Source organism: Mucilaginibacter sp. P19 (assembly GCF_050632265.1).
In the GTDB taxonomy this organism is placed as follows: Bacteria; Bacteroidota; Bacteroidia; order Sphingobacteriales; family Sphingobacteriaceae; genus Mucilaginibacter; species Mucilaginibacter gossypii.
Map to the genome: position 1 here is coordinate 1,211,104 of NZ_CP192586.1, position 115,343 is coordinate 1,326,446.

88 protein-coding genes and 5 pseudogenes (2 of these 93 only partly in view) are annotated in these 115,343 nt (G+C 44.8%); 77 read left to right on the forward strand and 16 right to left on the reverse strand.

The features are described 5' to 3' along the window. Together ACQ86K_RS05825 and ACQ86K_RS05830 are read left to right on the forward strand one after the other, a co-directional pair. A protein-coding gene (locus tag ACQ86K_RS05825) for a TssN family type VI secretion system protein (protein ID WP_091172409.1) crosses the window boundary here: on the forward strand, window positions 1-672 show its 3' portion. 222 nt of this gene lie to the left of the window's left edge; only the last 672 of its 894 coding nucleotides appear in the window; its start codon lies beyond the left edge, outside the window; it ends in the stop codon at window positions 670-672. Window positions 673-691: 19 nt separating this feature from the next. Beyond that, window positions 692-1,831 carry a hypothetical protein gene (locus ACQ86K_RS05830; RefSeq protein ID WP_091172408.1) on the forward strand — a complete coding sequence of 380 codons (1,140 nt, stop codon included), beginning with the start codon at window positions 692-694 and terminating at the stop codon, window positions 1,829-1,831. Between the two features lie 108 nt (window positions 1,832-1,939). On the opposite strand, the gene ACQ86K_RS05835 is transcribed toward ACQ86K_RS05830, so the two are convergent. Further along, window positions 1,940-2,197, reverse strand: a complete 258-nt coding sequence (locus ACQ86K_RS05835) for a hypothetical protein (protein ID WP_256337514.1) — start codon at window positions 2,195-2,197, stop codon at window positions 1,940-1,942. Between the two features lie 173 nt (window positions 2,198-2,370). Beyond that, window positions 2,371-3,834 (reverse strand): tRNA uridine-5-carboxymethylaminomethyl(34) synthesis GTPase MnmE, encoded by a 1,464-nt coding sequence (gene mnmE / locus ACQ86K_RS05840; RefSeq protein ID WP_091172406.1) that lies wholly within the window; start codon window positions 3,832-3,834, stop codon window positions 2,371-2,373. A gap of 203 nt (window positions 3,835-4,037) precedes the next feature. Here mnmE and ACQ86K_RS05845 point away from each other — a divergent pair, with 203 nt between their 5' ends. After that, entirely contained in the window at window positions 4,038-5,096 is a 1,059-nt protein-coding gene (locus ACQ86K_RS05845) for a nucleoid-associated protein (RefSeq protein WP_091172404.1), read from the forward strand. 83 nt (window positions 5,097-5,179) lie between these two features. After that, window positions 5,180-5,473 carry a hypothetical protein gene (locus ACQ86K_RS05850; RefSeq protein ID WP_143020844.1) on the forward strand — a complete coding sequence of 98 codons (294 nt, stop codon included), beginning with the start codon at window positions 5,180-5,182 and terminating at the stop codon, window positions 5,471-5,473. A 12-nt stretch (window positions 5,474-5,485) separates the two neighbouring features. Here the strand turns inward: ACQ86K_RS05850 and ACQ86K_RS05855 are convergent. The 3 genes and pseudogenes from ACQ86K_RS05855 to proS all read right to left on the reverse strand — a co-directional run bounded on the left by ACQ86K_RS05855 (window position 5,486) and on the right by proS (window position 9,117). Then, window positions 5,486-6,277, reverse strand: a pseudogene (locus tag ACQ86K_RS05855) (TIGR02757 family protein). Window positions 6,278-6,394: 117 nt separating this feature from the next. Further along, the gene (locus ACQ86K_RS05860) at window positions 6,395-7,534 is read right to left on the reverse strand and encodes a cystathionine gamma-synthase (RefSeq protein WP_431199976.1); all 1,140 of its coding nucleotides are present in this window, start codon (window positions 7,532-7,534) and stop codon (window positions 6,395-6,397) included. 110 nt (window positions 7,535-7,644) lie between these two features. Then, a complete protein-coding gene (proS, locus tag ACQ86K_RS05865; RefSeq protein WP_091172399.1) occupies window positions 7,645-9,117 on the reverse strand; it encodes a proline--tRNA ligase in 1,473 nt (490 codons plus the stop codon). A 100-nt stretch (window positions 9,118-9,217) separates the two neighbouring features. On the opposite strand from proS, the gene ACQ86K_RS05870 reads away from it, so the two are divergent. The 3 genes from ACQ86K_RS05870 (at window position 9,218) to ACQ86K_RS05880 (ending at window position 13,682) form a co-directional block, all read left to right on the forward strand. Continuing rightward, window positions 9,218-10,153 (forward strand): hypothetical protein, encoded by a 936-nt coding sequence (locus ACQ86K_RS05870; protein WP_431199977.1) that lies wholly within the window; start codon window positions 9,218-9,220, stop codon window positions 10,151-10,153. Window positions 10,154-10,186: 33 nt separating this feature from the next. Further along, a complete protein-coding gene (locus ACQ86K_RS05875; protein WP_431199978.1) occupies window positions 10,187-11,668 on the forward strand; it encodes an OmpP1/FadL family transporter in 1,482 nt (493 codons plus the stop codon). A 229-nt stretch (window positions 11,669-11,897) separates the two neighbouring features. After that, window positions 11,898-13,682: a DUF885 domain-containing protein gene (locus tag ACQ86K_RS05880; RefSeq protein WP_091172394.1), complete on the forward strand. Its 1,785-nt coding sequence runs from the start codon at window positions 11,898-11,900 to the stop codon at window positions 13,680-13,682. A gap of 191 nt (window positions 13,683-13,873) precedes the next feature. On the opposite strand, the gene ACQ86K_RS05885 is transcribed toward ACQ86K_RS05880, so the two are convergent. The 3 genes from ACQ86K_RS05885 to ACQ86K_RS05895 are packed head-to-tail and all read right to left on the reverse strand — an operon-like array spanning window position 13,874 to window position 16,159. Then, complete coding sequence (locus ACQ86K_RS05885) at window positions 13,874-14,329, reverse strand: hypothetical protein (protein ID WP_431199979.1); 456 nt, start codon at window positions 14,327-14,329, stop codon at window positions 13,874-13,876. A gap of 35 nt (window positions 14,330-14,364) precedes the next feature. Then, window positions 14,365-15,720 (reverse strand): type VI secretion system baseplate subunit TssF, encoded by a 1,356-nt coding sequence (locus tag ACQ86K_RS05890; RefSeq protein WP_431199980.1) that lies wholly within the window; start codon window positions 15,718-15,720, stop codon window positions 14,365-14,367. A gap of 4 nt (window positions 15,721-15,724) precedes the next feature. Then, the gene (locus tag ACQ86K_RS05895; protein ID WP_091172390.1) at window positions 15,725-16,159 is read right to left on the reverse strand and encodes a GPW/gp25 family protein; all 435 of its coding nucleotides are present in this window, start codon (window positions 16,157-16,159) and stop codon (window positions 15,725-15,727) included. Between the two features lie 219 nt (window positions 16,160-16,378). Between ACQ86K_RS05895 and ACQ86K_RS05900 the strand changes: the two genes are divergently transcribed. The 41 genes and pseudogenes from ACQ86K_RS05900 to ACQ86K_RS06100 all read left to right on the forward strand — a co-directional run bounded on the left by ACQ86K_RS05900 (window position 16,379) and on the right by ACQ86K_RS06100 (window position 63,241). Then, on the forward strand, window positions 16,379-16,897 hold the full coding sequence (locus tag ACQ86K_RS05900; RefSeq protein ID WP_091172388.1) for a type VI secretion system TssO: 519 nt from the start codon (window positions 16,379-16,381) through the stop codon (window positions 16,895-16,897). Between the two features lie 8 nt (window positions 16,898-16,905). Continuing rightward, entirely contained in the window at window positions 16,906-17,394 is a 489-nt protein-coding gene (locus ACQ86K_RS05905) for a type VI secretion system transmembrane protein TssO (protein WP_143020843.1), read from the forward strand. 37 nt (window positions 17,395-17,431) lie between these two features. After that, the gene (locus ACQ86K_RS05910; protein WP_091172384.1) at window positions 17,432-18,394 is read left to right on the forward strand and encodes a PKD domain-containing protein; all 963 of its coding nucleotides are present in this window, start codon (window positions 17,432-17,434) and stop codon (window positions 18,392-18,394) included. A gap of 31 nt (window positions 18,395-18,425) precedes the next feature. Further along, window positions 18,426-19,805 (forward strand): type VI secretion system protein TssR domain-containing protein, encoded by a 1,380-nt coding sequence (gene tssR / locus ACQ86K_RS05915; RefSeq protein ID WP_431199981.1) that lies wholly within the window; start codon window positions 18,426-18,428, stop codon window positions 19,803-19,805. After that, entirely contained in the window at window positions 19,738-20,790 is a 1,053-nt protein-coding gene (locus ACQ86K_RS05920; RefSeq protein ID WP_431199982.1) for a hypothetical protein, read from the forward strand. The genes tssR and ACQ86K_RS05920 overlap by 68 nt, the downstream gene beginning before the upstream one ends. A 3-nt stretch (window positions 20,791-20,793) precedes the next feature. After that, window positions 20,794-21,042 carry a Clp protease N-terminal domain-containing protein gene (locus ACQ86K_RS05925; protein ID WP_431199983.1) on the forward strand — a complete coding sequence of 83 codons (249 nt, stop codon included), beginning with the start codon at window positions 20,794-20,796 and terminating at the stop codon, window positions 21,040-21,042. Beyond that, window positions 21,032-23,272, forward strand: a complete 2,241-nt coding sequence (locus ACQ86K_RS05930) for an ATP-dependent Clp protease ATP-binding subunit (RefSeq protein WP_431199984.1) — start codon at window positions 21,032-21,034, stop codon at window positions 23,270-23,272. The genes ACQ86K_RS05925 and ACQ86K_RS05930 overlap by 11 nt, the downstream gene beginning before the upstream one ends. Window positions 23,273-23,367: 95 nt before the next feature. Further along, window positions 23,368-23,808 (forward strand): type VI secretion system contractile sheath small subunit, encoded by a 441-nt coding sequence (locus ACQ86K_RS05935; protein ID WP_091172377.1) that lies wholly within the window; start codon window positions 23,368-23,370, stop codon window positions 23,806-23,808. Window positions 23,809-23,840: 32 nt separating this feature from the next. After that, entirely contained in the window at window positions 23,841-25,223 is a 1,383-nt protein-coding gene (locus ACQ86K_RS05940; RefSeq protein ID WP_091172375.1) for a DUF5458 family protein, read from the forward strand. A gap of 224 nt (window positions 25,224-25,447) precedes the next feature. Then, window positions 25,448-26,020 carry an NAD(P)H-dependent oxidoreductase gene (locus tag ACQ86K_RS05945; protein WP_431199985.1) on the forward strand — a complete coding sequence of 191 codons (573 nt, stop codon included), beginning with the start codon at window positions 25,448-25,450 and terminating at the stop codon, window positions 26,018-26,020. A 107-nt stretch (window positions 26,021-26,127) separates the two neighbouring features. Continuing rightward, window positions 26,128-26,526: a type VI secretion system tube protein TssD gene (gene tssD, locus ACQ86K_RS05950; RefSeq protein ID WP_091172372.1), complete on the forward strand. Its 399-nt coding sequence runs from the start codon at window positions 26,128-26,130 to the stop codon at window positions 26,524-26,526. A gap of 74 nt (window positions 26,527-26,600) precedes the next feature. Next, window positions 26,601-26,993: a type VI secretion system tube protein TssD gene (gene tssD / locus ACQ86K_RS05955; protein ID WP_090531686.1), complete on the forward strand. Its 393-nt coding sequence runs from the start codon at window positions 26,601-26,603 to the stop codon at window positions 26,991-26,993. A gap of 112 nt (window positions 26,994-27,105) precedes the next feature. Continuing rightward, complete coding sequence (locus ACQ86K_RS05960) at window positions 27,106-27,414, forward strand: hypothetical protein (protein WP_431199986.1); 309 nt, start codon at window positions 27,106-27,108, stop codon at window positions 27,412-27,414. 44 nt (window positions 27,415-27,458) lie between these two features. Next, the gene (locus ACQ86K_RS05965; protein WP_431199987.1) at window positions 27,459-28,004 is read left to right on the forward strand and encodes a hypothetical protein; all 546 of its coding nucleotides are present in this window, start codon (window positions 27,459-27,461) and stop codon (window positions 28,002-28,004) included. A gap of 3 nt (window positions 28,005-28,007) precedes the next feature. Continuing rightward, complete coding sequence (locus tag ACQ86K_RS05970) at window positions 28,008-28,619, forward strand: hypothetical protein (protein ID WP_091172368.1); 612 nt, start codon at window positions 28,008-28,010, stop codon at window positions 28,617-28,619. A 19-nt stretch (window positions 28,620-28,638) separates the two neighbouring features. Further along, the gene (locus ACQ86K_RS05975) at window positions 28,639-30,270 is read left to right on the forward strand and encodes a type VI secretion system Vgr family protein (protein WP_431199988.1); all 1,632 of its coding nucleotides are present in this window, start codon (window positions 28,639-28,641) and stop codon (window positions 30,268-30,270) included. A gap of 241 nt (window positions 30,271-30,511) precedes the next feature. After that, window positions 30,512-31,387, forward strand: coding sequence for a hypothetical protein (locus ACQ86K_RS05980; RefSeq protein WP_143020842.1), 876 nt, complete (start codon window positions 30,512-30,514; stop codon window positions 31,385-31,387). Window positions 31,388-31,423: 36 nt separating this feature from the next. Next, on the forward strand, window positions 31,424-32,794 hold the full coding sequence (locus ACQ86K_RS05985; protein ID WP_091172361.1) for a PAAR-like protein: 1,371 nt from the start codon (window positions 31,424-31,426) through the stop codon (window positions 32,792-32,794). An 18-nt stretch (window positions 32,795-32,812) separates the two neighbouring features. Next, a complete protein-coding gene (locus tag ACQ86K_RS05990) occupies window positions 32,813-33,589 on the forward strand; it encodes a PoNe immunity protein domain-containing protein (RefSeq protein WP_091172358.1) in 777 nt (258 codons plus the stop codon). Window positions 33,590-33,819: 230 nt separating this feature from the next. Continuing rightward, on the forward strand, window positions 33,820-35,475 hold the full coding sequence (locus tag ACQ86K_RS05995; RefSeq protein ID WP_091172356.1) for a glycoside hydrolase family 28 protein: 1,656 nt from the start codon (window positions 33,820-33,822) through the stop codon (window positions 35,473-35,475). Next, the gene (locus ACQ86K_RS06000) at window positions 35,475-36,467 is read left to right on the forward strand and encodes a pectinesterase family protein (protein WP_091172354.1); all 993 of its coding nucleotides are present in this window, start codon (window positions 35,475-35,477) and stop codon (window positions 36,465-36,467) included. The genes ACQ86K_RS05995 and ACQ86K_RS06000 overlap by 1 nt, the downstream gene beginning before the upstream one ends. 8 nt (window positions 36,468-36,475) lie before the next feature. Beyond that, window positions 36,476-38,377, forward strand: coding sequence for a glycoside hydrolase family 88 protein (locus ACQ86K_RS06005; protein ID WP_091172664.1), 1,902 nt, complete (start codon window positions 36,476-36,478; stop codon window positions 38,375-38,377). A 24-nt stretch (window positions 38,378-38,401) separates the two neighbouring features. Further along, window positions 38,402-39,895, forward strand: a complete 1,494-nt coding sequence (locus ACQ86K_RS06010) for a tagaturonate reductase (protein WP_091172352.1) — start codon at window positions 38,402-38,404, stop codon at window positions 39,893-39,895. Between the two features lie 12 nt (window positions 39,896-39,907). Beyond that, window positions 39,908-41,560 (forward strand): annotated as a pseudogene (locus ACQ86K_RS06015) (UxaA family hydrolase). Window positions 41,561-41,845: 285 nt separating this feature from the next. Continuing rightward, a complete protein-coding gene (locus ACQ86K_RS06020; RefSeq protein WP_091172348.1) occupies window positions 41,846-42,859 on the forward strand; it encodes a zinc-binding alcohol dehydrogenase family protein in 1,014 nt (337 codons plus the stop codon). A 134-nt stretch (window positions 42,860-42,993) separates the two neighbouring features. Next, window positions 42,994-44,213: pseudogene (locus tag ACQ86K_RS06025) on the forward strand (MGH1-like glycoside hydrolase domain-containing protein); the annotation flags it as partial. 72 nt (window positions 44,214-44,285) lie between these two features. After that, window positions 44,286-44,540, forward strand: coding sequence for a glycosyl hydrolase family 65 protein (locus ACQ86K_RS06030; protein WP_431200799.1), 255 nt, complete (start codon window positions 44,286-44,288; stop codon window positions 44,538-44,540). 239 nt (window positions 44,541-44,779) lie between these two features. After that, window positions 44,780-46,621 carry a hypothetical protein gene (locus ACQ86K_RS06035; RefSeq protein WP_431199989.1) on the forward strand — a complete coding sequence of 614 codons (1,842 nt, stop codon included), beginning with the start codon at window positions 44,780-44,782 and terminating at the stop codon, window positions 46,619-46,621. Beyond that, window positions 46,584-47,519 carry a hypothetical protein gene (locus ACQ86K_RS06040; protein WP_431199990.1) on the forward strand — a complete coding sequence of 312 codons (936 nt, stop codon included), beginning with the start codon at window positions 46,584-46,586 and terminating at the stop codon, window positions 47,517-47,519. The genes ACQ86K_RS06035 and ACQ86K_RS06040 overlap by 38 nt, the downstream gene beginning before the upstream one ends. Before the next feature lie 5 nt (window positions 47,520-47,524). Next, a complete protein-coding gene (locus ACQ86K_RS06045; protein WP_091172343.1) occupies window positions 47,525-50,332 on the forward strand; it encodes a glycoside hydrolase family 95 protein in 2,808 nt (935 codons plus the stop codon). A gap of 3 nt (window positions 50,333-50,335) precedes the next feature. Continuing rightward, a complete protein-coding gene (locus ACQ86K_RS06050) occupies window positions 50,336-51,145 on the forward strand; it encodes a sugar-binding domain-containing protein (RefSeq protein ID WP_431199991.1) in 810 nt (269 codons plus the stop codon). Beyond that, entirely contained in the window at window positions 51,139-53,631 is a 2,493-nt protein-coding gene (locus tag ACQ86K_RS06055) for a malectin domain-containing carbohydrate-binding protein (RefSeq protein ID WP_431200800.1), read from the forward strand. Before ACQ86K_RS06050 ends, ACQ86K_RS06055 begins: the two co-directional genes overlap by 7 nt. Window positions 53,632-53,660: 29 nt before the next feature. Beyond that, window positions 53,661-53,939 carry a hypothetical protein gene (locus tag ACQ86K_RS06060; RefSeq protein WP_431199992.1) on the forward strand — a complete coding sequence of 93 codons (279 nt, stop codon included), beginning with the start codon at window positions 53,661-53,663 and terminating at the stop codon, window positions 53,937-53,939. Window positions 53,940-53,948: 9 nt separating this feature from the next. Continuing rightward, the gene (locus ACQ86K_RS06065; RefSeq protein WP_431199993.1) at window positions 53,949-54,377 is read left to right on the forward strand and encodes a hypothetical protein; all 429 of its coding nucleotides are present in this window, start codon (window positions 53,949-53,951) and stop codon (window positions 54,375-54,377) included. An 86-nt stretch (window positions 54,378-54,463) separates the two neighbouring features. Then, complete coding sequence (locus ACQ86K_RS06070) at window positions 54,464-56,710, forward strand: family 78 glycoside hydrolase catalytic domain (RefSeq protein WP_431199994.1); 2,247 nt, start codon at window positions 54,464-54,466, stop codon at window positions 56,708-56,710. Window positions 56,711-56,723: 13 nt separating this feature from the next. Further along, a complete protein-coding gene (locus tag ACQ86K_RS06075; RefSeq protein ID WP_431199995.1) occupies window positions 56,724-57,845 on the forward strand; it encodes a glycosylase in 1,122 nt (373 codons plus the stop codon). Beyond that, window positions 57,842-59,011: a sugar-binding domain-containing protein gene (locus tag ACQ86K_RS06080; protein ID WP_431199996.1), complete on the forward strand. Its 1,170-nt coding sequence runs from the start codon at window positions 57,842-57,844 to the stop codon at window positions 59,009-59,011. The genes ACQ86K_RS06075 and ACQ86K_RS06080 overlap by 4 nt, the downstream gene beginning before the upstream one ends. Next, window positions 58,954-60,267, forward strand: a complete 1,314-nt coding sequence (locus tag ACQ86K_RS06085) for a DUF4982 domain-containing protein (protein WP_431199997.1) — start codon at window positions 58,954-58,956, stop codon at window positions 60,265-60,267. The genes ACQ86K_RS06080 and ACQ86K_RS06085 overlap by 58 nt, the downstream gene beginning before the upstream one ends. A gap of 9 nt (window positions 60,268-60,276) precedes the next feature. Next, window positions 60,277-60,531, forward strand: a complete 255-nt coding sequence (locus tag ACQ86K_RS06090; protein ID WP_431199998.1) for a hypothetical protein — start codon at window positions 60,277-60,279, stop codon at window positions 60,529-60,531. A gap of 214 nt (window positions 60,532-60,745) precedes the next feature. After that, complete coding sequence (locus ACQ86K_RS06095) at window positions 60,746-62,302, forward strand: sodium:solute symporter (RefSeq protein ID WP_431199999.1); 1,557 nt, start codon at window positions 60,746-60,748, stop codon at window positions 62,300-62,302. Window positions 62,303-62,314: 12 nt separating this feature from the next. After that, the gene (locus tag ACQ86K_RS06100) at window positions 62,315-63,241 is read left to right on the forward strand and encodes a dihydrodipicolinate synthase family protein (RefSeq protein ID WP_431200000.1); all 927 of its coding nucleotides are present in this window, start codon (window positions 62,315-62,317) and stop codon (window positions 63,239-63,241) included. An 84-nt stretch (window positions 63,242-63,325) separates the two neighbouring features. On the opposite strand, the gene ACQ86K_RS06105 is transcribed toward ACQ86K_RS06100, so the two are convergent. Beyond that, complete coding sequence (locus tag ACQ86K_RS06105; protein WP_090531643.1) at window positions 63,326-64,219, reverse strand: AraC family transcriptional regulator; 894 nt, start codon at window positions 64,217-64,219, stop codon at window positions 63,326-63,328. Between the two features lie 435 nt (window positions 64,220-64,654). Here ACQ86K_RS06105 and ACQ86K_RS06110 point away from each other — a divergent pair, with 435 nt between their 5' ends. The 29 genes and pseudogenes from ACQ86K_RS06110 to ACQ86K_RS06250 all read left to right on the forward strand — a co-directional run bounded on the left by ACQ86K_RS06110 (window position 64,655) and on the right by ACQ86K_RS06250 (window position 108,542). Then, window positions 64,655-65,320 carry a DUF3826 domain-containing protein gene (locus ACQ86K_RS06110; protein WP_431200001.1) on the forward strand — a complete coding sequence of 222 codons (666 nt, stop codon included), beginning with the start codon at window positions 64,655-64,657 and terminating at the stop codon, window positions 65,318-65,320. Window positions 65,321-65,426: 106 nt separating this feature from the next. After that, window positions 65,427-68,612, forward strand: a complete 3,186-nt coding sequence (locus tag ACQ86K_RS06115) for a SusC/RagA family TonB-linked outer membrane protein (protein ID WP_431200002.1) — start codon at window positions 65,427-65,429, stop codon at window positions 68,610-68,612. Between the two features lie 12 nt (window positions 68,613-68,624). Further along, entirely contained in the window at window positions 68,625-68,867 is a 243-nt protein-coding gene (locus ACQ86K_RS06120) for a hypothetical protein (RefSeq protein WP_431200003.1), read from the forward strand. Beyond that, window positions 68,803-70,434, forward strand: a complete 1,632-nt coding sequence (locus tag ACQ86K_RS06125; protein ID WP_431200004.1) for a RagB/SusD family nutrient uptake outer membrane protein — start codon at window positions 68,803-68,805, stop codon at window positions 70,432-70,434. The genes ACQ86K_RS06120 and ACQ86K_RS06125 overlap by 65 nt, the downstream gene beginning before the upstream one ends. A 62-nt stretch (window positions 70,435-70,496) precedes the next feature. Beyond that, window positions 70,497-72,158 (forward strand): polysaccharide lyase, encoded by a 1,662-nt coding sequence (locus ACQ86K_RS06130; protein ID WP_091172323.1) that lies wholly within the window; start codon window positions 70,497-70,499, stop codon window positions 72,156-72,158. 70 nt (window positions 72,159-72,228) lie between these two features. Beyond that, entirely contained in the window at window positions 72,229-73,263 is a 1,035-nt protein-coding gene (locus tag ACQ86K_RS06135; RefSeq protein ID WP_431200005.1) for a hypothetical protein, read from the forward strand. 2 nt (window positions 73,264-73,265) lie between these two features. Further along, window positions 73,266-75,326 (forward strand): DUF6298 domain-containing protein, encoded by a 2,061-nt coding sequence (locus tag ACQ86K_RS06140; protein WP_431200006.1) that lies wholly within the window; start codon window positions 73,266-73,268, stop codon window positions 75,324-75,326. A 177-nt stretch (window positions 75,327-75,503) separates the two neighbouring features. Next, complete coding sequence (locus ACQ86K_RS06145) at window positions 75,504-76,394, forward strand: IS1595 family transposase (RefSeq protein ID WP_189549506.1); 891 nt, start codon at window positions 75,504-75,506, stop codon at window positions 76,392-76,394. A gap of 336 nt (window positions 76,395-76,730) precedes the next feature. Next, window positions 76,731-78,116 carry a glycoside hydrolase family 140 protein gene (locus tag ACQ86K_RS06150; RefSeq protein WP_091162949.1) on the forward strand — a complete coding sequence of 462 codons (1,386 nt, stop codon included), beginning with the start codon at window positions 76,731-76,733 and terminating at the stop codon, window positions 78,114-78,116. A 2-nt stretch (window positions 78,117-78,118) separates the two neighbouring features. Beyond that, window positions 78,119-79,069, forward strand: coding sequence for a glycoside hydrolase family 43 protein (locus ACQ86K_RS06155; RefSeq protein ID WP_256337336.1), 951 nt, complete (start codon window positions 78,119-78,121; stop codon window positions 79,067-79,069). Next, window positions 79,062-80,897 (forward strand): six-hairpin glycosidase, encoded by a 1,836-nt coding sequence (locus tag ACQ86K_RS06160; protein WP_091162950.1) that lies wholly within the window; start codon window positions 79,062-79,064, stop codon window positions 80,895-80,897. The genes ACQ86K_RS06155 and ACQ86K_RS06160 overlap by 8 nt, the downstream gene beginning before the upstream one ends. A gap of 29 nt (window positions 80,898-80,926) precedes the next feature. Next, complete coding sequence (locus ACQ86K_RS06165; RefSeq protein WP_431200007.1) at window positions 80,927-82,354, forward strand: sialate O-acetylesterase; 1,428 nt, start codon at window positions 80,927-80,929, stop codon at window positions 82,352-82,354. Window positions 82,355-82,362: 8 nt separating this feature from the next. Further along, entirely contained in the window at window positions 82,363-85,149 is a 2,787-nt protein-coding gene (locus ACQ86K_RS06170; protein ID WP_091162951.1) for a glycoside hydrolase family 2 protein, read from the forward strand. A gap of 591 nt (window positions 85,150-85,740) precedes the next feature. Next, window positions 85,741-87,515 (forward strand): annotated as a pseudogene (locus tag ACQ86K_RS06175) (family 78 glycoside hydrolase catalytic domain); the annotation flags it as partial. Between the two features lie 102 nt (window positions 87,516-87,617). Next, on the forward strand, window positions 87,618-87,908 hold the full coding sequence (locus tag ACQ86K_RS06180; RefSeq protein WP_431200801.1) for an alpha-L-rhamnosidase C-terminal domain-containing protein: 291 nt from the start codon (window positions 87,618-87,620) through the stop codon (window positions 87,906-87,908). 110 nt (window positions 87,909-88,018) lie between these two features. Continuing rightward, on the forward strand, window positions 88,019-88,645 hold the full coding sequence (locus ACQ86K_RS06185) for a DUF3826 domain-containing protein (RefSeq protein ID WP_431200802.1): 627 nt from the start codon (window positions 88,019-88,021) through the stop codon (window positions 88,643-88,645). 7 nt (window positions 88,646-88,652) lie between these two features. Beyond that, a complete protein-coding gene (locus ACQ86K_RS06190) occupies window positions 88,653-89,783 on the forward strand; it encodes a sialidase family protein (RefSeq protein WP_091162953.1) in 1,131 nt (376 codons plus the stop codon). 260 nt (window positions 89,784-90,043) lie between these two features. Beyond that, the gene (locus tag ACQ86K_RS06195; protein ID WP_143020687.1) at window positions 90,044-91,444 is read left to right on the forward strand and encodes an alpha/beta hydrolase family protein; all 1,401 of its coding nucleotides are present in this window, start codon (window positions 90,044-90,046) and stop codon (window positions 91,442-91,444) included. 3 nt (window positions 91,445-91,447) lie between these two features. Beyond that, entirely contained in the window at window positions 91,448-91,711 is a 264-nt protein-coding gene (locus tag ACQ86K_RS06200; protein ID WP_431200008.1) for a hypothetical protein, read from the forward strand. Further along, the gene (locus tag ACQ86K_RS06205; RefSeq protein ID WP_431200009.1) at window positions 91,702-92,331 is read left to right on the forward strand and encodes a sugar phosphate isomerase/epimerase family protein; all 630 of its coding nucleotides are present in this window, start codon (window positions 91,702-91,704) and stop codon (window positions 92,329-92,331) included. The genes ACQ86K_RS06200 and ACQ86K_RS06205 overlap by 10 nt, the downstream gene beginning before the upstream one ends. A gap of 153 nt (window positions 92,332-92,484) precedes the next feature. Next, a pseudogene (locus tag ACQ86K_RS06210) lies at window positions 92,485-94,262 on the forward strand (hypothetical protein). Beyond that, entirely contained in the window at window positions 94,259-94,852 is a 594-nt protein-coding gene (locus ACQ86K_RS06215; protein ID WP_431200010.1) for an L-rhamnose mutarotase, read from the forward strand. Before ACQ86K_RS06210 ends, ACQ86K_RS06215 begins: the two are co-directional and overlap by 4 nt. Window positions 94,853-94,972: 120 nt before the next feature. Further along, window positions 94,973-96,052, forward strand: a complete 1,080-nt coding sequence (locus tag ACQ86K_RS06220; protein ID WP_091162957.1) for a Gfo/Idh/MocA family protein — start codon at window positions 94,973-94,975, stop codon at window positions 96,050-96,052. 180 nt (window positions 96,053-96,232) lie between these two features. Beyond that, the gene (locus ACQ86K_RS06225) at window positions 96,233-97,651 is read left to right on the forward strand and encodes a sodium:solute symporter family transporter (protein WP_431200011.1); all 1,419 of its coding nucleotides are present in this window, start codon (window positions 96,233-96,235) and stop codon (window positions 97,649-97,651) included. A gap of 2 nt (window positions 97,652-97,653) precedes the next feature. Continuing rightward, window positions 97,654-99,852: an alpha-L-rhamnosidase C-terminal domain-containing protein gene (locus tag ACQ86K_RS06230; protein WP_091162958.1), complete on the forward strand. Its 2,199-nt coding sequence runs from the start codon at window positions 97,654-97,656 to the stop codon at window positions 99,850-99,852. Next, window positions 99,849-100,553, forward strand: a complete 705-nt coding sequence (locus ACQ86K_RS06235; protein WP_431200012.1) for a sugar-binding domain-containing protein — start codon at window positions 99,849-99,851, stop codon at window positions 100,551-100,553. Before ACQ86K_RS06230 ends, ACQ86K_RS06235 begins: the two co-directional genes overlap by 4 nt. Before the next feature lie 48 nt (window positions 100,554-100,601). Next, window positions 100,602-103,157 (forward strand): glycoside hydrolase family 2 TIM barrel-domain containing protein, encoded by a 2,556-nt coding sequence (locus ACQ86K_RS06240; RefSeq protein WP_431200013.1) that lies wholly within the window; start codon window positions 100,602-100,604, stop codon window positions 103,155-103,157. Then, window positions 103,154-106,495, forward strand: a complete 3,342-nt coding sequence (locus tag ACQ86K_RS06245) for a glycosyl hydrolase (protein ID WP_091162960.1) — start codon at window positions 103,154-103,156, stop codon at window positions 106,493-106,495. Before ACQ86K_RS06240 ends, ACQ86K_RS06245 begins: the two co-directional genes overlap by 4 nt. Before the next feature lie 4 nt (window positions 106,496-106,499). Beyond that, window positions 106,500-108,542: an aceric acid hydrolase gene (locus ACQ86K_RS06250; protein ID WP_091162961.1), complete on the forward strand. Its 2,043-nt coding sequence runs from the start codon at window positions 106,500-106,502 to the stop codon at window positions 108,540-108,542. 600 nt (window positions 108,543-109,142) lie between these two features. On the opposite strand, the gene ACQ86K_RS06255 is transcribed toward ACQ86K_RS06250, so the two are convergent. From ACQ86K_RS06255 to ACQ86K_RS06285, 7 genes are all read right to left on the reverse strand, one after another. Continuing rightward, entirely contained in the window at window positions 109,143-109,838 is a 696-nt protein-coding gene (locus tag ACQ86K_RS06255; protein ID WP_431200014.1) for a hypothetical protein, read from the reverse strand. Then, window positions 109,811-111,460: a DUF5703 domain-containing protein gene (locus ACQ86K_RS06260; RefSeq protein WP_431200015.1), complete on the reverse strand. Its 1,650-nt coding sequence runs from the start codon at window positions 111,458-111,460 to the stop codon at window positions 109,811-109,813. The genes ACQ86K_RS06255 and ACQ86K_RS06260 overlap by 28 nt, the downstream gene beginning before the upstream one ends. Window positions 111,461-111,462: 2 nt before the next feature. Further along, complete coding sequence (locus ACQ86K_RS06265) at window positions 111,463-112,398, reverse strand: sialate O-acetylesterase (protein WP_431200016.1); 936 nt, start codon at window positions 112,396-112,398, stop codon at window positions 111,463-111,465. Next, on the reverse strand, window positions 112,329-112,883 hold the full coding sequence (locus ACQ86K_RS06270; protein WP_431200017.1) for a hypothetical protein: 555 nt from the start codon (window positions 112,881-112,883) through the stop codon (window positions 112,329-112,331). The genes ACQ86K_RS06265 and ACQ86K_RS06270 overlap by 70 nt, the downstream gene beginning before the upstream one ends. A 9-nt stretch (window positions 112,884-112,892) precedes the next feature. Further along, the gene (locus tag ACQ86K_RS06275) at window positions 112,893-114,458 is read right to left on the reverse strand and encodes a sodium:solute symporter (protein ID WP_091162964.1); all 1,566 of its coding nucleotides are present in this window, start codon (window positions 114,456-114,458) and stop codon (window positions 112,893-112,895) included. Next, window positions 114,455-114,877 carry a nucleotide-binding domain containing protein gene (locus ACQ86K_RS06280; RefSeq protein ID WP_431200018.1) on the reverse strand — a complete coding sequence of 141 codons (423 nt, stop codon included), beginning with the start codon at window positions 114,875-114,877 and terminating at the stop codon, window positions 114,455-114,457. The genes ACQ86K_RS06275 and ACQ86K_RS06280 overlap by 4 nt, the downstream gene beginning before the upstream one ends. 230 nt (window positions 114,878-115,107) lie before the next feature. Continuing rightward, a protein-coding gene (locus ACQ86K_RS06285) for a four-carbon acid sugar kinase family protein (RefSeq protein ID WP_431200019.1) crosses the window boundary here: on the reverse strand, window positions 115,108-115,343 show its 3' end. 277 nt of this gene lie beyond the right edge of the window; the window shows 236 of its 513 coding nt (coding positions 278-513); its start codon lies beyond the right edge, outside the window; it ends in the stop codon at window positions 115,108-115,110.

The following is a 115,343-nucleotide window of genomic DNA, read 5'->3' on the forward strand; positions in this document are numbered from 1 at the left end:
TATTTAGGTATGGGTGTATTTTACACCTGGCTTGCAGGCAAATACCATGAAGATCAGTTTCTCGATAAAAAATGGTTTTTCCTCGTGGCTTCTTTAATATCATGCTTGCTGGGGATGTTTCTTTTCAAGTTGGCATTTAACTGGCTTAATGATATGCAATATGGCCTGTGGGCCTCAACCAGTATCCTGATATTTTTATTACCGCCGGTTTTTTGGTGGGGGTACATCGCCTTTTTAAGCATCCCGCTCGAAATTTACAAGGTTTGGCAATATCCCCGTACGCCTGAAGAGATCAGTATGGAACACCTGGATTTTGACAGGCTGATGGTGCTCGAACTTGATCTGTATAAAAACACCGACGATCCTGAACCGCTTAAAGTAAAGGCCAAAGCACCGCCAAATATGAACTTTGGCCAGTGGTTTCAAAAGTTTATTGATGATTATAATCTTAAATTTCCAAAATCAACGGTGCAGTATAAGCTTAATAATAATGAAAGCTATAAGTGGATCTTTTATATTAAGCCGTCGTTTTTTAAGCAACGCCACTTTATCGACCCGGACCTTAATATTACAGAAAATCGGATAACCGAATCGGTAACCATATTTGCCAAACGTGTATCGGAAGTGGTAAGTGAACCCGCCCGCACCGGCGACCAGGCCATTTACCTGTAAACTATATTAAAACAAAAACATGATCAGCCCATTAAAACATAAACCTGTGAACTGGATAGATGGAATGAAAATTTCCAGCGCACATCTTGTTAATACTGATAATTTTATTCATGATATAGTACGCGATGCCAATTCGCTGCCGCTCAACAATAATAATTTCGGGCTGCTTCCACCCGCACAAGGGCAAAGCTCATCGCTGGATATCCAGATCACCGAACGGGCATCAGGCCAGGTGCAGGTAACTTTAAACCAGTGTAACGCCATCACCGCCGAAGGTTTCAGGATTGATATTACCCGTGCCGAACAACCGCTAACATTTAGTCATTACTTTGGCCAGGAAACTATCAATGAAGCATCAGAAACCTATTATGTGCTGCTTACCGTAAACCCCTTTGAACGTGTACCCTCAGGCACACCCGACCCGCAAGAACAGCCTATCCGCTATCCTGATATCAGCAAACATTACAGTATCACTGTTTTGCCGGCGTCACAACTCAACAGCATCGGGGCGCATTTTATGGAGGTTGGTAAATTTGTACGAAGCGGAAGCTCCTTTCAGGCCAATGTAAGCTATATCCCGCCATGTACTGCGCTGATAAGCCATGCCGGCCTGATGACCTATTATGAAAACTTTGGGGCACAGATCAACAACCTTCAGCTGCTTTCGTTCCGTATTATTGACAAGATCACCTCAAAAGATTCGGTATCTACTATTGGTAAAAATGTAAAGATGCTGTGCGATAAAATGCTTGATTATATCGCGAGGATTTATTTTTCATACCGAAACCTGATCTATCTTCAGCCGCCTATCCAACTGGTTTCCTGCTTTTCAGAAATGGCACACCTGTTTTTCAGTACCGTTAAAAGCATGCCGGGAGCAGAACGGGAAGAATTGCTTAAATATTTCTATGAATGGAAGGATGTAACACCCGGTAACTTTGAAGAGCTTTTAGCCCGTTTAATCGAAATAGTTTATAATCATCATGAGATAAACTCGTCAATGACAGCGATTGATGAATTTATGCGGGTAATTGTTGCCCTGTGGAATAAGCTTAGTACATTAGAATACATAGGGCAGCGTAAAGAGAACATTGTAGTTGCCGAGCAGCAAGCCATACAAACCATACAAACTAAACGTACCTGGACATTGCTTGATTAAGTACGGTTAAAAGGTTCCAATAAAACAAATGCCTGCCGTTTCCATATATTGCGGCAGGCACTCATCATAAACCAGTATTGTTTTATTACCCGCTTTCGGCACCCGCCATTAACAGTTGTTCCAATATTTCGGTATAACCGCGCTCACTGGGTAGGCCGCATCATTAACCAAAACCTGCGGATGGATAAAAGTATTGATGAGCAGCAGATCATAAGCCAAAGTCGTCCCGGTTTTTTCAATACCCTGCAGCAACAGGCCGAAAACAGCCTTGCCCGCCCCATTAAAATATTGCTCATATATTTTAATGGGGCTTGATACCAGGGAAATAGCTAACCGCCTTGGCGTTGAGCCAAAAAGTATCCGCATGGCCAGGTACAGGCTTAAACAAAAACTTAAATTAGGATCTTGACCAATTTATTGGCAGGGCTGGTTAACGTAAGGTACAAGAGCAGGTGAACGCCATGAATATTAGCAAAAAGGAATAATACCTTATTTATGAATTAAATGTTTAATTAGTAAGCGTTTGTTAACTTGTGTAATTACTTTCCGATACAAAACTTACTAAAAATATTCTCCAGCAAATCATCCGTAGTAACAACACCAGTGATCTCACCGAGGTAGTGAAGCGCCTGTTTAATATCCATCGACAAAAAATCGGAAGTTATGCTGCCATCAATACCGCCCAATACCCTTACAAGCGCCTCTTCAGTTTTTTGTAAGGCTTCGAGGTGGCGGATATTGGTTACCAGCGTTTCATCGCCACTGAGCTGGTCTTTTACGGCAGACGAGTAGATCTTGTGTTTCAATTCGTCAATATGATGTTTTTCTTTGGCGGAGATAAAAATAATGTCCGGAAATCCGAAAGTCCGAAAGTCAGTGGATGGAGAAGTGAATAAACCTCGTTCCCCGAAACTGTAAGCATTAGCGAATAAATCAGCGAAGCTTCTTTCGGACATCCCGGCTTCCTGACTGTCGGACTTATTCAGCAGATCTGCTTTATTGGCTACCACTAACATGGTAACCCCGGGTTTTTGCAGGCTGGCAATATCATTGTTCAGTTCTTCAATAGTAATCTCCGCAGCATCAAAAACATAAACCAACAGGGCCGACTGGCTGATCTTTTCCATGGTGCGCTGTACGCCTATCTGTTCAATGGCGTCGGTAGCTTCCCGGATCCCGGCGGTATCAATCAGCCTGAAATTAATGCCCTGGATATTCAGCACCTCCTCAATCGTATCTCTTGTAGTACCGGGGATATGGCTCACTATGGCACGCTCTTCATTAAGCAGGGCGTTCAGCAGGGTTGATTTGCCCGCATTTGGCCTGCCTGCTATTACCGTGTTTACACCATTTTTAATGGCATTACCCAACTCAAATGAATTAATTAGCCGGCCAACAATTTTGGTAATCTCGTGGATCAACTGTTTCAGTTGGTCTCGGTTGGCAAACTCTACATCTTCCTCAGCAAAATCGAGTTCCAATTCAATGAGCGAAGCAAAGTTTACCAGTTGCTCGCGTAGGGCCTGTAACTGAGTGCTGAAGCCTCCGCGAAGTTGTTGCAAGGCCACCTGCTGCGATGCTTTAGAGTTGGAGGCGATCAGGTCGGCCACAGCTTCGGCCTGGCTCAGGTCGAGCTGACCATTGAGGAATGCCCTTAGGGTAAATTCGCCGGGTTTGGCCGACCGTGCACCTTTTTTGATGAACAGCTTAATGATACTTTCAATAATATAACCCGAAGCATGACATGAAATCTCAACAACATTTTCGCGGGTGTATGACCGCGGACCAACAAACAACGATACCAGCACCTCGTCCAAAATCAAATCACCATCGGCAATACTGCCGAAATGAATAGTATGCGATGCCTGTTTGCTCAGGTCTTTGCCTTTAAAAACACTGTTGGCTATGTTTATGGCATCAGGGCCCGAAAGGCGAATCACAGCAATGGCGCCCACACCGTTTGGTGTGGCAAGGGCAACTATGGTATCGGTATTATCTGTCATTTTTTAGTTGATAGTTAATGGTTCATAGATCATAGCCTAAGCCCGCCTAATTTACCAAAGTGCAAAGGTCGTTATTTCGTGGTGATTTTTCTCACCTGCTCCTTCTAATCCATCTCCATATGACTTGAACATGAAAAACGCGGGCACACCATGAACTATGATCCATGAACCATTAACTAAAATCTTTACCTTCGCAGGCAATTATGGTAACTTTTTTTGAAGCTTCGCTCGATACTATTTCGGTACATCATGTTGGTAATCAGTCGCAGGAAGAGATGTATGCCCTTTCCGAACAGCCGTTAGAATTGAAGGATGAGATTATTCCCAACCTGCTTATGCAGTATTTTCTGAAACCTTTTGAAAAGGCTAACGAGGTTTATCACCTGATGCACAGCAGTGGCGACCTGGAACTAAACGAGCTGCACCACTTTGCCACACAGGTATTTGATGACAACACTAAGTTTCATGAGGCATCTGAGAAAATAGCGAAGCATTTGTACAAGGTTACCAATCACCCTAACATTAAAGGCGGCGAGCTTTATGTGGTTTACTTTAATAAAGTGCAAATTGAAGGCAACCCACTGGATGCCATCGGTATCTTCAAGTCGGAAAACAAGGAAACTTACCTTAAAGTTTACCCGGACAAAGGCGGTTTCCAGGTTGATTATGAGCAGGATGCCATCAATATTAATAAACTGGATAAAGGTGTACTAATCTTCAATATCGAAAAAGAGAACGGCTACAAGGTTGTTGTGGTTGATAAAACCAACGGCGGACAGGAAGCGGCGCGATTTTGGAAGGATGATTTCCTGCAATTAAAGATCCGCAACGACAGCTTCAATCAAACCAACAATACCCTGGGCATTTACAAAAACTTCATCACCGAAAAAATCGATGAAGAATTTGAGATGAGCAAGGCCGACAAGATCGACCTGCTAAACCGCTCCATGAAGTATTTTAAAGAAAAGGAAACCTTTGATATGGAGGAGTTTTCGAACGAAGTGATCGGTAATGAACAGGCCATCGAATCATTCAAAAACTTCAAAAACCAGTACGAGCAGGAGTTTGACAGCCCAATTGCCGATAATTTTGTAATATCAGAAAATGCCGTAAAGAAGCAGGCACGTGTTTATAAAAGCGTGTTAAAACTTGATAAAAACTTCCATATTTATATTCATGGCGATAAAGAACTGATTGAAAAAGGTTTTGACGACGGCCGGGCGATGAACTATTATAAGGTTTATTTTAAAGAAGAGGCTTAATGGCAAAAAACAACAGATAGTGAATAAACCTTTGTTTCTCGTGTGAGTCATACCTGTAACACAAGAAAAATAAACTAAGTCACATGTCTGCTCTAAAAAACACGCTCATTATTCTGTCAATTCTACTGGTATTCTCCAGTTGTAGTGTAAAACACTATACCATAGGGATGAGTGAAAGCGAATTTAAAAATTCAGAAAAGTATAACCTGGAGTTAGTTGAAGAAACCTCACAACATGCAGTTTACAGGCGAATAGCTTCTGCAGATGCACAATCAAAACCACTATCATATCATTATTATTATTTCAATAACGGTACATTGGTGCGCACAGAACTTGTTGATGCCCCTAAACCAGGTATTGTAGTTTTGGGTAAGTAGAATGCTAATATTTTAAAACTGTACGCCCCAGCGTTCTTCTATCCCCAAACCAAACAAGGCAAAATCATATTTAACCGGATCGTTAGGATCGAACCCGCGGAGTCTTTCGGTCAGTTCAACGGCCGTTTGCCAATCGGTTTGTTTTCGGGTGATAAGATTGAGTTTGCGCGATACCCTGTCAACATGCAAATCAAGCGGGCAGATCAGATCGGTCGGTTTGATGCGGTTCCAGATGCCAAAATCAACGCCGTTATCGTCCTTCCGCACCATCCAGCGTAAAAACATATTCAGCCGTTTGCAGGTTGATTTTTGCGATGGTGATGATACATGTTTTTTAGTACGATGTGGAAAATCGGGCAAAGAAAAAAGTATGAGCGAAAATGATTTAAAGCACCCTCAATCGCTTGAACCTTTCCCTCCCCCTTCAGGGGGTGGGGGGTATAAACGCATCCTCCAACGATTCAAACCGTTCATAATGCTGCCGAAAAAAGCGATGAAATATAAAGTATCCACATCATTAAAAGTGCGGTGCTTGAACTTTAACAGCTTTTTCAGATCAGGCTCTTCATGATTGATGATGAAATCGTAAGGCGCGCCATCCATCAACGTAATAAGTTCTTTGCATTTTTTGATAATGGTAACCCGCTGTCCCCAGGCCAGTGTGGCAGCCCAGAAACCCATGATCTCGATATCCTGCTTTTGGCTAAACATGTGCGGGATGGTTACCGGATCATTCTCAATAAATTCGGGGCGGTTGTATTGGGCAACTTTCGCGTCGAGGAACGCTTTGAGATTTTCTGTCATGAGTATTTACAAAAACGCCATTGCGAGGTACGAAGCAATCCCAAACTATACAGAGCGGCTCTGCCTGTCGGGGATTGCTTCGTACCTCGCAATGACGCGTATTTTTTAATATAAAGCTTAACTTAAAGCTTGCTTAATATCCTCCAGCAAATCTTCGATATCTTCTACACCTACGCTCAGGCGCAGCAGGTTATCAACTACGCCTGCTTTTTCACGTTCGGCTTTAGGAATTGAGCCGTGGGTCATGCTTACCGGGTGATTGATCAATGATTCAACTCCTCCTAATGACTCGGCCAATGAAAATACTTTAAATGACGATGCAATGCGGAAAGTCTCCTGCAAATCGGCGTCTTTCAATACAATGCTGATCATGCCACCAAAATCGCGCATTTGTTTTTTAGCGATATCATGGTTAGGATGATCGGTAAAGCCCGGCCAGTAGATCTTTTCAACTTTAGGATGATCTTTCAAAAATTCGGCTATCTGCCTTCCGTTTTCGCAATGGGCTTTCATGCGCAGGTGCAGGGTTTTGATACCACGCAAAACTAAAAAGCTATCCATAGGTCCTGGTGTAGCACCGCAGGCATTGTAGATGAACCATAGCTTTTTATAAAGTTCTTCATCGTTCAGCATCAGTGCACCCATCACCACATCGCTGTGGCCACCTATGTATTTGGTTACCGAATGCATTACAATATCAGCACACAAATCAATTGGGTTTTGCAGGTATGGTGATGCAAATGTGTTATCTACCACAAAAAGTAAATTCTTCTCTTTAGTGATCTTGCCAATTGCTTCCACATCTACAATCCGCATAGTAGGATTGGTAGGCGTTTCAATCCAAACTAATTTGGTTTTATCATTTACATGGGTACGTACAAGCTCCGGATCAGACAGATCCAAAAAATGGAACTTGATACCGTAATTGGCAAAGATCTTAGTGAATATCCGGTACGAACCTCCGTAAAGGTCATTACCGGTAATAACCTCATCGCCGGGCGCAAGCAGTTTCATCACCGCATCAGTAGCGCCCATACCGCTCGAAAACGCCAGGCCAAACTTTGCGTTTTCCAAAGCAGCCAAACAATCTTCCAGCGCTTTACGGGTAGGGTTGGTACCACGCGAGTACTCATAACCCTTATTATCTCCCGGCGATTTTTGCCAGTAGGTTGATGTTTGATATATCGGCGTCATGATAGCGCCGGTAGTTGGATCGGGCTCCTGCCCTGCGTGTATTGCTTTAGTTGCGAATTTCATGAGTGGTGCTGTAAGCACGGTCCATAGCCGATAGTTCATGGACCATAGTAGTAAAAAAACAATTATTCATAGCTATGGACTATCGACCACGAACTATGGACTTTACAAAATTAATACGCCCTCGCAAATAACACCCGCTGCGTCGATGGCTTACCTGTCAAAATACATTTACCTTCTTCCTGTTTATTATCCAAAGGTATGCAACGGATTGTCGCCTTAGTTTCCTCTTTTATTTTTTGTTCGGTTTCGGATGTGCCGTCCCAGTGTGCACTGATAAAGCCGGGTTGTTCATCGAGCATACGTTTAAATTCATCCCAGGTATCAACTTCGGTGGTATTTTCAGCCCGGAAATCGAACGCTTTTTTGTAGATGTTATTTTGGATCTCCTCGAGCAGGCTTTCTATTTTACCGGAAAGGCCTTCCTGTGTGGTTGTTTCTTTTGTTTTGGTATCACGGCGGGCCAGTTCAACTGTTCCGTTCTGCATATCACGGCTGCCTATGGCTACGCGTAATGGAACACCTTTCAGTTCGTATTCAGCAAATTTAGCTCCCGGGCGATGAGTATCGCGGTTATCAAACTTAACCGAAATACCTTTAGCCTTAAGTTCCTTTTTTAACGAGTTAACATAGGCGCTGATATTATCCAGCTCTTCCTGGTGTTTATAGATAGGCACAACTACAACCTGAATTGGTGCAAGTTTCGGAGGCAATACAAGGCCTGCGTCATCGCTGTGAGCCATGATCAATGCCCCAATTAAACGGGTTGAAACGCCCCATGAAGTGGCCCAAACGTGTTCAATTTTATTCTCTTTGTTGGTGAACTTTACATCAAAAGCTTTGGCAAAGTTCTGCCCTAAAAAGTGCGATGTACCGGCTTGTAAAGCTTTACCATCTTGCATCAGCGCCTCAATGCAATAAGTATCCAAAGCACCGGCAAAACGCTCATTAGCGGTTTTACGGCCTTTTACTACCGGCAAAGCCATCCAGTTTTCGGCAAAATCGGCGTATACATTAAGCATTTGCTCTGTTTCAGCCACCGCTTCTTCCGCTGTTGCATGCGCGGTGTGGCCTTCCTGCCATAAAAATTCGCTGGTGCGTAAAAACAAACGGGTACGCATTTCCCAGCGCATTACGTTGGCCCACTGGTTAACCAGGATAGGCAGGTCGCGGTATGATTGGATCCAACCCTTGTAAGTGTTCCAGATAATAGTCTCTGATGTCGGACGGATGATGAGCTCCTCTTCAAGCTTGGCTTCCTCGTCAACAATAATATTTCCTTCGCCATCATTTTTGAGGCGGTAATGGGTTACAACAGCACATTCTTTGGCAAAACCGTCAACATGGCTGGCTTCTTTACTAAAGAATGACTTAGGTATTAAAAGCGGGAAATAAGCATTACTGTGGCCGGTGTCTTTAAACATCTCGTCAAGCACTGCCTGGATCTTTTCCCATATCGAATAACCGTACGGTTTAATGATCATACAGCCTCTAACCGGCGAATACTCGGCCATGTCAGATTTAATTACTAAGTCGTTAAACCATTGCGAATAATCTTCGTCTTTACTAATAACACCTTTGCTCATATTGATTGGATAGAATTTGGACTTGTGTAATTGTTGTATATTGCTGCCAAATTTATAAATTTAAAACTTATTTGACCTTGCACTTTTTACTTACCTGTATATGAAACGGAACATCGCGATAGGAATGTTTATTATCGGTGCCATGGCATTGAGTTCCTGCTCTACAACCAAGCTTGCATCAAACCAAAGTAATGACAACGTTTATTTTTCTGATGCACGAGCGGGCGATGAACCTGTTTATGCACAACAGCCGGCTTACAACCAAACCCCGGTTGCAGAGGATGGATATAGCGATGACGACGATGATTACTTTTACTACGATGATTATTCGGCACGTATAAACCGTTTCAGTTACTTTTCTCCTTTCGGCTATTATGACGACTTTTATTCGGCGTACAATAACTATCCTTACTACAACTATGGATTGAGCTATGGTGGTTTAGGATATTATGGCGGTGCTGGTTATTACAACGGCTGGGGATTGGGTTATGGCGGCTACTACGGCGGCCTTGGCTTAGGATTAGGTTATGGATACGGCGGTTATTATGGTGGCTGGGGCTTAGGCTACGGATATGGTGGATACGGCGGTTATTACGGCGGCGGTTACGGATACGGCGGATATGGCGGTTACTATGGTGGAGGCTATGCCTCGTCAGGTACAGCGCGTCCTTATCGTGGTAATGGCAATCCTTTTGCAGGCAGCGGGCGTCGCCCTGTCAGCAGTACCACTTCCGGTATAGGCTACATTCCCGGAGGTCGTAACAGACCATTGGGCAGCAGAACGAACACTTACAGTAACGGCAGCAGCAATAGCGGAAATAACAGTTATAATAATAACAATGGCACCCGCTATGCACGCCCGGCCCGTACGGACGCGGCGCCTACCCGTGATGCACAGCCGGTTTACAGACAGCCACAGGTTGAACGTACATCGCAGCAACCATCCTATACGCCATCACCAAGCTCAAGCGGCGGCAGTTCACGCAGCACAGGCAGCAGCAGTGGCGGCGGTGGCGGCAGACCATCAAGACCATAAACCTAAATCTTATATTTTATTTACCTGAATTTTATGAAAATCAAGTATTTACTAAGCATAATTGCTATAGTAGCAATTACTAAAGATAGTTTTGCACAATACTCACAGGATGCCATCAGGTTTTCAACCTTTCAAACCGGGTCAACCTCACGTATCAAAGCTATTGGCAACGCCGGCACAGCCGTAGGCGGCGATTTAAGCTCAGTTAGCGGCAATCCTGCCGGCTTAGGCTTTTTTACACACTCGGAGGTTAGTATTACCCCTGAGTATGATAACTCCAAAATAAGCTCCAGCTTTTTTGGGCAGGCAGGAAGCGCCAACCGTAATGATGTGAATATGAGCAACGCTGCCATCGTATTTTATCAGCAGCTAACTACCCGTGGGCGCGACAAAAGCAAAGGCTGGCTAAGTATCAATTATGGCGCGGGCTACAGCCGTACCAATAACTTTTATGAAAACGTTGCTTACGGCGGTACAAACCAAACCAGTTCTATTTCTGATTACTATGCCGGTATCGCCAAGCGCGAAGTGTCTCAATATGGCAGTGTTAACCCTAGTGGGCTCGATGGCTGGGCATATGATCATGTCCTGATCGATAATTTTGGCCCTGCAACTGACCCAAATTCGTATGCAAGCACAGTGAATGTTCCGGTAAGGCAATTGGCGGGGATTACCCGTACCGGCGGCCAGTCGGAGTTTAACCTTTCGTTTGGCGCCAATTACAGCAATAAGCTTTATATAGGTTTGGGATTGGCTATTACTGATATCAGGTATAATTCGCATGCCAGGTTTACCGAAAATGGCAACGCCATTATAACCAATGGCGGCAACCCTACCGACTTTTCATCCACTTTCGCGCAAGACCAAAGCACCAAAGGCTCGGGCTTTAACGCCAAATTAGGTATTATTTATAAACCTATACAAGCTTTACGCCTGGGCTTTGTATTTACCTCACCAACGTTTTATAATATTGATGATTCATATTCCGAAGGGGTTGCCACGCAATACACAGGTGGCAAGAGTCATCAAAACGAATCCGAACCATATCAGCTAAGCTACAATCTGCGTACGCCGTTAAAATTAGCAGGTGGCGCGTCTGTTTTCATAGGCAAATATGGTTTCATAAGCGGCGATGTTGAATATATCGATTATACCACTACCCATTTAAGCAGTAACGACAGTTATACTGCCGATGGTGACAACAGTGATATCAAATCACTTTACCGCTCAACAGTGAACCTTCATGTGGGCGCCGAAGTAAACGTGAACAGCCTCGTTTATCTGCGCGGCGGTTACAGCCAGCAGGGTAACCCGATGAAAGACCTTGGCAGTGATATTAAAACAGTTAGCGGCGGTATAGGCTTTCATTTTGGTGCTTATTTTGTTGACGCTACTTACGCCAGGGTAACCGGCAAACAAACCATTTTCCCTTATGAAGTAGGTGCAACCAGTCCTTTCGCCGATTTGAAAAAAACTAACAACAATGCATTCCTTACTTTAGGGTACCGCTTTTAACCGTTGATTTTTTTGATTGATTACGCTTATTGCGTTGATCTGTTGTACAGCCTGTCTTTTCGCTACGAAAAGACAGGCTGTTTCATTTAACGTATATCGTTGTGCCGTTGTTGATGTCGTCGCCAACAATGCCGAAAAAGTCAAAATGTGCTATTATCAGCGAAATCAACGTAATCAAAAATATCAACGGTCAAATTAAGTAACTTGCCATTCATAATTTAAATTGACCATGAACAAAAATCTACTTAAAAGCACCGGTTTGTTAGTGCTATTGACTGGTATCGGCATTAATGCCCGGGCGCAGCAATCGGCCGAAACAAAAGCCTGGGTGACCAAGTCAAATGAGTATACCAAAACCATCATCGATCTGGATAAAAAATACTCGCCCGAATACGGATCATCACAAGGCCTGGCCGAGTATGACAGCGACATCGCTGTACCAACCCTCCAAAACATCATGGCCGAACGCAAGGATGAAGAGGCCGTTGTCGCTAAACTTACCGAAGCCCTTAAGACTGAAAAAAATACTTTTATTCAACAGGATATCAATATCATTATAACCCACCTCAAACTGGGTTTTCGCCAGCAGGACTTTGAGTTGAGCCGCCAGGTCCCTTTTTTAAATGCGTCCTCAACCATTTATAGCGGACTGGAAACACTGCTTGACGATCAAACCCCCGAAGCCCGTCGCCAGGCAGCGGTAATGCGTATCCGTAAATATGCAGGACTGGAAAAAGGTTATAAACCATTGACAACCATTTACAGGGAACGTCTGCAGCACCAGATGGACGGCAAAAACATGATCTATCCGTCAAAGCAACGCATGGAAACCGATCTATCGCGCAATGCGAGTATCGTAAGCGGCATCGCCGAGCTTTGTACCAAATACAAGGTGACCGGATGGGAACAACCCTATGCAACCCTGAAAAAACAACTGGAAGATTATGACAAATGGGTAAAAGCAAATGTACTGGTAAAAGCCCGTACAGACTTCAGGCTCCCACCCGAAGAGTATGCTATGAACCTCGAAGCTTATGGTATAGATATTCCCCCTGCGAAAGTAGCTGAAATGGCACATGCCCTGTTCAACCAGATCCAGGACGAGATGAAGCCTATTGCCGGGCAGATAGCCAAAAAACGTGGCCTGCCATCAGATGACTATCGGGCTGTAATTCGTGAACTTAAAAAAGAGCAAATCCACGGAGATTCTATTATTCCGCTGTACGAGCAGCATTTAAAAGATATTGAAGGCATCATTCGCGATCATCAACTGGTAACGCTGCCAAACCGCCCGGCTATTATCCGTTTAGCTACAGCCGCCGAAACCGCGCAGAGCCCCGCCCCGCATATGGTGCCACCGCCGTTCCTGAACAATACTGGCCAGCGAGGTGTTTTTGTGCTGCCATTAAACATGCCCGCATCACCCGGCGAAAAAGCTACAGACAAGTACGATGACTTTACTTTTGATGCCGCCTCGTGGACCATCATAGCCCACGAAGCAAGACCCGGCCACGAATTACAGTTTGATAAAATGGTAGAAGAAGGGGTATCACAGGCACGCGCCCTGTACGCATTTAACTCAACTAATGTGGAAGGCTGGGGCTTATATTCCGAATATATTACCCGCCCTTACATGCCTTTAGAAGGACAGTTGGTATCGTTAGATTATCGCTTGCTCAGGGCCGCGCGCGCCTTCCTTGATCCTGAATTGCAGGCTGGTAAGATAACCCAGCAACAGGCGCTTGATGTATTGATGAACGATGTAGTACAATCGCGTGCCTTTGCCCGCCAGGAAGTTGAGCGTTATACCATTAACGCTCCCGGCCAGGCCAATAGCTATTTTTATGGTTTTACCAAAATGATTGCCCTGCGCAAAGATACCGAGGCTGCGTTAGGCAACAAATTCAACGCTTTGCATTTCCATGATTTCATCCTGTCGCAAGGGATCCTGCCGCCGGCATTAATCCGCGAGGCGGTGATGAATGATTTTGTGCCGAAAGAGAAGGCGTTGTAAGATTTTCTATAAAACGCAAAAAGCGGGTTATTTAAAAATCATCCCGCTTTATTGGTTATTTACGATGTCGCGATAGAGCAGGGTGGGCAAGCGGGACAAAATAATGCAGCCCGTGATTCTGCCCTATTTGCAGGGCCCGTCGCTTAATAACAAAAGAACACAAGGGCGATGACGGTAACAATATGTATATCTTACTCCGCAAACACCCTATAATTAACATCCATTACGCTCCGGCTTTGCAGCTTTGATTTTAGCAGCTCAAGCAGCGTGGCCCATTCCGGTGCCGAAAGTTCATGATCGGCCGGGGTTATATAAATATCGGTTGTTTTAATAAAACCTTCTTTGGGATTGGCTGAGATACTTACCCCTTTGCTTACGCGGATGTTTTTTATTTTTGCTCCAAGCTCATATCTGCAGAAACTTGTTAGATCGGCAAGGGTAACTATGCGGTCTTTAGTGGTGAGGCCGTATTTATAGGCCTGGATCCGCTCGGAAGCTCCAAGGCTGTTTCGGCCGCCAGTGGTCGTGGTAAGGAGCCTTAAACTATCCGGCTTAAGTTTAATGGTTTCCGCCTGTTGCAGCTTTGACCCTTTGCGGATATTGTTGGCATTATCGGCGAGGGTTGTCCAAAAACTGAGGTATAACATGGCTGCTTTGTTTGCCGGTTTTAGTACCAGGTAATTTACCAGTTCATGATGATCTTTTGAACTTTTGGACTTTTTTCGATAATGGAGATATTTTGCTCCAGTGTTTTTAAGGCCGTTGTTAAAAAGTCGCTTCCGTATGCAGCAAAGGCCGCTTTTTCGTCGCGAAGCAACTCAAACAAATATTCGATAGTTTGCCTGGCGTTACGTGCATCAAAACGCTCGGCGCCGCCATTCCTGATGGAGTAACTGCCCTCATAATTAATACCGGCCTGGCTATACGGGATCTCGTTATACCGAACGTTATTGTCGTCATGCAGCTCATGGATCGATAAAAAATGATCATAAGCGCCTGGTTTTATAGGGATGATATCGCTGATCTCCTTGATCCTGAATTTTTGTTGGTGAAGCCGCCTGCTCATTACCGGGAAACAGTTTAAATGTAACTGTAGTTCATCAATGGCATTTGCCGGGATTGCCGCTGGGAATACGATCTTGAACCACAGGCAGGGCTTAAGTGATTTCAAATCCTGCTCGTTAAAAAACGACAGCAACTCAACCGGATAATTTGCTTTGAAGGCGGTAATATTGCTTAGCCGCTCATCGGTAAGCGAAATAAAATGATTGTTGTAATAGGTCCTGACGTCGCGGGTTATAAGGTTAATGATATGCTGATCATAAAAAACAGGTTTCTGATCGTCGGCTTGTTCATCAGCGTAAATGAGGCCAGGTTCAGTATCAAGCTGTGAACCATCCAGATAAAATTTAGTTACCTGCAGCAGGCTGTAAAAATCGGTATTGCTGATGTAAACAGGCCAGTCGAAATAGATTCCTGCATTTTTAAAAGTATTCAATGCTACTGCTGTTTCAATGCCTATCCAAAGGGTGTTAGGTTCGCCAAAAGCACCAGTGCGGACGCTTAGCAACGTATTCTTCTGCCCATTTTCAATATGTTCCTGCAGCCTGCCCCCGTTGAAGCTGTATTTTATTTCTGCATTAAATACAGAGTTAGAGCCTGCCGGTGTAAAGTAAATGTCCAGTTGTTCCGGGCTGGTTTTGCCAACCTCTGCTGCCAATTGTTTTCGGAAATAAAAATGATTGCCGATGTTCAATATTTCTGAAGCCTCGATGGGTTTACCTTTTAATATGGCATAGGCGGGCAGGGGAGCCGTTAAATAGTCGGAAGCCAGGATCCTGGATATTTTGTTCAGGATGCGATGCTCCAGGTTTTTAACATCGTTGTTTAAGTTGAACAACTCGGTGCTCAGGGCTTCAATCAAAAGCTTTACCAGCGGATCAACATCATTTACGTTTTGAACGCCCCAAAACTCGGTAGCGTTCTTCAGCATGCGGTTCCTGATCTCTTCTTTTGAATTATAAAATATAGCGCTCATAGGTTTATGCTGATAGCGGGCTTAGGAATAAAGCAGTTTTGAACAAATATGTTTCGCCGGTTTTGTTCAGTTTGCCTTTAATGGTTATATCTACTTTCTTTTTTATCTCGCTCACGTTGCGCAAGGGGTAAAATTTGTTGATCTCGGTAATGTTCACGCTGATATCAATATCATAGATCCTGTTTTCAAATTTGCTGATAGAACGCAACAACGATTGCCTCAGCTTTTCTTCCCAAATAGTCTCACTCATAATGAGTTCAAAATCCATATCCCAGATCTCGCAGCCAAATTCGGGGTTGTAACGGTGCTCGCCAAAACGGGTAAAAATAATGAGTTCGATGTATTGCGATATAGACGCGCCAAGGTCTTGTTTATCAAGGTCCTGGCCATTATTGATATGGCTAAAGCGGAGCGGTTTTGAATAAAGCGGGTTTAGCATAAATGATATTATTGGATTGCGTCTGTGTTAAATTTTAACTTTTTATAAACATTTATTTTCAAAAATAGTTGTAGATATGTTTTATTGGTTACAAATAGTTGATAAAGTATTGATTTTTTGATAATTATTACACTATTGGTTAATTAATAAATATGAGCTAAATATTATAAATGCAGCTTTTTTAGCTGTAAATAAACCGAACCGATACTATAATATTAGATGAAACCTGTAAACAATAGCGACCTAAACCGGGCTTATCGCAAATTCATGATGTACCTTATTACATTACTGGGTTTTGCCATCATTATCGTTTACTTCTTTTTTGCAACCTCGGGCCGTGAGCTTGAATTATTAAATGCCCGCGTTAAAAAAACAGATCAGCTGATAGCGCTCCGTACCGATATCAATAACAGCTTTGAATTGATCCTGCTGCGCATGCAGCAACTCTCGCAGTATGCAAAAATGAACTCGCAGGAGCTTAATAACCAAACGGTACTGCTTAATGATATCCAGGAGAGTAATCAGCATATCCGGGAGCGGCTGCAAAGTAACCCTTACCCGCTTAAAAGTTTTGAGTTGTATAAAAAGCTTAGCAACGATATTGAAACCATTGCCAGCATCAAAGATTCGCTTTTTACCACTCGTTTCCAGATTGAAAGCCTTCGCTCACAGTTAGAGTCGTGTAGCCGGGTAAATAAATCGGCAATTAACCAGTTAAACCATCACTATCCGCATTAATAAGCCATATGTTAAAATTTAGTTTAAAAGAACGGAGAGAAAAATTCTTGTTTTTCATGGGGATGTTTTTAGTGACGTCGGTGATATTGTGCGTGGCTATATTTTATAATTATGGCAACGAAGGGTTAGTATCAAAAAGCGAGTTTGCTAAAAAGGTAAACGAAGAAGAGCAGTTTGAAAGCCTTGTTACCGAAGCGTTACCAACCGTTGATACAACGTATCATAAAATAGTAAAGTTTAACCCCAACGTGCAGGCCGTTTTTTTGGAGAATGATATCAGCGGTTCAATAGGTGCCATAAAGTCATATTACAACCGCCGCCCATATGATGCGCGGTATAAATGCTTTATCCACGCTTCAAAACTGTTGCAGGCACTTTTTTATGATAAGCGCGAACTAACGGGCAATTATAACGATATCAGGAACATAAAAGGATCGGTTGATGACTGCCACATTGCGCAGCGGCAATTGCAGCAAAACATGAGCATGGCCCGGTAAGCATCATCATACATCTACAATATATAACCTAAGCAAAATGAAAAACGATTACAACGACGGGAGGCCCGTCGATACTAACCGGAACACCTACACCTTTTTATACATTTTTACAGGCGTAGTTGTTATTGCTGGTATCATTTTCCTGCTGCGTAGTTCATTGTTTGAAAAGAGAGTGATCAACGCCCGTATCCTGAAGGATGAGATAGCCCTGAACGAGCACCTGGTTTACTCGGATAATACGGCTAATGCAAAAAGCTGGCTTTGGGAGTTTGGCAATGGCGATAAATCAACTCAACAAAACGGGAGCTACCACTTTAAAAAAACAGGCGACTATATCATACGGCTTACCGTTGACGGCAATTTAACGCAGCAATTCCCGGTTAGCGTAAAAGATAGTACCCCAACCATAGCTGCCGATACCCTGATTACAATTAACGGCCCCACACAGGGGATTGTAAATGAACAGGTAAGGCTTGAGGCGCAGGGTAATGCCCGGATTTTTGAATGGTCGTTTGGGGAAACCGGCCGGGTGGATGTTAAAGGACCAACTGCACTCTACACCTTTCACAATCCCGGTACCTATTTTATCAAACTTAGCACGGATAAAAGCAGGCGCCCGGTCTATCACCGCATGCGTATTACCAATCCCGATTCAACATTTGCCAACCAGATCGTAAACCCTGGTGAAAGTGAGCGCCGTGTAATCGATGATATCAGGGCACACCTGCAGGCCATAGCCAACGGCGGTGATTTTAACCGCCATTATTATTACCTCGTTAGGAGATATTTCTGCGGAGACGAGAAAGTTACCGTAAACCTTGAAGATAACGGCGAAAGCAAACGGACTGATTTTTACTCCTACTGTATGCGGTTAACTTTTGGAGGAGGCATCAGTGTTGACGAAGCACAGGTTACCCTAAAGCCAAAATCAAACTGTTCAAGCATGCTTTCGGTAAGGCAGCATGCAACCACTGCCGCTCCCGAAAGGAGGCCCAGATAATCCATTTTAAAACCTATTTGCATCAACCAACATGAAAAATATATTAAGCTTCGTTTTTTTAACCTGTATAGTAATTGCGGCCCGGGCGCAATCGCCGGTATCGCTTGGCAAAACAGTGGTAACACTGCCCAAAGCTTTTGAAAAACCTGATGAGCGTACCAGCATTTACAATACCGACGACCGTACTTCTCTGCCATGGATCGTATTTTCGGACAGGGCCGAAAATTATACATATACCTCGCCGGGCGGAACGCTGGTAATGAAAAAAATAAGTTTCATGGAACCTTTTTATGTAAGTGAACAAAAAAACGGGTTTATAAAACTGATTAAGTACCAGGCAGGCATGGTACAAGGTAAAAAGCTTACCAATAAAAAAGGCTCGCAAAGTTACGGATGGATCAGCATTTCAAAGGTGTTGCCCTGGCAGTCTGCTTTTACCAGCACAAATGGTTATCCCGAAAAATATATCACCATTATAAGTGGTGCCGGTCCGCTCACTATGCCCGATTATTATTATGACAAAACTGATTCGGCATACATTTTTGCCGGGCCCGATCAAAGCCAGAAAAAAACCAAAGTGGCACTGCACAACGTGGTTTATGTATACAAAAAATCTGACGACGGGAAAAAAGTATTGGTAGGGTCCGATCCGCAGTTAATTGCCGATAATGCAGCTGGCAGTGTTTATGGCTGGATAGCCGCCGACGCCGTTCATAGCTGGGGCGATAGGCTATATATCGGGTCGGCAAGGGAAAACCAGCCATTGATCAATGATTCTATTGCAAGATATATCAACAGTTCCCTCAAAACCAATAATAGCAAGGGAGGTACGGGCTATTTTGCTTTTGACCCCTTACTGGCCGATAATGCTCCCTTGTTATTGAGCATGCCGGTAAGCTCATCTGCTTCGGGTAATCTTAGCCTCGGCTTCGCAACCGATGTTTATGATAAAAGCCATAACAGTGTGCTCAATATCAAAGGCGGGCATTTAGCATATAAGGATTATCTCAAGATCCGCAACAATGTTCACCACGTTAACATTGTGTTTGTGGTTGATGGCGGTAGCCCTATGCGCAATTATTTTTCGGGTATTACCAGTACTATTCAATCATTTGAAGATATTTTTGATGCGCATGCCAGGAGTAACCAGGTTAGATACGGGGCTGTAGTTTACCGTAACGCGTCCGGCTGTCAAACAGGGGGCATCCAGTCAACCCCGCTTAGTGCCGATTATCGTAACCTGGTAAAATACCTCGAATCGCAGTCAACAGTAACAGGTAACTGTGCCCCGGTGATAAGTTCCCAACCAGTTTTTGACGGTATCCGCACGGGGTTAAGCCTGTTTGGCAATCATCCGGACAGAAACCAACCTGGTCATCCTGATTGGTGCCACCGGCGCTTTAGATCGTAATTCGGTAGGGGTTAATACGGTGGCCAGTCAGATAGCGGCCGCCAACGCCCGCTTGTTGGCTATCCAGGTATTTAGCGATTACAACCCTATCTACAATGATTTTGTAATCCAGGCAAGACAAATTGTATCACAATCTGCGGTAAAGCTGGCCGATTATAAAAAACAGCGCATGGTGAATGGAGAAGGCCTTACCAACGTGCAGCAATTCAATACATCACTGTCCGATTCGGTTTCTTTTTACCTCGATTACCCCAAAAAGAGCCTGATCCAGGGCGCTGTGGTGTTTCCGCCCAAGAGAGTGGTAAAATCAAACCAGGCCATGAGTTTGGCAGTTGAACGCCTGATGCGCGAAACAGACTATGATATCCGTAACCAGATCCATACGCTCGACAGCGCATTCAGGCTTACCGGGCGCGAAAAACGTTATGTACAGCCGCTGGTTATGCAGCAGCAGGGCCAGCCGTCAACCGATTTGGGAAACAATATGCCACATAACGCTTTCAAATATTACCTCAGCGCCGAAGCGCCCAGAAACCTGGTAAATGAAAGCAAGGGGCAGCTGCAATACCTGCTGATATTGAACGAGCAGGATTATAAGCAGCTGACAGATCTGCTGTCGCTCATGATAGGCGAAAACCTGCAGCGGGACGCGTCCGATTACCGCTCAAAGCTGGTTGATAACTATGTTGACATCGCTGCCAAGCATTTAGGGCTTAACTTATCTGGCGGTGATATTAAAGACATGACCCTGGCCGATTATTTTCTGCGGGTTACCAGTTTACCCTTACCCGGCAAAAAAGATTTCTATAATAAAAAGGTGAATGATCTTAAACATAACGATGATATGCCGCAGGCACAATTTGAGGCATATATCCAATATTTGATCCATATCAGTGATGTTATTAAACAGGCTGCTATTACCAACCAACACTTTACGTCAAACGGCAAAACCTATTATTATATAACCCAGGCTAACCTGCAATAGCATATGAACATAGTTAATTTAAGCGAGTCGGTGAAAACGGCGGTGCGGGTAGCGCAGTCATTAGCCAAAGAATATCACCATAAGGAATTCGGTCCGGCGCACCTTTTAAAAGGCTTGATGCACCAGGAAGTGGGGTTGAAGAACCTGCTTCAATCCATCGGGAAGGACACGGCTTACATAAGCGATTGGGCCGAAGTGCGCATTGAAGATTATTCGGCCGCGTTAACCGTGCCCGACGAGAATGTTAGGTAACGACCAGGTAAAGCAGGTATTTGAAGAAGCCGATAATGTGCGCATAAAATTAGGCCAGGATTTGATTACGCCCGTTTGTGTGTTGATTGCGTTAATAAAGCCCAATGTGGGTTTTGATGCTAACCAGCTAAAATCCTTCCCGGTAAAAGAACGCGAGTTACTGGATATTTATTTGAGTAATGAGGATGTTAACCATGCGGTAAATCCCTCTGCGCAGGCCACAAACGGCAGCGATGCACCCAAACAAACAACGGCATTACTCAAATACTGTGTAGACCGCACAAGCCTGGCCAAACAGGGTAAGGTAGATCCTATCATAGGCCGGGAGCGCGAAACACGGATGGTGATGGAGATCCTGAGCCGGCGCACCAAGCCCAATGTAATGATCACCGGCGATGCGGGCGTTGGCAAAACAGCCCTGGTTGACGGGTTCGCGCTTAGCATTGTAAACGGACAGGTACCGGCGTCGCTTAAAAATGTACAGCTTTTTGAACTTGATCTGGGTTCATTGATCGCAGGGGCATCTTACAAAGGAGAAATTGAAGACCGGTTAAAAAACATCCTGCGCGAGATAAAGCAGTTTGAAAAAGCTATACTGTTTATTGATGAGATCCATACACTGCTTGATAATAAAGGGCCGATAGGCGGCGGTGTTGGCAACCTGCTGAAACCGGAACTTGCCCGCGGCGAAATAACGGTGATTGGTGCCACTACCATCGACGAATACCGCAAAGTGATTGAGCCCGAACAGGCATTTAGCCGCCGGTTTGAGGTGCTGCAGGTAAATGAGCCCGATACGCCTACAGCTATTAAAATGCTTAAAAAACTGGTGCCCCAATATGAGGAGCACCACAACTTAAAGATAGATGATAATACTGCCGAAGAATGCGTAAGACTGGCACAACGCTACATGAAAGACCGTCGCCTGCCCGACTCTGCTTTTGATCTGCTCGACCGTACCATGGCTGCTATCCGTTTAATGAACGATACCACCGATACAGCCCTTTCCGAACTCCGCACCGAACTGAACGAATTAAAAGCTCAGGATGATGCAGGCGATTTGATCGGAGCATACAAATGGCTTTACACCCTGTATCGCAATAAAATAAGCGCGGTATTGTTAGGGCAGCTGGAAGATGAAACCCAGGTTGATACTTTTGAAACGCCCGATGAATACATCGCTTACTTTGAACGCAATTTGAGCCGGCTTGAGGAATTGGCTCAAAATAAAACCGAGGTGGTGAATAACCATGATATTGCTGCTATTATTTCCTACAAAACAGGCATCCCCTTAGGCAAGATCCAGGCGCAGGAGAAAGAAAGGCTTTTGGGCATGGAAAGTTTCCTAAAAAAACGGGTTGTTGGGCAGGACCAGGCGTTGAAAGCCGTATCTGATGCCATACTCGAATCGCGGAGCGGACTGAACAAAAAAGGGCAGCCCATCGGCTCATTCTTTTTGCTTGGCCCAACAGGCACCGGTAAAACGGAGCTGGCCAAATCAATAGCCGAGTTTTTATTTAATGACGAAAAAGCGATGATCCGCTTTGATATGTCGGAGTTTAAGGAGGAACATTCGGCCGCATTGCTGTATGGCGCGCCGCCGGGCTATGTAGGGTATGAAGAGGGCGGCTTGCTCGTAAACAAAATAAGGCAGCAACCTTACTCGGTTGTGCTGTTTGATGAAATTGAAAAGGCACACCCATCGGTATTTGATATCTTTTTACAGATCCTGGATGAAGGGCATATGCACGACAGGCTGGGCAAGCAAGGCGATTTTTCAAACGCGCTGGTGCTATTTACCTCAAACATTGGCAGCGAGTGGGTATCTGAGCAAATTAGCCGGGGGTATATGCCTGCATCAAACCAATTGATGGAGGTGATGGCTAATAAATTCAGGCCGGAGTTTTTGGCGCGGTTATCAGAAATTGTACCCTTTGCACCTATACATGAAGAAAATGTAGTACGCATCTTTGAGATCCAGCTCAAAAGCCTTACGCAGGCGCTCGATAAAATGGGCATAAACATGCAGTTAAGTGCCGAAGCAAAAAATATGCTGGCCTTAAGCGGTTTTACACCCAAATATGGTGCCCGGCAGCTATCGGCGGTGATCCGTAACCAATTGCGCAGGCCAATATCACGGTATATTATTTCGGGCGAACTGAAAAAAGGAAATACTATCGCCATAGATAAAAAAAGTGATGATACTGAATTATTATGGAGCATTAGTTAAGTAATTTAACTGAAATACATACTGTTAAAAACAATTTTATAGTTATTGCATTATAACATAAACACTTTCATACTTATCATTTATTAAATAAAGCTATGTTTAATTACGAAATAGGGGGAAACGAAACAAAAGTTGATTCCTCAGAAGCATTTGGTGAGATAGCTCCCAATAAAACTTTGTTTATTCAAAAATTAACTGATAATGAGCCGCTGAGACCGGAGAAGGTTGAAGGACTTAAAAATGTTGAAGAGGTTTTTGCTCATTACAAGCCAAAAGTAAGTGTTGAGCTTGAAAGAGAAAACGGGTCAAATGTTACCGAAACCCTGTACTTTAATAATCTTGGCGATTTTGCACCAAAAAACCTGGTACAACAAAGCAAATACCTGCATAAGCTTAATATTCAGCGCGAGATGTACCTCAATATCATGAAGCAGCTGAAAACCAACAAAACGCTGAAGTCAACCCTTGATAACGCCGAAACCAAACAGGCCTTTATTGAGGCGTTAAAAAATATAGTAACCGAGCTTGACCAATAATTAGCTAATCCTAAACATTTAACAACACGATCATGGCAACACCAAACGAGCAGATCCTGAATGAAAATTCAACAGACCAGGCTCTTAAAATAAAAGAAAGAAGCGGCGCGGCATCCTTATCAACCAGTTTAGATAAACTATCAAAAGTTGGTGGTTTTGATTTGCTGGAAGCTACTATTGATGGCCTTCAAAACCTGAACCCCGAACGCAAAGCCCGTAAACAGATCTTTTTAACTGATGATGAGAAGAAAGGGGAGCGCGAAGAGCTTAAGCTGAAGCTTAATCAATGGATAGAAGCTTTGGAAAGCGGCGAATCGGTTAGCGATACTATTCAGAAAAGCGCCGAAAAACTGCAAAGCGTTGAAGAAAACCTGAACAAAAATTTACTCAATGTATTGGAAAGCACCTGCGAGCTGGAACAGGCTTACCGCACAGTGCATTTGTTTTATAAAAACACCGAACAGGATAAGCTGAAGAATGTGGTATTAATGAATGCCACGATCGATCAGTTGAAAGAGCTTGATAACCCACGCTTTATTGAATATGCTGCAAATGAACTTAAGCAAAATTATGACAGGCTGGATCTTCGTCAAAATTATTCAATCCTGGTTGTACCCGGCTACCTTGGCTCAAACAAGGTAGTTGAACGCTGGTCAAAAATAGCTTATGATAATAAAGTAATGCTGGTGACCGATTTTGCGGATCTTGAACAACCGGATGATGTGATAGACCTGTTTACATCAGCCAATTTAACCGGCGGCGATGCCTTTAAATCGAACACCATCATGACCTGTAACTGGCTGGTAGGCCGCGGCAAAGTTGCCGAAGCGGGTGAAGAGGATGACCTGTATATCCCGGGCTCGGCAGCATTGGCCGGTAAAATGTATTACACGCTGATGTCGCAGGTTACCGCCGGTAAAAAACATGGCGCGGTTAACGAGGTGGATGGTGTACGCTTTGACCTTAAAAAGAGCGAGATCTCGCACCTGGAGCGCATTGGCCTGGTACCTATGGTGAATGAGTATGGCAAGGTAATGGCATTCTCGGCCAAAACTTTGTTTAACGGCGATAATATCGGTTTGCAAACCTATTCGGTAGTGAGGGTATTTGATTATATCACCAAAGTATTATTCGACTTTTTGAACCGCCGGGCTTTTGAAAACTGGACATCAAAAACAGAGCAGGATTTGCGCTCGCAAATTGTGAAGTTTTTGGATAACATCCAGGGGCCCGACAGGCTTATCGAACGCTTTAAAATAATCAGGTTTGAGCGCGATGAACAGCAAAAGGACCGCATTCACCTTGATATTAATATCACGCCATATTTCCCGGCTAAAAGCTTTGTGGTGAAGCTTGACGGACAAAAAGGTGAGGATGCAAGCCCAACCTGGAACAGCGAATATAAACAGCAGTAATATCGCGGTACACAACGTTGTGAAGTGGTAATGAATCCCTTTTAAAATAAGGAAGCACCTACAGGAGTGATATCGGATATGTGCAAAACAATATATTGGCTCCGTAGGTGCCTCCTGTTAGGACGCGGGTTTTAAAAGCGAGATTCAACCGTTAAACCAGCGCTGTGTGCATTTTAGGTTAATTTAACCGGAGGCCTAACTTTATTTATTGTTAAATATGGTTTATGTTTGCATTGATGAGGCAGCTATTGATCATTAATGCAGATATTGACAAAACACCAACCACAGCGGCATTGATCAACGCCTATAAAGACGGGGCCCAGGCCGCCGAAGCTGTAGTAAAGGAGATAGCCATCGCCGACCTTAAATTTAATCCCAATAAGCAGTTCACGATAAGCAATAAAGAGCCCGAACCCGACCTTGTGCAGGCCGTAAACGCAATAAAATGGGCATCGCACGTGGTGATATTTTGCCCGGTTTATAAAGATTCGATCAACTCGAAAATTAAAGGTTTTTTTGATCGCGTTTTCATGCCCGACCAGGTTTTTATCAGCTGCTCGTCGGTTAATTTCAATGGCCGGTCAGGACGTGTGGTTTCTATATTGGATGAAGCTGCCTGGCAGGACTGGCAGGTTGATATGAAGCCAACCTACCTGGCAGTAAAAAAACTAACCCTCGAAAAGCGCGGCATCAAGCCCGTACACACCAGTACCATCGGGCATCTCTACAACCTCGATAATGAGTACAGCAAAAAGTGGATCCAAAAATTATATTCTTTTGGGTTAAAACTTATTTAAATAAATATTTAATATTTTCTCCAAACAATAAATTAATTACATTGTAGTTATTAAAGTAATGCGCAAAGCATCTACTTTAAATTATTAACCTCTTAAAATTTATCATTATGGCTTTCAAAGCAAGATTAAATTTTTCGGGCAAGGACTACGATGTGCTCACTTGCTCCTATGCATTAAACCGCGATGTAGACTCAAAAGGACGCCCGTCCTCAGGTATTTACGGCGGTACTATCGATATCGAGATCGAGTCGACTGAAGACACCTCCATTATCGAATCAATGGTTAACAACCAGTACAAACCGATTGCCGGCACTTTGCTGATCAAAAAATCTGAGGAAGACGCTAAAATGAAAGAGCTGTCTTTTGAAGATGGCTACATCGTAAAGTATTCTGAAGGTATCGACATTACAGGCGCAACTCCCATGAGTTTGAAGTTTGTGATCTCGGCCCGCAAGTTGAAACTGGGAAGCGCCGAGCACGTGAACGATTGGCCAGGTAGAAACTAAGCCCGGCCGATTTTGTTATCAGTTTGTGCCGAAGGGGCACTTAATTTATTTATCTACTTAAAACTTTATTGATCATGGCTTTCAAAGCAAGAATTAGTTTAGGATCGAAAGAATTCGACGTGCTGCAATGCAGCTATTCATTAAACAGGGACGTTGACTCAAAAGGCCGTCCGTCATCAGGTGTATATGGTGGTACTATCCAGGTTGAGGTTGAATCAACCGAAGATACTTCGGTTATCGAATCGATGGTGAACAGCCAGTACAAACCAATTCACGGCACTATCACCTTCAAAAAATCTGAAGAAGATGCCAAAATGAAGGAGCTTAATTTTGAGGATGGTTATATAATTCAATATAACGAGGGGATATCGATTATCGGTAACAACCCAATGTCGTTAAGCTTTGTGATATCGGCGCGTAAGCTGAAAATAGGCAACGCCGAGCACGAAAACGACTGGCCTAAATAATATCTCAGTACAATTGATTTGTACTGTCTTTTTAAAAAGATACGGAGGAGATAGTAACATATTTTCCTCCGTATCTTTTTACAGCTTTTGTTTAGGTTCAGTTATAAACCTTATGAAAAGAAAGAAGAGAATAATAAACCCAGCCTTACCCACTACAAAGAAAAAGGTGAAAAAATCGTCGGTTCCAACCCCCATGGAATACGTGCAGCTTTTTAATAACTGTGTTATTAAAAAGGAAAAAATCGCTGCTGTCGATAAGATCATCGATGAAAAGGTAACCGTAAACCGCCCCCGTTACGAAAGTATTTCAAACCTGGTACGCCTTGGTACTAATGCGCCGTCGGCTGCCGGAAATAAAAATCTTTTCGCATCGGTGTATACCCCTTTTTTGATCGTTATAACACCACACCGCTATCATTAAACCCAACCGCGGCCAATGCCAAACCCGAAAGCGTTTTGGATATCATGACCAAACCGCAGATGACAACCGGCCTTTTGGGAGCTAATTTTTTTGACACCGGGAGGTTTACCCCAAATGATCCGTTTTCGTTTATGAACCTTTTTGGCGGCGGCGGAGCTATCCCCTGGTATTTTATAGCTTGTGTACATTATATGGAGTGCTCGTTCAGTTTCAAAAAACACCTGCACAACGGCGATCCGCTTACCGGTTACACGGTACAGGTGCCGGCCAATCGCCCAAAGGTAGGTCACGGCCCTCCGTTTACTTTTGAGGAGAGTGCTGTTGATGCTATTAAACTGATGAAGTATGATAAGGTAACCAATTGGAGCCTGCCGTTTATTTTGCAAAAGCTGGAGGGATATAACGGTTTCGGTTATAATAAAAAGGGCATTCACACACCTTACCTCTGGAGTTTTTCGAACCAGTATGTTAAGGGCAAATATGTCAAAGACGGTGTTTTTGATGCCGAGGCGGTATCCCAGCAAATGGGCGCGGCAGTTATCCTTAAACGGATGGAAGACAGGGCACTGATCAGTATTCCCAGAAATTAACCAATGAACAGGATTAATAAACATATGGTATTATTACTGCTTGCTACCGGGTTGGCAGGTTCGGCTGTTGGCTGCAGCGGTAGCCCTAAAGCTCCGGTTGCTGATACTGTCAAGACCATAGCTAAGTCGGCCTCCCGAACTGTGCATAAGTCGGCCCTTACGGATGAGCAGTTGTTCAGGGCCTGCCTGAAACAGTTTAAAGCTGCTGCCCTGCAAAAAAATAAAAAGCAGCTGGCCGCCATGTTTTACTTTCCGTTGCAAACAACACCCCAATGGTCGAACGAAGATTTACGATCTGCTACGATTAACCCTGCTGAGGGACTGGTGAGCGGGGCAGAATATCCACAGTATGAGCCTGCTATATTGAGTGCTGACGTGCTTCGTCTTATACCCAAAAGTACCGAAGACGATCTGTCGGAAATTGACGCCGCTACCGACGAAAATTATTATAAAGTTATTGCAAAAGTTACAGATAAAGGCAGTAAGCTTTACGAGTTGCAGCAACAATATGAGCAAAAAAATGGCAGGGAAACATCGTACGGGTTTGTTTTTGGAAAAGTTAACGGGCAATATAAAATTATAAGTTACTACAGCCCATGGCCTGTTAAAGGTTAATGGATTTTATAGCCGAATTATGGAAAAGAAACTAAAAGTAGATATCAATATTGAAGGTACCCAGATCACCCATTTCTCTACCTTTAACCTTGACCAGCGTTTTAATGAGCATCATACTTTTCAGCTCAGGTTTAACCATGATATGGTTGAAGAGTACAACGCTGTTACGCTCGAAAACTCAAAGGACTTTATTGGCAAAAACATTACCGTGCAATTTGGCACAGCCGATAGCGGCGAAAATAAATTTAGCGGTATTGTTACCAAGGTAGAGCTTTCGCAAAGCCATGGGTTTCATGGCGATATCCTGGTGAGCGGCTTTAGTCCGACCATCCTGATTGACCGGGGTCCCGACCTCGGCTCGTATCTTAACAAAAGCCTGAGCAGCATTATTCAGTTAGCTACCCAGGATGCACCAGCAAACGATCTGAACCTCAATATCAAGCCAACCAATACTTCGCCTATTGATTATATCATTCAATATCGTGAAAGCGATTTTGAGTTTATCAACCGTCTTTCGGCCGAGTATTATGAATGGTTTTATTACGATGGTGCTAAACTGAATTTTGGCAAGCCCGATAAACTGGAGGAGGTTGCTCTAATTTACGGTCGTGATCTGCACAGCCTGCAATATGCAATGCAGATAGCGCCTTTAAAGCATAATAAATTTGCTTACAACCCCAGGCAGGATGAACTGCTTTCGTCAGAGCCGCAAGGCTCTTCGGGCAGCACGCCGGACCTTTCGCATGCCATCAGCGCGTCAAACAAAGTTTTCAGCAAAGTTTATAATGAACCATTGGCTGTTAGGGTAAATAACAAAAAAGAAATAGATGATTTTGTTAATAACCAGCAAAAAGCGCTGATATCCGAATTGGTTACCATAGTAGGCAATTGCGACAACCCCATGGTGGGCCTGGGCAAAATACTTAATGTAAGCATGAGTGTAAGGGGTACAGGGGCTTTTGAATTGCAGGATTTTGGCAAGTTCCTGGTTACGGCGGTTTATCACCAGATCGACGGTATTGGCCATTACCAAAATACGTTTGAAGGCGTTACTGCCGATACGGAGCGTATCCCGGTTGCTGAAGCCGAAAAGCCAAACCCGGATATGCAGCTGGCCGATGTTACCGACAATGCCGACCCGGATGGGCATGGCCGCGTTAAAGTAAAATTTAAATGGCAATGTACCGCGAATGATGTTACCGAGTGGCTCAGGGTAGTTTCTCCTGATGCCGGCAGCTCGGATAAAGTAAGCAAGAACCGAGGCTTTGTTTTTATCCCCGAAGTTGGCGACCAGGTGCTGGTGGCATTTGAGGAGGGTAATATTGCCCGCCCGGTTATTATTGGCAGCATGTTTAGTGGTAAAACAGGCACAGGCGGCAGTCAAACCAATAAAACCAAAGCGCTTACTACCCGAAGCGGCAACACCGTGATACTGGACGATAGCAATGGCAGCATTAACGTTAAAGATCCCAGCGGTAACGTGGTAACCCTTAATGGCGACGGTACGGTAACCATTTATGCGCCAAACACCTTAACGCTGGTATCAAAAGATATAAACATTAATGCGGGCAATAGCATTAATATAACATCATCACCGGCTAAAGAAGGCGGGGGGATGGTGTTATCAATGTTACAGCCAAAAAATCGATAGCGGTAGCGGCACAGGATGAAGGTATCACTACAAATGCGAAAAAAGATATCGCCTTTACCAGCGAAACCGAAAGCATCAAACTCTCTGCATCAGCCAAAGACATCACTTTTGATGCTGCGGCCGGCAAACTTTCATCAAGTAGCAAATCGGCCGAGATCAGCTCGACCGACAAAATGCATCTCAACGGCGGCAGTCTGGCGCATATTATAGCAGGCGATGTTGAAATTAACCAATCATGATCATGAATATATTACCGGTAAATACAGCTCAAAGTTCATGGTACCAGCTTAGCTCATCCAACCGTACCATAATTGGCACAAAAGTACTTGAGTTTGTGCAGGACAGGTGGATTGAAATAAAACTCATTAGCCATGACGATAAGCAACGGGTTTATGAATATACCCTGCTTGATCAAAATATGGATGGTTCGGCGCTGATCCATGAATGGGCAGCAGATATGGAATGGTTCCAGTCGCCGGTACAGATCATAACAGATCTGGAAGGGAAATTTATCGGCATCAATAATTTTAATAGTATCGCTAATTGCTGGCAGCAGGGCTTCCGGTCAAAAATTGCCAAAAAATATCGTCAGCAGGATGGTATCGATGTAATGCTGTCCGAAACAGATAAATTGCTGCAGGATCCTAAACGCTTTCTGCAATCATTTATGGGATACAGCCATTACCGGTGCTTTTTTCAACCTTTTTACAGGGAATGGCAAGCCAATGAAAGCTCTTCCCTGATACTGAAAGGTTTTTTCGGCACAATTGACCTGCCGCTCGTCATCTACAGTTTTACCGAACAACATGGCAACACCGTAACCATAACTAACGAAGCCGAGGTTGACGAAGAAAGGTTTGAAAGACCTGTTTTAGTGAGGATGCTAAAGGACCTTACAAATACCTATAACCTGAAGGTTGACCTGCAGACCGAGATGGAAGAGATTTACAAATTTGAAAACAACATACTACAGGAGGCCGATTTGTTTTTGCAATTACATGTGCCCTCATTTTATACTGTTGTAACGGCACATCAATGCAGGCGGATTGAACAGCATGAGCTTCCGAAGGAACGCGTTGATAAGAACGAGTTGAGCAACAGTGTACTGCATGTATAAGGCTGAAGGTTTAGTACTCACAAAAAGTAATATCCGATGTCAAAAAAATATATTCCAAACAATAGCTGCCTTAAGTGCGATAAAGGGTCGGCTCCTGTGCGGTTAAAGGTAACGCATCATAACAACACGAAAATTTATGGTGAGTTCCTGGCCAGTGAGGCCGACATGGTGCCGGGTGAAAATATTTTGCCCATGGGCAGGTGTTCGGTAACGGGTGGCAGCTGCAAATTTGATCCTATTTACTGGGACAAGACCAATAAAGGTGTTAAGGTTAACGGCTACAAATTATTATTTGAAGATGCGAACCTGTTATGCAAACAAGGCGGCAAAATAAGTGTTGACTTTAATGCGCCAGGCGGTATGAGCACAGCCGGGGCGCTTGTTACGGGTGCTGGCGCCGGAACGTTCAACTATGGTTCGTACACCAACACCCTTGATATATTACAGCGCGGTACCATTTATGATGTTGAAAACGGCAAGATAAGCCTGGTACGGAGCAACAGCGAAAGTGATTACCGCAGGCATGGTAATTACGGGGAGATGAAGGACAACGTTTATCATCGGCAGGAAGGTTTTCGAGATGTAAGAAGTGAGCACCCTGTAATTGACATTGATAAACCTACGGCTTCGGGTATTGATGGGGCTTACGCCAAAGATAATGGGTATAAAATTACAGACGGTAAATACAATACAGCATCGATACAAAATACGACAACCGGCCGCGAGTTAAGTGAGCGATGGACGCGAAATCACATCGACAATAACGGGGCGATAAACCCGGCAGACGAAGCAGGGGTTAGACTGGCAAATACAGATGGCAGCCTGAACCGCGAGGTGATCAGAGTTAAGCCCGACGGATCCATGCAGTCAGAAACTATAAACTCCAACGGCTTTAAAGCTACCCGCGGGCAAAGTGAGGCCCTGGAGATAAAAACCAGCAGGGCCGGCAATTTTATGAATGGTGTAAGGTCGTCCATGCTCAATTCAAAACCTCTTACAGCCTTGTCCGAATCTAATTTTTCGCAGGCGGTACGTAATAGCAGAATTGCCACTGGCGCAAATGACGGCCTGTTTAAGGCAAGCCAGGCAATTGCACGTTCTCCTGCTTTAAGTGTGGCTGGCAAAGTTGCCGGCCGGGGGCTTATAGTTGTTGGTATCGCCCTTGATGCAGTAAGTATCTATTCGGCGTATGAAGAAGAGGGCGGTTTTGGCAAAAAAACAAAAGAAGCGGTAGGCGGTGCTGCCGGTGGCCTTGCCGGAGGTATAGCAGGTGCCGAAATAGGTGCAATGATAGGTACTGCTATATGCCCCGGGGTTGGTACGGTAGTTGGTGGTATTGTTGGCGGGGTTATAGGAGGCCTGGCCGGAAGCGGCATTGGTAAATCAATTGCAGGATGGTTCTCATAAATTTAAACAGCTTATAAAATGGGTTTTTTTGATAAATTATTTGGCGGAGGTGGAACCACGGCAACACCCGAAACGCAGTTAAGAGCAGAATATAAAGACGTTGCTTTCTTTAAAAAAATGTTTGATAAGAAGCAGTCGATAATAAAAATGTACCAGGAACAAAATGTCACCTTAAAACAACAGGAAAAGTTTCGCCCGATAAACAACTGGGTGCTTGCTATGGAACATCTTGACCTGGTTTATTTAAACTATTCTTTCGGGAATGATATCAGCCTGTGTTATAATGAATATATAGCAGCTGCCGGATACTATGGCGAAGGCTGGGATGCCGACGCGTTTTATGCCGATATGATTGATATGGTAGCCTTAGGCAGCTTACTGAATGTACCTGATGAGGTATACGAGCCGGTTATTAATTATATCCGCCAGTCGGATAGTGGTTCCAGTTACCCAACCTGGACACCGGATGCCTTATTATGGTATATCATTAACACCAAAAAGCCGGGGAGCGGCCCGCAGCCGGATACGCTTATCACCGAAGCTTACAGGGATATTTATGATTTAACAAAAATGCCTAAAGCCGATGCGGAGCGCGAAATGAAACTTTACCTCGACAAATGGTACAGGTTGCATAAAGACGATTCATGGTATGAAAACCACAAAAAAGAAAGCTCATATAAAGGTTACTGGAGCTGGGAGGCGGGAGCGGTAACTAAGATAATGGGACTTGATGATAGCGGTTACGCTAACCATCCGAATTATCCTTATGATATGGTGCACTGGTCGGCTTCGTAATTGCGCGGTATCAAATAAAATCACCATAAACCGGCGTTGCTTTGAGTTTAACTGACGAAATCCGGTCTCTCTTTTTAGCCGCTAAAACTTACGCAAACGTTTCTGGGAACGTTTGCGCGGTTTTTGTTGGGCAAATCCTTTTTTTATTGCCGTCAGCCTTTAATCTTGTTTAGGATTTAATGTTCCCTCACCAATTATAGGGCGATAAATAGCTGTTTTAAAATAAAAACATGTCGGTAGTAAAAACAAGGATAGGGATAGCGGTTTTGCTTTTGGCGGGTTGCTTCACATCGCGGGTACAGTGTCAGCAGTATTCCTGGCAACATTTGCCGCAGGTAAATAAACCTGTATTTAAAAAGGATACCATCAACATTTTAAAATATGGCGCCAAAGCTGATGGCATTACGTTAAATACAACAAGTATCAATAAAGCAATAAGCGCCTGCAGCGCCAAAGGGGGCGGGGTAGTGCTTATTCCACAAGGCTTGTGGCTAACCGGGCCGCTGGTGATGAAGAGTAATGTAAACCTCCATGTAAGCCGGGCGGCGCTGCTCCAGTTTACTGATGATAAAACGCAATATAAACTGGTTGAAGGTAATTATGAAGGCCATGCCGCTGTGCGTAATGAATCGCCGATATCCGGCACCAACCTTACCAATATCGCCATCACCGGCGAAGGGATCATTGATGGGCACGGCGAGGTTTGGCGGGCCATCAGCAAAGACAGGCTTACTGAAGCTGAATGGAAAAAACTGGTAGCATCGGGAGGCGTAGTGAGCGAAAATGGCAGGTCATGGTACCCTTCTGAAAGTTATGTTAACGGACTTAAAGCAGCTGGGGCAGGTGTTGTTGGCAATGGAAAAACCATAAAGGATAACGAACCTTTTAAGGACTTTTTCAGGCCAAATATGCTGGTACTTACCAATTGTAAAAAAGTATTGCTACAGGGCGTTACCCTTCAAAATTCGCCCGCATGGAATATTCATACTTTACTATGCGAAGACCTTACCGTACAGAACGCAAGGGTCAGGAATCCCTGGAATGCCCAGAACGGTGACGGAATCGACGTAGAATCATGCCGGAATGTGTTAATTGAAGGCAGCACTTTTGACGCCGGCGATGATGGCATCTGTATTAAATCGGGCCGGGATGAAGAAGGCCGCAAACGCGGTAAGCCCACTGAAAATGTAATTGTACGGAATAACGTGGTTTACCGTGCCCATGGCGGTTTTGTGATAGGAAGTGAAATGTCGGGAGGGGCGCGTAATATTTTCGTATCAAACTGTACATTCATCGGTACGGATATTGGTTTGCGTTTTAAAACTACACGCGGCAGGGGCGGCGTAGTTGAAAATATCTTTATTAAGGATATTGCCATGAAAGATATCCTTCATGAGGCTATTCTTTTTGATATGTACTACGGAGGCAAATCGCCCGGCGAAGCGGATGATATAAATGACCGGGCTGTTGTGCCGGTAACCGAAGCCACACCTTCATTTCGCAAGTTTTATGTAAACAATGTAGTGTGTAACGGCGCCGAAAAAGCGCTCATGATCCGGGGGCTACCCGAGATGGGGATTAAGGACATCCATATAGAAAACAGTACTTTCAAAACTGTTAAAGGAGCAGATGTAATAGAAGCACAGAACATCTTCCTGAAAAATATCCATCTCGAAAGTAAAGAAACCAACCCACTTATCAATGTTCAAAACAGCAGCAGCCTTACGTTTGATCATATTACCTATGGCAATACAGAGTTGTTGTTTAAGGTCAGCGGTAAAAAGTCGCAGCAAATAAAATTACTGAATACCGATGCCGCCAAGGCTAAGAACAAAGCTGAGTTTGCTTCAGGAGCAACCAAAAATGCAATAACCGGTTCAAATTAATGAAGAGAGCGGCGCTATTGATATGGATTGTTTTTGCTCCGGCACTATTGCTGGCGCAGGCGGTTGTATATCCAAAGCGTTTTACCGTAGCACTGGATGGTAGTGGCGATTTCAAAACCATTCAGCAGGCCGTAAACGCTGTTCGTGACCTGTCGCAGCAAAGGGTTAGCATTTACATAAAAGCCGGAGTATACCACGAAAAACTGGTAATCCCCTCCTGGAAATGTAATATAGAACTGATAGGTGACGATCAAAATAAAACCATCATCACCAACAGCGATTTCTCGGGCAAAGCAAACCCGCAGGGTAAGGATGCCTTCGGAAAAGCCGAGTTTACAACCTATACTTCGTACACGGTTTTGGTGCAGGGTAACGATTTTATCTCCCGGAATTTAACCATAGCAAATGCCGCAGGCCCCGTAGGACAGGCCGTGGCTTTACATGTTGAGGGCGACAGGTGTGCCATAATCAATTGCCGGCTGCTTGGCAACCAGGATACGCTTTATGCCGGTACCGAAAACAGCCGCCAGTTTTATAAAGACTGTTATATGGAAGGTACAACCGATTTTATTTTCGGCGAAGCCACTGCGGTTTTCCAAAACTGTGTGATCAAAAGTCTCCGAAACTCTTTTATTACAGCTCCCGCAACTACACCGCGACAGCGATTTGGTTTTGTGTTTTTAAACTGCCGGCTTGAAGCAGCTGATACCTCTGTAACAAAGGTTTACCTGGGCAGGCCCTGGCGGCCATACGCCAGATCTGTTTTTATCAATACAACAATGGGAAGCTACATCTGCGCCCAGGGCTGGGATAACTGGCGTAACCCGGAAAATGAAAAGACCGCCTTTTTTGCCGAATATAAAAGCAGCGGCACCAATATCAGCAAACGTGCGCCATGGTCGCACCAATTAACTGAGGCCGAAATGAAAAAATATACATTGAATAATGTTCTTGCCGGGAGTGATAACTGGGATGTAATGTCAATAAAATGAGCTGTATAATGAAGAAAATATTATTGTTATGTGCTTCCCTGTTCGCGGGCCTGGGGCTCAGGGCGCAAACGCTGCCATGGTCACAGCGGATGGCTAACACGGTTATGCATATCTGGGCAGATTCGCTGCCGGGCACTAACTGGTCGTACGACCAGGGGATTGTGTTACAAGGGCTGCAAAGCGTTTGGCAGCAATCGGCCCGGAGTGAATATTTTACTTACATCCAGAAATCGATGGACAGGTATGTGGGGGCAGATGGATCCATCCGTACCTATAAAGCCAAAGATTATACGTTGGATAATATTTTATCAGGCCGGAGCCTGTTATTTCTACACCAGGTATTAGGTACTGAAAAATACTACAAAGCTGCTTCATTACTTCGCAGACAGCTGGACGAACAGCCAAAAACTCCTGAAGGCGGTTTCTGGCATAAAAAAAGATACACTAACCAAATGTGGCTCGATGGCTTATACATGGCCGAGCCTTTTTATGCCGAATATGCTTCCCTTTACCATGAGGATGCGGATTTTGACCAGATAGCCGATCAGTTTATTTGGATGGAGCAGCATGCGCGCGATGCTAAAACAGGTTTGTTGTATCATGCCTGGGATCAGAGCAAAAAAGAACGCTGGGCTAACCCGCAAACCGGTCTTTCGGCCAGTTTATGGGCCCGTGCCGATGGTTGGTATGCTATGGCACTGGTTGATGTGTTACCCTATTTCCCGGCCAATCATCCTAAACGTGCAGCGCTCGTTGCCATTTTAAAACGCCGTGCTGTAGCTATACAAGGCAGTCAGGATGAAGGCTCTGGTTTGTGGTACCAGGTGCTTGATAAAGGCAGCAAGAAGGGTAATTACCTGGAAGCATCGGCTTCGTGCATGTTTGTGTATACGTTGGCTAAAGGTGTAAGGGAAGGCTATCTGCCTCAAAAATATTTGCCTGCTGCCCGAAAAGCTTATGATGGCATCATCAAAAACTTTATTGAAACCGATGCCGATGGACATGTAAACCTGAAAGGCACGGCAGGTGCTGTAGGCGTAGGCGGCGAACCTTATCGCGATGGCAGTTACGAATACTATACCGGTGTAAAGACTGTCTCCAACGAAACCAAAGGTGTTGGTTCATTTATGCTGGCCAGTGTAGAGATGGAACGTTTAGCCAATCTGAATGCAGGTAAAGGCAAAACCGTACTTTTAGATAGTTATTTTAATAACGAATACCATAAGGATATTACCGGTAAAAGTATCCCGTTCCACTACAAGTGGGAGGAACAGGATAATAACGGATTTTCGCTTTTTGGACGGATCTTTAATAATTACGGATTACATACCAAAACTTTAAGTGAGGCGCCTGATGATGTCAATCTGAAAAAAGCGGCAGCTTATATTATTGTTGATCCTGATATTCCTAAAGAAAACCTGGACGCTAAATATATCGAAGAACCACATATTAAAGCCATCAGTAATTGGGTGAAAAATGGCGGCGTACTGGTGGTTTTAAATAACGATACCGGTAATGCCGAATTTGTACATCTGAACAAGCTAATGGCCAAGTTTGGTATCAGCTTTAACCTAAATAGTGTTAACAGGGTGGTCGGCCGCAATTTTGAGCAGGGAGCTATAAACATCCCTTCGGATAATTCCATCTTTAAAACAGCGCGTAAGATTTATATCAAAGAGTTGAGTACCCTGCAGCTAATCAAGCCCGCTGTACCGCGGTTAACTAACGGCAAAGACATCATCGTAGCTACCGCCAAATATGGTAAAGGCACTGTGTTTGCCGTTGGCGACCCCTGGTTTTATAACGAATATACAGATGGCCGAAAGCTGCCGGCCGACTATGACAACTTTAAAGCAGCCAACGATTTGGTAGGCTGGTTGGTGAAGCAAATTCCTCAAACAAAAAAATAGTAACTTATTACAATTCAAAAGAACATGATATTATCAAGATATAACCTGAACAAAACAACAGTGCCGGCAGCAGAATTACCTCCTGTCAATGTATTTGACCTGCCCGAAAAGGTGCTGCAATTTGGTACCGGCGTACTGTTGCGTGGCTTGCCCGATTACTTTATCGACAAGGCTAACCGTGCCGGAATCTTCAACGGCAGGGTTGCGGTTGTTAAATCCACCGACAAAGGTTCGACAACGGATTTCGATATGCAGGATGGTTTGTACACCATTTATTCAAAAGGCATTGAAAACGGCGAAGAAGTTAATGAGCAGGTAATCTGTTCGGCGATCAGCCGGGTGCTTTCGGCCTCAAGCGAGTGGGAAGAGATCCTGGAGATAGCACGAAGCAAAAATTTACAGGTGGTGATTTCAAACACCACAGAAGTTGGGATCCAGTTGGTAAAGGAAGATGTACGTAAACATCCGCCGGCATCATTCCCAGGCAAACTGCTGGCTATTTTATATGAGCGTTACAGGGCTTTCAACGGCAGAGCGGATACCGGTTTGGTGATTATCCCAACGGAACTGATTATTGATAACGGTAAAAAACTGGAAGCCATTGTTTTAGAGCTTGCCCATTTAAATAAACTGGAGCCAGCTTTTATGGACTGGCTGGAGAGCAGCAATAGTTTCTGCAATTCGCTGGTGGACAGGATTGTGCCCGGCAGGCCGGATCAGCAATTAAGTGACGCCATGGAAACCGAGCGCGGTTATACCGATAACCTCAGCATCATGTCCGAAACCTATAGTCTTTGGGCTATCCAGTGCGATGAGAAAATAGCCGAAGTGCTATCTTTTGCCCAGGCTGATAACGGTGTTGTAATTACGCCTGATATTGAACTGTTCAGGGAATTGAAACTCCGCCTGCTTAATGGTACGCACACCTTGAGTTGCGCCGTAGCTTATCTTTCAGGCTTTAAAACAGTTAAGGAAGCCATGGACGATGCGCATTTCACAAAATTCATCACCCAACTGATGTTTACTGAAATCATGCCATCTATCCCATACCAGATTGATGAAGATGTAGCCCGTGATTTTGGTAACAAGGTGCTCGACAGGTTCCGCAACCCCAACATCAGGCACGAGTGGCTGAGCATTTCGGTGCAGTACGCTACTAAAATTAAAATGCGGGTTATTCCGTTATTATTGAACTATTACAAACAAAATAATAAGGCGCCTCAAATGATGGCTCTTGGTTTTGCAGCTTTTATCCGCTTTATGCAGATTACCGAGACGGCTGATGGTAAATATACCGGAACAGCACATTCGGATAATTACGCGGTAACCGACGACCAGGCACCTAATTTAAGCAAAGCATGGAACGGCGCTGATGCAGAAACAGCGATTGCAGCTATCCTTAAAAATAAAAGCCTTTGGGATACCGATCTGACAACGTTACCAGGCTTTACAGAAGCAGTGACAGCACAGTTTAAGCTTATTAACGAACAGGGAAAACTGGAAATAAGCGATATTTAAATAGGAGGACAGATGAAACAGAATATATTAAAAGTGCACCCTGCCGATAATGTGCTTGTAGCACTAACCGATTTGCAGGCTAACGAGCAGGTTACTTACAAAGGTGAAACTTATATAGTAAAAGAGTTGATCCCGGCAAAGCATAAATTCGCTATGGTCGAGATTCCCGAAGGTGGCGAAATCATCATGTATGGCGTATTGGTAGGCAAAGCGCAAAGCCTGATCCCGGTAGGCGGGCTGCTTAGTACCGCCAATGCAAAACATGCGGCAAACAGCTTTTTAACAGGCCAAAGCCATACTGATTGGCACAGGCCTGATATCAGTAAATGGGAAGGCAAAACATTCAACGGCTATCACCGCGGAGATGGCAGCGTGGGCACAGCGAATTATTGGCTGGTTGTACCGATGGTTTTTTGCGAAAACCGTAACATTGAAGTATTGCAGGAGGCCCTGGTAAAACCTTTGGGTTATGGCCGCAAAAAAACATATGAGATCAAAGCGCAGGAGTTGATCGGTAAGATCAAAGCAGGCGCCGAGATAGATGAGGTTTTATACACCGAAATAGGTAGCGACACCGCTCAAAACGCCGGTAATAAAGTTTTCCCTAATGTTGATGGGATTAAATTTCTAACGCATACAGGCGGTTGCGGGGGTACCCGACAGGATTCAACTGCGCTTTGCGGTTTGCTGGCCGGGTATATTACGCACCCTAACGTTGCAGGTGCAACAGTGTTAAGTCTTGGCTGTCAGAATGCCGAAGTAAAAACACTACAGGAGGAGATCAATAAACGCTCGCCGGAGTTTAACAAACCACTTTACATTTTAGATCAGCAGAAAACAGGTAAAGAAGCCGATTTAATGGAGCTGGCTATCAGGCAAACACTTGCCGGTTTGATGCAGGCTAACCAATATACCCGTAAACCGGCTCCTTTAAGTAAACTGACCATCGGTTTGGAGTGCGGGGGGTCGGATGGCTTCTCCGGTATTTCGGCAAACCCGGCTATTGGTTATACTTCTGATTTGTTGGTGGCCATGGGCGGTTCGGTTATTTTAGCCGAGTTCCCTGAGCTTTGCGGGGTTGAACAAAACCTGATTGATCGTTGTTTGGAGAAAACTAAAGCCGAGCGCTTTGCCGATCTGGTACGTACCTACAGCCAACGGGCCGAAGAGGCCGGTTCTGGTTTTTACATGAACCCGTCGCCGGGTAATATTAAGGATGGCCTGATCACTGACGCCATCAAATCTGCCGGGGCAGCCAAAAAGGAGGTACATCACCGGTAGCTGATGTATTGGATTATCCCGAAAAAGTAACACAGCCGGGGCTAAACCTGTTGTGTACCCCGGGTAACGACGTGGAATCGACCACGGCCGAGGTTGGGTCGGGCGCTAATATCGTATTGTTTACTACCGGTTTGGGTACGCCAACCGGCAATCCAATAGCTCCGGTTGTAAAAATCGCCACTAATACTGCATTATTTAACCGAATGAGCGATATTATTGATATCAATACCGGTACTATTGTAGAAGGTGACGAGAACCATTGAGCAGGCGGGCGAACGCATCCTGGATTATGTGGTAAAAGTAGCCAGCGGCGAAATTGAAGTTCACGCTGTACGCCACGGTCAGGATGATTTTATCCCATGGAAAAGAGGAGTTTCACTTTAATTTGATATTTATTTCTCCGTGTTCGTGGAGACACGAACACCCGGTAGATGAGCATAAATAAAACTTCATTGCCGTTGGTTTTAACCAACGGAATAATGAGCCGCGAAAAGAGGGCTTCAGCCCAAATTCGCTTATAGAGTTGGGCTAAAGCAAGAATATTTTAGTTTTTTTACTGTTGGTTAAAACCAACGGCAATGAATATTTTGCATTTTAAACAGATTCTAAGCATAAAAAAGAGAAAAGCCTGAATTTGAGTTCAGACTTAGTACTACTAACTTAACACTAATGAAAATACTAACCTGTACAACACCCGGTCAATTGGATTATGGCACTGCTGATGTACCCCAATTAAAACCGGGTAATGCACTGCTTAAAATAAAACGAATAGGGATTTGCGGTACCGATCTGCATGCCTTTGAAGGTACTCAACCCTTTTTTAGCTATCCACGAATTTTAGGCCACGAACTTGCGGCCGAACTGATTGAAGCCGGCGATGCCAAAGGTTTTGAAAAAGGTGAGGCTGTTACTTTTATCCCATATTTCAATTGCGGGCATTGTATCGCTTGTCGCTCGGGCAAACCAAACTGTTGTGTAAATATCCAGGTTTGCGGTGTACATACTGATGGCGGTATGGCCGAATACCTGCAGGTCCCATCACACCTATTGGTTCATGGCGAGGGCTTAAGTTTTGATGAACTGGCATTGGTTGAACCATTGGCCATAGGTGCACATGGGGTGCGGCGGGCGGATGTAAAACCGGATGAATTTGTACTGGTTATTGGCGCCGGCCCTATAGGTTTAGGTATTATGGAATTTGCCCGCATTGCCGGAGCAAAAGTCATTGCTGCCGATGTGAACGAACAGCGTCTTAATTTTTGCAGAGAAAATTTGAAGGTTGATTATACCATCAACGTAAAAAACGAAGATGTGAGTGAGCGCCTGAAAGAGATCACCAACGGTGATATGCCTACCGTGGTGATTGATGCTACCGGCAATCAAAAGGCTATAAACGGCGCGTTTTTGTACCTGGCGCATGGCGGCAGGTATGTGTTGGTTGGTTTACAACGAGACGAACTTATTGTAAGTCATCCCGAGTTTCATAAACGTGAAAGCACCTTGATGAGCAGTCGCAACGCCACCCGCGAGGATTTTGAACACGTAATCCGTTCCATGAAAAATGGTTTGGTAAACCCGCAGACCTATATCACCCACCGGGTAACTTTTGATGAAGTAAAAGATCAGTTTGAAAGTTGGCTTAACCCGGCGAAAGGTGTTATAAAAGCAATTGTGGAAGTATAGGAAGTTGTTTAAATAAATGTAGAGACGCATAATTGCGTCTCCCGCGGGACAAGCGGCTTTGTTGGAGACGCTTTTGCAATCGGGTCGTCCTCCGGGAGACGCAATTATGCGTCTCTACAGAAGAAAATTAAATGATGATAAAGAAGACGTTTTTTACCGGGTTCTTTTTTTGCGTGATAGGAAGTGCTTTTGCGCAACAAAAGCATGTGTTGGGTTTTGATAAACTGAAAACCTATGTGAACAGCTTTAATAAAACCGATACCGAAACGGTAAAGAACTACGTCACCAATGACCATGCTTACGAATGGCTGACCAAAAATGTACCTTTATTTGATTGCCCGGACTCGGCTATTCAAAAAATCTATTATTACCGCTGGTGGACATTCAGGAAACACCTGAAACAAACACCCGATGGCTTCATTTTCACCGAATTTATAACGCCGGTTAGCTTTACCGGCGTTTATAATAGTTCAAGCAGTGCCCTTGGTCACCAAATTTATGAGGGGCGCTGGCTGCATGATCCGCAATACCTCAACCAGTACATCAATTTTTGGCTTTATGTTGATCCCAAACAAAAGAAACCGCATTTGCACGCATTCAGCAGTTGGATTGATGATGCGGTTTATAATTACTACCTCGTAAACCCTGATAAAAAATTTGTTCAACAGGCTTTGCCTTTACTCAATACTGATTATCACGTTTGGGAAACGGAGAAACAACTGCCATCCAAGTTATTCTGGCAGTTTGACGTGCGCGACGCGATGGAAGAAAGCATTAGCGGCGGCCGTAAAGTCAAAAACATCCGTCCTACTATTAACAGTTACATGTACGGCAATGCTGTGGCGTTATCAAAAATGGCGGCCCTAACCGGCAATGATTCACTGAAAACAAAATACACTCAAAAAGCTATCGACCTTAAAAAACTGGTGCAGGACAGCTTGTGGAACGATAGCGCGTCCTTTTTGAAGTACGTAAACCCGACGGGCATTTTGCCAATGCCCGCGAAGAATTGGGTTTTATCCCCTGGTATTTTAAGCTACCCGATGATAAACCAGCTTATGCCAAACAATGGGATCAGCTAACCGACACCAAAGGTTTTAACGCCCCATGGGGAATTACTACTGCCGAGCGCAGGCATCCGCTATTCCGTACTCATGGTACCGGGCATGGCTGCGAGTGGGACGGCGCTGTATGGCCTTTCGCCACTACGCAAACATTGAAAGGATTGGCTACCCTGCTTACCGGCTATCAAAGCAAAGGGACAATGACACCCGGTATTTTTTATAATGAACTGCATAAATACGCCCTTTCGCACATTAAACGGGGACAGCCTTACCTTGGCGAGTACCAGGACGAAAAAACAGGTTACTGGCTTAAAGGGGATAACCCAAGAAGCAGCTATTACAACCACTCCGGTTTTTGCGATTTGATCATCAGCGATCTCGTTGGCCTGAAACCTCGTGAAGATAATCTACTCGAAATCTTCCCGCTTATCCCTAAAAATCAATGGAAATGGTTTGCGTTAGACAACGTGCTTTATCACGGGCATACTATCAGCGTGGTATGGGATAAAAACGGCACTAAATATCACAAAGGCAAAGGTTTTATCATTTATGCCGATGGAAAGATGATATCCCGGAGTACGCAACTGAAACATGTGCTGGTGAAACTCCCGGTGTAAATCCTGACTCATTTTCTCTCTTTTTATAAGCTTGCGGACTTTAATGATGATAATATCGTATAGTAGATAGAGAAAATATCAGATGAAATTGCAGCAGTGTACTGATATTTTTGAATACTATACAACCAATTAAGTTCAAAACCCGAGAGCTGGTTTCAGAAGCTAATTCGCTTCAAGCGTTGAAAACCGGCTCTGCGTATGCCTGTCTAAATACCAATGAAAATGAAGCTGTTTAATCGTTGCCTGCTACTGTTGCTCATATTGATCTCTTGTTTTCATTCTCCCTTACAAGCACAAGTTCAATCAAAAAAATAACCATTGTTACTTTACCCAAGCACCATGCAAGGATAAGTTATGGTGTGCAAAAGTTAACGTTTGCTTTAAAAAACGCAGGTTATTTGGTTACTGAACGACCCTACAAAGGGGCGCTTCCTTCCGGTAACACCATAATTGTTGGTCTGCTTACCGATGCTTCGATTAAGAAATTGGCGGGTAGTCCAAATAATCAACCTGGAAAAGAGGGTTTTATCATCAGTGATAACGGTCTTAAAAATAAATTGCTGATAGCAGGTGCCGATAATTCCGGTGCGCTTTATGGCTGTCTTGAACTGGCAGATAGGATCGACTTAAATAAAAAACTCCCTGTAAATATAAACCTGCATGATCAGCCCGAAATGGTTTTGCGGGGGACTTGCATCGGTGTGCAAAAGCCTGCGTTACTTCCCGCTCGCGGCACTTATGAGTACTCTTACACGCCGCAAAATTTCCCATGGTTTTATGATAAGGTTTTATGGATCCGTTACCTGGATTCGCTGGCGCATAACCGCATGAACTCACTGTATTTGTGGAACGGGCACCCTTTTGCTTCGCTGGTAAGAGTTAAAGAATATCCTTATGCTGTTGAGGTTGATGATGCTACTTTTAAGAAAAACGAAGAGATCTATAGTTTTTTAGCCGAAGAGGCTGATAAGCGTGGGATTTGGCTTATCCAGGGTTTTTACAATATCATCGTCTCCAAGCCCTTCGCCGAAAAAAATAACCTAAAAACGCAGGATAGGAACCGGCACATTGTACCCGTCATCGCCGATTATACCCGTAAATCAATAGCTGCTTTTGTTGAAAAATACCCTCATGTTGGATTGTTGATTACGCTGGGCGAAGCCATGGAAGGTGTAGGTCAGGATGATATCGACTGGTTTACGCAAACCATTATTCCGGGCGTAAAAGACGGATTAAAAGCCCTGGGGCGCACAGATGAGCCGCCGATTGTGCTCCGTGCGCATGATACCGACGCACCTGCGGTGATGAAATACGCCAAACCTTTATATCACAACCTGTACACCATGGCCAAATACAATGGTGAGGCACTTACTACGTATGAACCACATGGTCCCTGGGCTGATCTTCATCGCACTTTGAGTAATATCGGTACCGTACAAATAGAAAACGTCCATATCCTTGCCAACCTGGAGCCTTTCCGCTATGGATCGGCCGATTTTATTCAGAAATGTGTGCAGGCCATGCATACCGTTTATGGGGCAAATGCCCTGCACCTGTATCCGCAGGCATCCTACTGGGATTGGCCTTATACAGCAGATAAAACTGATGGTAAGCGTCTGCTGCAGTTGGACAGGGATTGGATCTGGTACAAGGCATGGTCGCGCTATGCCTGGGATAGCAAGAGGGACAGGGCTAGCGAAATAAACTATTGGTCAAAACAACTGGCCGATAAATATGGATGCGACCAGGCTCATGGCGAAGCCATCTTAAAAGCTTATGAACAATCAGGCAATATCTCACCCGAGTTGTTGCGTCGTTTCGGGATCACCGATGGTAACCGCCAAACCATGACTTTGGGGATGCTGATGAGCCAGCTGGTTAATCCTGAAAAGTACGGTTTGTTTTCTTTGCTCTATAACTCCGAAGGTCCGGTTGGTGAAATGATGAGCGAGTACGCCGAGAAGGAGTGGAAACAACAATCACATATTGGCGAAACACCGGTTAAAGTTATCGATAGTGTAATAGTGCAAGGGGAAAAAGCTGTTGAGGCTATCGACAGAAGCATCTGCACAAGTAACTAAAGATAAAGTCGAGTTTGCCCGCTTAAAAAATGATATGTATTGCTATAACGCAATGGCCAATAATTATGCTTACAAGGCAAAAGCGGCTTTATGGGTGTTGCGCTATAAATATTCAGATAATGTTGCCGATCTGGAAAAGGCTTTACCCGAGTTGCAAACCAGTCTGGATTACTATAAACAGCTGGTAAAGCTGACTGAAAATACCTACCTGTATGCTAATAGCATGCAAACCAAGCAACGCAAAATTCCAGTTGGAGGTAACGATGCCAAAATGAAAACCTGGGCCGAGCTTTTGCCGGTTTACCAAAAGGAACTGGACAATTTTAAACGCAATATTGATTCGCTGAAATCGCCTCAAACACAGCAAAAGCAAAAGGAGGTTGTAGTTTTGAAAGATGCGCTTGTGAGGTTTGAAAATAGTGGAAGTAGCAGTTATCAGGTCAAAGCTGGCGAAGTGGTATTTTCCGATACAGCAGCAGCCATCAAAAATATCGCAAAAGAACTGGCGGCTTTAAAAGGGATAAAGCTATCTAAAGGAGATCAGCAGAAGAACGGTACAACAATCAGTTTTAAAAATGATAGACCGGTAAAGGTGCTGGTTGGCTTTTTCAATAGCAAAATGCCTCAATACCTGCCCGAGCCGCAATTGGAAACGGATGCCAGCGCCAATGATTTTGGCCAGGCCGATATTAAGATTGCCAATGCCATTCAAATTGATGGCTTGCCGCCTGTAAATATTCATACCTATACCTTCAAAGCGGGGTCAAATAAGCTTACTTTAGGTAAAGGCGTCGCCTTGATTTTAGGTATTGTTGATGCAGATGCAAATGTACCTGTATATGACGCCGGCTTGAGCAACGAAGGTAATATTAAGGATTTACGCTGGCTTTTTAACTGATATTTATGAATAGCAGGAAGGGTTTTTGTATTGCGATTTTATTGTTTGGAGTTGTACAGGTTTTTGCCCAGCAGCCCCTGAAACTTTGGTATAAGCAACCCGCCGAAAAATGGACTGATGCCTTGCCCATTGGCAACGGCAGGATAGGAGGGATGATTTACGGCGGCGTTAATGAAGACCATATCCAATACAACGAACAAAGTCTATGGACAGGCGGCCCCCGCGATTATAACCGTAAAGGTGCCGTGAAATATCTGGAGCCTATACGCAAACTCCTCGCCGAAGGTAAGCAGGCCGAAGCAGAAGCCATGGCCCAGCAGCATTTTATGGGGATGAAGAGCAATGAAGCCACTTATGCGGTTGATTCGGCGAAATGGTTCAATATGATGAGCTCATACCATTTACCGCAGGACGTGCTATTTCATGATAATAACCTTAGAACTATCAATTTGCCAATTGAACAGGGCTGGGAAATAACACCCGGTTTTGAAGGTTTGGATGGAGCAGTTTGGTTTATTAAGCATTTTAATATTCCTTCCGGTTGGAAAGGGAAAAATATCTTGATTAGTTTAGGCAGGATACGTGATATAGACCGGACCTGGCTTAACGGAAATTACATCGGCACAACATCGGGTAACGCTTACAGGAAATACATTATCCCTTCTGATAAGGTACATATCGGCGAAAACAGGATCGCTGTACAGGTAGTTAATTTTTACGATAAAGGTGGACTTACAAGCAACGCTAAAACTTTATCTGTTTATCCTGAAGGGGAAGAGAAAAATATGGTTAGTCTTGCGGGTGCCTGGCGGTATCAGGTGCAGGATGATAACCCTCCGGCTTGCCCCCGTTACAATGCCGATTACCAGCCCTTTGCTGATTTGTACCTGCAATTTCGCAAACAGGATGTAACTGATTATAAACGCGATATGGACCTTACAAACGCCACGGCTCATGTAAGCTACAAAGCCGATGGCGTTACCTACACCCGCGAATATTTCAGTAGTGCGCCTGATCAAGTAATGGCCGTACATCTTACTGCTGATAAACCCGGCAAAGTTACACTGAAGGTTTTATTAAGCACTCTGCATAAAAACTACATTACCCGTAAAATCGATGATCACACGCTTGCGTTGTCTTTAAAAGTAAAAGACGGCGTTTTACGTGGTGTAAGCTATCTGCATATACAGGCAGCAGGTGGAAAGGTTGTAGTCGATTCAAAAAATATATCGGTTACCGGAGCTAATGAGGCTACATTTTACCTTACAGCGGCAACCAATTTTAAAAACTATCATGATGTATCGGGTAACCCGGAGGCTATCTGCAGAAAACAAATTACAGCGATAGCCACTAAGAGTTATGCAAGTATCAAAGCTGCTCACATCAGGAATTATCAACAGTATTTCAATACTTTTTCCATTGATTTAGGTAAAGGAGAAAACGCCGAACTACCGACGGATGAGCGGATCCTGAAGTTTAGCCAGTCGCCCGATCCTTCGTTTATTAGTCTGTACGCGCAATATGGCAGGTATTTACTGATCTCCTCATCCCGACCGGGCGGTGGCCCGGCGAATTTGCAGGGTTTGTGGAATAACCTGCTTACACCACCATGGGGTAGTAAGTTCACCACCAATATTAACCTCGAAATGAATTATTGGCCTGCCGAAGGACTTAACTTATCGGCTTGCAGTCAGCCGTTTTTTAGTATCGTTGATGACCTTTCCAAAACCGGGCATGAAACGGCGGTTGAACACTATGGTGCACCGGGCTGGGTATTGCACCATAATACGGATTTATGGCGCGGCACTGCACCTGTTAACGCATCCAATCATGGCATTTGGGTTAGCGGCGCTGCCTGGCTTTGCCATCAGTTATGGGAGCATTATTTATACACAGGTGATCAGGATTTTTTGCAAAAGCGGGCTTATCCCGAAATGAAAGGTGCCGCGGAGTTTTTCGCCCACTTTTTAGTGAAAGATCCTAAAACCGGCTATCTCATCAGCACGCCATCTAACTCGCCGGAGCATAGGGGTTTGGTTGCGGGGCCAACGATGGATCACCAGATCATCCGCGACCTGTTCAAAAACTGCATGGAAGCTGCCAAAGTGTTGAATATCGATAAGGCTTTTGCCGATACATTAAAACTCAAATACAGCCGGATAGCACCGAATAAAATTGGCAGATACGGCCAGTTACAGGAATGGCTTGAAGATAAGGACGATACCACGGATACCCACCGGCATGTTTCGCATATGTGGGGTGTCTATCCCGGCACTGAGATCTCGCTTAAAACTCCCGAACTGTTAAAGGCCGCCGAACAATCTATGAAATACCGTGGCGATGAAGGCACTGGCTGGAGTATCGCCTGGAAAGTAAACATCTGGGCGCGGATGCACGAGGGAGATCACGCTTATTTGATGTTAACTAAACTACTGTCGCCCGCGGATGTAACCTCGGGTAAGGAGAAAGGCGGCGTTTACCATAACCTGTTCGATGCGCACCCACCGTTTCAGATTGATGGCAATTTTGGCGGCGCCGCAGGTTTGGCCGAAATGCTTTTACAAAGTCAGGGTGATGTTATTGAACTGCTCCCGGCTTTACCAACTGCCTTACCGCAGGGCAGCATTAAAGGTATTTGCGCAAGAGGTGGTTTTGTACTTGATTTTGAATGGCAAAATGGTCGGTTGAAAAGCCTGCAGGTAATCTCCAAGCTGGGTAAAACTTGCCGGTTAAACTACGCCGGAAAGATCATCAATATTGAAACTCAAAAAGGTAAAAACTATCGCTTTAATGCCGATCTGAAACAATTATAAAAGATGGCGGCGACGAAAATCTATCATACGCAAAATTATAGGCTGATCTGCCGGGTCGCTTTTCTATTATTGCTTTGTCTGGTTAATCTGAAGGTTATCGCCCAACAAAATATCCGCAGGGATATCGCGCTAAACACCAACTGGAAAAGCATTGCCGATGATAATAACCCAAAAGCTAATGCCGGTTTTGAGCAAACCGGTTTTAATGATGCTAAATGGGAAACGGTAAATGTTCCTCATAACTGGGATACCTACGGTGGCTATCGCCGACTGAAACATGGCAACAGGCATGGCACCGCATGGTACCGCAAAATATTCCCGCTTGAAAGTAAACAAAACGATAAACGTTATTTCCTTTGTTTTGAGGGCGTTAGTTCTTATGCTACAGTCTGGCTCAACGGTAAACAGGTTGGCTATCATACGGGCGGGCGCACGTCATTTACCATTGATGTAACGGATGCTATCAAAGCAGGCAAACAAAATCTGTTATGCGTTAAGGCTGATCACCCTTCGTTTATCAAAGATTTGCCATGGGTTTGTGGGGCCTGTTCGGATGACCCCGGTTTTTCGGAAGGTTCGCAGCCGATGGGTATTTTCAGACCGGTGCATTTGATGGTTACCAATGCTGTCAGGGTGGAACCTTTTGGCGTACACATCTGGAACGATACCACCGTCCGTGAAAAATCGGCTACGCTTTATCTCGAAACTGAAGTTAAAAACTACAGTGGTAAGCCATCTGCAATAACCGTGACAAACAACCTGGTTGATGCCGCTGGCAAAACTATCGCGCAAGCAAAAGCAAAAAAATATTAAAAGCCGGTGAGGTTAATACGGTAAGTCAACAATTTTCCGATGTTAAAAACGTGCAACTATGGACATTAGAGAAACCTTACCTGTATCATGTAGTAACGGAAATTTGGGCCGATGGAAAATTGATTGACAGAACTCAAACCTCTTACGGTATCCGGTGGATTAGCTGGCCCATCGGCAGAAATAATAACGACAATCGTTTTTATCTCAATGGCAAACCTGTTTTTATCAATGGCATTGCCGAGTACGAACACCTGATGGGTAAAAGCCAGGCTTTTGAAGCGCAGGAAATCAAAGCCAGGGTAATGCAGGTAAAAGCAGCTGGTTTTAATGCTTTTCGGGATGCTCATCAGCCTCATAACCTCGCCTATCAGCAGTATTGGGATAAGCTGGGCATTTTATGGTGGCCACAGTATTCGGCACATATCTGGTATGATTCGCCGGAGTTCAGGGCCAATTACAAAGCTTTACTGGTTGATTGGGTAAAGGAACGGCGCAACAGTCCTTCGGTGATATTATGGGGATTACAGAACGAAAGCAAGTTACCGACTGATTTTGCCCGCGAATGCAGCGATCTCATCCGTAAGCTTGACCCCACAGCCTCATCGCAACGCAAAATAACAACCTGCAACGGCGGAGAAGGCACCGATTGGGACGTGCCCCAAAACTGGACAGGCACTTACGGAGGTAATCCGCTCACCTACGGCGATGACTTGAAAAAACAAATTTTAGTAGGTGAGTACGGCGCATGGCGAAGCCTTGGTTTACATACCGAAGGCCCTTTCAATGCAAATGGGCCGCTGAGTGAAGACCGCATGACCCAATTGATGGAAACCAAAGTCCGCCTGGCCGAGTCTGTAAAAGATCAGGTTGCGGGGCATTTTCAATGGCTGCTCTATTCGCATGAAAACCCTGGTCGCACACAAGGCGGCGAAGGGCAGCGGGAACTGGATAGGGTTGGCCCTGTTAACTATAAAGGTTTGTTTACACCTTGGGGGCAGCCAACCGATGCGTTTTACATGTACAGGGCCAATTATGCGCCTAAAGGTAGCGAGCCGATGGTTTACATTGTATCGCACACCTGGCCCAACCGCTGGCTTACTCCGGGGAAAAAGGATAGTATAATTGTTTACTCCAATTGCGATGAGGTTGAGCTTTTTAATGATCTCAACCATGAATCATTAGGCATACGAAAACGACAGGGGATCGGCACACATTTTCAATGGGATGGCGCGGATATTAAATATAATGTGCTGTATGCTGTGGGATATATTAATGGTAAGCAGGTAGCGCATGATGAGATCATGCTGAACCATCTGCCACAAGCACCCCATTTGCCAAAAGAGGATCCCGCTATCCTGAAGCCCGAAGCAGGTTATAACTATTTGTATCGCCTCAATTGCGGAGGACCGGATTACAACGATACCTACGGCAATACCTGGATGGCCGACAAACACCAGGATAATAAACACCAACCCGGCTCCACATCATGGACGGATGATTATCCGGGTATGCCCCAGTTTTTTGCCAGTCAGCAACGCACTTTCGATAGAATTGGTAATACGGCTGATGATGCCTTGTTCCAAACATTCAGGTATGGTTTGAATAAATTGAAATTCAACTTCCCGGTGCCGGACGGTGATTATCATATCGAACTATATTTTACCGAACCCTGGTATGGCACAGGCGGCGGGATGGATTGTTCAGGTTGGCGTTTATTTGATATAGCTGTGAACGGCAAAACCATGATCCGTAATCTGGATATCTGGAAAGAAGGTGGGTATGACAAGGCACTTAAAAAAAGTATCACTGCGCATGTTACAGGCGGGATGCTAAGCATATCTTTTCCAAACGCAGCAGCAGGCGAGGCGATCATATCCGCCATCGCCATCAGTACTTCAAATAAGACGGTAAAGCCACAACAAGGAAGCAAAGGAATAATCTACCAATTACAGGGCAACAATAAATGGGTAATAAAAAGCTGGATGGATATCGGCCAAAAACAATATACTGATGCCGGGGTAACTTTTAATGATCTGCCTCCAATATTTTATGGTGCGGATTGGATAAGTTGCCTCTTCCAACCCTCCCCGGAAGGGAGGGTTTTAAAAGTCTCCCCTTCCGGGGGCGATTTAGAGGGGGCTTTTGGTTCATTTACTCTGAATGCTGATGCCGATGTATATGTTGCTATGGATGTACAGGCATCTCAAAGGACAGATTGGGTTGCCGATTATGAAAACACCGGTTTATTTGTAAAAAATGATGCCAATGGAGGGAGTCGACTGGCTGTTTACAGGAAGCGTTTTAAAAGGGCTGATGTAGTTAAGTTAGGTGAAAATAAAAGCAGGTTCATGTACACTGTGGTGGTGCTGCCTGTTACTTCGCTGCAACCTGCTACCGATCTTCGTAAAACCATAAGTTATAAGGCGGAGACGGCTGAGATAAAAGGCGATGGTTTAAAAGCCGACACCCTGAACGGAAAAAAGTAATTAAATTTAACAGCGGTGCGGGCGGCAGTGTGGCATTCGCGTTAACGCCGGGTGTTGCCGATCTGTATGCCTTGCGCATAAAATATTATAATCAGAGCAATCAAACTTTTACGGCAAAAATGCAATTACTGGCCGCCGATGGTACGGTGATGAAGGAGGAAGAACTGGGTTTTAAACCGGTTGCCAAAAATAAATCGGGCACGGTTGCAACCAATACGGGCACAAGTATCAACGCGGGGAATTATAAGCTGGTAATCACGGGCATAAAAGCTGATGGTTTGGCTGTTTCGGGTATCGAAATGCAATAAATTATTAACATGAAAAAAAGGATCAGCCTGTTGTTTTTGTTACTGCCCCTCGGCCTTTTTGCGCAAAGCCTGAAGGTGTTAAACCTGCAATGCGAGTACAAAACCAATCCGTTGGGTATCGAATCGCTTAAGCCAAAGCTGAGCTGGCAAATGCAAAGCGATGCCCACAGCACCCTGCAAACCGCTTACCGGGTTTTGGTTGCCGGTGACGCTGCTAAACTCAAAAGTAATATTGCCGATATATGGGATTCGGGAAAGGTATCATCCGGTGCATCGCTGCAGGTTTCATGTAATGGTAAGCCTATGCAAGCCGCAAAAACATATTACTGGAAGGTAATGGTTTGGGACAACCATGGCAAAGCATCGGCATGGAGTAATACTGCCAGCTGGCAAATGGGCCTGCTTACAAAAAAGACTGGCATGGTGCCGATTGGATAGCTTATGATAAATTACATGATTCATCGGTCATTGTTCCCTTTTATCATGGTAAAGGGCCTAAAAAGCTGGGTGCAGCCAATGATGTTTTGCCTTTAATACGCAAGAATTTTAATGTTGATGGCAAGCTTAAAAAAGCCACGCTTTATATATGCGGGTTAGGTCATTTTGAGCTAAGCCTGAATGGTAAAAAAGTTAGCGATCATTTCCTTGATCCCGGGTGGACAAAATATGATAAGCAGGCACTATATGTGCCTTTTGATGTAACCAGTCAACTTCTTTCGGGAAAAAATACTATTGGCGTAATGCTTGGCAATGGATTTTATTACATTCCGCGGGATAAACGTTATCGCAAGCTCACCGGTGCCTTTGGTTATCCTAAAATGATTTGCCGTTTGATGCTGGAATATGATAACGGCAAGGTAGAAAATGTTGTTAGTGATGGCTCATGGAAAACGGCACCTTCGCCGGTTACTTTCAGCAGCATTTATGGTGGCGAGGATTATAACGCCAACTTTGAGCAATCGGGTTGGAATACAAACAATTTTGACGACTTAAAATGGCGAAATGTTGTTAAAGTAGATGGCATACCCGAATTGAACGCGCAAATGGCCGAGCCTTTGAAAATTATGCAGGCGTTGAAGCCTCAAAATAAAAAGCAACTTGCTAATGGTGCATGGATCTATGATTTGGGCCAGAACTTTTCAGGAATCCCGCAAATTACTGTGCAAGGTAAAAAAGGAGATACCGTGCGTATTATCCCCGCCGAATTGGTGAATGAAGATGGGAGCGCTAACCAGAAAGCTTCCGGCAGTCCACATTATTACGATTATGTGTTGAAGGGCAACGTTGTTGAAACCTGGCACCCCTTGTTTACTTATTACGGTTTCAGGTATTTACAGGTACAGGGTGCTGTAAGTCAAGGTGAAACCAACCCTCACCGGTTGCCTGTAATTGTAGAGATTAAAGGATTGCACACCCGTAACAGTGCCGAAACCGTGGGCAATTTCGCCTGTTCAAATGAGCTGTTTAACAAAACGTTTAAACTGATTGACTGGGCCATGAAAAGTAATATGGCCAGCGTATTTACCGATTGCCCTCACCGCGAAAAACTTGGCTGGTTGGAGGAAGCACATCTGGTTGGCAGTTCCCTGCATTACAATTATGACATCGTAGGTCTGGCACGTAAGTGTATCAACGATATGCGTATCTCCCAAACCGAGGATGGGTTAATCCCTGAGATCTCACCCGAATATGTAAAGTTTGATGAGCCTTTTCGCGATTCGCCTGAATGGGGGAGCAACGCCATTATTTTGCCGTGGTATGTATACCAGTGGTATGGTGATAAGGAGGTGCTTGCTCAAAACTATGAAATGATCAAGCGCTACCTGGCCTATCTCGATAAAAAATCAAAAAATCATTTGCTGTATCAGGGTTTGGGCGATTGGTATGATCTTGGTCCAAATCCTCCCGGCGTTTCGCAGTTAACGCCGCAGGGCATTACGGCTACTTCGCTTTACTATTATGATCTTGATATAGCGGGCAAAATAGCTACGCTGCTTGGTAAAAGTGATGATGCCGCATCATACAAAAGGCTCGCTGCCGAAGTTAAACAGGCTTATAATCAAAAGTTTTTTAATGCCGAAACCAAACAATATGGCACCGGCAGCCAGGCCGCTAATGCCATGTCTGTTTATGCCGGATTGGTTGAGCCACAATATAAAGCAGCTGTAGTGAATAATATCGTAAAAGATATCCGCGGCAGAGGGAATGCCCTTACCGCAGGGGACATCGGTTATCGCTACCTGTTAAGGGTTTTGGATGATGAAGGCCTTTCGGATGTGATCTATGATATGAACAGCCGTGCCGATGTACCGGGCTATGGTTATCAGTTGGCCCATGGTGCCACTGCCTTAACCGAATCGTGGGCAGCATTAACTTCGGTATCCAATAACCACTTTATGTTGGGGCACCTGATGGAGTGGTTTTACAGTGGTCTGGCCGGGATCCGTCCGGCAGATGATGCCATCGCATTTAATAAAATCGAGATCAGGCCCGAAACTGTGGGCAATGTAACCTGGGCTAAGGCTAATTATAAATCGCCTTATGGCAATATTTCAAGCAGTTGGGAGAAGGGGCGGGGGCAGTTTAAACTGGAGGTAAGTATCCCGGCAAATACTACTGCAAGTATCTTTCTGCCCGAAAAAAATAATGCGACTATAATGGTCGACGGGCAAAATATCAAAACCCGTCATGATATCAAATTTGTAGGTTATCACGATGGGAAGGCAGAGATCAAGGCTGGCTCAGGCAACTATACATTCATCGCCAAATAATATTAAAACAAAAATGAAACACATTTTTAAATCATCTGCACTCCTTATCTGTACTTTGTTACTACTTAGGGCACATGCCCAGGAAGTACCCGAGAAGGTGATGAAAGATATTTACGAGCAGGTTAAAACGCCTTACAAATATGGCTTGGTGATAGCTCCGGAAGATAATAGCCAGAAGGCTGATTGCCCTACGGTTTTTCGCCAGGGTGACAGCTGGTGTATGAGCTATATTATTTTTAACGGTCGCGGATACGAAACCTGGCTGGCCGATAGTAAAGACCTGCTGCACTGGAAAACACGGGGCCGCATCCTTTCATTTTCGGACGATACTACCAAATGGGACAATAACCAAAAAGCCGGTTATGTCGGTTTGCAGGATTATAAATGGGGTGGATCATACAAATTGCAGCAGTATAATGGCAAATATTGGTTATCGTACTTCGGCGGGCAAAGCAAAGGCTATGAGAAAGGTTTGCTATCCATAAGTGTGGCTTCTACCGATACAGATCCGGGTACGGTACATGAATGGCAGGGATTAGATCATCCGGTATTGTCAAGTATTGATAAAGATGTAAGCTGGTGGGATAACCACACGCAATACAAACAAACCGTGATCTGGGATAAAAAGAAGCTAACCGGTCACCCGTTCATTATGTACTACAACGCCAATGGCGACAGCGTTAATAAAAAACGTGGTGCCGAGCGCATTGGCATGGCTGTGTCTGATGATATGCTGCACTGGAAACGTTTTGGCAAAGACCCGGTATTGAATCACGGTGACGGCATTACCGGCGACCCGTACATTCAGCAAATAGGAAATGTATATGTCATGTTTTATTTCGGCGCTTTCTGGAAAACCGGCGACTCAGGCGTGTTTAACCGCTTTGCCTGCTCGTACGACCTGGTGCACTGGACTGATTGGACAGGGGAGAAGCTCATTCAATCGTCCGAACCTTATGATAACATGTTTGCCCATAAATCGTGTGTGGTAAAATATAAAGGCGTGGTTTATCACTTTTATTGTGCCGTAAATAAAGCCGATCAGCGTGGTATAGCAGTAGCTGTTTCAAAAGATCTGGGTAAAAGCGAGCTGAACTTTGTTGCTCCTCCTGTTAAGAAAAGCAAAACGAAATGAGGTTCCGTTATCTATATACACTGTGTTTAATATTTTTCGTGGTCGGTTTTGTATCTGCGCAAAGCGTACGCAAAACGGAAAGCTTTAACTCCAACTGGATGTTTTTTTTAGGTGACGATTCGACGGCGAACAATGTAAAATATGATGATAGTCGCTGGCGAAAGCTTGATTTGCCGCATGACTGGAGCATTGAAGGTAAATTCGACAGTAAAAACCCTACTACACAGGCTGAAGGCGGATTGCCAGCCGGCATTGGCTGGTATCGTAAAAGCTTTTTGATCCCTGCATCATCAAAAACAAAAACTATTCTCATTGATTTTGACGGCGTTTTTCATAACAGCGAAGTTTGGATAAACGGCCATTATTTAGGCAAGAGGCCTAACGGCTATATCTCGTTTAGGTATGATTTAACGCCTTACCTCAAATCCGGCGCACAACAAAATGTGATAGCTGTGAGGGTTGATAACAGCGACCAGCCCAACTCACGCTGGTATACAGGTTCGGGTATTTACCGTAATGTGTGGCTAACAACCGTTAATAAAACGCATCTGCCGCAATGGTCATCATTTATAACTACGCCGCAGGTTGATCATCAAAAAACGGAGATCAATATTCGCACGGTTTTGCCGGGTTCGATTGACTCAAAGTTTAAGCTCAAAGCTTCAGTTCTGGACGAAAAAGGTAAGGTTGTTGGGGCTGTAACAACGTCAATAACCGATACTGCAATTCAGCAGAATATAAACATTCGGAATCCTCAACTATGGTCAGTGAAACACCCTTACCTGTACAAAGTAAAACTGCAGTTGATGGCTGGTGATCAGGTTATTGATGATTGCATCGCCACTACGGGTATCAGGTATTTTAATTTCGACGCAGATAAAGGTTTCAGCTTAAATGGTGAGCCGATGAAAATTCTTGGTGTATGCCTGCACCATGATCAGGGAGCTTTGGGTACGGCTGTTAATACTCGCGCTATCGAACGTCAATTACAGATCTTGAAAGACATGGGTTGCAATGCTATCCGTACATCGCATAATCCTCCCGCGCCGGAATTACTCGACCTATGTGATAAAATGGGTTTCCTGGTGATGGATGAGGCTTTTGATATGTGGAAGAAGAAAAAAGCAAGCATGATTACCACGAAGATTGGGATAAATGGCATGTGAAAGACCTGCAAGACCAGGTTTTACGCGATCGTAACCATCCGTCCATTTTTGCCTGGAGCATTGGCAACGAAATCAGGGAGCAATTTGACAGTACGGGTGTAAGTATTGGTCGTGAGCTGGTTAAAATTGTAAAGCAACTGGATAATACCAGGCCGGTTACATCAGCATTGAGCGAAGCCGATCCTAAAAAGAATTTCATCTATCAGTCGGGTGCGCTTGACCTGGTTGGTTTAAATTATCACCAGGAAGTATATGCCGATTTTCAGAAAAACTACCCCTGTCAAAATTTTATCGGTACAGAAAATATGTCGGCCCTGGCAACCCGGGGGCATTATGATATGCCGTCGGATAGTATCAGGCGCTGGCCAAAGGACGGTAAAACCCCGTTGAAGGATGGTAACGCCGACTTCACCGTATCATCGTATGATAATGTTTCGGCCTATTGGGGCTCAACGCACGAAGAGACCTGGAAGATCATTAAAAAGCATGATTTCCTTTCTGGACTTTTCGTGTGGACGGGCTTTGATTACATCGGCGAACCAACTCCATACCCATGGCCCGCCCGCAGTTCATATTTTGGGATTGTTGATCTGGCCGGTTTCCCCAAAGATGTTTATTACATGTACCAAAGCGAGTGGACAAATAAACCGGTTCTGCACCTGTTACCACACTGGAACTGGAAGCCGGGACAGATGATTGATGTTTGGGCTTATTACAATAACGCCGATGAGGTAGAAGCATTTTTGAATGGCAAGTCGATTGGTATAAGGAAGAAAACCGGCGATGATCTGCATGTAATGTGGCACGTTAAATATGAGCCAGGGGTATTGAAAGCCGTATCGCGCCATAATGGTAAAGTAGTTATGACTACGCAAGTAGTCACAGCAGGTGAGCCTTACAAAATACAGCTAAAAGCAGATCGCGATAAAATCAAAGCCGACGGTAAAGATCTTTCGTACATTACCGTATCTGTTTTGGATAAAAACAACGTTCCGGTGCCCGATGCTAATCAATTGGTGAAATTTAAAGTAACCGGGCAGGGAATACTAAAAGGTGTGGATAATGGCTCACAAACAGATCTGGAACCTTTTGTATCTGATCACCACCATTTGTTTAACGGTTTAGGATTGGCTATTATTCAATCTAAAGCTGTCCCCGGGGAAATTACCATTGAAGCTACTGCTGATGGGCTGAAACCGGCTCACTTAATTATTGAAAGTAACCGTATCGCTTTTAAATTACAATTACAAAAATAAAGAGTGAATATGAAGTCCTTAAAAATAGTTTCAGGTGTAGTTTTTATAATTATAGGAGTTCTTTTCTTTATCTTTTTAAGAATGCTGAATGACCCGGAAATTGAAGGTGAATCTGGAAGGATCGGTTTAGACACATATTTCATTTCCCTTATCCCCATAACAATAGGTCTGATTATTTTATTCTTTAAAAAAAGTAAAAAAAATTCCAGCCGCCGCTTGGCTCCGGCCGAGTGGCAGCTATCAAGCGGCCTCTGGCCGCCGTAAACAAGTGTGGTGTATACCGGCCGGAGGCCGGAGAATAGTTGCCACTCGGCCGGAGCCAAGCGGCGGCGTTTTTTGTTTGTATATTTATTTGTTGGTGCTAATATCCTACAATAGCAGGCGAAAATATTACAGTAAAGGTTAACTGCAGGACGTTAAATTTGTTATACAATTTTAAACCACAATACTAATTTTTACTGTACTACCCGATTAACGCATGAAAGTGTTGCCCGTGTTAGATTTTACCATTATAGGTATTTACCTTATAGCTATGGTGCTGGTTGGTTTTTATTTTTCGCGTAAAAATAAAAATGCCGAGCAGTTCACTGTTGCGTCTGGTTTAATACCGGGCTGGGCTATCGGCTTATCAATTTATGCTACTTTTTTAAGCAGTAACACCTTTTTAGGTGTACCCGGCAAAGCCTACGGGGGCAACTGGAACGCTTTTGTGTTTAGCTTATCTATGCCAATAGCGGCCTGGATAGCCGTAAAATATTTTATACCATTTTATCGTAATACCGGCAATATTTCAGCCTATACACATTTCGAAAAACGCTTTGGTCCATGGGCCAGGGTTTATGCGGTTATTTGTTTTTTGCTTACGCAGATAGCCCGCATGGGATCTGTATTTTTTGGTATAGCGTTAAGTCTGCAGGCGCTTACCGGTCTGTCTATGAAGACCATTATGGTGGTAATGGGAATCTCTATTATCCTGTACACAGTATCAGGAGGGATCAAAGCTGTGATCTGGACAGAAGTTGTGCAGGCTATCATCAAAACTTTAGGAGCCCTGCTGATCATTTATTTGGTGGTAAACAGCATCCCCGGCGGCTTTGATAAGATCGTAGAAATTGGTAAAGCTGATCACAAATTCAGCCTGGGCAGTTTTTCATTGAACCTTACCGAACCAACTTTTTGGGTGATCCTGTTCTATGGTTTCTTCATCAATCTAAATAATTTTGGGATGGATCAAAATTATATCCAGCGTTATCATGCGGCTACATCTACCAAACAGGCCGCCAAATCGGTATGGCTTTGCGTTGGTATTTACGTGCCGGCATCTTTCCTGTTTTTTGTAATAGGTTCATGCTTATATGCTTACTATAGTCAGCATCCCGATCTGATCTTAAGCCTTAAGCACCAGGTAGCTATCGAGCGCCTGCCTGCAACGGCTTCGGCAACAGATGTTTCGGTATTTATGAACAAATTAACCCCTGCCGATTACGGTGATAAGATCATGCCGCATTTTATGGTTACCAAAATCCCGGCAGGATTGGTTGGTATTATTGTAGCTGCTATTTTATCAGCTGCCATGAGCACCATCAGTTCGGGCATGAACTCATCAGCTACCGTTTTTACCATCGACATTTATAAACGCTACTTGAAGCCGCAACTCAATGATAAAAATACATTGAACGCCCTGCACATCGGTACCGTACTCTTTGGCTTTGCAGGCATGGCAGCCGGGATAGCCATGATAGGGGTAAAAAGCATCCTCGATTTGTGGTGGCAGCTTTCGGGTATTTTTGCTGCTGGCATGCTCGGTCTGTTTTTGCTGGGCATTATCAGCAGGCAAACCCGTAACCATGAGGCTATCATTGCCAGTATCATAGGTGTTTTGGTAATCCTCTGGCTTACTTTTCCCACCCTTATCCCCGAGCAATATGCAGCCCTTCGCAGCACATTGAATACCAATATGATCATTGTGGCCGGCACATTGGCTATTTTTTTAACAGGAATTTTTTTAACCAAAACAAGGCAGTTAACAGTTTAATAATCATCACGAATGGAACAATCAAAAAAGGGTTTTATCCCGGTAATGTTAACGCCTTTTAAAGATAACGGTGCTATTGATTATGCAGCACTTACCCGCTTAACCGAAATGTACCTGCGCGCGGGTGCGGCCGGTGTGTTTGCCAATTGCCTCTCGAGCGAAATGTTTGAACTGAGCGGTGAGGAGCGGTTAGCAATTATCAAACACGTGGTTGAAACTGTTGACGGCGCTGTTCCCGTTGTAGCTACCGGTACCTTTGGTGGCCCGGTTGAAAAACAAGCTGATTTCATAAAGAGGGTGTATGATACCGGCACTTCAGCGGTAATTGCCATTACCAGTTTACTGGCCGATGCAAATGAGCCGGATACTGCACTTAATGATCGCGTTTTTGATCTTTTTGATCAAACAGAAAAGATTCCTTTAGGATTTTACGAATGCCCGGTTCCATACAAAAGATTATTATCGGCAGAACAGCTTCATCATTTTGCAGCAACAGGCAGGGTAATATATCATAAAGATACCTGCCTTAAAATTGACGTGGTAAAACAGAAATTGGAGGCAAGTAAAATTAACTCAGCTTTTGGTTTGTATGATGCTTACATGGTTCACGCGGTTGAATCACTTAAAGCAGGTTCGGCGGGATTGTCATGTATTCAGGGGAATTTCTTCCCTGAGCTTATTGTTTGGTTATGCAATCATTATGCAGATGCATCGCGCCAGCATGAGGTTGCCATGGTACAGGAATTTTTAACCGAAAATATGGATGTGATGCATAATGTTTATCCTGTTATTGCTAAATATTATCTTACCAAACGCGGTTTGAAAATATCTACCACCACCCGGCGCGATGTTGGCTACTTTTCGCCAGCTATCCGCAATAAGATCGAGGATCTGTATAGTAGTTATACTATGTTGCAAAGTGAGATAGGTATTGATTAGTCTTAAGTCGAAAGCCTTAAGTTCTAAGTAAGAAGTCATGATTTGACTCAAGACTTTCGACTAAGGACTTGAGACTTAACAAAATCAAGCAGATATCGCCTGCTTTTGTCCTTTAATATAACGGCGTTTATACTCAAGCGGGGTCATGCCGGTAACCCGTTTAAAGTGTCGGTAAAAGTTTGAGATATTGTTATAACCGCATTCAAAGCACAAAACCTCGGTGGGTAATTTGTCCTCAATCAAAAAACGGCAGGCATGACTGATCCTGATCTCGGTTAAAAAATCAAAATACGTTTTCTTGGTCATCAGTTTAAAATACCGGCAAAAGGAGGTAACACTTAGGTTGCCAATAGCTGCTATTTTTTCCAGGCTGATCTCCTGTTTATAGTTGGCCAATGTATAGGAGCATACTTTATTGAGGCGGATAGTATCCGATTCGTTTGATTGGTGGAAGTCGCTGTGCGATAATGTTATCGGTTCAAAGTCCTCGTTTTCGGCCAGCACTTTAAGTATCGATAGCAGGATAATGATCCTGTCGAGGTTGGTGGCTTCCGCTGCCTGCCGCATCAGTTTGGCCAGTTCGGTTCTTGCTTCGCCCTTAATTACCATACCACTTTTGGCCTTCTCAAAAAGCTTGGGCAGCATGAACGCTTCGGGTAAATTTAACAAATAACGGCCAAGGCAGTCGGGCAAAAAATGGATCACGATCACCTCAACATTCAATCCAGATTCGGGCAAAAAATATTCATCCTTGCAGCGCCAGCAGTGTGGTAGGGCCTCTCCCAGCAATGTGATTTCGCCTGGCGAAAAATTGCTGATATTATCACCAATAAACCTAACCCCTTCGCCCTTTATTACGTAATGTAATTCAAGCTCGGGATGGTAGTGCCAGATACCCCGGAAGGTGGGCAAAATATCATGCCTGATACTGAATGAATTTTGCGGTTTAACCGCAACCTTGAGAAAATGGGGCTTCATTTTGTAAAAATCAATAAAGATTAGCAGGTGAGCGGACAAATAAGTATGCGTCGCGCTGGTTTATATTTTAAAAGTAGTAATTTTTAATCAAACCCAATTTGCACGAATGTAATTTTCTTTTGACAAAAAATTAGCCTAACACGAAAAGCGGGTTATGGTAAGATTGTATAATAAATAGATAAATACAAATAGGAAAGGCAAAGGCTAACCATTGATATTTGTTAAAGCAACTTGTAAATCAGGCTGTAGGATACCAGGAAATATAAACCAATAAAATTAATTATACTTTTTATCAGGCTTTTAGAACTGACAGGATTTTAACAGTTGATTAATTGTGATATGAACAATTAATTGCGTAAAAAACGGCAGGATACTATATACTTTTTTTAAGGGCTTTTATAAAAACTGTAAAGAATTTAACCAATTGAAACAACAATGAAGCACTTTAAATACATAGTGATATTGTTATTATCAGTTGCGGGCAGCGCGGCTTTAGCGCAAGCACCTGCAGATAACAACTACATAAAAGTTATAACCGAACGTTCAAACAAAATTGTTACAGGAGCAGGCATCACCGACTCGGTAAAATTTAAGAAAGTGCGTGATATTGTAGTTGCCCAGTACAGTGATTTGAACACCATTTATGATGCGCGTAAAGCGAAAGTAAATGATATTAAAACCCAGATGCCCGATGATAAAGCAGGTGCCAATGCCAAAATCGCCCTTGTAGATAGTAATGTGGCTAAGCAGGTTAAGGTTTTACATACTTCATATATCAATAAGCTGAATAAGGAATTAAGCGCTGATGAGGTTGATAAAATAAAAGACGGCATGACCTACCGCATTTATCCAATCACTTATACCGCTTACCAGGATGAAATACCTACCCTTACCGGGGAGCAAAAAGACAAAATTAAAGGATGGCTGCTTGAAGCCAGGGAGAATGCCATAGATGCCGAATCGGCAGAGAAAAAACATGCCTGGTTTGGGAAGTTTAAGGGCCGCATTAATAATTACCTATCCGCACAGGGCTACGATATGAAAAAGGAGGGTGAAGAGTGGCAAAAACGGATTAAAGAGCGGCAGGCAGCAAAACAATAATTTTTGAACTAACCTAAATATCCCGGTATCATGAAATAAGCTTTAGCCGGGCAAACCAATTATACCAATTAATTAACCTGATCATGAAAATTAAATTATCAAGTTTATGAGAAAACTTTTCCTCTTACTTTCGGTGTTGCTGTGCTTAGGCAGCGCGCTAAAAGCCCAGGACCGTAATATAACAGGTACGGTTACGGACGAAAAAGGTGCTCCGCTGCCAGGGGTTGCCATCCAGGTAAAGGGCAGTACTACAGGTACTATCACCAATGCCGATGGTAAATATTCAATTAAGGCTACTAACCTGCAGGCCATTGTAGTTGGGGCTAAATTTCTTGGATACAACTACCAGGAAAAAACACTGAAAATTGGCGAAATGAATGCCGACTTTAAAATGCTACCATCACAAAATGCCCTCGATGAGGTTGTGGTAGTAGGTTACGGTACTCAAAAGAAGGTCCACTTAACAGGTGCTGTTGCCGCGGTGGATATGAAAACCATCCAGGATATCCCAACCACTAATCTTGCTGCCGCGTTACGCGGAACCAATGCCGCGGTAAGTGTTACCGGTGGTATTGCAAGGCCAGGCCAAAGCGGAACAATCACTATCCGCAATCCCGTTTTTTTGGCAAAGAATGGCGGTAGTACAACACCATTATACATTATTGATGGTGTACAACGTAGTGAAGCAGATTTCAACTTGCTTGATCAAAGCGAGGTGGAAAATATTTCGATATTGAAAGATGCAGCCGCTGCCATATACGGTATTTTAGGCGCGAACGGCGTTATAGTTGTAACAACCAAACGCGGCCAGGCCGGCGGGCCAAAGGTAAGCTTCAGTTCATCAGTAGGTATTGCCGATGCAATTCAGCTTCCTAAAATGATGTCGGGCTTTCAAATGGCTACCTATTTGAATGATATTGAGCAAACCAGGTATAACCACACCATAACACCCGAAGGTTATATCAACGGCGATTTAAGCAATAAAGACTTAAAATATTATACGCCTGATGAGCTTGAGTATTTTAAAGCTAATAACCAGAATTTCCTGGAGCAGGCATTTAAACCGGCAGTAACCAGCAGGAACGCGTTGAGCATAACCGGCGGTAATGATAAGGTTACCTATTTTGCAGGTGCTAACTATGTTAACCAAAACTCTAACTTTAAAGGGGTAAATACCAATCGCTTCGGGTTTAGGGCCAGTGTTGATGCAAAAGTGGCGAAAGGTTTAAAACTGTCATTGTCATTGAGCGAAGACCTTGCTAAAAGCAAAATTTACTGGTACAAACTTTCAAGCACCAGCGAAAGCCCGGATAACGACTTTCTGTCGCTTAACCAGGCACCACCATGGCAAAAATATTTTATCGACGGGCACCCTGTATATTTAGGAACCAGTAATAATGATAACCTTAACTTCTTTGCTGTTCAAAATTCCAATAACTATACAAGTAACAATAATACTGTATTTAATGGTTTAGCCAATTTGAGTTACGAAATTCCGGGCATTAGCGGGTTAACTGCCAATGTAAGCTACAACCGTAATCTTAATAACGCCTTTAACAAGCAATATGGCTCAACGTTTTATTATAACCAATATTCGGGCGAAGGCGACAATAACCATATTCCCGGAGGAACAGTGGTAGGTGTAAAAGCGATAAAAAATGGGGATAGGGTCCGTCTTACCCCAACAATGGCCGATAACTACCAGTTCAATGCAAATCTTACTTACCACAAAAGGTTTGGTGCGCATGAAATTACAGCCCTTGCCTTGTATGAGCAATATGAATCATACAGCGAAGGTGTGGCGGCTGAGGCCGACGGTGTAATTGTAGGCGGAAAAGATAACCAGACATTCACCATCGGTGATCAATCGTCAAACCAGGCCACAATGGTGAAGGAATATGGCCGTAAAGCTGTTGCAGGCAGGGTAAATTATGCCTACGCCGATAAATACCTGGTTGAATTGGCCATGAGGGCGGATGCTAATACCAACTTTGCACCGGGCCACCAGTGGGGATATTTCCCTTCGGCTTCAGCAGGCTGGGTAGTTTCAAAAGAAAACTTCTTTAAATCAGTGAGCTTTGTTGATCTTTTGAAATTCAGGGGTTCGGTAGGTTTGTTGGGTTCTGATAATACACCGTCATTCTTATACGCGGTTAACTACCAGTTTGGTACCGGCAACAAAGGTGGTGCTGTTTTTGGCGGCAATGGCGACAGGGGCCTCGGCGCATTGCTAAATATCGCTATCCCGAATGCTAATTTAACCTGGGACCACGACCTGAAAACAAACTACGGTTTAGATGCCGCTTTCCTGGGTAACCGCTTATCAGTTTCGGCCGATTATTTCTGGGAGCACCGCTATGATATGCTTGCATCGCTGAACACTTCAGTTCCTGTAACTATAGGTGCAGCGCCATCTGCCGAAAATTACGGTATCGTCAATACTTTCGGATACGAGATCTCTGTAAGTTGGAAAGACAAAATTGGTTCTAATTTTAGCTATAATTTTAGCCCGTTCTTTTCCTGGAGCGATAATAAATACATTAAATACGATATCGCTGCAGCGCAGGTGGGTACCATTCAGGATTTGACCGGTAAATCAAGCGATCAGGGAACACTTGGGTACAAATCACTCGGTATCATCCGTACACAAGCCGATGCTGACGCGATCATTGCAGAAAGGGCCGCAGCAGCCGGTGGCGCGCAAAACGTTAAGATTTTTGGTTACGTGCCTTCACCTGGTATGATCAATTACGTTGACAAAAACGGCGACGGTGTTATCAAACAAAACGATCTCAACGACCAGTTTTATTTAGGTAAGAAATCATCAAACCACTACAATCTTGGTCTGAACTTTGGCGGTGCGTATAAAACATTAAGCTTAAATGTGGTTATGGGAATGAGCTGGGGTGGCAACCAATCAATTGAGAGCGCGGCCATTAAACAAGCTACTGCTAACCAGAACAGGCCTGTATTCTGGGCCGATCACTGGACCCCATCTAATCCAAATGCTAAATATCCCGACCCTTATTACTCGGACGATGTGAGTGCTACAAGTGATTTTTGGTTTGTTAGCCCCTTCACCTGGAATATCTCCAGTGCTAACTTAAGCTATACCCTGCCTGCTTCCATCACCAAAAGGCTCGGCATGTCAAGCATAAGGGCGTATGTGGTAGCTACAAACCCAATCAACTTTGTAAACCCGTTCCCCGAACATTATCGTGATATTTCATCACCATTTGGGGCATATCCCAACTTACGCACAGTATCTTTTGGTTTAAACTTAGGCTTCTAAACTTTGAAAGACATGAAATTATTTAAAACCATATTTGCAGCTTTGATCGTATCAGCCCTGTTTACAAACTGTAAAAAAGTGCTTGATAAGGAAGATCTTACACACAGCACCCCCGGTCAGATTTTTAATGACTCAACGGTGGCTATTTTAAACATCAATTACCTGTATACAGCAAACCAGCCTGGCTGGTTTGGCGATACCGGCGGCGCTATTGGCAGCGGGGGCGACAAATGCGACAGAATTTTACAGCGATAACGCATACGTAAAAGGCACGGTTACCATCGAAACTGTTGGTGACATCGGTACCTCGGTGAATATCAGCAATAACTACGGCCGGATCCGTAACATTAACCAAACCCTGCAGGATCTCGACGCCAGCACCTTGCCTGCCTCTACCAAAAACAGGTATAAAGCACAGGCTTATTTTTGGAGGGCTTTCAGGTATTTTGACCTGGTAAGGTTATATGGAGGTGTTCCATTGGTATTAAAACCGCTGGATGCTATTGGCCAGGACGCCAAAAACGCGGCGCTTTTGCCTCGTAACAAAACCTCAGAATGTTTTAAACAAATTGTGAGCGATCTGGACAGCTGCATAAAATATCTGCCCGCCAAATGGAGTGGCAGCGATTACGGTCGTATTTCATCGGCTGCTGCTGCTGCGTTTAAAGGAAGGGTGTTGCTAACGTATGCAAGTCCTCAGTTTAACCCCAGCAATGATGCGGCCCGCTGGCAAACAGCTGCTGATGCCAATGATAAGGCAATGCAGATTCTTACTGCCAACAACTATGGACTAAACCCATCTTATGATAACATGTGGTTTACCGAAAGCAGCAGCAATCCGGAGGCAATTTTGATAACAGGTTTTAACACATCATCAACTGATCAAAACCAGAATAACAATACCTATGATAACGCGACTCGTCCGGCCTATTTAGGTACTAAAGGCGGTTCCAATCAACCTACCTGGGATATTGTAAAATCATACCCGATGCTTGACGGAAAAGCACCAGGTACCTCGTTAAAGTATACATATGATGATGCAAAGTTTTTTGATAACCGCGATCCAAGGTTTAACAAAACTATTGCCTACAACGGTTGTAACTGGCCTATAAACGGCAATAGCTCTTATCGCCTGTGGACTTACTTTTATTACAATAAAGCGGATGGTTCCGGTGTTAAAACCACTGAACCGGCATCAGCAACAGGCTCAGGTTTCTACCTGCGCAAAGCTATTGACCCTAATGTCAGTGTGGCAAATACACCATATGTTGGTACAGATTGGATGGAGATCCGTTATGCCGAAGTTTTATTGAACCAGGCCGAATGTGCTGCCGCCTTAGGCAACGTAACTACCGGTTATACCAATATTGCCGCCATCAGGAAACGCGCGGGTATTGAAGCTGGTGCTGATAACCTTTACGGTTTAGATGCAGGCATGAGCCCTGATCAGATGATCAACGCTATCATGAATGAACGTAAAATTGAGTTTGCGTTTGAAGGTAAACGCTATTGGGACCTTCGCCGCCGTAAACTGCTCGAAAGCACATTGAATGGCTCAAAAAGAACAGGTTTGACAGTTACCCTTAATAACAACGCAAGCGGTAAAGATTATCTTACCGGTACAAGAGATGCTTTAGCAGCTGCATCATTGGATGCCTTGTACAGCTCATCTTTCACCGTTAAAACTAAAACCATGGATTCTTATAACATTGCGGTTCAGTCGGGCGATTACTTTTTCGGCATCCCTTCGGCGGCATTGTTAAATAATATCAATTTACAGCAAAATAACACCTGGGGTGGGCCGTTTGATCCGCTTCAATAATAAATTAATTGAACGATGGGTGCCTGCTAACCATTTAACAAAAGAATATTACGAATACAAATATGAAAAAACACACAGCTTTATTTTTAGTAGCAGCGGCATTGGGTTTAGCTAAACCGGCTTTTGCCCAATACCCTGAAGTGCCGGAGAAGGTTAAAGCAGAGAGTGAAGCTTTGATGAAAGAGGCTACCCGTCGTTCAGATTCAGCATGGGCGGTTGCCCTGCCCATTATCCAGGCCGATCAGCGCCGTGGCAAAGTATACGTACCATGGGCTGCACGCCCGACCGATTTGCCGCAGGCCAAGATCCCGGCTTTTCCGGGTGCCGAAGGTGGTGGTAAGTTTACCTTTGGCGGCCGTGGCGGTAAGGTGTATGTAGTTACCAGTTTGGCAGATAATGGCCCTGGTACTTTGCGTGAAGCTTGCGAAAAAGGCGGCGCGCGTATCGTGGTATTTAATGTTGCGGGCATTATCCGCATCAAAACACCAATTATCGTGAGGGCTCCGTATATTACTATTGAAGGCCAAACTGCTCCGGGTGATGGCGTTTGTATTGCAGGCGAATCATTTTGGGTTAATACACATGATGTTGTGATCCGTTATATGCGTTTCCGCCGCGGCGAAACCAATGTTGGCCGCCGTGATGATGCTTTGGGTGGCAACCCGGTGGGTAACATCATTGCCGATCACGTATCTGCAAGCTGGGGACTGGACGAAAACTTTTCGATGTACCGCCATATGTTTGATCCGGGTGATGGCTCGAAAGAAGAGAAGCTGGGTACCGTGAACATCACTATCCAAAACTGTATCTATTCAGAATCATTGGATTACTGGAACCACGCTTTCGGTTCAACAACAGGCGGCGAAAACAGCTCATTAATGCGTAACCTTTGGGCAGATAATACCGGTCGTAACCCATCTGTTGGCTGGAATGGCGTATACAACTTTGTAAACAATGTGGTATTTAACTGGCACCACCGCTCAATGGATGGCGGCGATTATACTACCAATTACAATGTGATCAATAACTACTTTAAACCTGGTCCTGTTACACCAAAAGATGAGCCCGTTGGTCACCGCATCCTGAAACCGGAATCGGGCAGGAGCAAGCTGAAAGAAAAAGTATTCGGTCGCGTTTATGCATCAGGTAACATTATGGAAGGTTATCCCGAAGTTACCAAAGATGCGTGGAACGGTGGCATCCAGGTTGAAGGCCCTGGTGGCAAAGAATTGCCTGACGCCGGTCAGTACAAGGATTACATGAAATCGGATGTTCCGTTCCCTATGCCTCCGATGACTATCCTATCGGCAAAGGATGCCTTTAAATTTGTTATCGCTAATGCCGGGGCAACATTGCCAAAACGCGATCCGGTTGATGTGCGCATCACCGAGCAGGTACGTACCGGTAAAATAACTTATAAAGAAATGAACACCGATACTGCTTACCAGTTTAAAGTGCGTAAATTACCTAAAGACTCGTACAAACTGGGCATCATCACTGCTCCATGGCAGGTTGGTGGCTATCCTGAATATAAAGGCACGCCTTACAAAGATTCGGACAATGACGGTTTGCCCGATAGTTGGGAAACAGCTCATGGCCTAAACCCTAAAGATGGTAACGACTCGGCCCTGCCTGCAAAAAATGGCGGTGGTTATACCAATATCGAAGTATATTTAAATACAGTAGCCGCTAAAGGCGAAAAGAAATTGGCTTCGTTAAAATAATAAAGACAGTATAATGCGGGGACTGAGGTTTACAAGGATTTATATTTGGGTTGGTTTAATGACTGGGGGGATGCTTTTGCATACCCCCTTATTTGCACAGGATAAGAAAAAAGCCCCTAAACCACAACCACCTGTTGCAGCCGATAAAAACGGCAAACTAAACTACATTGCAGCGCCAAATGGCGACCGTATTCCTGATTACTCGTACTGCGGATATATGGCTTCTGAAAAGCCAATTCCATTTATACCTGTTAAAGTTGTAGTGCCCGTAAAAGTAGGCGATGCTACATTAAGGATCCAGGCCGCTTTAGATTATGTAGCCGGATTACCTGCCGATAAAGATGGTTTTCGTGGCGCAGTATTGCTTAACAAGGGTACATACCAGGTTAATGGTAGTCTCAAAATTAACGCATCCGGCGTTGTTTTGCGCGGTAGCGGCATGGGCGCCAACGGCACCACATTATTTGCAGCCGGTACCGACAGGGAAACCTTTATTCATGTTACCGGTAAAAATGACCGGCAAACATCCAAAGAACTTAAAATTACCGACGCCTATGTACCGGTAAATGCCAACACTTTGCACATTGCTGAAGGTGCAGGCCTAAAAATCGGCGACCTAGTGTTGATCCACCGCCCGAGCACACAGGCCTGGATCAGTACCATCAAAACCGATCACTTTGGTGGCGATTTAACAGCCCTGGCCTGGAAACCCGGCGAACGGGATATTTACTGGGACCGTAAGGTAACAGCAGTAGATGGCAATGCCATAACCCTTGACGCACCTTTAACAACAGCATTGGATACTGCATACGGCGGTGGTTTGATAGCCTCTTACCAATGGTCCGGCAGAATTGTGCAAGTGGGGATCGAAAACTTAAAACTGCAATCAGCTTACGATGCTTCAAACGCAAAAGATGAAGCCCACCGCTGGATGGCTATCACAATGGAAAATGTTAGCGATGCCTGGGTACGCCAGGTAACCTTTGAGCATTTTGCAGGTTCGGCAGTATTTGTTGGTGTTACCGGAAACCGGGTAACGGTTGAGGATTGTAAATCGCTCGCGCCTGTTTCAGAAATAGGGGGCAGCGCCGTAACACATTCCTGACTATGGGCGGGCAAAACCTTTTTCAGCGTTTATATTCCGAACAGGGCTTTCATGATTTTGCTACCGGGTATTGCGCGCCGGGGCCAAACGCTTTTGTTCAATGTATGGCGGTAGGTTCGCTGGGCTTTAGCGGTGGCATCGACAGTTGGGCCTCAGGCGTTTTGTTTGATATCGCCAATATCGATGGGCAGCCCTTAAGTTATATGAACCGGGGGCAGGACGGACAAGGTGCCGGATGGAGTGCGGCTAACAGTTTGTTTTGGAATTGTACCGCAGCCCGTGTGGATTGCTATCAGCCGCCAACTGCCCAAAACTGGGCTTTTGGTACCTGGGCACAATTCGCCGGCGACGGTTACTGGAGCACCTCCAACAGTACTATCAGCCCAAGAAGTTTTTATTATACACAGCTGGCTAACAGGTTGAATAAGGATGTAAGCAAACAAGCCGATATCCTGTATCCTGCCACCGAACCTTCAAGCAGCCCAACGGTTGAACAGGCAGCCGAATTAATGGCCGCCGCCCGCAAACCTGCTGTTACAATCAGTAACTGGATAGATCAATCGTCTAAAAGAAATGTTATCAATACAGAATCGGCTGGTGCCAAGACTATTGATGAAATAGGATATAAAAATGCTGCACCTACAGTATTAGCACCCAAAATGGTGGTTACCAACGGATGGTTAACCCGTGGTAATGTGGTATTAGCAGGCAGGCATTTTGAAACCCCATGGTGGAACGGTACTGTTCATCCCGATTATACAGAAACGGTGGCCAAACCAGCAATTTCCCGTTGGGTACCCGGCCAAACCGGCACCGGTTTAACGGATGATCTGAACGCGGTAACCGACTGGATGCAGAAAGGTAATATGGTAGTTTTTGAACATAACTACGGCTTGTGGTATGATCGCCGCCGCGATGATCACGAGCGTATCCGCCGGATGGACGGCGATGTTTGGGCTCCGTTTTATGAACTGCCTTTTGCCCGGAGCGGAAAAGAACTGGCCTACGACGGCTTAAGCAAATACGACCTGACCAAATACAATACCTGGTACTGGAATCGCCTGAAACAATTTGCTGACTTGGCCGATGAGAAAGGTTTGGTATTGGTTCACCAAAATTATTTTCAGCACAATATTATTGAGGCTGGGGCGCACTATACCGATTTTCCATGGCGCACGGCAAATAATATTAACGGCACCGGTTTCCCGGAGCCTGTACCTTATGCCGGCGACAAACGCCAGTTTATGGCTGAGCAGTTTTATGACGAAACCGACCCGGCAAGGCGTAAGCTTCACATTGCCTACATCAATAAATGTATGGACAACTTTGCAGGTAATACCGGGGTGATCCAACAGATTGGATCGGAATTTACCGGTCCGCTGCATTTCATGAAGTTTTGGGTAGAAACCATTAAGCAATGGGAAGCCACGCATAAAAAGAAACAGATTATCGCTTTAAGCGCTACAAAAGATGTGCAGGATGCTATCCTTGCCAACCCGGCAACGGCTACGGTTATTAACGTGATCGATATCCGTTACTGGTACTACCAGGCTAATGGAACGGCTTATGAACCCATCGGAGGTCAAAGCCTGGCCCCACGCCAGCAAGCACGGATCTTTAAACCAAAGGCGGCATCATTTGAGCAGGTTTACCGTGCGGTACATGAGTATCGTACCAAATACCCGGATAAAGCAGTATTATTTTCTGCCGATGATTACGACCGTTTTGGTTGGGCGGTATTTATTGCAGGCGGATCATTGCCGGTCCTTCCTGCCAATACCAATAAAGCTTTTTTAGCCGATGCAAGCGGTATGAAACCTGCCGAGCTGCCGGGTTCGCCTAAAGATCAATGGGGCTTAGTCTCATCAAAAGGATATATCGTTTATAGTAATGGCGGTGATATTCACCTTAATTTATCGGCTGGTGTCAATTACAAAGCACAATGGATCGACCCTAAAACTGGTGAGCTTTTGCCGGGTGAAGAAACGGTGAAAGGTGCTGGTAATACAGAAATAAAAGGACATGGGAACGGGGCTGCCATTTTGTGGTTGAACCGTAATTAAATAAAGGAATAAAAAGGGGGCTTGCGCGATTCCCCTCTTGAGAGGGGCGGAGGGGTGTGTTTACAAAGCGGCAATGAATATTGACGAAACACACCTCTGCCAACGCTCAGCCCAACGCGCCCCCTCTCAAGAGTAATAGCCCATGAAAAGGCAGGAATAATTTGTATATTTATGATAATGAATATCATAGAGACGATTAAGCGTTTTCCAGATCAGTCCAGTTGCATAGACTATCTTGAAGGATTAAGATGGCAAGGATTGCCAGAATGCCCGTATTGCAACAGCAAACGGAGCAGCAAGCGCCAGGAAAGCCAACGGCATATTTGCAATAGCTGTAACCGCAGCTATAGCGTTTTGGTCGGCACTGTTTTCGAGGGCACCAAACTTCCTTTGCCGCAATGGTTTTTGGCTATTTCATTAATGCTGAATGCGAAAAAGGGGTTATCTGCACGTCAGTTAAGCAGGGATCTGGGATGCAATCGTAAGACAGGCTGGTATTTGCAGATGCGGATACGGGAAGCCATGCGGGACGGCGGGGATGGCGGTTTGTTTAAGGGTATTGTTGAGGTAGATGAGACTTATTTAGGTGGTAAAAAAGCCAATCACTCAAAGAAAAAGCGGCAGGAAAGGCGCGATAATAATTTGCAGGTCACCGGCATGCAGGATAAACAGCCCGTGATTGGGTTATTGGAGCGGGATGGCCGTCTAAAGCTTCAGGTCATAGATAAGGCACATGGGAAAACGCTCAAACCCATTGTTGAACAATCAGTGAGCACAGATGCTACTATTGTAACGGACGGCTTTGGTGGATATGCCGGTTTAAATAAAATATTCCGTGAACATCAGGTATTAAACAAGGAAAAAGAAGAGTATGCCCGGGGAGAGTATCACACCAATACGATTGAGGGCTTTTGGACATTGTTAAAACGGGGGATATATGGTCAATACCATAAAGTATCGCTCAGACATTTGCAATCATACCTGAATGAGTTCACATTTAAATATAACAATAGAGGCAATAACCAGGTGTTTAACTTTTTAATTAACAAAATGGCTACTGCCTCTTGATGGGCTATTACTCTCTCAAGAGGGGAGCTTTGGAAACCTCAGGACCCTCTCCGAGAGACCCTGAGGGGACGAAAAATGAATGGAATGTAAGCGTGGACGCTTACTTCGGTTATAGTTCAAGGGAAGGACGCTTGAACTGGTGATATTTTAATTAAAAGAAATTGTCATTTCGATAAAGCAGAGGGGTTGAGCGCAGGGGCGAAAGAGAAATCTTATACGGCATCCAGATTTGTAATGGATGTTGTAAAGTAGGGCGTATAAGATTTCTCCTCACGCAACCGCACATTCCCAATTGTCTCGTCGAAATGACAGCCGGTTTTTGATTTTTACTATATTATGCTTAAAAAATCTATCATACTAATTGCCATAGCCTGTTTGTTCTTCGCATTTAAAAGCAATGAAACAACCATTCCGCGTTTAAGCATATCTACCAACCACCGCTATTTCATGGCCGGGCATAAGCCATTTTTTTGGCTGGGTGATACCGGCTGGTTACTGTTCTCTAAGCTGAAAAGGGAAGAGGCCGAGCAATACCTTGATGTCCGCAGCAAACAGGGTTTTAATGTGATTCAGGTAATGGTAGTGCACAGCATTAAAGAAACCAACGCCTACGGCGATTCAGCCTTAAGTAATAAAAATATCGCGTTACCAAAAACAACTCCCGGCAATACCTTTGGCAAAGGAAACGAATATGATTATTGGGACCATATTGATTGGATCATCACCAAAGCCGCCGAAAAAGGTTTATACGTAGCCCTGGTGCCGGTTTGGGGATCTGTTGTAAAAGAGAGTCATATCGGTGCGGAAAAGGCAAAAATTTACGCTGAGTTTTTAGCCAAAAGATACCGCGACAGTCCAAATGTGATCTGGATGAATGGCGGCGACATAGCAGGTTCTGATTCGTTGAATACCTGGAAGGCTATTGGTAATACTTTACATGATGTTGATGGCACACATCTGATAACTTACCATCCGCGCGGCCGCACACAATCATCAAAATGGTTTCATAATGAAAACTGGTTAAGCTTCAATTGCTTTCAATCCGGCCATCGTACTTATGCGCAGGATACTTCTAAAAAAGATTTAAGATACGGCGAAGATAACTGGCGTTATGTAGAAACAGACTATAATCTATCACCCATAAAACCAACGCTTGATGCGGAGCCATCGTATGAAAAAATCCCTTACGGATTACACGATACCAAGCTACCCCGTTGGGCAGCTGCCGATGTGAGGCGTTACGGCTACTGGTCGGTTTTTGCTGGAGGTTGCGGATATACGTATGGCGATAATGACGTGATGCAAATGCATAAGCCCACCGATAAAGACAGCGCTTATGGTTCCAAAGGATATTGGTATAATTCAATTAATGATCCGGGAGCAAAGCAGATGATTTATTTGAAAAAGCTGATGCTGTCACGCCCGTACCTTGATCGTGTACCTGATCAATCATTGATCGCCGGTAACAACGGCGTAAAGTACAACAGGCTGATCGCAACCCGCGGAAAAAGCTATGCTTTTGTTTATACCTATTCCGGCCGCGAGATCAATATCAACGCTGATAAACTGGAGGGCACGAAGCTGAAAGCATCATGGTTTAACCCGCGCAACGGGCAAACTACGGCTATCGGAACCTTCGCGAAAGCTAAAACAATAAAATTTAAGCCACCCGGCAAAGTATCAAATGGTAACGACTGGGTGCTCATTATTGACGCGATATAACAGTGAACAAAGGAATTAAACATATCACTTTACTATTTGCCATTGCGCTGGTGTTTTCATGCAAGGCCGGTAAAAGCGTGTACCTTTTTACGTCGTTTCACGAGCCGGCCAATGAAGGTTTGCGCTTTTTGTACAGTAATGATGCTTACCACTGGAATGCTATCGACCACATTTTCATTAAACCGGAAGTTGGCGATGCTAAGATCATGCGCGACCCATCCATAGTCCAGGGCCCCGACGGGGTTTACCATTTGGTGTGGACAACCGGCTGGAAAAACGACAAAGGCATAGGCTATGCCAGCTCGAGCGATCTGATCCATTGGTCGGCCGAAGAGCACATTGAGGTGATGGCTAATGAGCCCACCGCGGTGAATGCCTGGGCACCGGAGTTGTTTTATGACGAGGATAACAAATATTTCATCATTGTTTGGGCTTCAACCGTACCATTCCGCTTCCCGAAAGGGCACGAGGATGAAAATAACAATCACCGACTGTATTACACCACAACTAAAGATTTTAAAACTTTCAGCCCCTCACAGCTTTTCCTTGATCCGGGTTTTAGCGTAATTGATGCTGAGATCGTAAAGCGGGCCAAAAATGATTATGCACTGGTGATGAAGGATAATACCCGGCCTAACCGTAATATCCTCGTGGCCTTTAGTAATAATCCTCTGGGGCCTTATAGCAATTATACTCCGCGATTTACCGAACCTTTCAGTGAAGGCCCCAGCATGACCAAAGCCGGTGATAACTGGCTGATTTATTATGATTCGTACCGTTTAAAAAGATATGGCGCCATGCGTACAACCGACTTTAAAACTTTTACCGACCTGGCCGATAGCGTGAGCATACCGGTAGGGCACAAGCACGGCACCATATTTAAGGTTACCAAAAAACAGCTTGCGCAGCTTTTACAGGCAGCCGGGCAAACCAAAGCAGCTAAACATGAATAAGTTCATCAGCATATTGTTTTTTATATCGATGGCCGGGATAGCCAGTGCACAGGATACCGTGCATTACAGCGGCAATACGGTGGTCAATGTCGATTATCATCACGGGCAGTTAAGCCCGGTGATAGGCGTGCACAGCAAGCAGATATTCAGGGCTAACCGTGAACATCCGGAGCTTGCCGATGGGTTTGGTTTTACCTACAACCATGCGCCTATGCTGGCCTACTGGAACAATACTTTTTATGTAGAATACCTGAGCGATAAGGTAGGCGAAAGCCTGCCGCCAGGCCAAACCCTGCTCATGACCTCGAAAGATGGTGACGCATGGTCAAAACCTACAGTAGTTTTTCCTAAATATAAAATACCTGATGGCACTACCAAAGAAGGACACCCAGGTATGGCGAAGGACCTGTATTCGGTAATGCACCAGCGTATGGGTTTTTATACTTCCAAATCAAAACGCTTACTGGTACTGGGCTTTTATGGGATTTGTTTGGATGGCCGTGATGATCCGAATGATGGCTTAGGTATTGGCCGTGTAGTGCGTGAAGTATTGCCAAACGGCGAATTCGGGCCGATTTATTTTATCCATTACAATCTAAAATGGAACGAAAATAATACCTCATTTCCTTTTTACAAAACCAGTAAGGATAAAGGTTTTGTACAGGCCTGCGATGAGCTGATGGCCAACCCACTGATGATGATGCAATGGGTGGAGGAAACCGACAGGAAAGATCCCTTAATTCCGCTGCATAAAGATTATAAAGCATTTAACTTTTATCACTTACCCGATGGCCGCGTGGTTGGCTTATGGAAATACGCGCTTACCGCTATCAGTACTGATAACGGCAAAACCTGGCCAGCAAATGCCGCCCGCGCGCCGCGTTTTGTAACCGCCAACGCCAAGATCTGGGGACAGCGCACATCCGACGGTAAATACGCTACGGTTTATAATCCTTCGGAGTTTCGCTGGCCGCTGGCTCTGTCAGTTAGTAAAGACGGATTGGATTATACTAATCTGTTGTTAGTTAACGGCGAGATCACCACCATGCGTTATGGCGGCGCTTATAAATCATACGGGCCACAATATACACGCGGCATTGAAGAGGGGAATGGCACCCCGCCCGATGGTAAGCTTTGGGTTACTTACAGCATGAACAAGGAGGATATCTGGGTATCGTCCATCCCGGTGCCGGTTACCGAAAAAGCGGATGCGCATGCCAATGAGGTCTTTAACGAACTGCCAGTTGGTAAGGAATTGGAAAAATGGAATACTTACAGCCCGCAATGGGCTCCTGCCGCTATCGACAAGTCACCTGATGGCGAACGAGCCCTAACCCTAAAAGACAGCGACCCATTTGATTTTGCCAAAGCAGAACGTGTTGTGCCTGTTTCTAAAAAATTAATGACCGATTTCACCATCACTGCAGGGCAAAACAATGCAGGTATGCTGGATATTGAATTTCAGGATGAAAAAGGTATTGCTGCTATCAGGCTTACGCTTGATTCTGCCGGTCAGTTCAGGACCAAGGCCGGCTATCGCAACAAAAATTTCATGAAATATGAGGCCGGTACGCAATATCATATTGTGATAAAGCTAAATACTGATACCCGCTTTTACACCGTGAATGTTAACGGCAAAGATGTGCTTACAGGCCTGTTTTTTGCCCCGGTGCTAAGCGTAAACCGGATAGTGTTCCGTACCGGGGATATCAGAAGGTTCCCGGATGCTGATACGCCTACCGATCAGGATTTCGACCGGCCAAACGCCGGGGAAGCCGCGAAACAAGCTGTTTTCTATATCAAATCATTTAAAACAAGTAATTACTAATGCTACTGCGCCTGATAAAATATTGTTGGTTGACGATCTGCCTGCTTAGTTCTGGGATTGCCGGCGCGCAGGTTGTTTTGCCTAAAATATTGGGCAACAATATGGTATTGCAGCGTAATGCACCTGTGCCTGTTTGGGGTACCGCATTGCCGGGTGAAAAGGTTACTGTAAAGTTTAATAGCCAAACAAAAACAACTATAGTCGATGCCTCAGGCAAATGGATAGTAAAGCTTGATGCGATGCCCGCATCAGCCAAACCCGCAACGCTGACCATATCAGGAAAAAACACTATCCAACTGCAAAATATACTGGTTGGCGAGGTATGGCTTTGTTCGGGCCAATCAAACATGCAGTATGAAATGCGCAAGAATAGCAAAGTGAAAAAGCCGGATACCAGTACGACAAATTCGCCTGTTGATGAGCTGGACCGCGCGCATAACCCACAGATCAGGATCTTCCTGGTTACGCAGAAAAATATGTTGAAGCCAGATTCTACCCATTCGGGATGGAGTGTGGCCGAAGATTCGGCTTTGAGGGCTTTTTCGGCGGCGGGGTATTTCTTCGCTAAAAACCTGCAGCATGATCTGAAAGTGCCGGTAGGTATTATTTCATCGGCAGTAAGCGGCAGCAGGATTGAGCCCTGGGTATCGCAGGAAGGTTTTGATGCCATCCCATATTTCAAGGCCAACAATATTAAGATTGATGGCGATCCAGGTAAGTTTTATGCCAAAATGATTGAGCCTGTCGCTCCGTTTGCGCTAAAAGGTTTTTTATGGTACCAGGGTGAAAGTGCCTGTTTTTTAGGCGAAACCATCAGCTATACTTACAAAATGGAAGCGCTGATCAATAACTGGCGTAAGCTTTGGGGCGATAAAACATTGCCGTTTTATTACGTGCAGATAGCGCCCTATTACTATACCCATGGAAAAGGCCCTGTAACCTATACTCAGTTTACAGAGCCCGAATTGCGCGAGGCCCAGGCTGCAGCCCTGCAGATCCCGCATACAGGCATGATCATCACTACCGATCTGAACGATGACCTTAAAAATATTCACCCGCCATTTAAATGGGAGGTAGGCAGGAGGCTTGAACTACAGGCGCTTGCCAATACCTACAAACAACGGGTAGTTTTTTCGGGCCCCGTGTATAAAAACATGAAAATAAATGGCGACAAGATCATCCTTGAGTTTGATCACGTAGGTGCCGGCTTGGTAAGCCATGACGGTAAACCACTTACTGATTTCACCATTGCCGGTGCCGACGGAAATTTTGTCGCGGCAAATGCAGCAATAAAAGGGAATACGGTTGAAGTATCGGCCGAATCGGTTGCTAAACCTGCAGCCGCACGTTTTGCCTGGTCAGAGGCTGCTCAACCTAATTTTTATAATAAAGATGGTTTGCCTGCTGTTCCCTTCCGCACGGATAACCCGTTGAAATTTACTTTAACTGCTAACTGAATATACTAATGAGATCTGCCTGCTTTAAAATATGGATTGCTTTGCTGTTTGTCATCAACTGGTCGGTAAGCCATGCCCAGGAAACACAAAAGCTATTCCTGTCGGGTACAGGGAGCGACCATACTGTAAACTGGCAGTTTTATTGCACCGCGGGCAACAATTCAGGCAAATGGACAACCATTCCGGTGCCGTCAAACTGGGAGTTTCAGGGTTTTGGTATGTACAATTACGGTCTTGCTAAGGATAGTTTAAGAGGCAAGGAGCAAGGGCTTTATAAATACGAGTTTAACATGCCGACATCATGGCAGGGCAAGGCTGTCAATATTGTTTTTGATGGCTCCATGACCGACACCGAGGTGAAGCTGAACGGCAAATCCGCCGGGGCAATTCACCAGGGATCATTTTACCGTTTCAAATATGATGTAAGCGCTTTGCTTAACTACGGCAAATCCAATCTGCTGGAAGTAACGGTATCTAAACACTCTGCCAATGCATCAGTAAACGCAGCCGAACGTAAAGGTGATTTCTGGATCTTCGGCGGCATTTTTAGGCCGGTGTTCTTGGAGGCTGCCCCTAAATCGCATATCAGCTATTTTGCTGTTGATGCCAAAGCTAACGGTAATTTAAAAGCACAATTGCGATTGGCATCTGTAAAAAGCGGCACGGTAACAGGGCAGGTGTATACCATGGCAGGGCAAAAGTTTGGTGTTCCTTTTTCCGTAAAAGTTAATGGAGGCGATACCGTTGCTAATATCAGCACGAATATTGTTTCACCAAAATTATGGTCGCCGGAGTTTCCTAACCTGTACAATGTGGTATTTACGCTGAATGAAAATGGTAAGCCCGTTCATATCGTAAAGCAACGCATCGGCTTCCGTACGGTTGAGCTGAGGGAACACGATGGCATTTATGTAAATAACGCTAAGATCAAATTTAAGGGCGTAAACCGTCATTCGTTTTGGCCAACTACGGGCAGGGCCTTAAATAAAAAAGTAAGTATCGGGGATGTTCAACTCATGAAAGATATGAACATGAACGCGGTGCGGATGTCGCACTACCCGCCCGATGATCATTTCCTGGACGTATGCGATTCATTAGGTCTTTTTGTACTGGACGAGCTTACCGGCTGGCACCACGCCTATGACGACGTGGTTGGTTCGAAATTAACTAAAGAAATGATCGAAAAAGATATCAATCATCCATCCATTGTGATCTGGGATAATGGTAACGAAGGTGGTTTTAATTTCAACCTCGATCATTGGTTTGATGAATTGGATATTCAAAAACGTCCCTTGATCCATCCCTGGGGCATCTTCCGCGGAACAAATACACAACACTATATTAATTATGACTACGGCACCAATACAGGTATCAACGGTCACGATATATTTTTCCCGACCGAGTTTTTACACGGCTTGTACGATGGCGGCGGCGGTGCTGGGCTGGATGATTTCTGGAAACAGATGTGGCACACCCCGATTTCGGCAGGTGGTTTTATCTGGGATTTTGCTGATGAAGCTGTGGTTCGCACAGATAAAAACGGCGAGTTGGACAGCGATGGTGACCATGGCCCCGACGGCATTGTAGGCCCTTACCACGAAAAGGAAGGCAGCTATTATGCTATTAAAGAAATCTGGAGCCCGGTTTACCTCGAACCCCGCGAAATAACGCCCGCGTTCAACGGTACACTGCGTTTAGAGAATAGATATTCCTATACAAATCTTAAACAATGTACATTCAGCTATAAGCTGACAACGCTCAATGGCACTGCTTCAACAAGTAAAACCGGTACTATAGCTTCGCCGGATGTTGAGCCCGGACAGTATGGGAACCTGCAGTTACAGTTGCCTAAAGACTGGCAAAATTATGATGTGCTATATGTTTCAGCTTTTGACGTAAATAAGCATGAGCTGTTTACCTGGAGTTTTCCGGTAAGTAACCATGATAAGATCACAAACCGAATTATTACAAAAACAGGTGGAAGTAAAGCTGTAATTACCGAGACCGATTCGCTGTACAAAGTAAAAACCGGCAACGGGATCGAGCTGGCGTTTAACCGTAATTCGGGCATATTGGTTAGTGTGAAAAATGCTAAAGGTGATATTCGTTTTAACAACGGGCCTGTTTTGATTGAAGGGCAAGATCAAACGGGTTTTGAAAAGCTCACCTATCATTATGAATTTGATAATCTGGTGGTTGAAGCAGTATTCCCGCCCAAAAAATCTGAACCGTTATTGAAGTGGACTATCTACCCATCGGGCTGGGTGCAGCTTGATGTTAAATACTGGCCAATAGGGGAGGATGCTACATTAATGGGCATTAATTTCTCCTTCCCCGAAAAAGATATTAAAGGCATTACCTATATGGGTGATGGCCCTTACCGGGTGTGGAAAAACCGCATGAAAGGTACATCACTGGGCGTATGGGATAAAACCTACAATAATACTATAACCGGGCAGGGTAAAGTTGTTTACCCGGAATTTAAGGGCTATTACTCCAACCTGTACTGGATGAAACTGCAAACTACCGGGCAGCCGGTAACTATTGTATGCAATAGCCGGGATGTGTTTATGCGCCTGTTTACTCCGGCTAATCCCAAAAATGTATACAACACGGCCCCGGCTTTCCCATCGGGTGATATCTCGTTTATGCATGGCATAACGCCGATAGGCACCAAATCACAAAAGCCTGAAAAACTGGGTCCGGGTGGACAAAAGAACCAATATTTTAATTACGACAGGAATATAGAAGACGCGCTTTCGCTGAACCTGTATTTCGACTTTTCGGGTAAATAATTGATGAAAGGGTTAGTCACACATATCGGTTTGGCTGTGGTGGTTATTCTAACTTGCCTGGGCAATTGCTATGCAGACGCGCGTATCGGTTTACAAAACCTGAAATGCGAAATGCTGAACAATCCTTTGGGGATTGGCACCGCTAAACCCCGGCTAAGCTGGCAGATTACCAGCGATACACGGAATACCAACCAGGTAGCCTATCAAATTTTAGTAGCCTCAACTCCCGAAAAACTAACAGCAAACCAAGGTGACCTGTGGGATTCGCACAAAGTGAATTCAACTGAAACCATCATGGTCAACTATGCGGGCAAACCGTTGAGCAGTCGCGCCGAATGTTATTGGAAGGTTAGGGTATGGACAAATAACGGTACAAGCATATGGAGCCAATCGGCTAAATGGAGCGTGGGCCTTTTGAACCCGGCAGATTGGAAAGCAAAATGGATAGGTTATGACCGTGGGTTTGCCTGGGATAGTGTTTCCAAATTTTCCCGGCTTTCGGCAAGGTATTATCGCCGTGGGTTTAGTTTAAATAAAACGATCAAACGCGGCACTGCTTATATAGTTGGTTTGGGTCATTATGAGTTATATATTAACGGACATGCTATCGGCGATCAGGTTTTGGCTGAAGCACCTACTGACTATACGCAGTCAGTTAAGTACAACACCTTTGATGTTACAGATCGTCTGAAACAGGGCGATAATGCCATTGGAACGGTATTGGGCAACGGCCGCTATTTTACCATGCGACCAAAATATAAGCCTAAAAAGATCAAAGAATTTGGGTTCCCCAAAATGTTGCTACAACTGGAAGTTGAGTATACCGACGGATCAAAGCAAACTATCATAAGCGATAACAACTGGCATTTTACAGCCGATGGCCCCATCCGCACCAATAACGAGTACGATGGCGAGGAATATGACGCCACCAAAGAGTTTCCGGGATGGAACAGTGCGGGTTTTGACGACAGCCAATGGCTTATAGCCGAGCTGGTGCCGGCTCCCGGTGGCAAGCTTGACGCGCAGATGAATGAACCGATCAGTGTGATGGATACCATTAAACCTGTCAGTATCAGTCAGCTTAAAAAAGATGTATGGATATTGGATCTGGGCCAAAATATGGCAGGCTGGTTGCAGATGCGGGTAAAAGGAAACCGGGGGATAAAGTAACACTTCGTTATGCAGAGACACTGCAGCCCAATAATGAACTTTATGTAGCTAACCTACGTGATGCCAAAGTAACCGATGTGTATACGCTTAAAGGCGGGGCGGAAGAATTATGGCACCCGGTATTTGTGTATCATGGTTTCAGATATGTGGAGATCAGCGGTTATCCAGGTAAGCCCGAGTTGGCTGATTTTGAAGGACAGGTGGTTTACGATGCCTTGCCAACCATCGGCCATTTTGAAACATCTAACGCTATCGTCAATAAGATTTATCATAACGCTTATTGGGGGATCCTGAGCAATTACAAAGGGATGCCGGTTGATTGCCCGCAGCGTAACGAGCGGATGCCATGGCTTGGCGACAGGGCGGTGGGCTCGCTTGGTGAAAGCTTTGTATTTGCTAATAGTAATTTCTACGTCAAATGGCTGGATGATATCGCACAGTCGCAAAGGCCGGATGGAGCCATCCCCGATGTAGCGCCCGCTTACTGGAATTATTACAGCGATAACATGACCTGGCCCGGTACTTATATCCTGGTGGCCGATATGCTTTACCGTCAGTTTGCCGATAAAGCGCCGATTGAAAAGCATTACGCCTCCATGAAAAAATGGATGGATTACATGAGGGTCAAATACATGAAAAATACCATCGTCACCAAAGATAAATATGGCGACTGGTGTGTACCGCCCGAATCGTTAGAGCTGATCCACGCCAAAGATTCATCATTGAATACTGATGGACAACTGATTGCCACAGCCTATTATTATCATTTATGCGGGTTGATGGAAAAGTTCGCGACAATGCTGCATAAACCTGCTGATGCGCAGTTTTTTGCTGCCGCTAAGCAGACTGTAGGCAAGGCATTTAACGATAAGTACTTTGATAAAACCACATCAAAATACGGCAACAATACAGTCACCGCCAACCTGCTGCCATTGTATTTCGGGATCACGCTATCTGCCAATAAACAAGCTGTATTTAAAAATGTAGTAGCTAAGATCAACGAGGCCCATGACCATATCAGCACCGGCGTTATCGGTACACAATGGCTTATGCGTGGCCTTACCGAATTTGGCCGCCCAGATCTGGCCTGGAAAATTGCATCTAACACCACTTACCCAAGTTGGGGCTACATGGCCGAAAGGGGCGCTACTACCATCTGGGAGTTATGGAACGGCGACACCGCTAACCCGGCAATGAATTCCCGTAACCATATCATGCTTCTGGGCGATCTGATTGCCTGGTTTTATCAGGACATAGCGGGGATAAAAACAGTTAATGCCGGTTTTAAGCAACTGGTGATGCAACCGGCGGTTATCAAAGGGCTGGATAGAGTCAATGCCTCGTACCAAACAGCTTATGGTCTTGTGAAAAGCAGTTATAACAATACTACGAGCAGTTTTAACTGGCATGTTGCCATACCGCCAAACAGTTCGGCACTGGTTTATGTGCCTGCAAAAGCTATGGATGAAGTAACCGAGGGCGGGAAGAAAATATCCATTATAAAATATATTAAACCGGTTAAAATAGAAAACGGGAAAGTGGTGCTCAGCATTGGTTCTGGCGATTATGATTTTGAAGTAAAATATTAAAGCAACATTGATATGAAAAAATTAAATAGGACGGGTGCAATGCTGATAGCTTTACTATCGCTGTCGGGCACATTGAAAGCCCAGGAACAACAGGCAGCTAAAGCAGTTGCATCTCCCGAAGCACAGGCCAAAGCCGATGCCGAAGTGGAAAAAAAGCTACGGATTGGGTTGCCTCATTATCGCTTACTGATACTGCAAAGGCTACCCGCGTAAAAAATGTAATAGCAACGCATCTCAAAGCCATCCGCGACTGGAATAACAGTCATTCGTACGAGTCAGTACCGGCAGGTATTGATCCGGCTACGGGTAAAACTTTGAGCACCATGGACAGGCAGGTCATCATAAACTCTTCGCTGCCAAAATCGGTACACGAAAACCTGATGACCGGTTTGCGTAAAGACCTCACCGAAGAACAGGTTGAAGCCGTACTTGATAAATACACCATCGGCAAAGTGGCCTTTACGCTGGCGGGTTATAAATCTATCATCCCCGACCTGACTCCTGTTGAAGAAGCGACAATCCTCGCTAATCTGAAGCAAGCCCGTGAACAGGCTGTCGACTTTAAAAATATCAAACAGGTATCGGCCATTTTTGAGATCTACAAAACCAAAAACGAGCAATACCTCAACAGTAACGGCCGTAACTGGCACAAGCTATACGGCGATTATACCAAAGCCATCATCGCAAAAAAAGCTGCTGATAAAGCAGCAAAGGATAAGGCTGCCACTCAAAAATAATTGTACTATGCTAAGAAAGATCTTGTTCGCCGGTGCAGTAAGCTGCTTATTTATAATCAACGCCTTTGCCCAAAATCCATGGCGCAAGGGGATTGTGAAGGATGAGTTTATATACGATAAAGCGCCATACCCGGAATGCCATGCAGCAACTATAGCCGAAACCCCGACCGGCCTTGTTGCCTCATGGTTTGGGGGCACCAAAGAGCGCAATCCCGATGTATGTATCTGGGTGAGCCGTTTTGTTAATGGCAAATGGACAGAGGGTATCAACGTAGCCAACGGCATCCAGAACGATACTTTACGCTATGCCTGCTGGAACCCGGTGTTGTACCAGGTGCCCAAAGGCGAATTACAGCTTTACTACAAAATAGGCCCAAGCCCGGCAAAATGGAAGGGTTTTATAAAAACATCTAAAGATGGCGGCATCACCTGGTCGGAGCAAAAGGCTTTGCCCGATGGCTTTTTAGGGCCGATCAAAAACAAACCGGTACTGCTTAAAAACGGCACGCTGTTAAGTCCGGTAAGTACCGAAGGCAAAGCCTGGCAGGTGCATTTTGAAGCCACCAAAGATTTCGGCAAAAACTGGACAATGATAGGCCCAATCAGCGATGGTAAAGATTTGAAAGCCATACAACCCAGTATTTTAACTTATAAAGATGGCCGGCTGCAGGCCCTTTGCCGCAGTCAGAACAGGGCGATATTAAGCACATGGTCTAAGGATGGCGGACAAACCTGGTCGCCTTTGGAAAAGACCAGTCTGCCCAATAACAATTCCGGTACCGATGCTGTGACTTTGAAAGATGGCCGTCAGTTATTGGTTTATAACCACGTTTTGCCGCCAGGAAACCTGGCTAAAGGAGCCCGTACGCCTTTGAACGTAGCTGTTTCTAAAGATGGTGTGACCTGGTACGCAGCGTCGATCCTGGAGGATTCACCTATCAGCCAGTATTCTTATCCATCGGTCATCCAAACTTCGGATGGGATGGTGCATGTGGTTTATACCTGGCGCAGGCAAAAGATAAAACATGTGGTTATTGATCCTTCAAAATTAGAGATGGAGGAAATAAAGGATGGTATTTGGCCAAAGGTGGATGGTTATACGCCGCCGGTACCGGTTGGGGAGACTAAGGATTTGTAAGTGAAATAGACTCTGAGGGGCAAAAAAAGCGTCATGCCGAACTTGTTTCGGCACCCCACAGGACAGGTAGTCGATTTGCTTAGCATGATCGCTTAGCGAGTGGGGTGCTGAAACAAGTTACCCATGACCATGATTTGGTTAATTGTTTCAATGTAGAGACGCATAATTGCGTCTCTCGTAGGACAAGCCGGCTAAAAGGGGGAACGCTTGATTTGCATGCGGGAGACGCAATTATGCGTCTCTACAAAATAAATAAAACAATGAAAAAACTGATCTATATACTGGTAACCTGCCTCATCGCCATGAGTTTCACTGCCCATGCGCAGCAAACTACCGATGCCATGTACAGGAAAACCCTGAAGGAGGTGCTTGATGAAGTGCAGGACAAATATCATGTAAAGATCAAATACACCGCTGCTCAGGTTGAGGGTAAATGGGTTAACTATGCCCAATGGCGTTTCAGGCCCAATGTGGATACGACCCTGGCCAACGTTCTTACCCCGCTTGATCTGAAGGTGAATAAAGAAGCTCCCGGCAGGTATAAGCTCAAAGAATATGAATACTTCCGCTGGTCGGTAAGCGACGGCTGGAAGGAGCTTGACAGGATAACCTCCCAATACCACGACCGTGATACCTGGGAACAACGCAAAGCCATGTTAAAACCTGAGCTTTATAAAGCTTTAGAATTATCGCCTCTGCCTGCTAAACCAGCTTCAAAACCAATCATCACCCCCAAAAGGGTTTTTGACGGTTATACAGTTGAAAATATCGCCATTGAAATACTGCCCGGTTTGTACATCAATGGTTCGTTGTATAAACCGCTGAAAATTAAAGGTAAGATCCCGGTGGTACTAAGTCCGGATGGGCATTGGGAGCACCAGCGTTACCGTGCCGATTGCCAGATCCGTTGTGCATCGCTTGCGCGGATGGGGACGATGGCTTACAGTTACGACCTTTTTGCCTGGGGCGAATCTTTGCTGCAATTTAAGGATGAGGATCACCGCCGCAGCCTGGCGCAAACTATCCAGGCACTTGGCGCTATCCGGATCCTGGATTATGTGCTTTCGCTTAAGGAAACCGACCCTGAGCGGGTAGGGATCAGCGGCGGATCGGGTGGAGGGAGCCATACCGTTTTAATGACCGCCATGGATGACCGGATCAAGCTTAGCGCTCCGGTGGTGTCGGTGTCGTCATATTTTTATGGAGGATGCCCTTGCGAAAGCGGAATGCCTATCCATCAATGCGGCAACGGAACAGATAATGTAGAATTGGCCGCTATGGCTGCACCGCGGCCGCAATTGCTGATCTCCGACGGGCAGGACTGGACCGCTAATATGCCCGAGCATGATTTTCCTTACCTACAAAAGATCTATGGCTATTATGGGGTTACAAACAAAGTAGAGAATGTACACTTGCCCAATGAAGGCCATGATTTCGGTCCGTCAAAAAGGGCTGCGTTGTATGCTTTCGTAGCTAAAAATTTCCACTTGGATCTTAATAAAATTAAAGACAGCAGCGGCAATTTCGATGATAATAAAGTCACCATTGAAAAAGAACCTGCCATGTATGTATTTGGCAATAAGGGCGAAAAACTCCCTGCCAATGCCATAAAAGGTTTTGATCAGTTAGAGAAAGTATTTGAGCAGGCCACAAAAAAATAAGTTATGAAAAATAGGTTGATATTAAGTTTATGGATAGTGATAATGGTATGCACCCTCTTTATTCCTGCAATGGCTCAAACCTCATCAAAGCAGCGCTACAAAGTAGCGGTAGTTGATTTGATGATCCTTAAACGGCAAAAGTTGGGTGCATTTCAACTGGCTAAGGAGATTGGTGCAGATGGCGTAGAAGTAGATATGGGGGGCTTGGTGATCGCGAAACTTTTGATAACCAGCTGGCTAATGATTCAATCAGAAAAGTGTTTTTAAGCAAGGCGAAAGAACTAAGACTGGAAATTCCGTCCATGGGCATGACCGGCTTTTTCGCCCAATCATTTGCCGAACGGCCAACCGCAATTAAAGCGGCTACCGATTGTATCAACACCATGAAACAAATGGGTGTTAAAATTGGCTTTTTACCGATGGGGATCAAAGGCGATCTCGTGAAATTTCCTGAATTGCGCCCGGCTATTGTTTCCCGCCTGAAAGAGGTAGCTAAAATAGCCGAAAAGGCAGGTGTAATAATAGGTATTGAAACGGCGCTGGATGCCAAAAGTGAATTGCAGCTATTGAAAGATATAGGCTCGCCGGCCATCAAAAGCTATTTCAATTTTGAAAACGCCATCAGAAACGGCCGCGACCTGGATAAGGAGCTTCAAATATTGGGTAAAAAATACATCATTCAGATCCATTGTACAAATGATGATGGCGTTTGGCTGCAAAATGACCCTAAAATCAATTTGGAACATGTAAAAGCCACTTTAGATAAAATGGGTTGGACAGGCTGGTTAGTGATTGAACGCTCGCGCGATGCCAAAGACCCACGGAACGTTAAGTGGAATTTCAGCGCCAATACCTCATACGTAAAATCAATTTTTCAGGCTAAGTAATTAACGTAAATGAATATCCGCCGCATAGTTGTTTTGATATTGCTGTTAAATGTTATTTTGACAGGTAGCCTCTTTGCGGCCGAAATCTGGGTAGCACCTAAAGGCTCCGATACCAACACGGGCACCCGCGAGCAACCGCTGGCAACCTTAGCGATGGCCATCAGGAAAGCCCGTGAACTGAGGCGGTTAAACGATCCATCAATAAAAAGCGGTATTCATATCAAAGTCGCGGCCGGACTTTACAGGTTAGATGAACCATTATTTATCCGCCCGGAAGATTCAGGTACTGCTGATAGTCCAACCATTATAGAGGGTGAGGGCATTGGTAAAACTGTTTTAAGTGGTGGCATTAAGGTAAGTGGATGGCGTAAAGTAAATTATGCCATCCCCGGTTTGCCGGCAGAAGCTAAAGGCAATGTTTGGGTTGCCGACGGGCCCATTATAGGCGATGAGCCATTACAATTCAGACAACTATGGGTGAATGATGAAAAGGCTGTTCGCACCCGGGATACCGAAGCTCCGCTCATGAACCGCATCCTTTCCTGGGATCATAAAACCCAAACCTGTGTAATCCCATGGTCTGCTTCAGCCGATACCGCTCACCTTAAGGGTTTGGAGATGTTTATTCACCAGTGGTGGGCTATAGCCATTTTGAGGGTTAAAGCAGTTAAGGTAATGGGGGACAGCGCGAGCTTATCATTTTATCAACCCGAAAGCCGCATCCAGTCAGAGCACCCCTGGCCAGCGCCCTGGATCTCCAAAAAAAGGGTAACTCAGCGTTTTATCTCAGCAATGCTATCAGCTTTTTGAACAAGCCCGGCGAGTGGTTTCACGACCGGAAGGCTAATAAAATTTATTACATCTCTCGCAAAGGCGAAGATCTGCAAACAGCTACGGTAACCGTTCCGCAATTGGAAACCCTGGTTAAAATGCAGGGCTCTATCGATGCAACGGTTAGCTACTTCAGCTTTAAAAATATCAGCTTTGAACACAGCAGCTGGCTTCACCCGTCAAAAGAAGGTTTGGTGCCGCATCAGGCCGGGATGTACATGGTGGATGCCTACAAATTGAAAACTCCCGGCACACCGGATAAAAAGGGATTGGAAAACCAGGCATGGGTAGGTAGACCAAAGGCAGCGGTTGAGGTGGCTTACGCGTCGCATATTACCTTCGATGGTTGCGGTTTTGAACATATGGCTTCGACTGGCTTGGATTTTCAGCGCAGTACACACCATGATGTGGTTAAAGGCAGCCTCTTTAAAGACATTGGGGGGACTGCTGTACTTGACGGCGTTTATTCCGACGAGGCACAGGAAGTTCATCTGCCCTACAATCCAACTGATAAACGGGAGATCTGTACCAACGATACCATCACCAATAATTTAATTACCGATGCAACCAATGAAGACTGGGGTTGTGTTGGCATAGGCGCGGGCTATGTTAAAGGTATCAGCATAACACATAATGAGGTTTGCGAAGTAAACTACTCCGGCATCAGTATGGGCTGGGGATGGACTAAGACTATTAACGCCATGAGCGATAACCGCATCATAGCCAATAAAATCCACCATTACGCCCGCAATATGTATGATGTGGCGGCCATCTACACGCTATCGGCACAGCCCGGCTCGGTTATCAGCAATAATTACGTGGATAGCATTTACAAAGCACCTTACGCACATGACCCACAGCATTGGTTTTACCTGTATACCGATGAGGGATCGTCATACATAACCATCAAAAATAACTGGTGCCCGGCAGATAAATTCCTGAAAAATGCCAACGGTCCCGGTAATGTTTGGGAAAATAACGGTCCGCAGGTTGATGCAGCCGTAAAGCAATCAGCAGGTATAGAACGGCCTTATCAGTATCTGTTTCAATATCGTCATGTAAACCGGGGTAACTGGCCCATCAATCATAAAACAGAATGAAAATATATAAAGCATATATAGTTTGGTTTACGGTGATTTTATTATTGCCTGCATTTCATGTAAAGGCAGCTTCAAATCCTTATACTATTGTTGAAGTGACTGGTCCGCAGGGTAAGCAACTCGACTACGCCCCGTTGTTGCATATTGCCCGCAAGCAGGGATTACCGGCTTCGGCGGTTTACGGTTGGGGTAACCATCTCATTGTTTATGGCAAGCATTTAAATTCAGCATCTATCCAAAAAAGCGCTCGGGCAGCATACCCTTCGTGCCAGATTACGGTTTATAGTAATCCATTTTATGATTTCGACCGCAGGCTTCGTTGTGGTGGTAAGAGCATTGCCAAACAATGGGACAACATTATACTAACAGCAAACCTTGTTGCCGATGAGCACCTGCAACAGGAATATATCGATTATCACGCCACGCAGTTTAAAAACTGGCCCGAAGTTTCTAAAGGTTTCTGCAATGCCGGCTTTCAGCAATTACTGGTGTTCAGAAACGGGCGCCGCCTGATGCTGGTGATCAGTATCCCGAAAGGAAAAAGCTTGAGGAACTCAATCCTAAAACTATCGAAAATAATCCGCGGGTAAACGATTGGAACAGGCTGATGAAGAAATACCAGGAAGGTGTTCCCGGTACCCGGAAAGGTGAGGTATGGGTATTTTTTAAACAGGTAACGGACAATAGCGACATTAAAAGATCATTATAAAATGAAAATAGGAATATTAGGATTAGGCGAAGGGCGCAGCACCATGTCGGCAGTATTGAAAAGCGATATGCTTGAACTAAAAATGGTATGCGATATGAATATTGAAATGTGCAAACACCGCGCGGAGGAGTTTAACTTTCATAACTATACCACCAGCTACCAGGATATGCTCAATGATGCCGAAATAGATATCATTGCCATTTATACGCCCGATCACTTGCATGCTGAACACGTTAAGCTGGCTTTATTGCACGGCAAACATGTGGTATGTACCAAGCCTTTTATCGATGATTTGAGTAAAGCTGCCGAACTGCTCGAACTGGTTGAGCAAAGCGGTAAGAAAGTATTTGTAGGTCAAAGCTCGCGCTTTTTTGAGCCGATGAAAAAGCAGCGTAAAGATTACGAGGCTGGTTTAATAGGGGATTTGATTACTGTGGAGGCCTATTACCATGCCGATCATCGCTGGTTTTTAGAGAAACCATGGTCGCTACAACAAGCCTTTAAGTGGCTATACGGCGGCTTAAGTCACCCGGTTGATTTTATTCGCTGGTATTTGCCGGAGATCGAGGAGGTGATGGGCTATGGCATGCTAAGTGCTAACGGTGCCAAAGGCGGTTTGAAGAACCCGGATACCATGCACTTTATTTTCAAAGCTAAGGACGGCCGCATTGCCCGGGTAAGTGGTTGTTACACTGGTCCGGTGCAACCCGCTACCCGCGACAGCGAAATGAGCTGTATTTTACGCGGTACTGAAGGATGCAGCCAGGGCGATTACATGGACCTGCGTTATGCAATTACCGATAATACCGGCGAAGAACGCATCATTACCTGGGAACATAAACTGAAACACTATTTCAGGTTTGAGGGCAAAAGCCATCATGCCGGGGAGTATCAAAATTACCTCGAATACTTTGCCGATAGCATCACCGAAGGCTATACCGCTTATCCCGATATTAAAGAAGGTATTGGAACTATCGCCTTGCTTCAGGCTATGGATCGGTCATTACAAAGCGGTAAACCCGTAAAAGTTGATGAGATCCTGACCGAGTTTAATTTAACCGTAAATGAGTTAAGCGCATGATATTGAGCATGAGCAATATCGTATCACGCCTCACACTGTTGGATTACTCGGTGGTTGCCGTGTACCTTGTTATTTTAATGATAATTGGGTTCCGGGCCAGCTTTAGTAATAAAAACAAAACAGACGAGAACCCTTTTCCTCGCCAATAAATCTTTAGGATGGGCCAGTATTGGCTTCAATATGTGGGGCACCAATGTGGGGCCTTCCATGTTGCTGGCCTTTGCCAGTATAGGCTATAGTACGGGTATAGTGGCGGTCAATTTTGACTGGTATGCCTTTGTTTTCCTGATGCTGCTTGCCATGGTTTTTGCGCCTAAATACATAGCGGCCAAGGTATCAACCATGCCCGAGTTTATGGGTAACCGTTACGGCGATTCAACCCGTAATATTTTGGCCTGGTACGCGCTTATCAAAATGCTCATCTCGTGGTTGTCGTTAGGTTTGTTTGCCGGTGGATTTTTAGTAAGACAGATCCTTGGCATCCCCATGTGGCAATCTGTTATTGTGCTGGTGTCATTTGCTGGCTTATTCGCATTTACAGGTGGCTTAAAGGCTATCGCCAAAGTAAATGTTTTCCAGATGTTGCTGCTCATCGGCGTATCGCTCACATTAACCGTTTTAGGTGTAAGCAGGGTCGGCGGGTTATCAGCGGTATTCCATCAAACGCCTGCAAATTACTGGAACCTCATCCATCCGGCAAGCGATGTTAAATACCCATGGTATGCTATATTATTGGGCTACCCGGTATCGGCTGTGGCCTTTTTCTGTACAGATCAGGCTATGGTACAATCGGTATTAGGTGCTAAAAACCTGGAGCAGGGACAGCTTGGTGTTAACTTTATTGGCTGGCTTAAAATATTATCGCTGCCCTTATTTATCCTCACGGGTATTTTGTGTTTCATCCTGTTCCCGCATCTGAGTGATCCTGCATTAGCTTACATGACTATGGTTACCAATCTTTTCCCTCCGGGAATGAATGGGTTAATTATTGTGGTATTGATAGCGGTTTTGATAGGTACCGTCGGCTCGTCCTTAAACTCGCTGAGCACAGTGTTCACCATGGATATCTATGCCGAAAAGATCAACCCTAACGCCACTAATAAAGATCTCATCAGGGTAGGGCGTTACACCGTAATTGGCGGTTGTCTGTTTGCAATAGGTATGGCCCTGGCTATCGATAGTATCAAAGGCCTTAATTTGTTCGATGTATTTCAATCGGTATTGGGTTTTATTGCGCCGCCATTGGCCGTAGTTTTTTTGCTTACTGTTTATTGGAAACGTACTACCCGAAAAGCGGTAAATATTATTCTTTCGGCGGGTTCTGCTTTTAGTTTGGGTACCGGTGTGGTATACCTGTGGGTATTACCGCCCGATAAGTATAGCTTTTGGCCGCATTACCTGATGCTGTCGTTTTTCATATTTGTTTTCCTGGCGGTATCTGCTGTTTTGATCTCGCTGCTTGATAAAACACCGGCTGTTTACGTGGCCGAAGAATCGGAAACAGAAAATACTGCAAAACCTACCCGGCGTGTAAAAATAGCCTGGCTGCTGCTCTCGATAGTCATGATTGCTTTATACCTCATTTTCAACGGACATTAAAAATGAATAAAATCACTACTCATATAAGATTCAATAAGGCTCGTGTATTTATCGCGCTGCTAAGCTTTATGTTTTGTGCTGATATGGCCAAAGCACAGCAAGCAACCTGGATCTGGTACCCCGGCGATTACGAGGTATGGTTAAGTAACCGGATGCAAAACCGCCGTACCGAGCGCGGGGCATTCTTTCCGCCATTCTGGAAACTGGACAGTCATTACGTATTGGTTGATTTTCACAAGGATTTTACGCTTGCCAATTCCGAAACCGTTGAACTGGCGGTTGAGGGGCAATACAACGTAAAGCTTGATGGTAAGGCATTGGCAGGTTATCCAAAAAATATACATGTGCCGGCTGGCAGGCACAGGCTTAGTCTCAAAGTTTATAACCAGGCTGCTGCTCCGGCCATTTTTGTGAAGGGGCAGCAACTGGTGTCAGATACCTCGTGGCTGGTAACTTATGAGGACAAAGAATGGATTGATGAGTCGGGTAAAACTTCGGATGTATCGGCCACCAAATATGTGAACGCCGGTAACTGGAACTTTGATTCGGCGGATAAGTTGCCTTCTGCATTTCGTTTGCCTACGGAGGAGCATAAGCCAGCAAAAGCCGAACGAAAAGAACATTCCATTTTGGTTGATTTTGGCAAGGAAACATTTGGCTACGCCAAGCTTATCGGCCTAAAAGGCAAGGGCAATATTAAATTCTGTTACGGAGAATCAAAAGAAGAAGCTTTATCTCTAACCAATTGCGAACTGTTGGATAGTGTTTATATCGATCAGCTTCAGAAAGCCGATTATACTATGGATGGTTCGCGTGCTTTCCGATACATTAATGTATTGTTTGATGATCATGTGAGTGCCGATGATGTGTCCATGCTTTACGAATATTCGCCGGTTGAGCAGCGGGGGAGTTTCAAATGTTCGGATGAGTTGATCAACAAGATCTGGGATGTTTCGGCCTATACCCTGCACCTGAATACCCGCGAATTTTTTATCGATGGCATTAAGAGGGACAGGTGGATCTGGTCGGGCGATGCTTATCAAAGCTACCTCATGAATTATTACCTGTACTTTGATTCGCCAACAGTAACCCGCACCCTGTACGCCCTTCGCGGTAAAGACCCTGTAACCAGCCATATCAATACCATTATGGATTATACTTTTTACTGGTTTATGGGTATTTATGATTACTACCAATATACCGGCGATAAAAGTTTCATTAAACAAATGTACCCGCGCATGCAAAGCCTGATGAGCTATTGCCTGCAACGCCGTGATAAAAATGGCCTCATGGAAGGCTTGCCAGGTGACTGGGTATTTATTGACTGGGCCGATAAACTCAGCAAAAAAGGTGAAGTAAGCTTTGAACAGTTACTGCTCTGCCGCAGCCTGGAAACCATGGCTTTATGCGCCAATATTATGGATGATAAAAAGGGCAACGATCAATATCAAAAACTGTCCGCCGATCTGAAATCCAAGATCTTTTCCCTGTACTGGAATAGCGATAAACATGCCTTTGTGCACAGCCTCGTTGATGGTAAGCAAAGCGATAACGTGACCCGCTATACCAATATGTTCTCGATATTTTTCAACTACCTCAACCCAGGTCAGCAGCAGGAAATAAAAAAGTACGTGCTGCTGAACGATAATATACAGAAGATAACCACCCCATACATGCGCTTTTATGAACTGGAAGCCCTTTGCGCCATGGGCGAGCAAAGCTATGTACTCAAAGAGATGAAGGATTATTGGGGCGGGATGCTCAATTTAGGCGCAACCTCTTTTTGGGAAGAATACAATCCGGCTAAAACAGGCACCGACCGCTACGCCATGTACGGGCGACCATTTGGTAAAAGCCTTTGCCATGCCTGGGGCGCCAGCCCGATATACCTGTTGGGTAAATATTATCTCGGCGTAAAACCAACTGCGCCGGGTTATCAGCAATATGTCATCGAACCTAAATTGGGTGGTCTGCAATGGATGGAAGGCAGCGTGCCAACTGTTGATGGGGATATCAAGGTATCATGCAGTACCAAACAAATTAAAGTGAGCAGCAATACCGGAACTGGCCTGTTGCGATTTACCAGCACCTCCAAACCGGTTTGTAAGGAGGGTGAAATAACCGCTAAAGGAAACGGAACCTATGAACTTACCATCCAAAAACAAAAACAGTACACCATAAACTATAGCGCAAAAAAATGATGAAACGGCTCTTATCTATCCTGCTTTTAACAGCATTTTCATCAACAGGGCTTTACGCGCAACTGGTTGATAAAACGCCCGCGCCCATCCCTAACGTGCCTACGGTTTATGATGCCGAACCTTGGGAAAATCCTTTGGTTGATGGCATAAACCGGGATGCGGCACGCGCTACAGCATATTCATACAGCAGTATCAAAGATGCATTGGCTGGCGATAGGGAAAAATCAGGCAGGATGTTATCCCTGAATGGTTACTGGGATTTTAGCTATGCCGCCAAACCTGCCGATGCGCCGAAAGATTTTTATAAAAGCCGGGTAAGCGGTTGGAAAAAGATCATCGTTCCCTCAAGTATTGAAATGCAGGGTTATGATAAACCCATTTATAAAAGTGCGGTTTACCCGTTTCGCCCGGTTAACCCGCCTCATGTGCCGAAGGATTATAACGGCGTTGGCAGTTATCAGCGTACGTTTACATTGCCCGCCGGTTGGAAAGATATGAACATTACCCTGCATTTCGGCGGGGTAAGTTCGGGCTTTAAGGTTTGGCTCAATGGTAAGTTTTTAGGTTATGGCGAGGATAGTTTTTTGCCGTCAGAGTTTAATATTACCCCATACCTGCAAGCGGGCGAGAACGTGATATCGGTGCAATTGATCCGATGGAGCGATGGTTATTTTTGGAAGACCAGGATCAGTGGCGCATGAGTGGCATCCATCGCGAAGTAATGCTTTTGGCCGAGCCGAAATTACGGATTGCTGATTTTCAATGGCAGGCCAAACTGGATAAGCAATATAAAGACGCCATTTTCAGTATCTCGTCCACGGATCGAAAACCTGACAGGTAAGGCTGTACCCGGATATAAAATTGAAGCAAGGCTTTTCGACAGCAATAATAAAGAGGTATTGCAAAAGCCTTTGGAAAGAAGCGTTGAAAGTATCATCAACGAGATTTATCCAAGGTTGGATAACGTGAAATTCGGCTTACTGGAAACTACACTGAAAAACCCCGAAAAATGGAGCGATGAAAAACCAAACCTCTATACGCTCACTTTATCTTTAGTTGACAGCACTGGCCAAACGCTGGAAGTTAAAAGCTGCAAGGTGGGCATCAGGAGCATTGAGTTTAGTAAGGAAGATAGTAAGCTGCTCATCAACGGCAAAGTAACCTATTTGTACGGCGTAAATCGTCCCGATCATGACCCGGTAAAAGGAAAGGCGCTATCCCGCGAAGATATCCTGAATGATGTGCGTACCATCAAACGTTTCAATTTTAACTGTATCCGCACCAGCCATTACCCGATGGATCCGTACCTGTATGATCTGTGCGATGAGTATGGGATACTGGTCATAGACGAAGCCAACCTGGAAACCCATGGTCTTGGTTCAAAGCTAAGCAATGACCCCATGTGGACCGGCGCTTACCTCGACAGGGCTACCCGTATGGTAATGCGCGATAAAAATCATCCGAGCATTATTATTTGGAGTTTGGGGAATGAGGCCGGCAGAGGGCCAAACCATGCGGCAATGGCCGGCTGGATCCATGATTTTGATATTACCCGTCCGGTACATTATGAGCCTGCACAAGGTACGCCACAAGCCGAAGGATATATCGACCCGACCGATCCGCGCTATCCTAAAACCAATGATCATTCGCACAGATTACAGAACCCTATAGATCAGCCTTATGTAGATATTGTAAGCCGGATGTATCCCGGCATTTATACTGCGCCCTTGCTGGCCAATCAGCAGAATGGCGATAACCGCCCGATATTTTTTGTAGAGTATTCGCACGCGATGGGTAACTCCAATGGAAACTTAAAGGAGTTTTGGGATCAATGGCGTTCAACCAAACGGGTTATTGGCGGTGCCATCTGGGAGTTTAAAGACCAGGGACTATTAAAACATGATTCGACAGGTAAGGCATACTATGCCTATGGCGGTGATTATGGTGAACGTTATTTTGACAATTTCACCATCAAAGGCATTGTAGCATCTGATGGTCGCCCTAAACCTGCTATTTACGAATGCAAGCATGTTTTTCAGCCGGCGGTTTGTGAATTGGTTGATGCCGATAAAGCAACTATCCACATCAAAAACTGGCATAGTGTAGCTTCACTGGCCGATTATAATGTTAGCCTGCAGTTGAGGGAAGACGGCAATATCATCCTTAAAAAACAAATTCCCCGTATCAGCCTTGCAGCCGGGCATGATACCACAATCAGCATTAAACAATGTCTGCCCGGTTTAAAACCCAACCATGAATATCTTGCCGATATTCACTTTACCCTTGCCGAAGATAAGCCTTGGGCAAGCAAAGGTTACGGAATAGCAAGTGATCAGTTTCAACTAACGGCGCTTAAAACATCCACTGCAAACGCTGAACGTAAGCACTATCCGGAAACAAAACTGGTTGAAGATGATAAAGCTTATCATATCAGCGGGAAAGATTTTGAGATTGGCATCAGTAAAAGTAACGGTGCTTTAAGCTCATACCTGTACAAAGGTAATCAGCAGATATTTGCGCCTTTATTGCCACATTTCACCCGACCGGTTACCGATAATGATCATCGCGGCTGGAAGATGGAAAAGAAACTGGCGGCCTGGTTTAAAGCGTCACCTGTTTTGAAAAAACTCTCGAGCCAAAAAACTGAAGATGGTGCGGTTGTAATAACAAGTATTTATTCCATGCTTAATGATAGTGCTTCGGTACAGGTGAACTACACCATTTGCGGCGATGGCTTGCTAAAAGTTGCGTATGTGTTTGATGCTAAACCGGGTTTGCCAAACCTGCCAAAGGTTGGTATGCAAATGGGTATTGCGCAGGCCGATAGCAATGTCAGTTATTATGGCCGCGGTCCTTATGAAAACTATATCGACAGGCGTACAGGCTCGGAAGCGGGCGTATATTCGCGAAGCATTAACCAATTCATGGAACCTTACGTAGTTCCCCAGGAAAACGGCAACCGTACCGATGTACGCTGGATGCTGCTGCACCATACAACAGGTGGTTTGCTGATCACCGCCGATAGCCTGCTGAGCATGAGTGCCTGGCCTTATACCGAAGAGAATATTCAAAAGGCGAAGCATACCAACAAGCTAAAGGATGCAGGTTTTATTACGCTGAATATCGACCTGATACAGATGGGCGTAGGCGGCAACGATAGCTGGTCGGAAGTGGCTGAGCCTTTGGAACAATACCGTATTCCGGCCAAAAAATATCAATATAGTTTTTACCTGAAACCTTACGAAGGTAAACCCGACGCTGCAGGTAATACGGCATACCAGATTAAATTTAACAGGAAGCCATGAGGAAATACGTTTTTATAATTTGCTTTTGCTGCCTGTTGTTACCGGGGATAGCCCAACAGCGTAAACTATCTCTTAAAAATGATGATTTGAAGGAGGCCTTCCTGCATCCGCCCGAATCTGCAAAGCCCTGGGTTTTTTGGTACTGGATGCAGGGTGCAGTAAGCCGAGAGGGCATCACTGCTGATCTGCAGGCTATGAAGCAGGCCGGAATAGCAGGGGCTTATTTAATGCCCATTAAAGGCCCGGCTAATCCGCCGTTTATCACTCCCTCAATTAATCAGTTAAGCCCGGAGTGGTGGGCAATGGTAAAATTTACCATGCAGGAAGCCGACAGGATAGGCCTAAAACTGGCTATGCACGACAGCGATGGTTTTGCGCTGGCTGGTGGGCCGTGGATAACACCGGAGCTTTCCATGCAAAAGGTGGTATGGTCAAAAATTGAGGTTGAAGATGGCAAAGTTTACCATGATACTTTGCCTATCCCCAAACACTATAAAAACTATTATAAGGATATCGAAATATTGGCCTATCCATCGCTTCCGGGCGAAGGGATAAGCAGTTACGACGAGCATCCGAAGGTAACTGCCAGCTTGCCTAATACCGACGTACAATATCTTGCTGAAAAAGGAAATCCCAAAAGCTTTACAAGCAACGAACAGTGCTGGCTGCAGCTTGAATTTGAAAAGCCCTTTACCTGCCGCTCGCTTGTTATACATACTTCGGCAAGTAATTATCAGTCGCAACGGCTGTTGCTTGAAGTGAGCGATGATGGTAAAAGTTTTCGCTCATTAGGTAGGTTGGAATCTCCACGCCACGGCTGGCAGGATGGCGATGCGGAGATCACCCACGCCATCGCACCTACAACAGCAAAATATTTCAGGTTTACTTATGATAAAGAAGGTTCTGAACCGGGAGCCGAAGACCTTGATTTTGCAAAATGGAAGCCAACGCTAAAACTATCGCGCATTGAGTTGTTGGGTGAGCCCCGCATCCATCAATATGAAAGTAAAACTGGCGAGGTTTGGCGTTTAAGCAAGCAAACTACAGATGTTCAATTACCGGCTGATCTTTGCGTAGATAAAAGCAAGGTTATCAACCTTACTGATAAATTAGGAGTAGATGGTAAACTGAACTGGCAGGCACCTGCCGGTAAATGGACTATCATTCGGATCGGTCACACTTCAACCGGGCATACTAATGCTACAGGCGGTGGCGGCATCGGTTTGGAGTGCGATAAGTTCAATCCCGAAGCGGCTAAACTACAATTTGATAACTGGTTTGGCGAAGCGATAAAACAGGTTGGCCCGGACCTGGCTAAACGGGTTTTAAAGATTTTTCATGTGGATAGTTGGGAGTGCGGAAGTCAGAACTGGTCGCCGGTTTTTGCTGCTGAATTTCAGAAGCGGAGGGGATATGACCTGCTACCATATCTTCCATTAATGGCCGGTATACCAATGGAAAGTGCTGAAAAATCTGAAAAAGTACTGGCCGACGTAAGGCAAACGATAGCCGAATTATTGGTAGATAATTTCTACGGTACGATGGCTAAGCTGGCACACGAAAAAGGCTGCACATTTACAGCTGAAAGCGTGGCCCCAACCATGATGAGCGATGGCATGCTGCATTACCAAAAGGCAGATATCCCGATGGGGGAATTTTGGTTCAGGAGCCCTACGCATGATAAGCCCAATGATATGCTGGATGCCATTTCGGGCGGGCACATCTACGGTGAAAATATTATCCAGGCCGAGGCTTTTACCGAATTACGGTTATTATGGGACGAACACCCCGGTATGCTTAAAACTGCTGCCGACCGCAACTTTGCCCTTGGCATCAATCGTTATGTTTTCCATGTAAATGTGCATAATCCCTGGCTTGACCGTAAGCCGGGTATGACGCTGGATGGTATCGGTCTGTTTTTTCAGCGCGACCAAACCTGGTGGCAGTCTGGTAAGGCTTGGTTTGATTATATCAGTCGCTGCCAGGTCATGTTGCAACAGGGACATCCGGTTGCAGATATCGCTGTTTTTACCGGCGAGGAAACGCCGCGTCGCGCTATTTTGCCAGATAGGTTGGTTAGTACTCTACCGGGAATTTTCGGCACGGAACGGGTAAAACTGGAAGAGGAACGTTTAGCAAATAAGGGCGTACCCATCATTAATTCGATTGAGGATGCGAGCCATTCGGCTAATATGGCGCTGCCCGAAAACTGGATAGACCCGCTGAGGGGCTATGCCTATGATTCTTTTAACAAAGACGCGTTACTACGTTTGGCTACAGTAAAAAACGGCAGTATCATTCTACCCGGAGGTGCAAGTTATGCCATGTTGGTAATACCCGGCGTAAGCCAGATGTCGCAGCAGCCATGGCAGTTATCGGCAGAGGTCGTAAAAAAACTTCAGCAACTGGTAAATGAAGGCGCTACTGTTTTGTTGGACGTTCAGCGGATGAAAACTACTTTATCTAAAGGCCCTGCGGGCAAATTACTCATTGGCCCTTATCAAAAAGGAACCTTTGATGAAGTAGGGGTAACCCGCGATCTGATAGCGACAGACTCGGTTGATCAGCCGGCAAAGGATCTTGCCTGGGCACATCGTAGTTCAGCTAATCTTGATATCTATTTCATTTCTAATCAGCAGGCTTTAAATCGCACCATTAATTTATCATTGAGGACAGCAGGGCGTGCCCCTGAACTATGGGATCCTCTAACCGGTGAGATCAGGCAATTGCATAATACGGGTAAATCATCCCGTACAAATATCAAGCTTGAGTTGGCGGCCAATGGCTCTGCTTTTATCGTTTTCAGAAATGGTTCTTCTACTGCCAAAAGCGAGGATAATAAGCCATCTCATTTTAAAACGGTACAAACTTTCACAAACTGGCGGGTACAGTTCGATCCTCAATATGGAGGCCCTGTAAAGCCGGTTATGTTTAATCAACCTGAAGACTGGTCGCAGAATGCTAATGATAGTATTAAGTATTATTCGGGCACTGCGGTTTACAACCATACATTTCAGTTTACCGCAAAAACAGGAGCCAAAACCTATCTACATCTGGGCAATGTATCCAATCTCGCCGAAGTATATCTAAACGGCATCAATTGCGGTACAGCCTGGACATTTCCGTACCGGGTAGATATTAGCAAGGCCATCAAACTTGGCGAGAATAAACTGGTAATCAAAGTAACCAACACTTGGGCTAACCGCCTGATGGGTGATCATGCACTGCCCGAAAATAAACGTATTACATGGACAAACGCGCCTTACCGTTTGGAAGGGCGCTCATTGTTGCCGGCCGGCTTGTTAAGCCCCGTGAAGTTGCTTACTTATATCCCTTAATGATATGAAATGGATTTGTAAATATATTGGAATAGCATTGTTGTTAAGCTGCACATTAAAACTATCTGCACAAAACAAAGCCCTGGTAAACACCAGTAAAAGCAGTTACGCCAAACTAAGCAGCCTTGATATGGGCGCAGTACAGTGGACAGGCGGCTTTTGGGCCGACAGGTTTAAGGTTTGTCGTGATACCATGATCCCCAACCTGTGGCGTGTTTATACCGATCCAAAGATCAGTCACGCTTATCGCAATTTTGAGATAGCTGCGGGAATTGACACCGGATCGCACGAAGGTCCGCCATTTCATGACGGTGATTTTTATAAGCTTTTTGAAGCTGTAGCCAGCATGTACGCGGCTACTCATGATCCTAAATTGGATGTATTGATGGATAAAACCATAGCCGTTATCGCTAAAGCCCAACGGGCCGATGGCTACATCCACACACCAACCCTTATTGAAGAGCGTAAGAATAGTGGTAAGGAAAAGGCTTTTAATGATCGCCTTAATTTTGAAACCTATAACCTTGGTCACCTCATGACTGCCGCCTGCGTGCACTACCGTGTTACAGGTAAAACAACTTTACTAAAAGTAGCTGTCAAGGCAACCGACTATCTCTATAAGTTTTATAAAACGGCCTCGCCCGAGCTGGCGCGAAATGCCATTTGTCCTTCGCATTATATGGGCGTAGTGGAGATGTACCGCACTACCCGCGACCCCAAATACCTGGAACTGGCTAAAAACCTGATAGACATCCGTGGCTTGATGAAGGATGGTACAGACGACAACCAGGACAGGACACCTTTCCGGCAGCAAACACAGGCGATGGGGCACGCGGTGAGGGCCAATTATCTTTTTGCCGGTGCTGCCGATGTTTATGCCGAAACCGGCGATACCACGCTCATGCACACCTTAAACCTGATGTGGAACGATGTGGTGAACCGCAAAATGTATATCACCGGTGGCTGCGGCTCGCTTTATGATGGTGTTTCTCCCGACGGCACGTCTTACAACCCCAACGAAGTGCAAAAGGTACATCAGGCTTACGGGCGCGATTATCAATTGCCAAGTTTCACCGCCCACAATGAAACCTGCGCAAACATAGGCAATGTACTCTGGAACTGGCGCATGCTGCAGGTAACCGGCGATGCCAAATATGCCGACGTGATGGAACTGGCGTTGTACAATAGCGTACTTTCGGGGATTAGTCTTAACGGTCGTAACTTTTTATATACCAATCCGTTGGCTTATTCGGATAGTTTGCCGTTTAAGCAACGTTGGTCTAAGGATAGGATAGGGTATATCAAACTTTCTAACTGTTGTCCGCCCAATGTGGTGCGTACCATTGCCGAGGTAAGCGATTATGCGTACAGTACATCTGATAAAGGCTTGTGGTTTAATCTGTATGGCAGCAATACTATCAGCGCTAAACTGAAAGATGGTACGCCTGTAAAGCTAACGCAAACTACTAATTACCCCTGGGATGGCAAGATCAGCATTAAGTTTGACGAAGTACCTGGCAATAAAGCATTTTCGGTATTTTTAAGGATTCCTGGCTGGTGTAAGGGAGCGAGTATCAAACTCGAAGGTCAGCCGGTGCCGCAGTTAGATACTACGCCAGGAACTTATATGCAAGTTAACGCTGTTTGGCGCAAAGGAATGACGATTGATCTCGACCTGCCAATGCCGGTTACTATGATGGAAGCAAACCCGCTGGTTGAGGAAACCCGCAACCAGGTAGCGGTAAAACGCGGCCCGGTGGTTTATTGCCTCGAATCGGCAGATTTGGCTAAAGGGCAAAAGGTTTTCAATGTGGCTTTATCTGCCAATAGTCAACTCAAACCTGAAATGATCCGGATAGATAACAGCGAGATCATGAGCCTAATAGGTAAAGCTGATCTTCGCGATGAAAATAATTGGAGTAACCAGCTTTATAAAGAAATATCGGCACCCAAACAAAACGCTGTTGATATCAGGCTGATCCCGTATTATGCCTGGGGTAACCGGGGACATGTGGATATGGAAACGTGGATGCCGTTGGATAGGTGATTTGAGGTTAAAGGGTAAAGGCCAAAGGTTAAAGGTGAAAGGCAAAAGGTAAAAAAGCTCCACGCCGCCGCTCGGTTCCCAGCCGGGTGGCAACTATCAGGGCGGCCTCTGGCCGCCGGGACTAAAGCAGCCTTTTGTTCTTACACTTAAAACTTCGGCCGGTAATTGGTGGCGGTTGTTTTTTGTCCCAATATGTGTTAGCTGAGCTTCAGCCGGATGGCATGAAATATCGATACTCACCCCCGCAATTTTGGTGGCATTATTTTGTCAGTGCTATTTATAAATGAGGTGATCAATTCCAAAAAGCCTAAAAACCTTTAAAAAAACAAGAAATAAAAAAGGGTTTTTTACCTGTCTTTGAAATAAGGAAAGTTTACTCTTTAAAGTTTTAGTCATTGGTAATCAGGTATTTAATGGTGTTTCGGGTGAATTGTTATCTATTTGATTGTCAGTGTGTTTTATTTTTAAGGTGTTCCGCGTTTTCACTCTCAAAAAATGGAACAGTCTCTTTTTACAAAAAAGAGCAGCGGGAGTTTTTTCAATTTTTTTTTGAGAATCAAAAAATTGGGACACCCTTTTTGTTACAAATGAACGAGGGAATTATTGGGCTAACATCATTGTAATATCCTTCCTTCTATCTTCGGGGAGAACTTTTAAATCAACCATCTTTCCATCCTTTAGTGTGGCCTCAACAGTGGTATTATAAGGCGCATGAAGTTTAAAATGCACATCCCAATCCTTTGGCCAGGCGGGGAACAGCAGGATCTTTTTATCGTCTACCTGCATCAGCATTTCCTGCAGACCGATCATGCCTGAGCCACCCCAGTTATGGTCGGGTGTCCAGTCGAAACCCGGCCCCCAAAATGCCGGGAAACGCCTGCCCGAGTTTTTGAGTTTGAAGGTGGTTAGTTTGGCAGCCTCATCTGTCAGACCTAAGCGGGCCGCAAAAATATTATCCTGTTTCCAGCCAATGCCGCTTCTGAATCTGGCTACAAGGGTATCCAGCCTCCATGTATTTAAAGCTGTCTCTAATTCCGGTTTACCTAAGCCATAAATGCCCCATGGAAATACCGGGTAAAATTGAGTGTTCTCTTCATTGTTAACCCGCTCCCATGATTTTGCAGGCGTAAGGGTTTTATGACCGTCAATTTCGCCAAACGAAATAGGAGGAATGCGTTTTAAAAAGCCTTCCAGTTTGCCGCGCTCTTCTTTGCTCAGGTAACTATCAGGCAGTGCCAGCATCCGTTTGGTGATAGTTTGCAGGGCCGCTATGGTTGAGTTGGAGTTATAGGCCATTTTGAAAGTCTCGGCAGATGAGCCGGGATAGAGCACAAGATGCCCGTTGCCGTCCAATGCTTTGGTGCTACGCTTGCGGGAAAGGTATTGATAATGTTCATCAAAAAAGTGAGGCAGCTTTCAATAAAGGGGATGTATTGATGGATGTCGTCGCCTTTGTACCGTTCTGTTTCCATCATCATGAGGCAAAACTCAAAAACGGTATCCCAGGTATATTCCAACCAGGCGTTGTACTCTAACCCTTTGTCAAAATCGGCAGGGCGCTTCCAGGTGTACTCGGCACTATTCGGTAGACCGAAATTTTCTATTTGCTCAGTAAAGTAGGCGCCATTGTGGCCCCAGTAAACCTTGCTGCGTAATTCGGCGTTTTTCAACGAGCGCAGATAAAACTCAAACTCCGGCTTCATCATATCAATATCGCCGCTTTTGAGCATCGGGAAATAAACCAAACGCTGGTTTTGGGCAGTCATCAAGCCTCCGCCCCAGTTGCGGAAATCAGGCGTAAAAGCGTATTGAGGATTGACGAAAACGGGATCGTAGGTAAACAGGCCGCCGTTAAATTTAGTGGGCGCTTGTCCATAAGCATTGCAGCCCAGCATATACCTGAAAAGCTGATAGTTTTTACTTGTTTGCCAGGCAGCGGTATCATTGCCAGGCTTTTTATTATTGATGTAGATGAAACTCCTGTTCCAATATTGTTTCCACCAGTCGGCTGTTTTTTGCCATGCGGTTTTGGCGTTGCTTTCAGCTTCTTTAAGTACTTTGTTGAGGCCTTGCTGCCATTCATTTACCGAGGTGGTTTGTTGAGTATAAAGAGAGATTTCAAGATCCTGATTGGTGGCTGGTTTAATGCTCTCCAATTTCAATCCTTCAAAATCGGTGTTGAGGTATTGCCCTTTAGTGTTGCCTACAGGTTTTAGATTTTTACCCTGCATCAGCCCGCCAAAGGTTAAGTTTTTAAGCGGATTGTACATTTGATCCTTAACCGCATCCATACCCTGCTGCTTTACCGTAACATCAAATATGGTTGAATCGAGATTATGATGATAGAACTGGATAGCATTGCCTTTAAAGCTGATGTTATCCTTTAACGTTTTTACATCATTACGCGGGGCGAATTTCCATGAGCCTTCATTTTTTTCGAGGCCTTTAACTTCCCTGTCGCGATAACGCCAACTTTCAAAAATAGCTTCGGCTTTAATGGCTTTATTGCTGCTGATATTAACATGGATCACCGGGCGGTAAACATCAACCCAAAGCTTTATTTCAGCTTTTAAATCGCCGTTTTTTCCGTTGATGACTACCGAGCCATTTTGGAGTTTCAGCTCCTGTTTAAAATCGTTGCCGTCAAAAGGGTTGGGCGATAATTTAATCCTTACCCGGCCGGGTTTGAGCATGGCGTTGTTCTCGTCAAAAGTGCCGCTTCGGGCGATGTAAAAAAGCAGCTCGCCTTTTTCAACCCATACATTCAGCCCGATATCACCGCCTCCGCAGGGCATGGACTGGCCAGAGTTTTGACTCTGGCTGGTCCACACTTCGTTGTATTGTTCGATGCCTTTATTTTGAGCTAACGCGATATTGATATTGCAGTACAGGAAGCAGAGCAGCAGGAGTTTTTTCATAATTACCAGTCGTCGGTTCTGAATGAGGAAACGGGGAGCCCGTTGGTGCCGAACAGGTCGCCCACAACAAAATCTTTGAAGGCGTAACGCACGGCCACAGGCTCTTTTACCAAGGGTGAAGATACAATTATTACGCTGCCCGATATCATTGCTTGCGCAGGGTAAAACATTTTGTCTTTACCGGCTATTTCAAAGTTTTGGATGGGTTTATTAAACGAGGTCAATCCGTTTTCGGCATGTTCAAACCTGATGGTGGCCCGGTCGCCGTCAATAGTCATTTCTTTATACAGCGGACTTGCATAATCGAAACCTTTAATACCATAAGTTTGCGCCAAGGCCAGGTAGGCTAACCTTGTACCGATAGGCTCTTTGCGCGGAGGGTGGATGAGTGCCTGCTCGCCAACGTCAAGCGAAACGGCCATATCGCTGTTACGGATTGTTTTGAGCGATTTTCGTTGAGCATCGCGCAAATAGGCCGAATTGTATTTGCCTCCGCTATTATAAGGCGGAAGCTGTGCGTAATCATACGGGGCTATTTGCACAAAATAAAAAGGGAAATCACCTTGCTGCCAAAGCTCACGCCAGCGTTTTACCAGGGCCGGAAATAGTTTTTCGTATTGATCAGGCCGGTCGTAGTTCGATTCACCCTGGTACCAGATGCAGCCTTTAATGCCGTAACCAATCACCGGGTTCAGCATACCGTTGAACAGGGTGGTAGGTGTGCGTGATACAGCTTTAATGGAGTCTGTTTTGGCCGGGATTTTGATCTCCGGAAAATCTTTCAGTCCGTCAGCATCCATCCAGGCTTCGGCGTTCGAGCCAGCGTAACAATCGCTGATTAAACCGATAGGTACATGAAGTACCTCATTTAATAATCTGCCGAAATAATAACCTGTAGCACTAAAGTTGGAGACAAATTCGGGGAGGCCACATGCCATTCTGATGGTTTGCTATTGTCCTGTACTTCGGTTACTGATGAGTGGGGAACTGTGTAAATATGGATGTTGGCGTTAGATGATTTAAGTATAGCATCAACAGAACCGCTTATTGGCTGGCTTTTATACCCCTTCATAGGGATCTCCATATTTGATTGCCCTGTGCAAAGCCAAACTTCGCCAATAAGCACGTTGTTTAGTTTGATGGTATTACCATCGCTGATAGTAACGGTATACGGGCCACCGTAAACCGGGGTGCTTACTTTAACAAGCCATTTGCCATTGGCATTTACTTTAGCTTTGTAACTTTTTTTGTTCCATGAAGTATTGATGGTAACCGTTGAACCAGCCTTGTCCCAACCCCAGATTGGGGCCGCACTTTGTTGCTGCAGAACTACGTTGTCGGTAAAAATGGATGCCAGTTTTACTTGTGCCTGCGATGATATAAACAGGAGCAAACACAGGCCTGATGAAAGTAATTTTTTCATTGCTATAAATTATTTGGTAAGCTTTCCGGCTCGCTTAGCCTCAATCCATCCGCTGAAAAGGAGGTTTTTATTCAACTCGGGTTTAGGGAAAAACAAGCTGGCCACATAGCCTACTATGATTACCACCAGGTGACTATACACCCCGAGCATGTATTTATGCTGATTGAAATTGTACCTGCCTAAATCAAGCAAGATGTGTTTGTCCGTACCCAAACCAATTTTAGTTGATGTTAAAAAAGCATAGCCCGTAAACAGGATACAGGCAATAATACCAATGTTCACCCCTTGGCGATTGGCGCGGCTGCTGAACAAGCCCAATAAAAATATCCCGGCAATACCGCCTGAAAATATCGCGTAAAGGGTAAAAACAATGCCCAGCGCACCTTCGTCGCCGGCAAGCAGGTAGAGGGTGGCTATGCCCATCGCTCCAAATCCGGCCAGTACTACTATCCATCGTCCTGCTTTTAAATATTCTTTGTCCGATTTATCAGGCCTGAACTTTTTATAGTAATCTTCCACGCCAATGGCCGAAAGGCAGTTGAGATCGGCCCCGAGGCTGGAGATCGCCGCCGAGATCAGCGCAGCTAATATCAATCCTACAACCCCGGTAGGCAATTTACTCATGATAAAATAGGGGAAAACGGCGTCGGCTTTAATGCCTGCTGGTAGGGGATTTTGTTGGTAGAAGGCGAATAAAGCCGTGCCTATGAACATGAATAATGCCCATAGCGGTACTGTGAGCGCTACACCTAATATGGATGCTTTTATAGCGGCCTTATCGGTTTTGGCTGTAAGATAGCGCTGCACCATAGTTTGATCGGTACCGTATTTCTGGATGGCATAAAACACGCCGTTTATAGCCATTACGATGAATGTGAGTTTTTTGAAATCCCAGGAGTAAGGGCCAAAGTTGTTTTTGTGATTTACGCTGGCAATATGCCAAAGCTCGGGAAAGCCGCCTTTGATTGAACAGATGAGGATGATAAATGAGGCTATACCGCCGCCTATCAGCAAAAAGCCCTGTACCACATCTGCCCAGATCACGGCCTCAATACCGCCGATAAGTGTTATGACAATGATCACGAATCCTATCACCCAAATAATGGCGAATGTGTTGGTATTGGTCATGTTCGAGAGTGCCAGTGCCAACAGGAAAAACACAGTACCCATTTTTGAAAAATGGGTTAATACGAAACTGATAGAGCTGTAAAAGCGGGCAAACAGGCCAAAACGCTTTTCAAAGTATTCATAGGTGCTTACGCCTATCACCTCGCGGTACAAGGGCACTATGAACCAAACCATTAATAATAATACGATAGGTACCATTAAGCCCTGAACCAGCAAGATCCAGTTAGAGGCAAATCCTTCGCCTGGGTAGGCCAAAAAAGTTACGCTGCTGATGAGCGTTGCCATTAGTGACATGCCTATAGCCCAGGCCGGGATAGAACCGCGCGATACAAAATATTTTTTGGTAGAATTTTGTCCTTTTGAAAACTTAAGACCGATGGTTAATGAAATGGCCATTGCCAGGGCTATGATGATATAATCTGCCAAGTGCAGGGTTTCATGTTTCATATGCAGGTATAGTTATTGGTTGCCCAAACGGGTGCAGGCCAGGGGTAGCTGCCGGGTTTTAAAGTTAAACATAATTGGTTATTGCCGGCTACGCGCATATGAATAACTCCGGGAGCTATTAGTTTTGAGGGATATAATTTTTCGATGTTTAAACGCTCAAGTATGGCCCAGGCTGTTGCCCCGCCTTCAATCAGCAATTCGTGAAGATCGGTGTGGTCGATGACCTGTTTTACAATAGCAGCCATTTTGTGGCTCAGCAATATCGGGTCTACCTTTATATCCTTTATAAAATCGGGATTTATGGCGATGATGGCATTGTTGCCTGCAATAATACTGGAGGCTACATGACTGGCAAAAAGGCCATGCACATTATCGCCGCTGGTTTCGGCACAGATGGTTGCAGCCGGAACATAATGCACAGGGATATTGTTGTGCCTGCCATCGTTAAGATTTAGTTTGCCCTGGTAAAAAGTACTGCCAAATACAAATAACCGTCTGCCCGTTGTTTCCGGGTCGGTGGTTTTAACCTTTTGAGGAGTTGTTAAAGATTCAAGCAGCGTAGTAAATAAATTTGCTGAGCCCGCTAATAGCGTGTTGTTATCTGTTTGGCTGATCCAGTATTTAAGATCGTCCTCATTTTCGGCTGCTCCTATAATAATTCCCGTAGATGGAAATTTGTCTTCTTTTTTATTAATGAGATACTTTCATCAGCTCTCAATAATTCAACAATATTTGAGCTTAAGGCGGGGAAGGTTGGGTCGTTGGCGAAATCACTCAGGTGAATAGGTTGGCCATTGTAGTGAAATGTATCGCCTATGAGCTTTTTTGAATGGTGAGGATTACCGGGTACAATCAGCGCTCTTTTCAATCCTGATGCTGCCAATT

Coding starts and splice junctions, on each gene's coding strand:
- ACQ86K_RS05830 (WP_091172408.1), top strand. CDS start 692: ATGATCAGCCCATTAAAACATAAACCTGTGAACTGGATAGATGGAATG.
- ACQ86K_RS05835 (WP_256337514.1), bottom strand. CDS start 2,197: ATGCGGATACTTTTTGGCTCAACGCCAAGGCGGTTAGCTATTTCCCTG.
- mnmE (WP_091172406.1), bottom strand. CDS start 3,834: ATGACAGATAATACCGATACCATAGTTGCCCTTGCCACACCAAACGGT.
- ACQ86K_RS05845 (WP_091172404.1), top strand. CDS start 4,038: ATGGTAACTTTTTTTGAAGCTTCGCTCGATACTATTTCGGTACATCAT.
- ACQ86K_RS05850 (WP_143020844.1), top strand. CDS start 5,180: ATGTCTGCTCTAAAAAACACGCTCATTATTCTGTCAATTCTACTGGTA.
- ACQ86K_RS05860 (WP_431199976.1), bottom strand. CDS start 7,534: ATGAAATTCGCAACTAAAGCAATACACGCAGGGCAGGAGCCCGATCCA.
- proS (WP_091172399.1), bottom strand. CDS start 9,117: ATGAGCAAAGGTGTTATTAGTAAAGACGAAGATTATTCGCAATGGTTT.
- ACQ86K_RS05870 (WP_431199977.1), top strand. CDS start 9,218: ATGAAACGGAACATCGCGATAGGAATGTTTATTATCGGTGCCATGGCA.
- ACQ86K_RS05875 (WP_431199978.1), top strand. CDS start 10,187: ATGAAAATCAAGTATTTACTAAGCATAATTGCTATAGTAGCAATTACT.
- ACQ86K_RS05880 (WP_091172394.1), top strand. CDS start 11,898: ATGAACAAAAATCTACTTAAAAGCACCGGTTTGTTAGTGCTATTGACT.
- ACQ86K_RS05885 (WP_431199979.1), bottom strand. CDS start 14,329: ATGTTATACCTCAGTTTTTGGACAACCCTCGCCGATAATGCCAACAAT.
- ACQ86K_RS05890 (WP_431199980.1), bottom strand. CDS start 15,720: ATGAGCGCTATATTTTATAATTCAAAAGAAGAGATCAGGAACCGCATG.
- ACQ86K_RS05895 (WP_091172390.1), bottom strand. CDS start 16,159: ATGCTAAACCCGCTTTATTCAAAACCGCTCCGCTTTAGCCATATCAAT.
- ACQ86K_RS05900 (WP_091172388.1), top strand. CDS start 16,379: ATGAAACCTGTAAACAATAGCGACCTAAACCGGGCTTATCGCAAATTC.
- ACQ86K_RS05905 (WP_143020843.1), top strand. CDS start 16,906: ATGTTAAAATTTAGTTTAAAAGAACGGAGAGAAAAATTCTTGTTTTTC.
- ACQ86K_RS05910 (WP_091172384.1), top strand. CDS start 17,432: ATGAAAAACGATTACAACGACGGGAGGCCCGTCGATACTAACCGGAAC.
- tssR (WP_431199981.1), top strand. CDS start 18,426: ATGAAAAATATATTAAGCTTCGTTTTTTTAACCTGTATAGTAATTGCG.
- ACQ86K_RS05925 (WP_431199983.1), top strand. CDS start 20,794: ATGAACATAGTTAATTTAAGCGAGTCGGTGAAAACGGCGGTGCGGGTA.
- ACQ86K_RS05930 (WP_431199984.1), top strand. CDS start 21,032: ATGTTAGGTAACGACCAGGTAAAGCAGGTATTTGAAGAAGCCGATAAT.
- ACQ86K_RS05935 (WP_091172377.1), top strand. CDS start 23,368: ATGTTTAATTACGAAATAGGGGGAAACGAAACAAAAGTTGATTCCTCA.
- ACQ86K_RS05940 (WP_091172375.1), top strand. CDS start 23,841: ATGGCAACACCAAACGAGCAGATCCTGAATGAAAATTCAACAGACCAG.
- ACQ86K_RS05945 (WP_431199985.1), top strand. CDS start 25,448: ATGTTTGCATTGATGAGGCAGCTATTGATCATTAATGCAGATATTGAC.
- tssD (WP_091172372.1), top strand. CDS start 26,128: ATGGCTTTCAAAGCAAGATTAAATTTTTCGGGCAAGGACTACGATGTG.
- tssD (WP_090531686.1), top strand. CDS start 26,601: ATGGCTTTCAAAGCAAGAATTAGTTTAGGATCGAAAGAATTCGACGTG.
- ACQ86K_RS05960 (WP_431199986.1), top strand. CDS start 27,106: ATGAAAAGAAAGAAGAGAATAATAAACCCAGCCTTACCCACTACAAAG.
- ACQ86K_RS05965 (WP_431199987.1), top strand. CDS start 27,459: ATGACCAAACCGCAGATGACAACCGGCCTTTTGGGAGCTAATTTTTTT.
- ACQ86K_RS05970 (WP_091172368.1), top strand. CDS start 28,008: ATGAACAGGATTAATAAACATATGGTATTATTACTGCTTGCTACCGGG.
- ACQ86K_RS05975 (WP_431199988.1), top strand. CDS start 28,639: ATGGAAAAGAAACTAAAAGTAGATATCAATATTGAAGGTACCCAGATC.
- ACQ86K_RS05980 (WP_143020842.1), top strand. CDS start 30,512: ATGAATATATTACCGGTAAATACAGCTCAAAGTTCATGGTACCAGCTT.
- ACQ86K_RS05985 (WP_091172361.1), top strand. CDS start 31,424: ATGTCAAAAAAATATATTCCAAACAATAGCTGCCTTAAGTGCGATAAA.
- ACQ86K_RS05990 (WP_091172358.1), top strand. CDS start 32,813: ATGGGTTTTTTTGATAAATTATTTGGCGGAGGTGGAACCACGGCAACA.
- ACQ86K_RS05995 (WP_091172356.1), top strand. CDS start 33,820: ATGTCGGTAGTAAAAACAAGGATAGGGATAGCGGTTTTGCTTTTGGCG.
- ACQ86K_RS06000 (WP_091172354.1), top strand. CDS start 35,475: ATGAAGAGAGCGGCGCTATTGATATGGATTGTTTTTGCTCCGGCACTA.
- ACQ86K_RS06005 (WP_091172664.1), top strand. CDS start 36,476: ATGAAGAAAATATTATTGTTATGTGCTTCCCTGTTCGCGGGCCTGGGG.
- ACQ86K_RS06010 (WP_091172352.1), top strand. CDS start 38,402: ATGATATTATCAAGATATAACCTGAACAAAACAACAGTGCCGGCAGCA.
- ACQ86K_RS06020 (WP_091172348.1), top strand. CDS start 41,846: ATGAAAATACTAACCTGTACAACACCCGGTCAATTGGATTATGGCACT.
- ACQ86K_RS06045 (WP_091172343.1), top strand. CDS start 47,525: ATGAATAGCAGGAAGGGTTTTTGTATTGCGATTTTATTGTTTGGAGTT.
- ACQ86K_RS06050 (WP_431199991.1), top strand. CDS start 50,336: ATGGCGGCGACGAAAATCTATCATACGCAAAATTATAGGCTGATCTGC.
- ACQ86K_RS06065 (WP_431199993.1), top strand. CDS start 53,949: ATGAAAAAAAGGATCAGCCTGTTGTTTTTGTTACTGCCCCTCGGCCTT.
- ACQ86K_RS06075 (WP_431199995.1), top strand. CDS start 56,724: ATGAAACACATTTTTAAATCATCTGCACTCCTTATCTGTACTTTGTTA.
- ACQ86K_RS06080 (WP_431199996.1), top strand. CDS start 57,842: ATGAGGTTCCGTTATCTATATACACTGTGTTTAATATTTTTCGTGGTC.
- ACQ86K_RS06090 (WP_431199998.1), top strand. CDS start 60,277: ATGAAGTCCTTAAAAATAGTTTCAGGTGTAGTTTTTATAATTATAGGA.
- ACQ86K_RS06095 (WP_431199999.1), top strand. CDS start 60,746: ATGAAAGTGTTGCCCGTGTTAGATTTTACCATTATAGGTATTTACCTT.
- ACQ86K_RS06100 (WP_431200000.1), top strand. CDS start 62,315: ATGGAACAATCAAAAAAGGGTTTTATCCCGGTAATGTTAACGCCTTTT.
- ACQ86K_RS06105 (WP_090531643.1), bottom strand. CDS start 64,219: ATGAAGCCCCATTTTCTCAAGGTTGCGGTTAAACCGCAAAATTCATTC.
- ACQ86K_RS06110 (WP_431200001.1), top strand. CDS start 64,655: ATGAAGCACTTTAAATACATAGTGATATTGTTATTATCAGTTGCGGGC.
- ACQ86K_RS06115 (WP_431200002.1), top strand. CDS start 65,427: ATGAGAAAACTTTTCCTCTTACTTTCGGTGTTGCTGTGCTTAGGCAGC.
- ACQ86K_RS06120 (WP_431200003.1), top strand. CDS start 68,625: ATGAAATTATTTAAAACCATATTTGCAGCTTTGATCGTATCAGCCCTG.
- ACQ86K_RS06130 (WP_091172323.1), top strand. CDS start 70,497: ATGAAAAAACACACAGCTTTATTTTTAGTAGCAGCGGCATTGGGTTTA.
- ACQ86K_RS06135 (WP_431200005.1), top strand. CDS start 72,229: ATGCTTTTGCATACCCCCTTATTTGCACAGGATAAGAAAAAAGCCCCT.
- ACQ86K_RS06140 (WP_431200006.1), top strand. CDS start 73,266: ATGGGCGGGCAAAACCTTTTTCAGCGTTTATATTCCGAACAGGGCTTT.
- ACQ86K_RS06145 (WP_189549506.1), top strand. CDS start 75,504: ATGAATATCATAGAGACGATTAAGCGTTTTCCAGATCAGTCCAGTTGC.
- ACQ86K_RS06150 (WP_091162949.1), top strand. CDS start 76,731: ATGCTTAAAAAATCTATCATACTAATTGCCATAGCCTGTTTGTTCTTC.
- ACQ86K_RS06160 (WP_091162950.1), top strand. CDS start 79,062: ATGAATAAGTTCATCAGCATATTGTTTTTTATATCGATGGCCGGGATA.
- ACQ86K_RS06170 (WP_091162951.1), top strand. CDS start 82,363: ATGAGATCTGCCTGCTTTAAAATATGGATTGCTTTGCTGTTTGTCATC.
- ACQ86K_RS06180 (WP_431200801.1), top strand. CDS start 87,618: ATGCAACCGGCGGTTATCAAAGGGCTGGATAGAGTCAATGCCTCGTAC.
- ACQ86K_RS06190 (WP_091162953.1), top strand. CDS start 88,653: ATGCTAAGAAAGATCTTGTTCGCCGGTGCAGTAAGCTGCTTATTTATA.
- ACQ86K_RS06195 (WP_143020687.1), top strand. CDS start 90,044: ATGAAAAAACTGATCTATATACTGGTAACCTGCCTCATCGCCATGAGT.
- ACQ86K_RS06200 (WP_431200008.1), top strand. CDS start 91,448: ATGAAAAATAGGTTGATATTAAGTTTATGGATAGTGATAATGGTATGC.
- ACQ86K_RS06215 (WP_431200010.1), top strand. CDS start 94,259: ATGAAAATATATAAAGCATATATAGTTTGGTTTACGGTGATTTTATTA.
- ACQ86K_RS06220 (WP_091162957.1), top strand. CDS start 94,973: ATGAAAATAGGAATATTAGGATTAGGCGAAGGGCGCAGCACCATGTCG.
- ACQ86K_RS06225 (WP_431200011.1), top strand. CDS start 96,233: ATGTGGGGCACCAATGTGGGGCCTTCCATGTTGCTGGCCTTTGCCAGT.
- ACQ86K_RS06230 (WP_091162958.1), top strand. CDS start 97,654: ATGAATAAAATCACTACTCATATAAGATTCAATAAGGCTCGTGTATTT.
- ACQ86K_RS06235 (WP_431200012.1), top strand. CDS start 99,849: ATGATGAAACGGCTCTTATCTATCCTGCTTTTAACAGCATTTTCATCA.
- ACQ86K_RS06245 (WP_091162960.1), top strand. CDS start 103,154: ATGAGGAAATACGTTTTTATAATTTGCTTTTGCTGCCTGTTGTTACCG.
- ACQ86K_RS06250 (WP_091162961.1), top strand. CDS start 106,500: ATGAAATGGATTTGTAAATATATTGGAATAGCATTGTTGTTAAGCTGC.
- ACQ86K_RS06255 (WP_431200014.1), bottom strand. CDS start 109,838: ATGGCCTATAACTCCAACTCAACCATAGCGGCCCTGCAAACTATCACC.
- ACQ86K_RS06260 (WP_431200015.1), bottom strand. CDS start 111,460: ATGAAAAAACTCCTGCTGCTCTGCTTCCTGTACTGCAATATCAATATC.
- ACQ86K_RS06265 (WP_431200016.1), bottom strand. CDS start 112,398: ATGGCATGTGGCCTCCCCGAATTTGTCTCCAACTTTAGTGCTACAGGT.
- ACQ86K_RS06270 (WP_431200017.1), bottom strand. CDS start 112,883: ATGAAAAAATTACTTTCATCAGGCCTGTGTTTGCTCCTGTTTATATCA.
- ACQ86K_RS06275 (WP_091162964.1), bottom strand. CDS start 114,458: ATGAAACATGAAACCCTGCACTTGGCAGATTATATCATCATAGCCCTG.